The 115343-nt window shown below is 60.6% G+C and carries 101 protein-coding genes, 2 tRNA genes and 1 riboswitch (1 of these 104 running past the window's edge); of the genes, 39 read left to right on the top strand and 64 right to left on the bottom strand.

The window, feature by feature from the left end; genetic code table 11:
• Positions 1–171: 171 nt before the first annotated feature.
• The 6 genes from proC to ACED88_RS05000 form a co-directional block, all read right to left on the bottom strand.
• The gene (gene proC, locus ACED88_RS04975) at positions 172–1023 is read right to left on the bottom strand and encodes a pyrroline-5-carboxylate reductase (protein WP_449109019.1); all 852 of its coding nucleotides are present in this window, start codon (positions 1021–1023) and stop codon (positions 172–174) included.
• Positions 1017–1841 (bottom strand): sugar phosphate isomerase/epimerase family protein, encoded by an 825-nt coding sequence (locus ACED88_RS04980; protein ID WP_449108925.1) that lies wholly within the window; start codon positions 1839–1841, stop codon positions 1017–1019. Before ACED88_RS04980 ends, proC begins: the two co-directional genes overlap by 7 nt.
• A gap of 2 nt (positions 1842–1843) precedes the next feature.
• Positions 1844–2830: a Ppx/GppA phosphatase family protein gene (locus tag ACED88_RS04985; protein ID WP_237222505.1), complete on the bottom strand. Its 987-nt coding sequence runs from the start codon at positions 2828–2830 to the stop codon at positions 1844–1846.
• 74 nt (positions 2831–2904) lie between these two features.
• Entirely contained in the window at positions 2905–5730 is a 2826-nt protein-coding gene (gene topA / locus ACED88_RS04990; protein ID WP_449108926.1) for a type I DNA topoisomerase, read from the bottom strand.
• 138 nt (positions 5731–5868) lie between these two features.
• Complete coding sequence (locus tag ACED88_RS04995; RefSeq protein ID WP_237241598.1) at positions 5869–6288, bottom strand: pyridoxamine 5'-phosphate oxidase family protein; 420 nt, start codon at positions 6286–6288, stop codon at positions 5869–5871.
• 9 nt (positions 6289–6297) lie between these two features.
• Positions 6298–7938 (bottom strand): DUF7059 domain-containing protein, encoded by a 1641-nt coding sequence (locus ACED88_RS05000; protein WP_449108927.1) that lies wholly within the window; start codon positions 7936–7938, stop codon positions 6298–6300.
• A gap of 40 nt (positions 7939–7978) precedes the next feature.
• On the opposite strand from ACED88_RS05000, the gene ACED88_RS05005 reads away from it, so the two are divergent.
• Genes ACED88_RS05005 through ACED88_RS05015 form a run of 3 tightly spaced genes read left to right on the top strand, consistent with a single transcriptional unit; the run spans position 7979 to position 8920 of the window.
• The gene (locus ACED88_RS05005) at positions 7979–8296 is read left to right on the top strand and encodes a thiamine-binding protein (protein ID WP_449108928.1); all 318 of its coding nucleotides are present in this window, start codon (positions 7979–7981) and stop codon (positions 8294–8296) included.
• On the top strand, positions 8296–8757 hold the full coding sequence (locus ACED88_RS05010) for a pyrimidine dimer DNA glycosylase/endonuclease V (RefSeq protein ID WP_449108929.1): 462 nt from the start codon (positions 8296–8298) through the stop codon (positions 8755–8757). The genes ACED88_RS05005 and ACED88_RS05010 overlap by 1 nt, the downstream gene beginning before the upstream one ends.
• Before the next feature lie 22 nt (positions 8758–8779).
• Complete coding sequence (locus tag ACED88_RS05015) at positions 8780–8920, top strand: hypothetical protein (protein WP_237199616.1); 141 nt, start codon at positions 8780–8782, stop codon at positions 8918–8920.
• Positions 8921–9041: 121 nt separating this feature from the next.
• On the opposite strand, the gene ACED88_RS05020 is transcribed toward ACED88_RS05015, so the two are convergent.
• Genes ACED88_RS05020 through ACED88_RS05030 form a run of 3 tightly spaced genes read right to left on the bottom strand, consistent with a single transcriptional unit; the run spans position 9042 to position 10946 of the window.
• Complete coding sequence (locus tag ACED88_RS05020) at positions 9042–9575, bottom strand: GyrI-like domain-containing protein (protein ID WP_449108930.1); 534 nt, start codon at positions 9573–9575, stop codon at positions 9042–9044.
• The gene (gene trhO, locus ACED88_RS05025) at positions 9572–10456 is read right to left on the bottom strand and encodes an oxygen-dependent tRNA uridine(34) hydroxylase TrhO (protein WP_449108931.1); all 885 of its coding nucleotides are present in this window, start codon (positions 10454–10456) and stop codon (positions 9572–9574) included. The genes ACED88_RS05020 and trhO overlap by 4 nt, the downstream gene beginning before the upstream one ends.
• Positions 10457–10505: 49 nt before the next feature.
• Positions 10506–10946: a pyridoxamine 5'-phosphate oxidase family protein gene (locus ACED88_RS05030; RefSeq protein WP_237199618.1), complete on the bottom strand. Its 441-nt coding sequence runs from the start codon at positions 10944–10946 to the stop codon at positions 10506–10508.
• A gap of 178 nt (positions 10947–11124) precedes the next feature.
• Here ACED88_RS05030 and ACED88_RS05035 point away from each other — a divergent pair, with 178 nt between their 5' ends.
• Entirely contained in the window at positions 11125–13683 is a 2559-nt protein-coding gene (locus ACED88_RS05035) for a DEAD/DEAH box helicase (protein WP_449109020.1), read from the top strand.
• Here ACED88_RS05035 and ACED88_RS05040 read toward each other — a convergent pair.
• The 6 genes from ACED88_RS05040 to ACED88_RS05065 form a co-directional block, all read right to left on the bottom strand.
• On the bottom strand, positions 13680–14072 hold the full coding sequence (locus ACED88_RS05040; RefSeq protein ID WP_449108932.1) for an Rv3654c family TadE-like protein: 393 nt from the start codon (positions 14070–14072) through the stop codon (positions 13680–13682). The two genes, ACED88_RS05035 and ACED88_RS05040, sit on opposite strands and share 4 nt — an antisense overlap.
• Positions 14069–14449: a TadE family type IV pilus minor pilin gene (locus ACED88_RS05045; protein WP_431464131.1), complete on the bottom strand. Its 381-nt coding sequence runs from the start codon at positions 14447–14449 to the stop codon at positions 14069–14071. The genes ACED88_RS05040 and ACED88_RS05045 overlap by 4 nt, the downstream gene beginning before the upstream one ends.
• Positions 14450–14584: 135 nt before the next feature.
• Positions 14585–14884, bottom strand: coding sequence for a DUF4244 domain-containing protein (locus ACED88_RS05050; protein ID WP_431464130.1), 300 nt, complete (start codon positions 14882–14884; stop codon positions 14585–14587).
• Positions 14885–15216: 332 nt separating this feature from the next.
• Entirely contained in the window at positions 15217–15804 is a 588-nt protein-coding gene (locus ACED88_RS05055) for a type II secretion system F family protein (protein WP_449108933.1), read from the bottom strand.
• Positions 15801–16547 carry a type II secretion system F family protein gene (locus ACED88_RS05060; RefSeq protein ID WP_449108934.1) on the bottom strand — a complete coding sequence of 249 codons (747 nt, stop codon included), beginning with the start codon at positions 16545–16547 and terminating at the stop codon, positions 15801–15803. The genes ACED88_RS05055 and ACED88_RS05060 overlap by 4 nt, the downstream gene beginning before the upstream one ends.
• Complete coding sequence (locus tag ACED88_RS05065) at positions 16541–17800, bottom strand: TadA family conjugal transfer-associated ATPase (protein ID WP_449108935.1); 1260 nt, start codon at positions 17798–17800, stop codon at positions 16541–16543. Before ACED88_RS05065 ends, ACED88_RS05060 begins: the two co-directional genes overlap by 7 nt.
• A 112-nt stretch (positions 17801–17912) precedes the next feature.
• Here ACED88_RS05065 and ACED88_RS05070 point away from each other — a divergent pair, with 112 nt between their 5' ends.
• A complete protein-coding gene (locus ACED88_RS05070) occupies positions 17913–19682 on the top strand; it encodes a bifunctional 3'-5' exonuclease/DNA polymerase (protein ID WP_449108936.1) in 1770 nt (589 codons plus the stop codon).
• 1 nt (position 19683) lies between these two features.
• On the opposite strand, the gene ACED88_RS05075 is transcribed toward ACED88_RS05070, so the two are convergent.
• Both ACED88_RS05075 and nth read right to left on the bottom strand, forming a co-directional pair.
• Entirely contained in the window at positions 19684–20316 is a 633-nt protein-coding gene (locus tag ACED88_RS05075) for an NUDIX hydrolase (RefSeq protein WP_449108937.1), read from the bottom strand.
• A 118-nt stretch (positions 20317–20434) separates the two neighbouring features.
• A complete protein-coding gene (gene nth / locus ACED88_RS05080) occupies positions 20435–21337 on the bottom strand; it encodes an endonuclease III (protein WP_449108938.1) in 903 nt (300 codons plus the stop codon).
• A gap of 179 nt (positions 21338–21516) precedes the next feature.
• Between nth and acs the strand changes: the two genes are divergently transcribed.
• From acs to ACED88_RS05095, 3 genes are all read left to right on the top strand, one after another.
• On the top strand, positions 21517–23454 hold the full coding sequence (gene acs / locus ACED88_RS05085; RefSeq protein WP_449108939.1) for an acetate--CoA ligase: 1938 nt from the start codon (positions 21517–21519) through the stop codon (positions 23452–23454).
• Between the two features lie 221 nt (positions 23455–23675).
• Complete coding sequence (gene aroQ, locus ACED88_RS05090) at positions 23676–24131, top strand: type II 3-dehydroquinate dehydratase (protein WP_449108940.1); 456 nt, start codon at positions 23676–23678, stop codon at positions 24129–24131.
• Positions 24132–24140: 9 nt separating this feature from the next.
• The gene (locus ACED88_RS05095) at positions 24141–25424 is read left to right on the top strand and encodes an APC family permease (protein ID WP_449108941.1); all 1284 of its coding nucleotides are present in this window, start codon (positions 24141–24143) and stop codon (positions 25422–25424) included.
• Here the strand turns inward: ACED88_RS05095 and ACED88_RS05100 are convergent.
• The gene (locus ACED88_RS05100; RefSeq protein ID WP_449108942.1) at positions 25421–26593 is read right to left on the bottom strand and encodes a MarP family serine protease; all 1173 of its coding nucleotides are present in this window, start codon (positions 26591–26593) and stop codon (positions 25421–25423) included. The genes ACED88_RS05095 and ACED88_RS05100 overlap by 4 nt on opposite strands.
• Before the next feature lie 373 nt (positions 26594–26966).
• Here ACED88_RS05100 and ACED88_RS05105 point away from each other — a divergent pair, with 373 nt between their 5' ends.
• The gene (locus ACED88_RS05105; protein WP_449108943.1) at positions 26967–27644 is read left to right on the top strand and encodes a Crp/Fnr family transcriptional regulator; all 678 of its coding nucleotides are present in this window, start codon (positions 26967–26969) and stop codon (positions 27642–27644) included.
• A 111-nt stretch (positions 27645–27755) separates the two neighbouring features.
• On the opposite strand, the gene ACED88_RS05110 is transcribed toward ACED88_RS05105, so the two are convergent.
• The 4 genes from ACED88_RS05110 to ACED88_RS05125 all read right to left on the bottom strand — a co-directional run bounded on the left by ACED88_RS05110 (position 27756) and on the right by ACED88_RS05125 (position 30559).
• Complete coding sequence (locus ACED88_RS05110) at positions 27756–28706, bottom strand: hypothetical protein (protein ID WP_449108944.1); 951 nt, start codon at positions 28704–28706, stop codon at positions 27756–27758.
• A gap of 131 nt (positions 28707–28837) precedes the next feature.
• Positions 28838–29794, bottom strand: coding sequence for an NUDIX hydrolase (locus tag ACED88_RS05115; RefSeq protein ID WP_449108945.1), 957 nt, complete (start codon positions 29792–29794; stop codon positions 28838–28840).
• Complete coding sequence (locus ACED88_RS05120) at positions 29787–30263, bottom strand: RidA family protein (RefSeq protein ID WP_431464117.1); 477 nt, start codon at positions 30261–30263, stop codon at positions 29787–29789. Before ACED88_RS05120 ends, ACED88_RS05115 begins: the two co-directional genes overlap by 8 nt.
• Before the next feature lie 89 nt (positions 30264–30352).
• Positions 30353–30559, bottom strand: coding sequence for a DUF4177 domain-containing protein (locus ACED88_RS05125; RefSeq protein WP_185174154.1), 207 nt, complete (start codon positions 30557–30559; stop codon positions 30353–30355).
• Positions 30560–30680: 121 nt separating this feature from the next.
• Between ACED88_RS05125 and ACED88_RS05130 the strand changes: the two genes are divergently transcribed.
• The 6 genes from ACED88_RS05130 (at position 30681) to ACED88_RS05155 (ending at position 38353) form a co-directional block, all read left to right on the top strand.
• Complete coding sequence (locus ACED88_RS05130; RefSeq protein WP_449108946.1) at positions 30681–32810, top strand: transglycosylase domain-containing protein; 2130 nt, start codon at positions 30681–30683, stop codon at positions 32808–32810.
• 32 nt (positions 32811–32842) lie between these two features.
• Entirely contained in the window at positions 32843–33772 is a 930-nt protein-coding gene (locus ACED88_RS05135) for a metallophosphoesterase (protein ID WP_409348804.1), read from the top strand.
• A gap of 43 nt (positions 33773–33815) precedes the next feature.
• Positions 33816–35681 (top strand): ABC transporter ATP-binding protein, encoded by a 1866-nt coding sequence (locus ACED88_RS05140; RefSeq protein ID WP_449108947.1) that lies wholly within the window; start codon positions 33816–33818, stop codon positions 35679–35681.
• 67 nt (positions 35682–35748) lie between these two features.
• Positions 35749–37506: an ABC transporter ATP-binding protein gene (locus ACED88_RS05145; RefSeq protein ID WP_449109021.1), complete on the top strand. Its 1758-nt coding sequence runs from the start codon at positions 35749–35751 to the stop codon at positions 37504–37506.
• Between the two features lie 65 nt (positions 37507–37571).
• Positions 37572–37648: transfer RNA gene (locus tag ACED88_RS05150), tRNA-Pro, on the top strand.
• 144 nt (positions 37649–37792) lie between these two features.
• Positions 37793–38353: an NADPH-dependent FMN reductase gene (locus ACED88_RS05155; protein WP_449108948.1), complete on the top strand. Its 561-nt coding sequence runs from the start codon at positions 37793–37795 to the stop codon at positions 38351–38353.
• A gap of 88 nt (positions 38354–38441) precedes the next feature.
• Here the strand turns inward: ACED88_RS05155 and ACED88_RS05160 are convergent, their stop codons facing one another.
• Positions 38442–40595: an MMPL family transporter gene (locus ACED88_RS05160; protein ID WP_449108949.1), complete on the bottom strand. Its 2154-nt coding sequence runs from the start codon at positions 40593–40595 to the stop codon at positions 38442–38444.
• Between the two features lie 9 nt (positions 40596–40604).
• On the bottom strand, positions 40605–41618 hold the full coding sequence (locus ACED88_RS05165) for an acyltransferase family protein (RefSeq protein ID WP_449108950.1): 1014 nt from the start codon (positions 41616–41618) through the stop codon (positions 40605–40607).
• Between the two features lie 114 nt (positions 41619–41732).
• Between ACED88_RS05165 and ACED88_RS05170 the strand changes: the two genes are divergently transcribed.
• Entirely contained in the window at positions 41733–43094 is a 1362-nt protein-coding gene (locus tag ACED88_RS05170) for a cation:proton antiporter (protein WP_449108951.1), read from the top strand.
• A gap of 78 nt (positions 43095–43172) precedes the next feature.
• On the opposite strand, the gene ACED88_RS05175 is transcribed toward ACED88_RS05170, so the two are convergent.
• Genes ACED88_RS05175 through ACED88_RS05185 form a run of 3 tightly spaced genes read right to left on the bottom strand, consistent with a single transcriptional unit; the run spans position 43173 to position 46241 of the window.
• The gene (locus ACED88_RS05175; protein WP_449108952.1) at positions 43173–43814 is read right to left on the bottom strand and encodes a LutC/YkgG family protein; all 642 of its coding nucleotides are present in this window, start codon (positions 43812–43814) and stop codon (positions 43173–43175) included.
• Positions 43814–45439, bottom strand: coding sequence for a LutB/LldF family L-lactate oxidation iron-sulfur protein (locus ACED88_RS05180; protein WP_237194979.1), 1626 nt, complete (start codon positions 45437–45439; stop codon positions 43814–43816). The genes ACED88_RS05175 and ACED88_RS05180 overlap by 1 nt, the downstream gene beginning before the upstream one ends.
• 4 nt (positions 45440–45443) lie before the next feature.
• The gene (locus ACED88_RS05185) at positions 45444–46241 is read right to left on the bottom strand and encodes a (Fe-S)-binding protein (RefSeq protein ID WP_135012547.1); all 798 of its coding nucleotides are present in this window, start codon (positions 46239–46241) and stop codon (positions 45444–45446) included.
• Between the two features lie 517 nt (positions 46242–46758).
• On the opposite strand from ACED88_RS05185, the gene ACED88_RS05190 reads away from it, so the two are divergent.
• Entirely contained in the window at positions 46759–48453 is a 1695-nt protein-coding gene (locus tag ACED88_RS05190) for an L-lactate permease (RefSeq protein WP_449108953.1), read from the top strand.
• A gap of 345 nt (positions 48454–48798) precedes the next feature.
• On the top strand, positions 48799–49557 hold the full coding sequence (locus ACED88_RS05195) for a FadR/GntR family transcriptional regulator (RefSeq protein WP_449108954.1): 759 nt from the start codon (positions 48799–48801) through the stop codon (positions 49555–49557).
• Here ACED88_RS05195 and ACED88_RS05200 read toward each other — a convergent pair.
• From ACED88_RS05200 to ACED88_RS05210, 3 genes are all read right to left on the bottom strand, one after another.
• The gene (locus ACED88_RS05200; RefSeq protein ID WP_237185095.1) at positions 49554–50480 is read right to left on the bottom strand and encodes a phosphoribosylaminoimidazolesuccinocarboxamide synthase; all 927 of its coding nucleotides are present in this window, start codon (positions 50478–50480) and stop codon (positions 49554–49556) included. The genes ACED88_RS05195 and ACED88_RS05200 overlap by 4 nt on opposite strands.
• 85 nt (positions 50481–50565) lie before the next feature.
• Positions 50566–51846, bottom strand: a complete 1281-nt coding sequence (gene purD, locus ACED88_RS05205) for a phosphoribosylamine--glycine ligase (protein WP_449108955.1) — start codon at positions 51844–51846, stop codon at positions 50566–50568.
• Between the two features lie 245 nt (positions 51847–52091).
• Positions 52092–53015: a DUF559 domain-containing protein gene (locus ACED88_RS05210; protein ID WP_449108956.1), complete on the bottom strand. Its 924-nt coding sequence runs from the start codon at positions 53013–53015 to the stop codon at positions 52092–52094.
• 341 nt (positions 53016–53356) lie between these two features.
• Here ACED88_RS05210 and ACED88_RS05215 point away from each other — a divergent pair, with 341 nt between their 5' ends.
• The 8 genes from ACED88_RS05215 to purM all read left to right on the top strand — a co-directional run bounded on the left by ACED88_RS05215 (position 53357) and on the right by purM (position 63278).
• Positions 53357–54064, top strand: coding sequence for a TetR/AcrR family transcriptional regulator (locus ACED88_RS05215; RefSeq protein WP_449108957.1), 708 nt, complete (start codon positions 53357–53359; stop codon positions 54062–54064).
• Between the two features lie 37 nt (positions 54065–54101).
• Entirely contained in the window at positions 54102–57131 is a 3030-nt protein-coding gene (locus ACED88_RS05220) for an MMPL family transporter (RefSeq protein ID WP_449108958.1), read from the top strand.
• 149 nt (positions 57132–57280) lie between these two features.
• On the top strand, positions 57281–58279 hold the full coding sequence (locus ACED88_RS05225) for an asparaginase (RefSeq protein ID WP_449108959.1): 999 nt from the start codon (positions 57281–57283) through the stop codon (positions 58277–58279).
• Positions 58279–58674, top strand: a complete 396-nt coding sequence (locus tag ACED88_RS05230) for a sterol carrier family protein (protein WP_449108960.1) — start codon at positions 58279–58281, stop codon at positions 58672–58674. The genes ACED88_RS05225 and ACED88_RS05230 overlap by 1 nt, the downstream gene beginning before the upstream one ends.
• Positions 58675–58747: 73 nt before the next feature.
• A complete protein-coding gene (locus tag ACED88_RS05235) occupies positions 58748–59854 on the top strand; it encodes a hypothetical protein (RefSeq protein ID WP_449108961.1) in 1107 nt (368 codons plus the stop codon).
• A 26-nt stretch (positions 59855–59880) separates the two neighbouring features.
• Positions 59881–60252, top strand: coding sequence for a hypothetical protein (locus ACED88_RS05240; protein ID WP_449108962.1), 372 nt, complete (start codon positions 59881–59883; stop codon positions 60250–60252).
• Positions 60253–60407: 155 nt separating this feature from the next.
• Positions 60408–62135 carry an amidophosphoribosyltransferase gene (purF, locus tag ACED88_RS05245; protein ID WP_449108963.1) on the top strand — a complete coding sequence of 576 codons (1728 nt, stop codon included), beginning with the start codon at positions 60408–60410 and terminating at the stop codon, positions 62133–62135.
• Complete coding sequence (purM, locus tag ACED88_RS05250; RefSeq protein ID WP_449108964.1) at positions 62136–63278, top strand: phosphoribosylformylglycinamidine cyclo-ligase; 1143 nt, start codon at positions 62136–62138, stop codon at positions 63276–63278.
• Between the two features lie 79 nt (positions 63279–63357).
• Here the strand turns inward: purM and ACED88_RS05255 are convergent, their stop codons facing one another.
• From ACED88_RS05255 to clpB, 7 genes are all read right to left on the bottom strand, one after another.
• Positions 63358–64575, bottom strand: coding sequence for a GtrA family protein (locus tag ACED88_RS05255; RefSeq protein WP_449108965.1), 1218 nt, complete (start codon positions 64573–64575; stop codon positions 63358–63360).
• Between the two features lie 5 nt (positions 64576–64580).
• The gene (locus ACED88_RS05260; RefSeq protein ID WP_449108966.1) at positions 64581–65612 is read right to left on the bottom strand and encodes a phosphodiester glycosidase family protein; all 1032 of its coding nucleotides are present in this window, start codon (positions 65610–65612) and stop codon (positions 64581–64583) included.
• A 202-nt stretch (positions 65613–65814) separates the two neighbouring features.
• Positions 65815–66711 (bottom strand): hypothetical protein, encoded by an 897-nt coding sequence (locus ACED88_RS05265; protein ID WP_449108967.1) that lies wholly within the window; start codon positions 66709–66711, stop codon positions 65815–65817.
• A 402-nt stretch (positions 66712–67113) separates the two neighbouring features.
• Positions 67114–67320, bottom strand: a complete 207-nt coding sequence (locus ACED88_RS05270; RefSeq protein ID WP_237206020.1) for a DUF3073 domain-containing protein — start codon at positions 67318–67320, stop codon at positions 67114–67116.
• 317 nt (positions 67321–67637) lie between these two features.
• On the bottom strand, positions 67638–67961 hold the full coding sequence (locus ACED88_RS05275) for a carbohydrate-binding domain-containing protein (protein WP_449108968.1): 324 nt from the start codon (positions 67959–67961) through the stop codon (positions 67638–67640).
• 472 nt (positions 67962–68433) lie between these two features.
• Positions 68434–69366 carry a Sir2 family NAD-dependent protein deacetylase gene (locus ACED88_RS05280; protein WP_449109022.1) on the bottom strand — a complete coding sequence of 311 codons (933 nt, stop codon included), beginning with the start codon at positions 69364–69366 and terminating at the stop codon, positions 68434–68436.
• A gap of 165 nt (positions 69367–69531) precedes the next feature.
• Positions 69532–72120 (bottom strand): ATP-dependent chaperone ClpB, encoded by a 2589-nt coding sequence (gene clpB / locus ACED88_RS05285; RefSeq protein WP_449108969.1) that lies wholly within the window; start codon positions 72118–72120, stop codon positions 69532–69534.
• A 240-nt stretch (positions 72121–72360) separates the two neighbouring features.
• Between clpB and ACED88_RS05290 the strand changes: the two genes are divergently transcribed.
• Positions 72361–73077, top strand: a complete 717-nt coding sequence (locus ACED88_RS05290; RefSeq protein WP_449108970.1) for a glutamine amidotransferase — start codon at positions 72361–72363, stop codon at positions 73075–73077.
• A 23-nt stretch (positions 73078–73100) separates the two neighbouring features.
• Here ACED88_RS05290 and ACED88_RS05295 read toward each other — a convergent pair whose 3' ends face one another.
• Positions 73101–73694 (bottom strand): hypothetical protein, encoded by a 594-nt coding sequence (locus tag ACED88_RS05295; protein ID WP_449108971.1) that lies wholly within the window; start codon positions 73692–73694, stop codon positions 73101–73103.
• Between the two features lie 51 nt (positions 73695–73745).
• On the opposite strand from ACED88_RS05295, the gene ACED88_RS05300 reads away from it, so the two are divergent.
• A complete protein-coding gene (locus ACED88_RS05300; protein WP_449108972.1) occupies positions 73746–74396 on the top strand; it encodes an HAD family hydrolase in 651 nt (216 codons plus the stop codon).
• Positions 74397–74482: 86 nt separating this feature from the next.
• Here ACED88_RS05300 and ACED88_RS05305 read toward each other — a convergent pair whose 3' ends face one another.
• Both ACED88_RS05305 and ACED88_RS05310 read right to left on the bottom strand, forming a co-directional pair.
• Positions 74483–74986, bottom strand: a complete 504-nt coding sequence (locus tag ACED88_RS05305) for a Dps family protein (protein ID WP_185174115.1) — start codon at positions 74984–74986, stop codon at positions 74483–74485.
• A 314-nt stretch (positions 74987–75300) separates the two neighbouring features.
• The gene (locus ACED88_RS05310) at positions 75301–76158 is read right to left on the bottom strand and encodes a hypothetical protein (RefSeq protein WP_449108973.1); all 858 of its coding nucleotides are present in this window, start codon (positions 76156–76158) and stop codon (positions 75301–75303) included.
• A gap of 587 nt (positions 76159–76745) precedes the next feature.
• On the opposite strand from ACED88_RS05310, the gene ACED88_RS05315 reads away from it, so the two are divergent.
• A complete protein-coding gene (locus tag ACED88_RS05315) occupies positions 76746–77870 on the top strand; it encodes a VIT1/CCC1 transporter family protein (RefSeq protein ID WP_237185116.1) in 1125 nt (374 codons plus the stop codon).
• Positions 77871–79262: 1392 nt separating this feature from the next.
• Positions 79263–80054 carry a hypothetical protein gene (locus ACED88_RS05320; protein ID WP_449108974.1) on the top strand — a complete coding sequence of 264 codons (792 nt, stop codon included), beginning with the start codon at positions 79263–79265 and terminating at the stop codon, positions 80052–80054.
• Positions 80055–80243: 189 nt separating this feature from the next.
• On the opposite strand, the gene sucD is transcribed toward ACED88_RS05320, so the two are convergent.
• The 4 genes from sucD to pcrA form a co-directional block, all read right to left on the bottom strand.
• Positions 80244–81161: a succinate--CoA ligase subunit alpha gene (sucD, locus tag ACED88_RS05325; RefSeq protein ID WP_237207608.1), complete on the bottom strand. Its 918-nt coding sequence runs from the start codon at positions 81159–81161 to the stop codon at positions 80244–80246.
• Between the two features lie 33 nt (positions 81162–81194).
• On the bottom strand, positions 81195–82361 hold the full coding sequence (gene sucC, locus ACED88_RS05330; RefSeq protein ID WP_449108975.1) for an ADP-forming succinate--CoA ligase subunit beta: 1167 nt from the start codon (positions 82359–82361) through the stop codon (positions 81195–81197).
• 210 nt (positions 82362–82571) lie between these two features.
• Positions 82572–83183, bottom strand: a complete 612-nt coding sequence (locus ACED88_RS05335) for a sarcosine oxidase subunit gamma family protein (protein ID WP_449108976.1) — start codon at positions 83181–83183, stop codon at positions 82572–82574.
• Positions 83184–83251: 68 nt separating this feature from the next.
• Positions 83252–85951, bottom strand: a complete 2700-nt coding sequence (gene pcrA, locus ACED88_RS05340) for a DNA helicase PcrA (protein ID WP_449108977.1) — start codon at positions 85949–85951, stop codon at positions 83252–83254.
• A 94-nt stretch (positions 85952–86045) separates the two neighbouring features.
• On the opposite strand from pcrA, the gene ACED88_RS05345 reads away from it, so the two are divergent.
• On the top strand, positions 86046–86750 hold the full coding sequence (locus ACED88_RS05345; protein ID WP_449108978.1) for a hypothetical protein: 705 nt from the start codon (positions 86046–86048) through the stop codon (positions 86748–86750).
• A gap of 85 nt (positions 86751–86835) precedes the next feature.
• Here ACED88_RS05345 and ACED88_RS05350 read toward each other — a convergent pair whose 3' ends face one another.
• Positions 86836–87669 carry an endonuclease domain-containing protein gene (locus ACED88_RS05350; protein ID WP_449108979.1) on the bottom strand — a complete coding sequence of 278 codons (834 nt, stop codon included), beginning with the start codon at positions 87667–87669 and terminating at the stop codon, positions 86836–86838.
• A 251-nt stretch (positions 87670–87920) separates the two neighbouring features.
• Here ACED88_RS05350 and ACED88_RS05355 point away from each other — a divergent pair.
• A tRNA-Arg gene (locus ACED88_RS05355) sits at positions 87921–87993 on the top strand.
• Between the two features lie 71 nt (positions 87994–88064).
• Here the strand turns inward: ACED88_RS05355 and ACED88_RS05360 are convergent.
• The 3 genes from ACED88_RS05360 to ACED88_RS05370 form a co-directional block, all read right to left on the bottom strand.
• On the bottom strand, positions 88065–88304 hold the full coding sequence (locus ACED88_RS05360; RefSeq protein WP_449108980.1) for a hypothetical protein: 240 nt from the start codon (positions 88302–88304) through the stop codon (positions 88065–88067).
• Between the two features lie 229 nt (positions 88305–88533).
• Positions 88534–89157 (bottom strand): C40 family peptidase, encoded by a 624-nt coding sequence (locus ACED88_RS05365; RefSeq protein ID WP_449108981.1) that lies wholly within the window; start codon positions 89155–89157, stop codon positions 88534–88536.
• 4 nt (positions 89158–89161) lie between these two features.
• A riboswitch (cyclic di-AMP (ydaO/yuaA leader) is annotated at positions 89162–89306 on the bottom strand.
• Between the two features lie 486 nt (positions 89307–89792).
• Positions 89793–90485, bottom strand: a complete 693-nt coding sequence (locus tag ACED88_RS05370) for a metal-dependent transcriptional regulator (protein ID WP_237207603.1) — start codon at positions 90483–90485, stop codon at positions 89793–89795.
• Between the two features lie 392 nt (positions 90486–90877).
• On the opposite strand from ACED88_RS05370, the gene serC reads away from it, so the two are divergent.
• A complete protein-coding gene (gene serC / locus ACED88_RS05375; protein WP_449109023.1) occupies positions 90878–91972 on the top strand; it encodes a phosphoserine transaminase in 1095 nt (364 codons plus the stop codon).
• Between the two features lie 90 nt (positions 91973–92062).
• Here the strand turns inward: serC and ACED88_RS05380 are convergent, their stop codons facing one another.
• Both ACED88_RS05380 and ACED88_RS05385 read right to left on the bottom strand, forming a co-directional pair.
• On the bottom strand, positions 92063–93433 hold the full coding sequence (locus ACED88_RS05380) for an MFS transporter (protein ID WP_449108982.1): 1371 nt from the start codon (positions 93431–93433) through the stop codon (positions 92063–92065).
• Complete coding sequence (locus ACED88_RS05385; protein ID WP_449108983.1) at positions 93430–93990, bottom strand: DUF3027 domain-containing protein; 561 nt, start codon at positions 93988–93990, stop codon at positions 93430–93432. Before ACED88_RS05385 ends, ACED88_RS05380 begins: the two co-directional genes overlap by 4 nt.
• 106 nt (positions 93991–94096) lie before the next feature.
• Between ACED88_RS05385 and ACED88_RS05390 the strand changes: the two genes are divergently transcribed.
• From ACED88_RS05390 to ACED88_RS05405, 4 genes are all read left to right on the top strand, one after another.
• Complete coding sequence (locus tag ACED88_RS05390; protein WP_449108984.1) at positions 94097–94342, top strand: hypothetical protein; 246 nt, start codon at positions 94097–94099, stop codon at positions 94340–94342.
• Between the two features lie 126 nt (positions 94343–94468).
• Entirely contained in the window at positions 94469–95179 is a 711-nt protein-coding gene (locus ACED88_RS05395) for a response regulator transcription factor (protein WP_185174100.1), read from the top strand.
• Positions 95180–95263: 84 nt separating this feature from the next.
• The gene (locus tag ACED88_RS05400) at positions 95264–96679 is read left to right on the top strand and encodes an ATP-binding protein (RefSeq protein WP_449109024.1); all 1416 of its coding nucleotides are present in this window, start codon (positions 95264–95266) and stop codon (positions 96677–96679) included.
• A gap of 313 nt (positions 96680–96992) precedes the next feature.
• A complete protein-coding gene (locus ACED88_RS05405) occupies positions 96993–97283 on the top strand; it encodes a WXG100 family type VII secretion target (protein WP_237195082.1) in 291 nt (96 codons plus the stop codon).
• Here the strand turns inward: ACED88_RS05405 and ACED88_RS05410 are convergent.
• Positions 97280–98188 (bottom strand): RNase H family protein, encoded by a 909-nt coding sequence (locus ACED88_RS05410; protein ID WP_449108985.1) that lies wholly within the window; start codon positions 98186–98188, stop codon positions 97280–97282. The two genes, ACED88_RS05405 and ACED88_RS05410, sit on opposite strands and share 4 nt — an antisense overlap.
• 80 nt (positions 98189–98268) lie before the next feature.
• Between ACED88_RS05410 and ACED88_RS05415 the strand changes: the two genes are divergently transcribed.
• Positions 98269–99078, top strand: coding sequence for a 4'-phosphopantetheinyl transferase family protein (locus ACED88_RS05415; protein WP_449108986.1), 810 nt, complete (start codon positions 98269–98271; stop codon positions 99076–99078).
• Here ACED88_RS05415 and ACED88_RS05420 read toward each other — a convergent pair.
• From ACED88_RS05420 to ACED88_RS05445, 6 genes are all read right to left on the bottom strand, one after another.
• Complete coding sequence (locus tag ACED88_RS05420; protein WP_449108987.1) at positions 99075–100169, bottom strand: isochorismate synthase; 1095 nt, start codon at positions 100167–100169, stop codon at positions 99075–99077. The genes ACED88_RS05415 and ACED88_RS05420 overlap by 4 nt on opposite strands.
• 91 nt (positions 100170–100260) lie before the next feature.
• Entirely contained in the window at positions 100261–101397 is a 1137-nt protein-coding gene (gene rlmC / locus ACED88_RS05425; protein ID WP_449108988.1) for a 23S rRNA (uracil(747)-C(5))-methyltransferase RlmC, read from the bottom strand.
• 118 nt (positions 101398–101515) lie between these two features.
• Positions 101516–101668, bottom strand: coding sequence for a hypothetical protein (locus ACED88_RS05430; RefSeq protein ID WP_237205995.1), 153 nt, complete (start codon positions 101666–101668; stop codon positions 101516–101518).
• A 239-nt stretch (positions 101669–101907) separates the two neighbouring features.
• Positions 101908–103533, bottom strand: coding sequence for a chaperonin GroEL (groL, locus tag ACED88_RS05435; RefSeq protein ID WP_449108989.1), 1626 nt, complete (start codon positions 103531–103533; stop codon positions 101908–101910).
• 327 nt (positions 103534–103860) lie between these two features.
• Positions 103861–104607 carry a LytR C-terminal domain-containing protein gene (locus ACED88_RS05440; protein ID WP_431464066.1) on the bottom strand — a complete coding sequence of 249 codons (747 nt, stop codon included), beginning with the start codon at positions 104605–104607 and terminating at the stop codon, positions 103861–103863.
• 99 nt (positions 104608–104706) lie between these two features.
• Complete coding sequence (locus tag ACED88_RS05445; protein ID WP_449108990.1) at positions 104707–104949, bottom strand: DUF3263 domain-containing protein; 243 nt, start codon at positions 104947–104949, stop codon at positions 104707–104709.
• A 62-nt stretch (positions 104950–105011) separates the two neighbouring features.
• Between ACED88_RS05445 and ACED88_RS05450 the strand changes: the two genes are divergently transcribed.
• Entirely contained in the window at positions 105012–105692 is a 681-nt protein-coding gene (locus ACED88_RS05450) for a uracil-DNA glycosylase (protein ID WP_449108991.1), read from the top strand.
• Positions 105693–105752: 60 nt separating this feature from the next.
• On the opposite strand, the gene ACED88_RS05455 is transcribed toward ACED88_RS05450, so the two are convergent.
• The 7 genes from ACED88_RS05455 to ACED88_RS05485 all read right to left on the bottom strand — a co-directional run.
• Positions 105753–107372, bottom strand: coding sequence for a threonine/serine ThrE exporter family protein (locus tag ACED88_RS05455; RefSeq protein WP_449108992.1), 1620 nt, complete (start codon positions 107370–107372; stop codon positions 105753–105755).
• Positions 107362–109485 (bottom strand): threonine/serine exporter family protein, encoded by a 2124-nt coding sequence (locus ACED88_RS05460; protein ID WP_449108993.1) that lies wholly within the window; start codon positions 109483–109485, stop codon positions 107362–107364. The genes ACED88_RS05455 and ACED88_RS05460 overlap by 11 nt, the downstream gene beginning before the upstream one ends.
• A gap of 80 nt (positions 109486–109565) precedes the next feature.
• Positions 109566–110666, bottom strand: a complete 1101-nt coding sequence (locus ACED88_RS05465; protein ID WP_449108994.1) for a lipid II:glycine glycyltransferase FemX — start codon at positions 110664–110666, stop codon at positions 109566–109568.
• A gap of 208 nt (positions 110667–110874) precedes the next feature.
• Positions 110875–111153 carry an HPr family phosphocarrier protein gene (locus ACED88_RS05470; RefSeq protein WP_135013272.1) on the bottom strand — a complete coding sequence of 93 codons (279 nt, stop codon included), beginning with the start codon at positions 111151–111153 and terminating at the stop codon, positions 110875–110877.
• Between the two features lie 124 nt (positions 111154–111277).
• Positions 111278–112975 carry a phosphoenolpyruvate--protein phosphotransferase gene (ptsP, locus tag ACED88_RS05475; protein WP_449108995.1) on the bottom strand — a complete coding sequence of 566 codons (1698 nt, stop codon included), beginning with the start codon at positions 112973–112975 and terminating at the stop codon, positions 111278–111280.
• A gap of 30 nt (positions 112976–113005) precedes the next feature.
• Positions 113006–115003 carry a PTS fructose transporter subunit IIABC gene (locus ACED88_RS05480; protein ID WP_449108996.1) on the bottom strand — a complete coding sequence of 666 codons (1998 nt, stop codon included), beginning with the start codon at positions 115001–115003 and terminating at the stop codon, positions 113006–113008.
• 54 nt (positions 115004–115057) lie between these two features.
• Positions 115058–115343 carry the end of a 1-phosphofructokinase family hexose kinase gene (locus tag ACED88_RS05485; protein WP_283490284.1) on the bottom strand. 677 nt of this gene lie beyond the right edge of the window, so 286 of the gene's 963 nt are visible here — the last part of the coding sequence; its start codon lies off the right edge, out of view; it ends in the stop codon at positions 115058–115060.

The raw sequence follows: 115343 nt of genomic DNA on the forward strand, positions 1-115343 counted from the left end.
GCTAGCTTGTGGGGTTGGTTGCCTTGTGTTGATTGGGTTGTGGGGGTGTTGGGGACACACTTTTCTGCCTATAAACCGACAAAAGACAGCAGGCTGCCCTACCCCACTCCACAAGGAGTTTTGGTAGCACAGCCTGCTGTCATAGGGCCTTTTGCTTAGGCTATCTCTGTACTATTTTTCAGAGCTGAACTCCTCGGTCATCTCGTCATTCCGAGCGACACAGGCCCGCATAGCGGTCTCGGTCAGCTCGAAAAGACCACCATCAATGTAAGCGGTAATCGCCTTATCTGTGGTTCCCTTGGGGCTGGTAACCGCCTTACGGAGATCCTGGGGGTTGGGGTCAGCATCCAGCAGATAGCCCGCGCCCGCCACCGTAGCGGCTGCTAGCTCGGTAGCAGTTTTTTCGTCCAGGCCCAGCTTAACTCCAGCATCGGCCATGGTTTCTGCGAGTAAGAAGGCGTAGGCAGGGCCCGAACCAGATACGGCGGTCACCGCCCCCATCTGCTCTTCCTCAACCTCAATCACCCGGCCTGCTGCCCCCAGAACCGAAGCAGCAGCGTCCTTCAGCTCCTCGGTCACGGTCTGCCCCACCGAGATAGCAAGCACGCCCTTGCCCACCCGCGAAGGAGTATTGGGCATGCAGCGGATTGCGGGCTGCCCCTCGGGCAGGGCCCGCTGTAAGGCTTCCAGGGTGATACCGGCAGCAACCGACACCACTACAGTATTCTCACCCAGAGCCGGTGAAATTTCGCGGGCAAGATCAAGGATCGCGTAGGGCTTGACACCCAGCAGTACCACGTCGGCCCCTTCAGCGGCTTTGAGGTTAGCCTGCGCATCGTCCTCACCGGCAAGGATGGTTACGCCCTGAGCCCCCTCCCCCAGCTTTTCACGCAGGGTAGAGATGCTGGCGTGAGAGCCAACGGTCGCGCGCACAGAGGTAGGGTCGGTACCCGCAGCAAGCAGGCCCGAGGCAATCGCTCCGTTCATGGAGCCGGTTCCGATAAAAGCAACGGTAGTCATGATGTTCTCCTAGCTAGGTGGGTGCGAGCGAACTGCAGGGTCTCGTAGAGCATGTCGTCGCGGGCCCCTGCTCCCTTGGCCTTGCGGGTTGATACTTCAGCGCAGACAACGCCGTCGAAATCGCTGGCTGCGATGTACTGTAGGGTTTCGGCGACGGGCTGGGTGCCGTGGCCGGGTACCAGGTGTTCGTCCATGACCTTATCACCGGATCCGTCGGTCAGATGCACGTGCCCCAGACGGGAGCCGATGCGTTTGACGGCTTCGAGGGAGTCGTCCCCGGCTGCGGCTGCGTGGGAGAAGTCCCAGGTCATCCAGTCGTAGTCGAAGCGGGAGGGGTCCCAGTGGGGGGCGTACATCTCTACCGCGTGGCCTTTGATGGACCAGGGGTACATGTTTTCCACGGCAATTTTAACGTTTTCGAGCTCTGATATTTCGCGTACGCCCGCAACGAAGTTCTTGGCGTAGAGCTTCTGCCAGCGGAAGGGCGGGTGGGCGACAATGACGTCCGCCCCTACCGCCTTGGTCATTTTGGCAGCCATCTGCATTTTGTTCCATGCCCGGCCCCAGACCTGCTGGGTTAGGAGCAGGGTGGGGGCGTGAATGGCGGAGATGGGGATCTGGTATTTCTGGATTAGGTCGAGCAGGTCGTGGGGCTCTTGGGAGAGGGCCGAGTGGGTGATCATGACTTCCACGCTGTCGTAGCCCAGGTCTACGGCGGTTGAGAAGGTTTCGGGTACGCCGAGCGGGAAGAGGCAGGAGGTAGAAAGTGCCACCGGCACGGGTTTACGGGCGGACGGGTTCTTGGGTGCGTCGGTGCTCATGGCTAGTCCTGCACGAATTCAGCGAGGGAGCGGGGGTCGATCATGGCTTCGGGCCCCTGCTGGGAGAGGTAGTTCATACGTCGTAGTACCAGGCCCTCGCGCAGGGCCCAGGGGGAAACGCGCATGCGGTCTACACCAAAGACGGCCATGGCGGTTTCTGCCGCGATAGCCCCGGCTAGCATCTGTTCAGCGCGGACGTCTGAGACTCCGGGCAGGCCGGCGCGTTCTTCGGGAGGCATAGCTTCCAGGCGGCGGGTCCAGAGTTTGAGGTCTTCGAGTGACATTTCGCGCTTGACGAAGGGGCCTGCCGAGTAGGGGGCTGCCCCGCAGATACGGGCGAGGGAGCGGAAGGTTTTGGAGGTGCCCACGACCATGTGGGGCTGCCCGTAGGCCAGCAGGGTCTCGGCAACGGGTTCTAGGGTTTCGCGCACGTACTTGCGGAGTTTTTTGATTTCCTTGGGGGACGGCACGGGGGCGCTGAACCAGTCGCCGGTTAGGCGGGTGGCACCCAGCGGCACGGAGATTGCGTCGTCGGGGTAGGCGTCCATGCCGGTGGAGAACTCGAAGGAGCCGCCGCCGATGTCGAAGTTGAGAATGCGTCCGGCGCCCCAGCCCTGCCAGTGGCGCACGGCGTGGTAGGTGATAGCGGCTTCCTGGTCGCCGGTGATTTCGGTGAGGTTGACGCCGGTCTGGTTCTGCACGTGTTGCAGGACTTCGGGGCCGTTTTTGGATTCTCGAATGGCACTGGTAGCAAAGGCCAGCAGGTCTTCTGCCCCGTGCTCAATCGCGTAAAGCACCGCAGACTTCACAAAGGCGGTGAGGCGGTCGCGGCCCTCGTCGGTGATATTGCCGTCCGCGTCAATATAGCGCACCAGCTGCAGGGGTTCCTTGTGGGCTGCGGTGTAGGCTTCGGGGCGGGAGCCTAGCTGCCCCTCAATCAGAAGCAGGTGGCCGGTATTTGAGCCAATATCGAGCACGCCTAGACGCATGGGTCCCCCTTGAGTGGTGACAAAAAGTTTTCCTGCCTACCAGTGTACAAGGATGGGACCCACGCGATAACCGACTACTCGCCCGCTTTCTGAGCAGTGCTCTTCTTGGTCGCAGTCTTCTTGGCTGTGGTTTTTTTAGCCGTGGTTTTCTTGGCCGCCGGCTTCTTGGCGGCGGTCTTGCGCTTAACCGGGCCCTTAGCTCGTTTCTCAGCGAGCAGCTCAACCGCGCGGGTGTGGGTGAGGGACTCGATGGTTTCGCTACGGGGCACCGTAATGTTGGTGACGCCGTCGGTGATGTAGGGGCCGAAGCGGCCGTCCTTCACCACGATTTTCTTTTCAGAGACCGGGTCTACACCGAGCTCAGCCAGCGGGGGCTTGGCCGCGCCGCGTCCGCGTTGCTTGGGCTGGGAGTAAATCTCCAGGGCCTGCTCCAGGGTGATAGAGAAAATCTGATCCTCGGTCTCCAGAGAGCGGGAGTCGGTGCCCTTCTTCAGGTAGGGGCCGAAACGGCCGTTCTGGGCGGTAATTTCGGTGCCTTCGGCATCGGTACCGACCACTCGGGGCAGGGCCATAATCTTGAGGGCGTCATCCAGGGTGACGGTTGCCAGATCCATGGACTTGAAGAGGGAGCCGGTGCGGGGCTTTTCAGCCTTGGGCTTCTTCTTGGGCTTGGGCTTGCCGTTCTTGTAGTACTCGGTGGGCTGGGCGTCCATCCAGGCGGCAATTTCTTCCTCGGTCATCTCGGGGATAACCTCGGTGACGTAGGGGCCAAAACGGCCGTCACGGGCCACGATGGTGCGGCCGGTGGCCGGGTCAACGCCGAGTTCACGGCCGTCGTTCTTACCGGCTTCCAGCAGTTCAGCGACCTTTTCTTCGGTCAGCTCATCGGGTGCCAGATCAGCCGGTACGTTGGCGCGGATGGGGTCCTTGATTTCGCCGGTTTCGGTGTCAATCTCGCCGCCAGTCTCAAGGTAGGGGCCGAACTTGCCTACGCGCAGGTTGACCCCGGGGGCGACCTCTACAGAGTTGATTGCGCGGGCGTCGATGTCACCCAGGTTGTCAACGATGGGCTTGAGACCGCGCTTGTCTCCCCCACCGAAGTAGAAGTGAGACAGCCACTCGGGGCGGGCCTCTTCACCGCGGGCAATGCGGTCAAGATCTTCTTCCATTTCGGCGGTGAACTCGTAGTCCACGTACTTGGCGAAGTGCTCTTCGAGCAGACGGACGACCGAGAAAGCAGTCCAGGAGGGCACCAGGGAGCCGGAGCGGTTATTGACGTAGCCGCGGTCCATGATGGTGGAGATGACGGCTGCATAGGTTGAGGGACGGCCAATGCCGAGCTCGTCCATAGCCTTGACCAGGGATGCCTCGGTGTAGCGGGGCGGGGGTGAGGTTTCGTGGCGGGCAGCTTCGATATCGCTACCGCGCAGGGAGTCGCCTTCTGCCAGGTTGGGTAGGCGCTTGTCGTCCTTACCGTCCTTGGTCTCGCCCTTACCTTCTTCTCCGCGCTTGACGTCCTGACCCTCCTCGTAGGCAGCCAGGAAGCCGCGGAAGGTGATGACGGTACCGGAGGCTGCGAATTCAGCCTCACGGCCGTCGGCGGCGGTAGCGCCTAAGCGGACGGAGGCGGTGGAGCCCTTGGCATCTGCCATCTGGGAGGCGACGGTGCGCTTCCAAATCAGCTCGTAGAGGCGGAACTCGTCAATGCTCAGGGCACTCTTGACCTCGGCGGGGGTACGGAAGGAATCCCCTGCGGGGCGGATTGCCTCGTGGGCCTCCTGGGCGTTCTTTGACTTGGAGGTATAGACACGCGGGGAGGCCGGCACATAGTCAGCACCGTAGAGCTCAGATGCCTGCTTGCGGGCTGCCTGAGTTGCCTGATCAGACAGGGCAACCGAGTCGGTTCGCATGTAGGTGATGTAGCCGTTCTCGTAGAGGCGCTGGGCTACCTGCATGGTGGAGCGGGATGAGAAGCGGAGCTTGCGGGCGGCCTCCTGCTGCAGGGTTGAGGTGGTGAAGGGGGCGGCAGGACGGCGGGTGTAGGGCTTGGTGTCGACCGAGCGGACGGCGAAAGCGGCGGACGCCAGCGCGGTAGCCAGGGAACTGGCGGCAGCTTCATCCAGGTGGGCAACCTTACCGGCCGAGGCAGGCTTGAGGGTGCCGTTATCGGCAAAATCCTTGCCGGTGGCGACGCGGGCACCGTCAACGGCTGATAGCTTGGCGGTGAAAGACTCGGCGGTCTCGGTGGTGAAGGTGCCGGTCAGATCCCAGTAGGTGGCTGAGCGGAAGGCCATGCGTTCGCGCTCGCGTTCAACAACTAGGCGGGTGGCAACGGACTGGACGCGGCCAGCTGACAGGCCGCGGGAGACCTTGCGCCAGAGCACCGGTGAGAGCTCGTAGCCGTAGATGCGGTCGAGCACACGGCGGGTTTCCTGGGCATCAACCAGGTTGTTGTCGATCTCGCGCAGTTCCTTAAAGCCGCGCTGGATAGCTTCTTTGGTGATTTCGGGGAAGGTCAGGCGGTAGACGGGTACCTTGGGCTTGAGGACCTGTAGCAGGTGCCAGGCAATAGCTTCGCCTTCGCGGTCACCATCGGTTGCCAGGTAAAGGGCATCGGACTCTTTGAGCAGGCGCTTGAGCTCGGTGACCTTCTTCTTTTTATCGGGGTTGACCACGTAGTAGGGTTCAAAGCCCTCGTCAACGTTGACAGCGAACTTGCCGACGGGGCTCTTTTTGAGCTCATCGGGCAGCTCTGAAGGCTGGGGAAGGTCGCGGATATGCCCCATGGAGGATTCAACGATGAAGGCATCGCCCAGGTACCCGCTGATGGTTTTTACCTTCGAGGGGGATTCCACGATCAGCAGTGACTTGCCGTGCTCGGTGGTTGCCTGAGTGGGCACAGAGGGCTCCTTGGGGTTGGTTTTACGCGTGTATGCACAACAATAGCCGACTTACCGCGCTTCGTGTCTACTTAGACCGGTGTGACCTTTGAGAGCTGAGAGCGGGGCGGGCGTCAAAGACCCGCCCCGCCGCGAGGTTTAGAGCTCGTCGGTGGGCTCTGCCCCGATTTCGAACTCGCGGCCGCTGATGCTTACCGGCTGCACCTCGACCCAGTTGGTCTTATAGGTGGGGGAATAGGTGCGCAAGCCTAGGGCTTCAACTGCATCGAGGTCGGCTTCGCTGGTCAGCCAGTGGGCATTGCCGTGAACAACGACGGAGCGGGCGACGCCGTCCTTCACCTCATCAATTTCGAAGGCAGCCTTGCGGCTAATCACAACTTCTGAGAGCTTCTGGCCAGCGGCGGTACGGAAGTAGATTTTCTTCTCGTGCACCACAAAGTTAACGGGGTAGATATCTACCTCCCCGCCTACAGCCAGGGCCAGGCGTCCAAACTCGTGGGCGGCAAGCAGCTCCCAGCAGCGATCTTCGGTCAGGGTTTTAATAGGGTTCTCTACCATGGCCTCAGTTTAGTCGCCCGAATCAAGGCGCAAGAAACCCTTTTCAAGAAGTTCGCGCATGTTACTGATTAATACTTGTCTGGGTTCTTCGGTCTCCCAGTCCAGCAGGGCAGCTAGGGCACCGACGATTTGTCCGGCGGTCAGTTCCCCGTCGCAGGCCGAGACAAAGCCGGAAGTCTCAGTGGTTTCTAGGATGGTGCGGCGCAGGCCTGCCCCCGCCCGCAGCAGAATAACCGAGGGATGCTCGGAGCCGGGGGTGGAGTGGCGTTCTTCGGTGACGTCGCCCGCTACCACCAGGTGCTGCTCAAGCAACTGTTCATCGCTCAGAGCTGTGACCTGATCAAAGTGCTCCACCGCCTCGGTGATGAATGGGGCGATGGGCTGCTGGATGGGGTAGGTGATTTCTTCGAAGCGGTGTAGGCGTTCCCCTGCGGACGCCGGGTTCGGCTTACGCAGCCAAATCATGCCAAACCCGATGGAGCCAACGCCGCGGGAGGCGAAGTCGCGCAGGTAGGCGGTGTAGGCGGCTTCAAAGTGGGCGGGATCGCGGTTTTCGCTGGCGTCGCGCAGCCAGGTTTCGGCGTACTGTTCTGGTTCAAGTACCTCGCGCTGGATGAACCAGGCTTCGGTCTCATCCCCCACCCAGGTGCGGGGGCGGTCTGCCCAGTCGACGGGGCCGTCCTGCCCGTCAACGGGGATTTCCCAGTTACCCAGCATCTGGGCGCGCCCACCGGGGGCGAGCACGGTGGGTAGTTGCTGCACCAGGGTTGAGACGATACCGTCCCCTGCCATGCCGCCGTCGCGGTAGGTGAATTGGTCTTCGGGGCTCTCGTGGTCGCTGCGCGGGGTGATAACAAAGGGCGGGTTAGAGACCACCAGGTCGAAGGTTTCACCGGCGACAGGTTCGAGCAGGGAACCTAAGCGCAGGCTCACGCGCTCTTCGAGGTTGGTCGCGTCAAGGTTCAGGGCGGACGCGTTGAGCAGCAGGTTGAAGCGGGTAAAGGCCAGGGCGCGCTCAGAAATATCGGTAGCGGTCACGTGACGGGTGTGGGCCAGCAGGTGGAAGACCTGGATGCCGCAGCCGGTGCCCAGATCGAGGGCCCGGTCTACGGGGGTTCGCTCGGTGAGCTGGGCCAGGGTAAGGGAGGCATGGCCGATACCCAGCACGTGGTCCTTCCGCAGGACGCCGGGGCGCTGGTGGGCACCCAAATCGCTGGCTACAAAGAGTTCGGTTCCATCGTCGGCGGCGTGCGGCCGCAGGTCTACAGCGGCCTGCACCAGGCCGTCCTCGGTGGGCTCCGCCAGCCCCAGGTCCAGCAGCAGGTCCAGACTACCTGCCCCCAGGGCGTCCTCAAGGTCCCCACCGGGCAGGGCGGTGCCAAAGAGGAAGAAGCGCACCAGCTGGGCCAGGTTCCGCTGGGCGGTGGTAAAGGTTTCTGATGTGGCCTCCTGCCCCAGAATCTGGCTCACCCGGTAAAGGCCGGGCACCACCTGGTCGCGGGTCATGGCCTCAAAAGCGCGGGCCCCCAGCAGCTCCTCGATACCGTCGTAGGTGTAGTTGAGCTCGGTCAGGGCAGCGTGCAGGCGGGTGAGGGCGGCAGTATCGGCGCTGACGGGGGCACCGGGAACACGGGAAAAATCAGAAGTCATCACGCTCTCTATTTAACCGTATGAGCGGTACGGTAGAGACATGTTATTTGCTTTCTCAGTAGCTCCCACCGGCGGTGGCGACCCCTCCGGGTCCGTCCACGAGGCCGTTGCAGAAGCCGTCCAGATTGTCCGCGACTCAGGTCTCCCCCACCGCACCGACGCCATGTTCACCACCATCGAAGGTGACTGGGACGAGTGCATGGCCGTCATCAAAGCCGCCACCGAAGCTGTTGGCAAGTACGGCAACCGGGTCTCCCTGGTACTCAAGGCCGATATTCGCCCAGGTCACGATTCGGGCGAACTCACCGGCAAACTCGACCGCCTCGAAGAAGCCATCACCCGCAGAGCTGAAGGCTAATGCGTATCTGGTCTGTGCACCCCTCCCTGCTCGATGCCAAGGGGCTAGTGGACTGCTGGCGTGAGACCCTGCTTGCCCAGAAAGTGCTCCAGGGGCTCACCCAGGGCTACACCAACCACCCCCAGCTGAACCGTTTCAAAGCCTCTAGTGACCCCCTGGCCTACATCTGCACCTACCTGCACGGGCTGGCTGATGAGGCTGATAGACGGGGCTATAACTTCAACCGCAGTTTGCTGGTGTTCCCTGCTCAACCTGAGTTGTCACCGCTACCGGTTACCGACGGCCAGCTAGACTACGAAATCTCATTTTTGGCAGAAAAAGTAAAAGCCCGTTCCCCACAGTGGTATGACCAGCGTTTTTCCACGTCACCCACTAAAGTCACCCACCCGCTCTTCACCGTCGTACCCGGCCCCATCGAAAACTGGGAAAGGTTAAATAGTAATCAAGGTGATTTTTTCTAGAGGTCTGGGTTATATTTACCTTATGGCAAATGCAGAAAAAATTGCCGAACTGGAAAAGTCCATCGCTGACTGGAAGGAAAAGGCCGCTAACGGTGGCCCCGACTTCATCGCAGAGATTATCGAGAAGCTTGAGGCCGAACTGGCCGTAGAGCAGAACTCCTAAAGATTTTTCCCTTCGGTATTACCACACCAGTTCAACCGTTATCCAGGGGCGCGCAAGCGCACATACTTTAGAGAGAAATACCTCCCGCATATCGCACTGCGGGAGGTATTTTATTGTTTCTTTAAGCGGCCTGCGGGCTCGTTACAGCCTGCCAGAGATACATACGGTAGTTCTCGTCGGTGATTTCACCGGGCCCGTACACCTCTAGGCAGACGCCGGTAGGCTCCAGCCCCTTCGAGGGGATAAAGGTGCTGGCCAGGTGGTTGAAGCCCGCCTTGATATGGGCAGGGGGGATGCCCGGGGTAATGGCCCCCTGCACCAAGACGGTAGCGTACATAGCGGCCGGTACCATCACGCCGGTCAGCCCCAGGGCTGCAACGTCCTTAATGCCGCCGGGCACAATGAAACCCGCCGTGTAGGTAAAACCGGTATCGTTGGCGTCCGGCATGACGACGCCCACCTTCTGCAGCTTTTCTACCGCAGCCAGACGCTGGGCAGCCAGGGCGCCCCCTCCCGATTCAAGCGTGCTGTAGAGGCGCTCCCACCAGGAACCGAAGTCGCTCTCTTCGGTCGCGGGGTCGGTGACGCCGGCGACCATGAAGGTACCGTACTCAATCAGAGCTGTTTCGTAGACCGGGGTTTTCTGCTCACTCATGCTGACGCTGCCGCAGCCTCGCGCTCGGCCTCTGCTTTGGCCTGGCAGTCGGGGCACAGGAGCACCAGGTCACGCACCCCGTCCACATCGAGGTTGACGAAGGTATTTGCCTTAGCGCCGCAGTGTTCGCACTCGCCGATTGTGACGGTGTCGGGTGAGAAGTCCATGTGCTGGCGCTTGTCGAAGATATAGAGTGAGCCCTCCCAGAGGCCGGAGTCGCCGTACTTTTCGCCGTAGCGCACGATGCCACCGTCAATCTGGTAAATCTCTTTGAAGCCGCGGTTCTTCATCAGGGCCGAAAGAATTTCGCAGCGGATACCGCCGGTGCAGTAGGTGATAACGGGCTTGTCTTTAAGGTCATCGTACTTGCCCGATTCGATCTCTTGAATGAAATCGTGGGTGGTGCGCACATCGGGCACAATAGCGTTCTTGAACTTACCGATTTTTGCTTCGAAGGCATTGCGGCCGTCGAAGAAGACGACCTCATCGCCGCGTTCTTCAACCAGCTTGTTCACTTCTTCGGGCTTCAGGTGCACGCCGCCGCCCACCACACCGTTTTCATCGACGATGAGTTCATCGGGGGTACCGAAGGCGACAATCTCGTCGCGGGCCTTTACCGAGAGGCGGGGGAAGTCGCTAGCGCTACCGTCGGACCACTTGAGTTCGAGCTTTTCGAAGCCCGGGTACTGGCGGGTAGTCTTACCGTACTGTTTCAGGGCGTTGATGTCACCGCCCAGGGTACCGTTGATGCCGTGCTTAGAGATCAGGATGCGGCCGGTCAGGCCCAGCTTCTCACAGAGGGCACGCTGCCACAGCATCACGGCCTTGGGGTCGGTGACAGGGGCAAAGCAGTAGTAGAGGATAATTTTTTCTTGAGACACACCCCTATTTTAGACCTTATGCCCCTCGGTGGGGCGGCGACTGGCGCTTCTAGCCCAGGCGGAAGCGGCGCCCGGTCATTTTCTGCGGGGTCAGCTCCACAAACTCCAGCTTCTCGGTATCGAGCCAGGGCTCAAGGTTGAGCTTGCCAACGTAGTCAATGTCGCGGGTCTCTGTCAGCAGGCGGGCTGTGGCAAAGACATTGACCGAGTAGGCGTGGTTACCCTCGGCCCGGTCAAACTGCACGGTTACTTTCTCGTTGAGCAAAAGCTGGGTGAGCTTGCTACCGGAGGCGGTGCGGAAGAAGATACGAACCCCGTCGGTCACAATGTTGAGCGGGGTGATGTGCACGTAGCCGTCCTCGCCTACCGTACCCAGACGGGCAAACCGCGTGCCCTCAATCAGCTCCCAAATCTGCTCTTCGGTGAGGACTGTGACCACAGGCTCCTGCTCGGTGGCCTTCTTACCCTGAATGTTCATTGGAATACTCATACAGCCCATTATCCCACCCCTTATAGTGCAGGTCACAGATAACGAGGGCAGAAAGAGCAAATATTTACGCGCGCTCTCGCGGTGCCATAATAGACGGGTGCCTACCGATGCCCTTCCCTCGCGCTCACACCCAGCCGGAGCCCCGTCCACTCGCGCTCCCCAGCCCGATGAGCTGGCCGTGGTGCTCGACCAGCTGGGGCTGGCGTCCTTACCTGAGCAGGTCACCCATGTGCGCACCCTACCTGCCCGGCGCGCAGAAACTGCCCCCTGGCCGTCCTGGGCGCACCCGCGGGTGGTTGAGGCCTACCAGAACCTAGGGGTCGCCGAGCCCTATCTACACCAGGTGCAGGCGGCAACGGCCGCGCACGACTCCCCCGGCAACCGGCACGTCATTCTGGCAACGGGAACCGCCTCGGGAAAGTCCCTGGCCTACCAGCTACCCGCCCTTGACGCTATCTACCGGGGCGAATTCGAGACCCAGGCTAGCGGCTTTGATTCAGGCCGGGCAACGGCCCTCTACCTCTCCCCCACCAAGGCCCTGGCGGCAGACCAGCTAGCCTCCCTACGCAACTTAGGACTTCCCGGGCTCGTGGCTGAGAGCTACGACGGCGATACCCCGCAGGCCGACCGCCGCTTTATTCGCGAGCGCGCCAACTTCATTCTGGCTAACCCGGATATGCTGCACCACGCTATCTTGCCCAACCATACCCGGTGGGCTGGTTTTTTGCGCAAGCTCAAGTATGTGATTGTGGATGAGGCCCACGGCTACCGGGGCGTCTTTGGGGCCCATGTTTCTCTGCTGATGAGGCGCTTGCGACGGGTATGCCGCTACTACGGTGCTACCCCGGTGTTTATTGGGGCATCTGCTACTAGCGCTGAGCCTGCTGAGTCTTTTGCCCGGCTGATTGGGTCGCGGCCCACCGCGGTTACTGCGGTAACTGAGAGTACCGCTCCGCGCGGTGCTACCCACGTGCTCTTGTGGGAGCCGGAGTTTACCGATGCGGTTGCGGTCAATGACAAGCTTTCTGCCCACGCCAATGGGGTGAGCGTTCGGCCCGGTGCCCAGGGCAGTGGTGCGGGTGAGAACGGGGCGCCGGTGCGTAAGTCGGTCATTACCCAGAGCGCTGAGATGCTCACCGACCTGGTGGTGAACCGTACCCGCACGATTTCCTTTATCAAGTCCCGTCGCGGGGCTGAGGCTATCGCGCAGACCGCTGGCCGCTATCTCGATGAGGTTGAACCCGGCCTTTCTGCCCGTATCGCAGCCTATCGGGCGGGCTACCTGCCCGAGGAGCGGCGGGCCCTTGAGGCCAGCCTGCGCCGGGGTGAGATTCTGGGTGTAGCCTCGACCAACGCCCTGGAGCTGGGTATTGATATTGCGGGGCTGGATGCCGTGTTGGTGGGCGGCTGGCCGGGGACGCGGGCGTCCTTTTACCAGCAGATAGGGCGAGCGGGCAGGGCTGGGCAGGACGCTTTTGCGGTGCTGATTGCCAGCGAGGATCCCCTCGATACCTATCTAGTACATCACCCCGAAGATATCTTTGACCGGCCGGTAGAAAAAACCGTCTTCGACCCTGAAAACCCCTATGTGCTCAGCCCGCACCTGTGTGCTGCGGCGGCTGAGATTCCCCTGCGCCGGGAGGAGCTCATGGTTTTTGGGCGGTCCACTGAGGCACTCCTGGGGCGTCTGGTGGAGCAGGGTTACTTGCGGCAACGTGCCACCGGCTGGTTTTGGACGCACCCGGAATCTGCCAGTGATTTTGTGAACCTGCGAGGAGGCGGCTCTCCCCTACAGATCATTGATATTGAGACCGGTAGCGTGATCGGCAGTATGGATGATGGTCATGCTCATTCTCAGGGGCACCCGGGTGCTATCTACACCCATCAGGGTAAGACTTTCGTGGTGGAAGATCTTGATGAGGACAACAAGGTTATTGCGGTCTCGGCAGTGAGCCCCGATTATTACACCCAGTCCCGTGATATCACCGAAGTGACCGTACTGGGTGCTGAAGAATCGCAGCAGCAGGGGCAGGTGTCGTTGAACTACGGCAGGGTGCGGGTTCGTTCCCAGGTGGTGGGCTACCAGCGGAAGTCCCTGGTGGGCCAGCAGGTTCTGGGTGATGAGCCACTTGACCTTGCCCCGCAGGAGTTGCAGACCAGGGCTATCTGGTGGGCTATGCCCGCTACCCTGTTGCACGCTGCGGGTATTCATGAGAGGGATATCCCCGGTGCCCTGCATGCCGCTGAGCACGCCGCTATCGGTCTGCTCCCCCTGGTAGCTACCTGCGACCGGTGGGATATCGGTGGTTTATCGACCGCCTTTCATATCGATACCGAACAGCCCACGATTTTCGTCTACGACGGCCACCCCGGCGGGGCTGGCTTTGCCGAGCGGGGCTTTGAGCAGGTGGGGCACTGGTTGCGGGCCACTCTCGATACGATTTTGGCCTGCGAGTGCGATCTGGGCTGCCCTTCGTGTGTGCAGTCCCCCAAGTGCGGTAACCGGAACGAGCCCCTGCATAAGGCCGGCGCTGCCCGCCTCTTAGCGGCCCTCTTGGTGGAGGCCGGTGAGCTTACCGATGAGGAACGAAGAAAACTGCTCGAGCCCCTGGGGCAGGTGGCTGATAGCCCGGCAGGCGAGTTTTCACCAGCTGGAGTGCAAGCAGGTAGGGAGCCCAAACCAGTGAGCGCAACGGAATCCTTGACCGGCGTCGCTTCTGTTGAAGATCCCTTCTAGCCTTCTTCCCCTGCTCCGGAAGAGGTCGGCGGCCCTGCCCGGGAGAGACCCTGGGCAGGCCCTAAGAAGGCAAAGGGACCGGGTATATCGACAAAGGTGCGCACGTCCACCGTCCCACCCAGCCCGGCTGGCTGACCGCAACCACCCAGGTGGGCCCCGTTAGCGAGGGCAACACGTTCGGCTACTGCGCAGGGCTCTCCCGGAGTAAGACCTCGTGCGGCGTCTGCTGCGGCAAGGGCTGCCATATCGGCTGCGGCGGCTGCCCGGTGTTGAGCGGTGATAACCCCAATGAGCCCGGCACAGGTAGCCCCGAGAACAAGAAGAGCGCAGACTAGGCCCACCGTGGCAACGGTGCTACTTCCTCGTTCCCCATCGAATCTACGATTCACGGGTCTGCCCTCCCGGTAGTTGTGCTGTGTTCGGTGAGGGCTTGGGCATCTGCTGTCAAGGTCCAGCCGCTGAGCTGGCCTACCAGCCCGGGTGCGGCTCTGCTCACGCTGACCACCGTCATGTCATCTACCTGGGCCAGGCTCACAGCAGCCTCGGGGTCAATCTCTTGCACAATACGGGTGACAGTTTCGGCAGTCTCACCGCGCGCGGCAGCTCTGGCTCCCAGGCGAGCGCCCTCTTCGAGCTTGAGCTGTACGATACCCGTTGCCGCAGCTCCCAGTACCAGGGCCAGAATGAACACGATACCGGGCAGAACCACCGCAAATTCTGCGGTACTGGAGCCCCGTTCTCGCTCTTGAGTCGCTTTTCTTTGCATACTGTCACCACCGTGGAATATTCGCTGACGGCCACTCACAATGCATGTGTGGTTTCTTGGGGTAGGGCAGTGCCCCTGCCTGTAACCGTCTGCTTGCAAGTTTTGGAAGAGCTACGGCTACAGGCAGGGTAGCCCTTAAGCGCCGGTTGAGAGCGCGGTCTGCACGATACCTAACAGCATCTGGCGTACTTCCTCAGATTTGAGAATAACTACCAGCAGACCGGCAAAGCCCACAGCTGCCAGCATGACGATGCCGTATTCAGCGGTGGTTGCGCCCGCCTCACTATCGTCAAGACCGGCCCGAACAAGCTGCCCTTCCACCACATCTGACTCGCTCTTAGCCCGATGCTGTAGTCGTTGATCGACAGCAGCTAAATGCTCCTTACGACTGGTTCGCTCGCTACCGATTAGGGGTAATAAGGGGTGTTTCAACACGGTATCCTCCTTGATGTAGAGCCGCCCAGCTACGGTGCTGGGCTGCTTTGGTTGTTGTGGTGCTCTCGGGTGAAGGTGGGGTAAGGGGCGGGTAAAGGTGGTGGAGAAAGACGCCGGGGCCTTCACCCGAGATACCTGTAGCCTGTCAGAGTCCCGACTGAGCTGTACAGGGTGGCACCCCCTGTGGATAAATCGTCCTCTGCTACTGCCCCGTGCTTATGGGACGTGCGGGCACTGCTTGCTCTGAATTTGGTGAAGCTATGACGCAACTGTGACGCTTTAGAAGGTTATTTTTCTTGCCTGTGAACAAGGGCCGGGGAGCCCCGAGTTCCTTAGAAAAGTGACGGCAGGAGAGCGATAAGCACCGGTACCACTCCTAGACAGATAAAGGACGGCAGCGAGCATGCTCCCAGGGGCACCACCAGTTTGACCCCTAGACGGGCTGCTGCCTTTTCGTAGGCTCGCTGCCGGTGGCGCCGCTGCCGCTGAGCCAGAACCCGCACCAGCTGGGCGCCCGGGGCACCCGTGCTCAGCGTCAACCCAAGGGCTTCGCGAATACCCTCTAGCTCTTTGGCAACCGGCGGAGCCCAGGCGTCCGCCCAGCTCTTTCCCCGGTAGAGGCCTTCCACCACCGCGGCTAGCTCCGCCCGGTGTCTTCCATTTTCAAGCTGACCAAGCTGCTGCAACACCGCCGGGACCGAGAGCCCGGCAGCAAGCATAGTAGCTGCCATATCCAGGTAGAGGGCACCGTCCAAGGCGGGAGCGGACGACGGGAGAGGCTGTTCTTCACCCTGTTGCTTTTCTGAGGCTGCCTGCCCCCGCCCTGCCCCAGCAGAAACTGCGCTCCGGCGTCTTAGCACCAAAAGTAGAGCTGCTCCCATCAGGCAGGCGCAGCTAACGCACAGTACCAGGAAGATCATTGCCCCTCCTCAGCCCTACGAATCAGGTGGGCAGTCCAGCGGTTCCCGCACCAGGCCAACACCAGACCAATAAGCCCGATGAGGGCGCCCGGGACCGACCCCAGGAGAACCCCCAGCGGGTCAGTTCCCATCACAATTCCCAGCCCTAGCCCGATAAAGGGCAGCCAGGAAAGAATCCGCCCCGTAGCCCGCGGACCGCTCAGGGCAGTTTCCCGCTGCTGCCGCAGGTCAATCTCCGTCTCAAGGTAACGAGCAAGGTGCTCGAAGACCTGCGCTAAAGACGCCCCGGTGCGCTCGCCCACCTGCCAGCAGGCAGCCACTGCAGCGGCTCCCTGCCGCACGCTATCTCGCACTTCGCTCTGCACCGCTGCCTGCTGGTAGACAGGAGCCAGCGGACGCCCCTGGCTAGCTGCCGTGCTAGCAGCCTCAAACAGTTGGGCTATCTGAGCCCGGGCGTCTTCCAAGACCTGCTGCTGACGGGAAGCAGGGCTAAGAAACCTCAGGAGCCTCACCCGGCTGGTCGCACTGTGACGCGCGGGGGCTACATCGGGTTTTCCTACGGCCAAGCCCGCCAGGTAAACAGCTACCTGAGTGCAGGCCGCCGCCGGAGTACACCCGGCCTTGAGCAGAGCGGCAAGGCGCCAGATGGCGTCCGGCCACAGTTCCAGCTCTTCGATACTGGCAGGGGCAGCCCGTCGCGCTAGCCCCTTCTTACTGATCTTCCGGGAGCTCAGCCCTAACACGCTACACCCGCCTCGGCACCCTCCCACAGTCCTGCTGCTCGGCAGAGCTCTTCGCTCCCGGGGTGCCAGCGCAAGTAGGTACCCCGCCGGCGAGGTTCCACGGTGCAGACCGGCTCAACGGCAAGCTCAGGGGCACCGGTGAGCCGGTAGACCCCGCGAACAAGCCGCTGCCCTTTCTCCCGCTCAAGGTGCACAATGTAGTCCAGAGCGGTCGCAGCTTGAAGAGCTACCGCCTGGCTACTCACCCCGGCCAGAGCCCCCATGGCATAGAGCCGAGCCGGCACAGCCTGGGCTGAGTTGGCGTGCACGGTAGTGCCGCTACCGGCGTGACCGGTATTCATGGCAGTGAGCATATCCATGACTTCAGCACCGCGGCATTCGCCCACCACCAGCCGGTTGGGCCTCATGCGAAGGGCCTGGCGAATCAACTCGGCCAGCCCCACCTCCCCCTGCCCCTCAGCGTTAGCTGCCCGGGCTTGCAGGCTCACAGCGTGCGGGTGATCCAGATGTAGCTCAGAGGTGTCCTCCACAAGTAGCAGGCGCTCACCGGCGTCCGCCTCCTGCAGCAGGGCACCTAACAGGGTTGTTTTTCCGGTGCCGGTTCCGCCGCTGACCAGCAGGTTAGCCCGCGAACGCACCAGGTACCGCAGCACCAGTTCCAGGCCTCGCCCCAGCATTCCCCGCTCCTGGAGCTGGCGCAAGGACGGGCGCTGGGCCGGTTGCAGGCGCAGGGAGAGCAGGGTTCCGGAGCGGCTCAGGGGCGGCAGCAGGGCGTGGATGCGGATGCCCTGGGCTGTCTGGACGTCAGCGGCAGGGTAGGCGTCGTCCAGGCGGCCACCGGCCGAAAGAATGAGTCGGGTGGCCAGGGCTCTGACGGCCTCGTCGTTAGGGAAAGTGATGGCAGCCCGGCGCAGGCTACCGGCAGCCTCGTACCACACATCTCGGGGGCCGTTGACGAAGATATCGGTGAGATCTGGCTGAGTCAGCAGAGGTGTGAGAGGGCCCAGGTCGGTTTCGGCTGGCTCTATAGCCAGCAGGGGTAGCTCCTGGGGCAGGGCGGTGGGCTCGGCAGCCGATCCCGGTGTGGAAGGCACCTGCGCTCTAGGCTCGGCCTCGGCCTGTTCATTGGAAGCGGGCTCTCTTGCTACAGGCTCGCTGGCCAGGAACTCGCTGATCTGGGACTCGTTAACTGGGAGCTGGGGCTCAAAGAAGCGGCGCCGCGACCGGCGCACACGCAGATTAGTATCGGGCATGGCTACCTTTCGGGTAGACCCAGTACCCGGCGTCTTTCTCCTGTTCCCCTTTATGCCACAGAAGAAGTGCCGTGTCTAGCCCTGTGAACAGCGCAAACGGCATAATAGAAAGATGTACATCGTGCTTGGCCCAGCGACCTCCCCCGGCGATACGCCCCTGTGGGAGGCCATTACGCTGAACGACACCGGCTCAGGCACCCACCGCATTTTCCCTTTCGCTAAGCTCCCCGACTTTGTGCGCGCGGTAGAAGCCCAAAACCCGCACCGGGTGATTCGCTGGGCCTGGGCGGACGCCCGCGAGCTCATGCCCGCCCTGCTGGCAGCTGGCGTCTCACCGGCGTCCTGCCACGACCTGCGCCTAGCCCAGCGAATCCTGCTCACCGCCGCCACCCGCGCCCAAAACCGGCTGCCCTACACCCCCACCATCGACCTCACCCCCGAACCCGCGCCTCCGGCAGGAGTGTTACCCGCCAGACGACAAATCGAGGGGCAAACCTCCCTCTTTGATGACCTGGGCTCAGCCTCCCCCGAACAGCACGAGGCAGCCGGGCCAACCGCGTCCGCCCTGCTCGCCGAACTCCGCGCCCAGCTAGAGGCCGTCGCCGCCTGCCCCGCCCCCGCCCGGCTCTCCCTCCTACTCGCCGCAGAATCCCAGGGCGCCCTCATCGCAGCCGAAATGAAGCACTACGGCATGCCCTGGAACCGCACCATCCACGAAAAAATCCTCGAACACGCCCTCGGTCCCCGCCCCGCAGGCTACGACCGCCCCTACAAGATGGAGCGCCTCGCCGCCCGCATCCGCGAAGAGCTCGGCGCCCCCAACCTCAACCCCGACTCACCCCAAGAAGTCCTCAAAGCCCTCCAGGCAGCCGGCCATTCGGTCACCTCCACCCGCAAGTGGGAACTCACCGAATGGGCCAACGCCGTCCCCCACCTTCGCGAAGAACGCTGGCAACTCGTCCGCCCCCTGCTCGACTACAAACGCCTCGCCCGCCTCTACACCGCCAACGGCTGGAACTGGCTCGACACCTGGGTAACCAACAACCGCTTCCACCCCACCTACGAAGTCGGCTCCGCCGCCACCGGCCGCTGGGGCGGGCACGGCGGCGGCGCCATGCAAATACCCAAGGACGTCCGCCCCGCCATCCGCGCCGAAGAGGGCATGATGCTCACCGTCGCAGATGCCGCCCAAATCGAACCCCGCGTCCTCGCCGTCATGAGCGGCGACCGCGCCCTCGCCGTCGCCGGACGCGGCACCGACCTCTACCTCGGCATCGCCCACATCGGCGAACGCACCGGCAGCGTGCTCAACGACCGCTCTCACGCCAAAATCGCCCTGCTGGCCGCCATGTACGGGGCCACCACCGGCGAAGGCGGGCAGCTCATGCCCCACCTCAAAAAAATGTTCCCAGCCGCCATCGTCCTCACCGAACGTGCCGCCGACGTAGGCCTCCGTGGCGGGCAGGTCACCACCTACCTAGGGCGCACCTCCCCAGCACCCTCCCACGCCTGGTTCCAAGCCCAACGCAACCAGGTCACCGCAGCCGACGAACGCGCCGCCCGCTCAGCCGCCCGCGCCCACAGCCGCTTCACCCGCAACTTCGTCATCCAGGGAACAGCCGCCGAATGGGCCATCATCTGGATGGCCCAAATCCGCAAACGCCTCCGCACCGAACGCCGCTTCGGCAAGCGCATGCAAACCCGCCTGGTCTACTTCCTCCACGACGAAATCATGCTCTACGGGCCAGTCGGCGAATCAGCCCGCGCCGCCGAAATCGTGCGCGAATCGGCACAAGCTGCCGCCGAACTCATCTTCGGCCCCACCGACGTCGAATTCCCCGTCACCGTGGTCACCACCGACGACTACTCGCAGGCTAAATAGGCTAACTCCCAGCTTCCCGGGTGCGCTTCTTATCCCAGGGCTCTTCCCAGCCCAGCTCTTCAAAGACGCGGGAGAGCAGGTTGCCGGTAAAACCCCAGATGGTAAAGGGGGCGAAGTCGCCAGTTACCTCAAAAGCTGGGGACTTATGCCGGGCTCTTCCCCGGGTCACCGTCATGGTTAGCCGATTATCCGGGTTGAGCAAATCTGCCACCGGCACACGAACCACCAGGGTTGACTCGTTCCGGTCTACTGCCTCCACCGGGGTCGGCAGATCCCACCAGCCCAGCACGGGAGTCACCCGGTAGTTACTGACCGGTAAGTCAACGGCCGGGAGTTGCCCCAGCAGGCGCACGCCGTCTGCATCCAGACCGGTTTCTTCTACAGCCTCCCGCAGGGCAGCTACCTGCTGAGCGGTTCGGCCGGTGCGGGCCGCCTCATCATAGTCCTCAGGGTCAATCCGCCCACCGGGCAGGGCAGGCTGGCCAGCGTGGTGGCGCAAGGCATCCGACCGTACCAGAACCAGCAAATCAATATCTGAAGCTACCGTGCCGCACCCGGTATTCTGCGCCGGAGCATCATCGAGCACCCCCATCAGCACCAAGACAGCAGCATGCTTGACGCTACCCGGCTCCATCTGCCCTATCGGCCACGAGTCCTCCGGGCGTACGATGCTCGGGGCCCGCTCCGCCAAATCCTGGAGAGCCACCAAGGCGGGGTGCTGCCCTGCGACCTCTTCCCCTAACGTCTCTTTCCTAAGCACTGAGCGTCCACCCCTCTGCCCGCACCTGGCGACGAGTTGCCCCCTGCACAAAGCGCAGGTGCAGGCGCTCGCGCCCCGGAGCCATCTCGTATTTGAGCAGTTTCTCTGCCGCTACCGGGTCGGTTTCCCCGCTGCCGTAGGCCGGGCAGAGGTCAGCAACGGGGCAGGCCCCGCAGGCCGGTTTTTGGGCATGGCAGATTCGGCGACCGTGGTAGACCAGGCGGTGGGAAAGCTGGGTCCAGTCCTTGGGTTCAAAGAGTTCGGCGACATCGCGCTCGACCTTAACGGGGTCTTCTTCGGTGGTGAAGCCAAAGCGGCGGGCTAGGCGGCCGAAGTGGGTATCAACGGTAATTCCCGGCTTGCCAAAGGCGTTACCCAGCACGACGAAAGCGGTCTTCCGCCCCACACCGGGGAGTTTGACGAGGTCCTCCAGGGTAGCTGGTACCTGCCCGCGGTGGTCTGCCACCAGCTGGGCAGCCAGATTCACGATTGCCTTGGCCTTAGAGCGGTAGAAGCCCAGGGGCCGCACAATGTCTTCTACGTCTTCGATTCGGGCGGACGCCAGCGCCGCCGCATCGGGGTAGCGGGCAAAAAGTTCGGGGGTGGTGGCGTTCACGCGCACGTCGGTGGTTTGGGCTGAGAGCACGGTAGCCACCAGAAGCTCAAAGGGGTTATCAAAGTCGAGTTCGGCAACCGCATAGGGGTAGGTCTCCCCCAAAATACGGTTGATTTTGCGGGCGCGACGAGTGAGGGCTAGGAGGCTTTCGGTCTCACCGCCAGCTGCCGCGCGGGCGTGCTTTCGGGCGGACGCGCGCGCCTTAGGCTCGGGTACAGAGCGGGTTTCAAGCTGGGCGACCTCGTCAGGGCTAAGAGGTACATCGGCATGTAGAGGCATATACCCAAGCCTACCGCCGCCCGTCCTTGCGGTACCCGGGTTAGCTGCCACCGGCGTCCTGATTTCGCGTAACACGAACGCACAAATTTGTGACTAGCGCTACATGGTGCGCTAAGGTGAGAAAAAGTCCGTTTGTGGCGCACATCAATGACGCGCCCCACAGAACAGGAAGGCACACCATGACCGACACCCAGGACGTCTTCGCCCCCAGCGCCGAGTTCTCAGCCCAGGCCAACGCTCAGCCCGGCATCTACGAAGAAGCCAAAGAAAAAGGCACCGAATTTTGGGCAGAACAGGCCCGCAACCTGCTCACCTGGTACAAGCCCTTCACCGAAACCCTCGACTGGTCCAACCCGCCCTTCGCCAAGTGGTTTGCCGACGGCGAGCTCAACGCCTGCTACAACGCTGTAGACCGCCACGTCGAAGCTGGCAAGGGCGATCGCACCGCGATCCTCTTTGAGGGCGAGCCCGGCGATACCAAGTCCTACACCTACGCAGATCTCAAGGACGAGGTCTCCCGCGTCGCCAACGGTCTCGAGTCCCTGGGCGTCACCAAGGGCGACCGCGTCGCCATCTACCTGCCCATGATTGCCGAAGCCGTGATTGCCATGCTGGCTTGCGCCCGCATCGGCGCTGTGCACTCTGTCGTCTTCGGCGGCTTCTCAGCCGATGCCCTGCTCTCCCGCATCGAGGACGGCGAAGCCAAGCTGGTTATCACCGCCGATGGCTCCTTCCGCCGTGGCAAGCCCTCCATGCTCAAGCCCGCCGTCGACACCGCCCTGGCCAAGGGTGGCTCTTCGGTCGAAAAGGTTCTGGTCGTCAAGCGCAACGGCGAAGATATCAACTGGGTTGAGGGCCGCGACGTCTGGTGGCACGAGCTGGTTGCCGAGCAGTCCACCGAGCACGAGCCCTCCCGCCAGAACGCCGAAGACCCCCTCTTCATCCTCTACACCTCCGGCACCACCGGTAAGCCCAAGGGTATTCTGCACACCACCGGCGGCTACCTCACCCAGGGCGCTTTCACCCACAAGAACATCTTCGACCTCAAGCCCGAGACCGACATCTACTGGTGCACCGCAGACGTCGGCTGGGTCACCGGCCACTCCTACGTCGCCTACGGCCCCCTGGTCAACGGCTCCACCCAGGTCATCTACGAAGGCACCCCCGATGCCCCGCACCGCGGCCGCTTCTGGGAAATCGTGCAGAAGTACGGGGTGACCATCATGTACACCTCCCCCACCGCTATCCGCACCATGATGAAGTGGGGCGAGGACATCCCCGCCCAGTACGACCTGTCCACCCTGCGTGTGCTCGGCACCGTGGGCGAAGCCATCAACCCCGAAGCCTGGCGCTGGTTCCACCGCGTCATCGGCGGCGGCAAGTGCCCCATCGTCGATACCTGGTGGCAGACCGAGACCGGCGCGATCATGGTCTCCCAGCTGCCCGGCATCACCGCAGCCAAGCCCGGCAGCGCCCAGCAGCCCATCCCCGGCATCACCATCGACGTGGTGGACGACCTGGGCGAGTCCCTGCCCAACGGGCAGTCCGGCTTCCTGACCATCCGCGAGCCCTGGCCCTCCATGCTCCGCACTATCTGGGGCGACGACGACCGCTTCGTCGACACTTACTGGTCCCGCTTCGAGAAGATGTACTTCGCCGGTGACGGCGCCAAGCGCGACACAGACGGCGACCTCTGGGTTCTGGGCCGCGTGGACGACGTCATGAACGTCTCCGGCCACCGCCTCTCCACCCCCGAGATTGAATCAGCTCTGGTCTCCCACCCCGCCGTCGCCGAAGCAGCAGTTGTTGGTGCAGCCGACGAGACCACCGGCCAGGCCGTCATGGCCTTCGTCATCCTCAACGACGAGGCCAAGGCAGCAGGTCAGGACGAGACCGAGCTGGCCGAGCAGATTCGCGCTCACGTGGGCGTCGAAATTTCCCCGATTGCCAAGCCCAAGCGTGTGCTCATTGTTGATGATCTACCCAAGACCCGCTCCGGTAAGATCATGCGCCGTCTGCTCAAGGATGTGGCCGAAGACCGCCCGGTCGGTGACACCACAACCCTGGCAGACCCCACCGTCATGGAAGCTATCGAGGCTAACTTCAAGAAGGGTTAGCAGCGCGATATAACAGGATGTGGGGCATGCGTACCCGCCGACTAACCTTCTTGCTGGCTCGCAAGCTCGCAAGCAATTCATGCCAGCCCCAGCCAGTCGGCTTTGGCACGCATGCCCCACATCCATCGAAGTTAGTGTTCTTGACTAAATGCCCGCCCCAGTGTGCTCCATCTATGGCAGCAAGCTGGAGGCGGGCGTTTTCGTGTGAAAAACTAGAAGCTATGGCAACACCACAGACTGCACCACGACATATCTCCGTGATCAACGGCCCCAACCTCAACCTGCTCGGCGTGCGCAAACCCGAGATTTACGGGCGTACCACCCTGACCGACATCGAAGCCACCCTCCGCGCCCAGGCCGCCGAGCTGGGCTATGAGATTACCTTCATGCAGTCCAACCACGAGGGCGATCTGATTGACGCCATCCAGGCCGCCCGCACCGCGTCCGCCGGTATCATCATCAACCCGGCCGCCTACACCCACACCTCCGTGGCCCTGCACGATGCCCTTGAAGCGGCCGAGTTGCCGGTCGTTGAAGTGCATCTCTCCAACGTTCACCAGCGGGAGCCCTTCCGCCACCACTCCTATGTTTCTCCCCAGGCGACCGCCGTCATCGCCGGTGCCGGGGCCCAGGGCTACGAGCTGGCGCTCTCCTTCCTAGCCCACCATCTGGGCTAGTTCGGCACGATGGCTACCCAACCTCGGGCGCAGCTGACCCTCACCGACGCCGTCTACATCGGTGCCGGGTCCATGATTGGGGCTGGCCTCTTTGCCGCCTTCGCGCCGGCAGCGGCAGCAGCTGGGAACTGGCTGTTGCTCTCCCTAGCCCTAGCTGCCTTTCTCGCCTTCGCTAATGCCACCTCTTCGGCCCAGCTGGCTGCCCAGCACCCCGAATCAGGCGGCACCTACATCTACGGCAGCCGTCAGCTCGGCCATATCTGGGGCTTTGCAGCGGGGTGGTGCTTCGTCATCGGTAAAACAGCCAGCTGCGCCGCTATGGCTATGACCTTTGCCGCTTATCTGGCACCGGGCTATGAAAAGCTCCTGGCTATCGCCGCAGTTGCCGCCCTCACCGCCGTCAACTACAGGGGCATCACCCGTACCGCAGCCCTCACTAAAATCCTGGTCACTCTGGTGCTCCTAGCCCTGGCCGTCTTTTTCGGTGCGGTTCTCCTCGGGGTAGCTCCGGACCCCGCAGCGATTACTGCCAGCGCAGGGAGCGGGGCGGGAGCGTCCGCCGCACCCACTAGCCCGGCGGCAACTATCTACGGGGTCATGCAGGGCGCTGGCCTGCTCTTCTTTGCCTTCGCCGGCTACGCCCGTATTGCCACCATGGGGTCAGAGGTCAAAGACCCCGCCCGCATCATTCCGCGGGCTATCATCATTACCCTGACGCTGGTGGGCACCCTGTACCTGCTAGTTGCCCTCGCGCTCATCCACCAGCTGGGTTATGCGGGCTTGGCAGGAACGTCCGCCCCGCTGGCTGCGGCGGTAGGGTCGTCCGCACCCCTGAGCGCCCTCATGGGTATCGCGGCTTCCATCGGTGCACTCGGGACATTACTGGCCCTCATCACCGGCATCGGCCGCACAGGTCACGCCATGGCTACCCACCGCGACCTGCCCGCCTACTTTGCGCACCTGCACCCGGTCTACGGGGTACCCTACCGGCTAGAAATCACCGTAGCGGTGGCCGTGACCGCCCTGATTCTGTTCTTTGATGTGCGCAGCGCTATCGGCTTTTCGTCCTTCGGCGTGCTGCTCTACTACTGCGTGGCGAACCTGGCAGCCTTCACGCAAACCGTCCCCTACCGCCGCTACCCGCGCACCCTGCAGGTTGCCGGGGCAGCGGGCTGTTGCTTGGTGGTGGGGACGTTGCCGCCCGCCTCTATCGCAGGCGGGCTACTTCTGCTGGGGGTGGGGCTAGCGGTTTATCTTCTCTATGCCCGCCCCACCCAGATCGCCCAGCCTTAGCTGGGCACGCACTGGCCGGTAGCAACCTCGGGTGAGGCTGCGCTGACCTGAGCCAGGGCCTCAAGAATATGCGCCGCCGGGACGGCATAGCCGGTCTGGCTCTGGGTTGACTTGGCAAAGACCATAGCCATAACCTGCCCGTCCTCGGTGAGCACAGGTCCGCCCGAGTTACCCTGCTGCACCTGGGCAGCAAGCTGATAGACCAGACGAGAGGGGTTAGTTTCACCTGTTTGCGAATTGATGGTTTGGGTGTAACCCAACCCCTGAACTATTGCAGCCCGGCTCGTGAAGGGGCCGCCACCGGGGTAGCCCATGAAGGCAACTTCGGTTCCCGAAGCGACCTCGGCCTGGTTGACGGATAGGGGGGTGAGGTCAAGATCGGGGGCGCTGATAATCGCGATATCGCGTTCAGTATCGTAGTAGACCACATCGCCCGTTGCAGCCTGACCGTCGCGGCTCAGCAGGGTAGGGGTGCTCACGCCCGCAACCACGTGCGCGTTGGTCACCACGAGACCACCGTCCACCACGAAACCCGAACCCTCAGATGTGTAATTACAAGCCTGGGCTGCACCCACAACCTGCACCACCGACCAGCCAGCTTCTTCCAGCGCAGCTGTTTCAAGGGTGCCGAGCGGGGCGGACTGCTCGGGGTAAAGCAGCTGGGAGATTTCAGGAAGGCCAGTGGCCTGCACGATTTGGCCGCGGATCTCGGCGACCTTCTCTTGGGCGGAGGCCGGGGTCATCTGCATCATCCAGCTAATGACCTTAGAGTCTGCGGTCAAAGCGGTAAGAGAGGGAATACCCAGGGGCCGGACGACCAGCACCACCGTGACAATCACGAGCGAGGCCAGCACCATGTTGACTAATCCACCGGCAAGCCGCTCCAGACCTCGCAGGGGCGTGCGGTCGCTTGCCCTGCGGATAGCACTGCCCAGGGTCATACCCAGAGTCTGCCCCAAAACCAGGCAGGCAAGTACCGTGCCCAGCCCGGCCAGCAGGTACCACCGTGCATCAACCTGGTCAATGACCCAGGGGGTGGCGTAAATGGCTGCAACCGCACCCAGTACAAACCCAACAAAGGTACCCAGGGTGACAAAGAGCCCCTGCCGTACACCGGCTAAGAAGTAGAGGGCAATAATAGCAATAATGACCCAGTCAAGAACGGTCATGATTCTCCATTCAACGGGGAAGGCTAAATGGGCTAGGCTCCACCCTATGCCGCCTCAGCAAAAATAGACCGAGCGGACGCGGGGAGCTCTGCCGGGACTCAGCTCTCACAGGAATACCACAGCCTACACTCCCAACCTGAAAAAATAGGCGGAAACTCAGGAAAAATTCTCGGTGAAGGAACTAAGCTCTAGGCGCTTTGGGTATCGAAAGCATCAAATATCCTGTAGGCTCTTATTAGTTGAATATGTCACAGATAAAAGTGCTGTGTGATGGACTAGGCAAAGACTATGCTTAGAAGTCTGCCCGCCCTGTGTGTACAGGGCACTGCACTCGAATCGCCCTTTAGATCCACATCAGGAGTAAAAGAGAACCATGGATATTGAAGTACTACGCCGTGCTCCGCTGTTCGCTTCACTCGACGACGAAGCCTTTGCAGCACTGACCGAAGACATCACCGAAGTTGACCTTTCACGCGGTGCTACCCTCTTCTACGAAGGCGACCAGGGCGATCAGCTCTACTTTGTTATCTCAGGCAAGATGAAGCTGGGCCGCACCGCTTCCGACGGCCGTGAGAACCTGGTAGCTATCATGGGCCCCGGCGAAATCTTCGGCGAGATGGCCCTGTTTGACCCCTCACCCCGTTCAACCAGCGCAACCGCTGTTTCTGAGACCCGCCTGGCAGGCGTGAAGCACGACTCCCTGCGCAAGGCTATGGAGAAGTCCCCCAATATCTCCGCTCAGGTTCTGCAGGCTCTGGCCCGCCGTCTGCGCCGCACCAACGAGAACCTAGCCGACCTGGTCTTCTCAGACGTACCCGGTCGCGTTGCCAAGGCTCTGCTTGACCTGGCTGACCGCTTCGGCCGTCCTGCTACCGACGGTGTGCTGGTTGCCCACGAACTGACCCAGGAAGAGCTGGCCCAGCTGGTCGGCGCTTCCCGTGAGACCGTCAACAAGGCTCTGGCCGAGTTCGTTTCCCGCGGCTGGATCCGTCTGGAAGCTCGCGCTGTGGTCATCCTCGACCTGCAGCGTCTGCGCCAGCGCTCCCGCTAAGGTGGGGCGGGCGTCCTGCCTGCTCTCAATACTCTAAAACCGGGTGGTCAGCTTGAGCTGACCACCCGGTTTTTTGCACCTGCCGAAGAGGCAGGGGGCGGACGCCGGTGGTTAGCGGGTCTGCCAGGTGAGGCCGTCGAGTGAGGTGATGAGGGTGGTGCTGCTTGAGGGAACCCAGGCCGGGTAGCCAACTTCAAGGGTGTAGGTTCCGTTGGTGTAGTGGGCCTCTAGCAGGTAGGAAGCTGCCGGGTCTAGATCGTGGGTAGTCCAGGTGAGCCCGTTATTTGCGCTGGTCAGCAGTGTGGCTCCTTCGGCACGGGCTTGGCAGTAGACCAGAACTGTCTCACTGAGGCGCTGGTGGCCGCAGAGCTCTAGGGATTTGGCTCCGACCGTAGAGATTTTTCCGCCCATAAGCCAGTGGCCCCGGTCGGGGCTATAGGTTGCGGCGTAGATGTCGTTGCTGTTGGCCAGAACCAGGCCGAAAGTTCCGCTCTCGTCGATGTCGGTGACGTTTTCAGCCTCAACAGGGGTAAGCGGGGCAGGAGAGTAGGGGTGGCCGGTGGGCTCGGGGGCGGGCATTGATGGTGCGGACGGAGTTGAGGCCTCTGGTACCCGAATCTCATCCAGGCTGCTCGGCGGTGTGGGGGTAGCCCTGCCGTCGTAGTTGTTGTACCAGCAGACATAGCTATCGCCAAGGTCACGGGCAAATATCAGGTAGGCCTGCTCTAGCTGCCTGCAGGAGTCACCCCCAAATGGGGTTCTGACCTGGTAGTAGGTTTTCCCCTCAATCTCATAACGCGTCCAGTCATTGCCCAGCACCAACAAGAAGATAAAGAAAAGAGTCATCAATAGGGCAAGAGCACTTGCCAGCAAGAACAGAAGTCCTTGGGCGAACCAGGTGGTTAGCAAGACCAGGGTGCTGCTTCTAGCTCCATCTGGCTGGGGGATTTTTCCCAGGCTCTTGAGGATATAGGCGGTGCCACACACCAGTAATGTAAGGGCCGCCAGGTAAAAAAGCCCCAGGCAGAAAAGACCAACCTCGGGGATGAGCAAGAAACCCAACGCGTCCACCCCATACCGGCCACCGGCAATCACCACCAAAAGAAAGCAGGCCCCCAGGGTCGCCCATCTGGTAAGTCTCTGTGTGAACGAGATGGGTACTGGGCTGGGGGCCTGATGCTTGAGGGGCACGACTAGACCTTTTTCTCCTGCACCGCCAGGTAGCAGGTGCCGGCGGCGTCCTGCTTAACCTCGGGCAGATAGAGGGAAACCTGGCGTCGCTTGGCCAGGAAGGCAACCGCCCCGGAGGCAGAAGCGAGCTGTTCCAGCAGGTACATGACGCCGGGGGTCACCAGCTCCTGGAAGGGAACCCCGACGGTGTCCTCCTGCCCAATTTCGTTACCGAGTTCCACGCTCATGGGGTGGGCAATCAGCTCACGCACGCTGACCCAGCGACCCCATATTCCCTTCCCGGCGAGCAGGGAGGGGTTCTGCCCCACCGGCACCGCGCAGGTGAAATAGTGAATGTCGTAGCGCTTGTGGAAGAAGCCCGGTGACTGCCAGCGGGCTAGGGGCTTGAGCAGGTCGGCACGGATTTTAAGACCGCGGCGTTCCAGGTAGTCAGCAAAGGTTTTATCCTGCTGAGCTACAGCAAGACGTGAGGCCATACACTCGTGCCCGCTAGTGAGCTCAATAGTTGAGAGCTCACCGCTGCCAGCTAAGAGCACGCCGGTCTCTTCAAAGAGCTCACGCACCGCGGTAACTACGGCAGCGTTAGCTGCCCCCAGGTCGTCCTCGCTGAAGGCCTTGGCCCAGTATTCACCGCTGGGGCCCACCCAGCCGATGGGGGTGGCGTCCTCGGGCACACCCAGGCCGCCGGGGAAGGCAACCCGACCCATAGGAGATTTAACCCGGTAGGTCATAAAGGTTTCAGGCCCAGAAGCACCATCACGCACAAAAACGACCGCGGCGGCAGGCTTAGCCGCGCGCGGTGTACAGTCCCCCTCATTGAGCCAGGTACGGGCGGATTCCTGCTGGCTTGACGGGATGGGGTGGGTTTTGGGGGCCGGAGCCGCCGCCGAGACGTAGGGGGCGGACGCCGGCGGCGGCACCCGCTTGAGGGCGCCGGTATACATGGGTTGGCTAGGCATATTCCACGATGATGTCAACTTCTACCGGGGAGTCCAGCGGTAGTACCGGCACGCCAACGGCTGAGCGGGCGTGCACGCCTGCCTCGCCAAAGACCTCTCCCAGAAGCAGGGAGGCCCCGTTGATGACGGCGGGCTGGCCGGTGAAGGAGGGGTCTGATGAGACGAAGCCGACCACCTTGACCACGCGGGTGACGCGGTCAAGATCGCCGATGACGGACTTGACGGCAGCCAGGGCGTTCAGGGCTGAGAGGCTAGCCAGTTTCTGCGCGGTTTCGGGGTCTACAAAGCCTTCGGCGCCGGAATCTGAGACCTTGCCGGTGGCGGGCAGCTCGCCCTTAACGAAAGGCAGCTGGCCCGAGGTGTAGACGTAGTTACCGCTGGTGACGGCAGGAACGTAGGCAGCTACCGGGGCTGCCAGCTCGGGCAGGTCATAGCCAAGTTCTTTGAGGCGGTCTTCAATCTTTGACACGGTATACCTTCTTGAAAAGCAATATTTCTAGGGGCCAAAAACCGGGCTCGTGGCTATGGTCAGCCTGAACCCGGTTCTGGTGTGAGTATTTAGTTACTAGCCTTCTTGCGCTTGAAGTAGGCGATCGGATTGCCCTGAGTGGGAGCAACCATGTTTCCGGCGGGGGTGGCGCCGCTGGGGGCGGGGGCACCGGGGAGCACGGTAACGAGCTCCCAGCCGTCTTCACCCCAGTTGTCGAGGATCTGCTTGGTTGCGTGAATCATCAGGGGCACTGTTGCGTATTCCCATTTTTCCATAGCACCAAGCCTAGACTACCGGGGCTAAAAAGACGACTCTTACACCTCTCACAGGTTTTTCTTGGGTGGCTGTGACATGCGCGCCGGTGCGTTTTTCGCCCTGAGCCGATAAACTGATGCAATGGCTTCTTCAAAGAATGTGCGAAAGAGGCGCCGTAGCTCCGGCGACCTTGTTCAGTTTATTGCGCTGAGCATCATTGCCGGTTTTATTGCGGCGCTGATTATGGTGCCCCCTACAACGGCACTGAGTGCATCTATTAATGCATCGATGAACTGGTTTAAGAGTCTGCCCGCGACCCTCAGCGACGGCCCACGTTCGCAGCCGTCTGTTATCTACGCGAATGACGGTAAAACCGAGCTTGCCTCCTACTACGCTCAGAACCGCACCGATGTGGCGCTGGATGACATCTCCCAGCACATGAAAGACGCAATTCTTTCGTCCGAAGACCGCAACTTCTACGACCACGGCGCGGTTTCCCCCATGGGTATCGCCCGTGCTCTGGTCAATAACATCATCAACCCGAACGCCCGCCAGGGCGCCTCAACCCTAACCCAGCAGTACGTCAACAACCTGCTCATTGACGCTGCTGAGCAGTCGGGCGAAGAGGCCTCCACTTTGGGGGCCAACAAGGACTACCTTGACAAGGTCAAGGAAATCAAGCTGGCCATTTCGATGGAACAGAACCTCTCTAAAGACGAGATTCTCGAGGGTTACCTCAACATCATTAACATGGGCGGCTCCAACTACGGCGTAGAGGCAGCAGCCTACTACTACTGGGGTATCTCAGCTTCAGAGCTCAGCATCTCCCAGTCGGCCATTTTGGCGGGCATGGTGGTGTCTCCCAACATTTACCGCCCCGATGTAAATCCTGAGCTATCCAAAGAGCGCCGTGACGTGGTGCTCGGTACCATGTTCCGCGACGGTAAGATTACCGAAGATGAATACTCTGATGCTCTAAATGAGGAAATTACTCTCGATATTCACACCACCCCCATGGGTTGCTCTACCGCCGGTGACTTTGCACATTTCTGCTACTACGCTGTTACGGACTTCCTGAACGACGAAACCTACGGCGCAACCGAGGACGATCGCACCAACGCCCTCTACCGCGGCGGCTACAAGATCATTACCACCATTGACCCTGACGCCCAGAAGGACGCCAAGACCCAGGTTGAAGCCACTCAGCCTTCCACCAACAACCCCGACCGTGTCAGTGCCTCTCTCGTTTCAGTTGCTCCCGGCACCGGCAAGATTATTGCCATGGCCCAGAACTCCGGCTACGGCCCCTCTGATACAAGCGACTTTGCGGATAACTACTTCAACTTCAACGTGAGTGTCTCCCACGGTGGTACAGCAGGCTTCCAGCCCGGTTCAACCTTCAAGGCCGTGATTCTGGCCCAGTGGATTAAGGACGGCAAGGGCGTCAACGCCACCATTGATGGCACTTCCCTCAGCTACCCCAAGAGCTTCCAGTGGCCTGCTAAATGCGAGGAGGGCGGCTTCGTTACCTCCGAAGACGCTGATGGCTACGTCTTCACCAACTCTGAAGGCGGCAACCAGAGCTGGGGTACCGTGGCCTACGGCCTGAAGAACTCCATTAACTCCTACTCCATTAAGATGGCGTCGGTGACCGATGCCTGTGCCCTCAACGACCTACGGGCCAAGCTCCGCATCACCGACGGTAACGGGGCAGACCCCTATTCCATCACCCGCCCCGCCTACCTGCTGGGTGGTTGGCCCCAGGGTACCACCCCGCTGATTATGGCTTCGGCCTACGCCACTTTTGCCAGCGGCGGCACCTACTGCGAGCCTGTTTCGCTGGAGAAGGTCAGCAAGGGCGATACCGAGGTCAAGACCTATGAGTCCACCTGTGAGCGCGTACTTGAAGAGGACGTTGCCAACGGCGTGAACTACGTACTCAAGCAGGTTCTGGTGGACGGCTCGGGTTACCAGCGCGGTATTGGCCTGACCGATGCGTCCGCCGCTAAAACCGGTACCACCGATAACTCTGCCCAGACCTGGACCGTAGGGTACACGCGCGGCCTTTCCACCGCATCATGGGTGGGCAGCATGGAAAACGCCTCTCGCCCTCTCAACGGCCTTTCCATCAACGGTAGAGTTCTGGACTACGTGGACGGTGCCACCTACGCAGCTGCCCAGTGGCAGAAGTTCATGCAGGCCCAGGCTAAGAACTACAACACCGATAAGTTCGATACCCCCTCGAACACGGTTCTTGGTACTAACCAGTAAGGACTCCCTTGAATTCTCAGAATTCTCGTGGCGTGGCGGCTTCAGCTGGCACCCTGGCTCAGACCCTTTCAGGGGTTCTGGCAGCGGGTGCCGTAGCTGGGGCCGCCACGGCCGCTTATGCCCACTTTATTGAGCTCAATAACTTCCAGGTGCGCCGGGAAACCCTGCCGATTCTGCCGGCAGGTAGCCCCGATTTTAAGATTCTGCATATCTCGGATATGCATATGATTCCGGGGCAGGCCCAGAAAACCGCCTTTATGCATTCTCTAGCCGAGCTAGAGCCTGACCTGGTCATCAATACCGGCGATAACCTCTCCCATCTCGATGGCCTTCCCGCCCTACTAGAGGCCCTGGACCCCCTGCTGGATTTCCCGGGTGTCTATGTGCCCGGCTCTAACTGCTACTTTGCCCCGGTGCCCAAAAACCCGGCCCGCTACCTCTGGAAGAAGAACACCGGGGACGAGGCCAACGACCAAACCCGCGCGGTACTCCCCACCCAGGTAATGCACGATGCCTTCGATGCCCGCGGCTGGGTAGGGCTGATTAACCGCTATGAGACGCTCACCCTCGGAGGGCTGCGCCTAGAATTCTCCGGGGTGGACGACCCCCACCTGGAGTACGACCGCCACCCCGGTTTCTCCCCCACAGCTTTCAGCGCGGAGCCGGGCCCGAGCGTCCGCCTGGGTGTCTGCCACGCCCCCTACCTGCGCACCCTGGACCGGTTTGCGGACGACGGCGCCCAGGCTATCTTCGCGGGCCACACCCACGGTGGGCAGGTGTGCCTCCCGGGTGGGCGGGCCCTAGTGTCCAACTGTGACCTACCCCCGGCCCGGGCTAAGGGCCTCTCCTACCAGGGGGACGTACCTGTGCAGGTAACGGCTGGCCTGGGCACCTCACGCTATGCCCAGGTGCGACTCTTCTGCCCACCCGAGGCTGTACTGGTGACGCTGACGGCCCGGTAACCTATCTGGTTTTTGCAGGAATGCAAATGTAAGATAGATTACTATGGCTTCTCGACTACTGCGCGTCTCCCCCATACCCACGCCTCCCCCTGTGCCCTACGGTGCCCGCACAGAGCAGGACATCACCCTCTGGCAGTACTCCCGTCCTATTCGCGCGCGCTGGGTCTGCGGGCTTTTCGTAGCACTCACCGCAGCCATTATCGCTATCTCCATCCCCCAGGTGCTGGGCTGGATTGTCGATGCCATGCTGACCGACCAGCCCACCGTGGGAGCGGTCTGGGCAGGCGGCGCCCTGGTCTTTGCGCTGGGTCTAGCCCAATCTGCCCTTTTCTTCCTGCGTAGGCAGCTGGTTATTGAACCCGCCAGCACGGTAGAAAACACCATGCGCATCGACCTCTTCGACCGTCTACTGCGCTCCCCCGTGGCCTTCCACGACCGCTGGCCCTCGGGCCAACTCCTGACCCGTGCCATGAGTGATTTGGGCACTATCCGCCGCTGGACCGCCTTCGGCCTGATCCAAATCATTACCGTAGCCGTCCAGGTAACCGTCGGTAGTTTCTACATGTTTACCGGCTCCTGGCAGCTGGGGCTGGTCTTCCTGGCCAGCATGCCGCTGACCCTCTTCTGCGTCTGGCGGTTTGTACTGACCTTCCGCACCCTGACCCGCAAGGCCCAAGAACGTACCGGTGACCTGGCAACAACCGTCGAAGAATCGGTGCAGGGCTTACGCGTGCTCAAGGCGCTAGGGCGAGGCCCGCATGCCCTGGCCGGGTTCCGCCAAGAAGCCCAAGAACTACTAGACCTTGAAGTTGCGCGAGGCCGGGCCATGGGGCGGGTCCGTATGCAGACCACCCTCATTAGCGGAGCCTCCCTCTGCCTGGCTCTCCTCTGGGGCCTGCACCTGGTCAGTACGGACGTCATGACCGTCGGTGCCCTCACCAGCTATTTCGCAACCGCCACCATCCTGTTTACCCAGGTGGAGCGCTCGGGCATGCTGATTTCCATGTATCTGGCATCGAGTGTTTCGATGGACCGCCACCGCCAGGTCATGGTGGGCGAGGCCGGTGAAGATATCGACATTCTGCCTGCCCACCGCGAGCGCCCCGAAGCGGCAGCTGCCCGCCTCGATTTTAAGGACGTCACCTTCAGCTACGGGGAGCAGGAGCAGCAGGTGCTCACCGGCTTTACTCTGCAGGTGCGCCCGGGAGAGATTATTGCCCTGGTCGGTTCGACCGGGTCGGGTAAATCTACCGTCCTTCAGCTGGTACAGAGGCTCTATGAGCCGACTGCGGGCAGCATCAGCCTGAACGGTCGCGATATCGCCTCCCTTCCCCTACCTGATCTCCGTTCCCAGGTGGCAATTGCCTTTGAAGACCCCCTGCTGTTTTCGGCGAGCGTGCGCGATAACGTCCTGCTGGGTCTAGACCGCAGCGAACTTACCCCTGCTGAGGAAGAGGCCATTCTGACCCGTGCCCTGACCGTGGCTGCCGCTGACTATGTGTACCAGCTCCCTGAGGGAATCGATACCGTCATCGGTGAAGAAGGTATGAGCCTATCTGGTGGCCAGCGCCAGCGTCTCTCGCTAGCGCGCGCTATCGCCGCGAGCCCGGCCGTCCTCCTGCTCGATGATCCGCTCTCTGCCCTCGATGTGACGACCGAAGAAAAGGTGGTGGGCCTACTCAAACAGGAGCTGACCGAAACCACCACCCTGCTCACCGCCCACCGGCCCTCCACAGTGGCCCTGGCCGACAGGGTTGTGCTCTTGCAGCAGGGGCAGGTGGCAGCGGTGGGCACCCATACAGAGCTTCTGGACAACCCTGTCTACCGCGACCTCATGAGCACTGACACCACTCTGCCTACCGCAGGGCAGGACGCCGGGGCTCCGGCCCACGAGAGCGAGGAGGGCTAGCACCGTGGCAGCACACAAGATTTCCGATGCCGAAGACAGGATCACCCTCAGCCGCGAAGAGGCCAAGATGGTACGGCAGCGCTCGGTTGCCCTTCTGCTTGATGTCCTACGGCCGGTGCGGGGTCATTTACTCTTCACTCTCTTCCTGGTCATTCTGGCAACCGCCCTGACCACCGCCATGCCCTGGCTGATTTCCACGGCCATTAACGATGCCCTGGAGCCTCTTCTCACCGGGGACAGCAGCTACGCCATCACCCTAGCTGCCCTCTACGTAGCGGCTGCTTTGATCGCGGGCTTAGCCACCTACACCAACATTCTGCTCACCTATAAGATTTCCCAGAAAGTGCTTTTCGACCTGCGCCAGCGCATGTTTGAGCACGCCCAGAAACTGTCTGTGGGCTTTCATGACACCTACACCTCAGGTCGGGTCATTTCCCGCCTGACCAGCGACCTCGATACGATTCGCCAGTTCCTTGACTCCGGTCTCTCCGAGCTAGCAGCCATGCTGCTCTCTATCTCTTTTACCGTGGTTGCTCTTTGCCTGATGGACTGGCGGGCAGGCCTGGCCTTGCTGGTCATGATGCTGCCCGTCGCCTGGCTGACCGCCTGGTTCCGCCGCGAATCTGAACTGGCCTACCGGGCCCAGCGGGTGGCGTCCGCCCGCATCATCTCCCGCTTTGCCGAAACCTTCACCGGCCTGGCCGCCGTCAAGGCCTTCCGCGCCGAGGCAAGCTCCCGTGCAGCCTACGCGGACGCCGCCGAGGACTACCGAGTGCGCGTCATGCAGTCCATCAAGGTGCATGGCACCTACATGCCAGCCCTACAGGCCCTGGGTAACACCTTCGTGGCCATTGTGCTAGTCATTGGCGGTTACTCCATTCTGGGCGGCTCCATGCAGGCTGGCACACTGCTGGCCCTGGTCATCTACGCCAACCGGGTCTTTGAACCCATCTTCATGCTCTCGGACTACTACAACATGTTCCAGTCAGCGGTCTCTGCCCTCGAAAAAGTCTCAGGCTTTCTCGCTGAAGAGCCTGAGGTTGCCGAGCCCGAGCGTCCGGCCCAGCGCGAGACCCCAGCAACGGGGCACCTGGTCTTTGATGAGGTTGAGTTCGAGTACGTCAGTGGCCGCCCTGCTCTGCATCGCCTGAACCTTGATATTCCTGCGGGTCAGCGCCTAGCCCTGGTGGGTGAAACAGGTGCTGGTAAGTCAACCATCGCCAAGCTTATCGCCCGCTTCTACGACGTCACCCACGGTCAGCTGACCCTGGACGGGGTAGACCTGCGGGACCTCTCCGATGAGCAACTGCGCCGGGAGGTTGTCATGGTCACCCAGGAGGCCTATCTCTTCAAGGGCACCGTGGCTGACAACATCCGCCTGGGCAACCCCGCCGCCAGCGACGAAGAGGTCTTTGAGGCAGCCCGAAAGGTCGGGGCTTGCGACTTCATCATGAGCCTGCCCCAGGGCTTTGACACCAACCTGTCAAAGCGCGGCGGGCGGGTTTCTGCCGGGCAGCGTCAGCTCATCTCTTTTGCCCGCGCTTTCCTGGCCGACCCGGCCGTCCTGATTCTCGATGAAGCCACCGCCTCCCTCGATATTCCGACCGAAAAGCTGGTGCAGCAGGGGCTTGAGTCCCTGCTGGCGGGGCGCACCTCTGTGGTGATTGCGCACCGCCTCTCCACGGTCCTTACCGCCGACCGGGTGCTGGTGGTGTCGGACGGGCGCGTGGTTGAGGACGGCTCCCCCGCGGCCCTGGTGGAGGCCGGCGGACGCTTTGCCGCCATGGCCCGGGCCTGGGAAGAGAACAACAGTACCGAGGGCTAAATCGGGGTGATTTGGCAGGCTTAAGACCGCCGCGCTATACTTGAGAGGTTGTTATACGCAACAATCGGGATGTGGCGCAGCTTGGTAGCGCGCGTCGTTCGGGACGACGAGGCCGCAGGTTCAAATCCTGTCATCCCGACCAAGCACAACCGCCCCTGGATCTAGCCGGGGGCGGTTTTTTGTTGCCCGCTTTGCCCTCGTAGGGTCACACAGCGTCATAAATACTTGCATTGTAAAGTTTATAGGGTGTGGTCTAAAGAAAAATGCAAATGTGAAAGGAAAACCAGTGTCACAGAAAATTCTCGTTATCTCAGGCTCTGACCGCGACGGCTCCTTCAACACCCAGCTAGCAGAGCAGCTCGTTGAAGCCCTTGAAAACGAAGGGCAGAGCGCCGAGGTCTACGACTTCTCAGCCGTCCCCCTGCTCAGCCAGAACTCCGAGTTCCCCGCCCCCGCTTCCGTCGAGAAGCTGCGCGCCGACATCGCTAACGCGGCCGGTCTGATTCTGGTCTCCCCCGAGTACAACGGCTCCTACCCCGCCCGTCTCAAGAACCTGATTGACTGGGCCTCACGCGCCGTCATCGCGGGTGACAACACCACTCCCACCGTTCTTAACGGCAAGAAGGTCGGCGTTGCCTCGGTCGCCAACTCAACCTACGGTAAGTTCGTGCGCGAGCACCTGCGTAGCCTGGTCCCCTATGTTCGAGCCGACCTGATGGAGGGCGAGGGCCTGGGCGTCCGCATCCCCGGTGAGGCCTGGGGCACCGGCAAGCTAGAACTGGACGAAGAGCAGCAGAAGAACGTTGATCAGTTCGTTGCTGACTACCTGAAGTTCCTGGCCGACTAATCACCTGAACTCAAAAAATTGGGGCCTCCCTGGCACACAGGGAGGCCCTTTTGCATGGGTTTCAGCAGTTCGGCTCAGCGAGCTAGATTCAGCGGGAGAGCTTCGAGGGCCACCAGATTTTCTTGCCGATATCTTCCACGAGGGCGGGTATCAGCAGGGCTCGCACTACGGTGGCGTCGAGCAGCACGCCGAAGGCCACAATGAAGGCAAGCTGGGCCAGGAAAATCAGCGGGATGACGCCCAGGGCGGCGAAGGTTGCCGCAAGCACGATACCGGCTGAGGTAATCACGCCACCCGTTGCAATCAGTGCCGTTCGTAGGCCCTGTTCGGTCCCCTGATGCAGGGCTTCTTCTCGTACACGGGTCATCAAGAAGATGGTGTAGTCAATACCCAGAGCGACCAGGAAGACGAACCCGTAGAGGGGCACGGTGGGGTCAGCACCGGGGAAATTGAAAACGTGGTTGAAGACCAGGGCTGAGACGCCGAGGGCGGTGAGGTAAGAGAGCACGGTGGCAGCCACCAGCATCAGCGGTGCCAGAATTGAGCGCAGCAGAACCATCAGAATCAGGGTGATAACGACCAGCACTACCGGGATAATCAGGGCCCGGTCGCGCTGGGCGCTGTCGATGGTATCGAGGTCAGACGCGGTGGTTCCACCCACCAGGGAGCCGGGAGCTGCGTTGGCCAGGCTCTCACGCATCTGGCGCACGGTTTCTTCTGCTTCCGGTGAGTCAGCGGGGTCAGCCAGGGTTACCTGGAGCATGACGCGCCCCTCAACCTCGGTGGGGCTGATACCGGCAAAAACGGGCGGGGCGGACTCAGCGGACGCCCCCACCGGCACGGTACCGGCAGGTGAGTCTTGGGCGACAGCAGCAATGGAGCTTACCCCGTCTAGGGTATCGAGGGCTGCCACGGCATCGTCCTGCTCGCTTGCGGGAATAATGACGTTAGCCGGGGAACCGGAACCGCCGGGGAAGTGTTCCGCGAGCACGTTCTGGCCGTCTCTAGCCTGGGACTCCCCTAGCACCAGATCGGACTGGCGCACACCGTTAGCCTGGAAGGTAGCCGAGAAGCCCGCAAAGATAGCCAGCACCAGGGCGGTGACCAACCAGACCTTGCGAGGCCTAGACGAGACGAAAGCTGCAATTTTAGCCCAGAAGCCGGCGGAGGCGTCCTTGACCTCAGATGAGTAGCGGGGGCGGGCGGGCCAGAAGGCGACCCTGCCCAGCAGGGCCAGGACGGCGGGCAGGAAGGTGAGCGAGGCCAGCATCGACAGCACAATACCGGTAGCAGCCACGGGCCCCAGAGCCTTATTAGACGACAGCTCAGAGAGCAGCAGGCAGAGCAGACCGGCAATCACGGTGCCACCGGAGGCCAGAATCGGCTCGAGGGAGCCGCGCCAGGCAGCGCGGGTTGCCTCCCAGCGGGAGGTGTACTGGGTCAGCGCCTCACGGTAACGGGCTACATAGAGCAGGGAGTAGTCGGTGGCAGCGCCCACCACCAGAATCAGCAGAATACCCTGCACCTGGCCGTTGATCATGACCCAGCCTGCATTGGCCATGTGCCAGATAACGAAGATAGCGCCAGAGAGAGCAACCATGGAGCTCAACAGCACGATGATGGGCAGCAGGGGTGAGCGGTAGACCACCAGCAGAATCACAAAGACCACAATGAGGGCCACCGCTAGCAGGATGCCATCGATGCCACCAAAGGCTTCGACCAGGTCAGCAGAGAAACCAGCCGGACCGGTCACGTAGCCGGTCAGACCGTCGGGGGCCTGGGTTATCTCTGCCCGGATACCGTCAACGACCTCCCGGGTCTCTTGGTCGGTGGAGATAGGGAGAATGAGCTCTGCCGCCTGGCCGTCCTCTGAGTAAATCACGGGTGAGCTTTCACCGGTGAAAGTTCCGGACGCCGCCAGCTGGTCGGTCAGGCCCTCCAGGTAGGTCTGGTGGGAGTCAGTGAGGGAGCCGTCGGCTTCAAAGACGAGAATAGCGGGCACCGCGTCGGTACCCAGGAAATCGCCCTGTTGCTCTACCACCTGGGTAGATTCGGCAGAGGCGGGCAAAAAGTCAGTCTGGGAATTGGTCGAGACCTCGGAGATTTTGCCGAAGTAGGGACCGCCGATACCTGCCACGGCGAGCCAGGCCAGGGTCAGCAGGGCAGCCAGAACTACCCGAACCCAGGTGCGGGAAGAGGAGCCGGCCCTGGTGGAGCCGGCTTCCGAAGAAAAAGTATGCATGCTGAGAGTCTAGCCTCTTCCGGAGACCCAGGCTAACGGAGTTTCCAGCGGGCCACGCCGCAGGAAGGTCTGGCCCAGCAGGCGCTGCCAGACCCAGGCAAAAAGCAGAGCCCCCAGAATCAGCCCGAACATCATAGCCCAGGAGTTATCCGAGGCAGGCAGGCCATAGGCCGGAGCATAGGTGGAATAGAGAGCCAGCACAGCTATCTGAAGCACGTAGAGGGAGAGGGTCATGCGCCCAGCCGCTACCGGCACCCCGGCCAGGTGCTCGCGTCCTGCCACTGCCCGCGCCAGCAGGCAGCACCAGCCAACGGTAGCCAGACAGGCTGCCAGGCTAAAAGCAATTTCTAGGCGGCTTGAGGTGTAGGGAACGAACTCAGCCACAGCAAAGCGGGAGTACCAGAAGAGGGCACCGGTTGCCAGGCTTCCCAGTAGGGCCAGAGCTACATCGCCCCACACGCCCCAGCGCTCAATCAGGGAAGCAATCACAGCCCCCACGCAGGCATAGGTGAGCAGGGTGAAGACCTGATAGTTATGGCCGGTGAACATCCACTCGTAGAGGTAGGCAGCATAGCTACCGTCCAAAGACGCCTGGATAGCCTGGGCTTGAAAGTAGGTCCGGGCGGACGCCGCAAACCACCAGGTGCCCACGGCCAGGGCCGCTAGAGCCCAGGAGGGCAGGAAGACCAGGGGAGCCATGAGCAAACTCAAAAGACCTAGATATTCCAAGACAATATCGACCTGGGCACCCCAGGTACCGATGTAGAGCCCCACAGCAACCAGGGCGATAGCTCGCACCACCGAGGAGGCGAAGAGGGCGGGGAAGCTCATACGCTGAGACGAAAAGAGGGCACCTGCCCCCAAGAGGAAGGCAAAGAGCGGGGCGGTCAGAAACTCACTCAGGTTCAGCACCCCACCGGGCCCGCCGCCGGGGGCTCCATGGGCGATAAACATGCTGATCAGGGCAGCACAGCGAGCCAGGTCAATACCGATAACACGGCCTGCGGTCTTTAGGTCGGTCACGCAATACTCCTCAATAAATACCTGCTTTAGCCTAACACTGCCCCGCCACCATGCACGGGCAGGGGAACCCATGGCACACTGGTTAGGTTGCCCCTCACCTCTTTGAAAGTCACTATGAGCACCCACTCCACCGACGTCGTCCTTCTGGCCGCCGGTTCTTCGGCGACCAGCGAGTATGTTTCTATCTTCTGGATAGCTGCCGCTGCCCTACTGGCGCCCCTGGCGTCCGCCCTGGTGAAGAAGAAAATCCCTGATGTTGTCTTCCTGATTATCTTCGGCGTACTCATTGGCCCGCAGGTGCTAGGGTTTGCCAGCACCGACGGTGGGGTGGCCCTGGTCAAAGACCTGGGTCTGGGGTTGCTCTTTTTGCTGGCTGGTTACGAAATTAACGCCGGAGCTCTGCGCGGACGCCAGGGGGCTTTCGCCGTGGGCTCCTGGCTGGTGAGCTTCACCCTCGGCCTGGTTCTGGCCATGAGCCTCTCCCAGTTTTCGGGTACTTTCTCTACCTACGCGGTCATCGGTATTGCCCTGAGCTCAACCGCCCTGGGCACCCTGCTGCCCCTACTCAAAAGCCACGGTAAGGCGGGCACGAAAGTCGGCGACGGGGTGATGGTGCACGGGGCTATCGGCGAGGTGCTCCCTATCTTTGCGATGTCCCTGCTGCTCTCGTCGCACGCCCCCTGGGTTGCGGTGCTGATTCTGCTGGCCTTTATGGTCATTGCGGTTATTTCAGCGGTTGTGCCCCACCGCCTCTTCGAGCATATTCCTGGCCTGCGCCGCACCATGGCAGCTGAGGCTAACACCACCAGCCAGACCATGCTCCGCCTGGCCATGTTCCTTCTGGCTACCCTCATGATGGTCGCCGCGGTCTTTGAGCTCGATGTGGTGCTCGGCGCTTTTGCCGCCGGCATCATCCTGCGCTCCCTTACCCCCGATGGTGCCTTTGAGCCCTTCTCCAAGCGTCTTGAGGCCCTCGGCTTTTCCTTCCTCATTCCCCTCTTCTTCGTGAGCTCAGGTATGGGCATTAAGGTGTCGGTCATTTGGGAGCAGCCGCTGCTTCTTGCCGGTATTGTGCTCGGTATTCTGGTGGTGCGAGGCCTGCCTGTCTTTGCCGCTGAAAAGTTCTTCGACACCGGTTCGGGGCTCACCGCCGTGCAGGAAAAGCTCCAGCTGGGGCTCTACTCTGCTGCGGGCCTGCCCATCATTGTTGCTGTCACCGAGGTGGCGCTGGCCAACGACCTGCTTAGCGAACAGAACGCTTCCCTGCTGGTGGCAGGTGGGGCGCTGACCGTCCTTCTCTTCCCCCTGTGGGCCTCGGCCATCGGGGCTATGGGGCGTAAGGACGCCGATTCCCACCCGGGTGCCTCTGGCCGCTCAAGCTCACGGCAGCGCCGTAGCGCTAAGAAACTAGAGCGGGCCGCCGCGGTGCGGGCGGCAACGGGCGCTCTTCCCGTCATCAAGCGTCCGAATTCCTAGCTCCCCCTTGGAGTACCCAGCAAAAGGGCCCCCTTGCCTGAGCAAGGGGGCCCTTTCTATCACAGAGCGGGTATCAGCCTACTTGAGGATGATGACGTCCAGGGTACGGGGGCCGTGCACGCCTTCAACGCGGATTAGCTCGATGTCTGAGGTCGCTGAGGGGCCTGAGATCCAGGTGATGGGCTTGTCGAAGTTCAGACGGGCCACGGTCTCGGGGATCAGCTCAACGATGGTATCGACGGGAACCACGCAGATGTGGTGGTCGGGTACCAGGGTAATGGCGCGGCGGCCTTCGGTCTCGGTGCTGTTCAGGGCGATGGTGCCGGTCTCAGCGCAGGAGACGGTTGAAGAGGTGACAACCGCGTCGATGGCGTCAAGTTCGCGCACGGAGAGGGCTCCGGGCTTGTTGGCGTTGCCGGAGTCAACCACGCGGGAGCGGGCTGCGGTGTCTTCGGGCAGCCACTCGGTCTTGAGACCGGTGGGCACCACGTAGCGGGAGGACTTGCCGAGCAGCTCGCCCACGCGGGCGGCGATGGTCTCTTCGGTCTCGTGGTAGACGTTAGCCTTGTAGTCGATCAGGCGGTCGACCAGCATCTCGATGATTTCCTCGGCGCCCTTGTCGCTTTCGCGGCGGTAGGAGCGGACGGGCTCAGCCGGCTGGGGGTTGTCCCAGAGGGAGGCGCGGATGCGGCCCAGGATTTCTGCTTTTGCATCAGACATTAGTTGGCCTCCTTGGGGGCGATGGGGTTAGCGGTCTCAGCGTTGGCGTGGGCCTCGGCAATCTTGGCCTGGTTAGCGGCAATGATGGCCTGCAGGTCAACGCGTTCGCCGCCTACACGCTTGGGGGCAGAGCCGCGCTCCTTCTTCCACTCGTTGCGGAAGGAGGTCTTGGGGGGTGCCGGGATATCGCGGTATTCGGTCCAGCCGCCGACGATACCGGGCAGCTTGGTAATCTTGCCCTTCTTGCCGGTAATCAGCTTGGAGGCGGGCAGACCCTTGGTGGCCAGGGCCATGAGGGCACCTGAGCTGAAGAGCTTCTTGGCGCCGAACATCATGGCGTCCATCTGCACGTGGCGTTCCTTCTTGCCACCTTCGAACTCGCCCTGGGCCTTTTCGTGATCAACGGCCTTGCCGCGCAGGTGAACCAGCACATCGGGGATATTGATCTTGACGGGGCAGGCCTCGTAGCAGGCGCCGCAGAGGGAGGATGCGTAGGGCAGGGTGGAGTTGTACTGGTTCTCGATACCGCCCAGCTGGGGGGAGAGAATTGCGCCGATGGGGCCGGGGTAGGTGGAGCCGTAGGCGTGGCCACCTGCGCGTTCGTAGACGGGGCAGACGTTCATGCAGGCTGAACAGCGGATGCAGTGCAGGGCCTGGCGTCCGACCTGGTCGGCCAGGGCTGCGGTGCGGCCGTTATCCATCAGGATGACGTGCAGGTTCTGGGGGCCGTCGCCGGGGGTCACACCGGTCCACATGGAGGTGTAGGGGTTCATGCGCTCACCGGTGGACGAGCGGGGCAGCAGCTGGGTGAAGACCTCGAGGTCCTGCAGGGTCGGCAGCAGCTTTTCGATGCCCATGAAGGTAATCAGGGTATCGGGCAGGGTCAGGCACATACGGCCGTTACCCTCAGATTCAACGATGGTCATGGTGCCGGTTTCGGCGATGCCGAAGTTGACGCCTGAGATGGCGACCTTGTTGGTCAGGAACTTCTCACGCAGGCGGAAGCGGGAGGCTTCTGCCAGCTCTGCCGGGTCGTTGGTGAGGTTGGGGTTGACGCCCTCAATCTTCTTAAGGAAGATGTCGCGGATCTCGGTACGGTTGCGGTGAATTGCGGGCACCAGGATGTGGGAGGGGCGGTCGTTGTCGCCCAGCTGGACGATTTCTTCTGCCAGGTCGGTTTCAATAGCGTAGATACCGTGCTCTTCAAGGAACTCGTTGAGGCCGGTTTCGGCGGTGGCCATTGACTTAATCTTGTTGACCTCGGTGACGCCTTCAGCCTGAATCAGCTTGAGGGCGATTTCGTTGGCCTCGTGGGCGTCGCGGGCCCAGTGTACGTGGCCGCCGCGGGCGGTGAAGTTCTTTTCGAACTCTTCGAGGTAGGTGTCAAGGTTGGCCATGACCTTCTGCTTGATCATGGAACCTGCGGTGCGCAGATCCTGCCAGTCGGGCAGTTCTGAGATAACGGCGGCGCGCTTGTTACGAATCTTGTGGGTAGCAAAGCCCAGGTTGGCGCGCAACTGCTCGTTCTGGAGTTCCTTCTCTGCGTATTCGGGGAAGGGCTCGAATTCGAAGATATTGCCGACGCCGTGGCGGACCTTGGGCATGCCGAGTGCGGTGGTTGACATGGCTTTACTTACCTCCTGCGGTAACGGCTACGGGGCCGGTGACCTTGAGCGGGTTTTCCTTGGTGGATGCAAGAATCTCGGCGAAATGTACGGTCTGTACGGGTGAGTTCTTGCGGGAGAGAGCGCCGCCGATGTTCATCAGGCAGGATGAGTCGCCGCCGGTGCAGACCGATGCACCGGTTGCTTCAATGTTCTCTACCTTGTCGGCAACCATGGCGCCGGAGGTGTCTGCGTTCTTGAAGGAGAAGGTTCCGCCGAAGCCGCAGCACTGGTCAAGGCCGTCAATCTGGGTGTATTCCAGGCCCTCGACGGTGCGGATCAGGTCTTCCTGGCGGGTGCCCAGACCCAGCAGGCGCATACCGTGGCAGGATGAGTGGTAGGTGACCTTCTCGGGGAAGTAGGAGCCCAGCTGTTCTGCTGCGTTGGTGATGCCGCAGACGTCGATGAGGAACTGGGAGAGCTCGAAGGAGCGGGCAGCCAGTGAGGCGGCTGCGCGGGCGGTGGCGTCGTCGCCTGCTCGCTCTGCAATCATGGGCTGCTGGTGCCCCAGGGAGGCGACGCAGGAGCCTGAGGGCGCAACGATTGCGTCGAAGTCCCATTCTTCAAAGGCCTGTACGTGGGTTTTGACGATGGGGTAGGCGTCGTCGAAGTAGCCCGAGTTGACGTGCATCTGGGAGCAGCAGGTCTGGCCCTGCGGGAAGACGACCTCGTGGCCGAGACGCTCCAGGATGTCAACGGTAGCCTTAGCTACCTTGGGGTACATTGCGTCGACGATGCACGTTGAAAACAGTGCGACACGCATGTTGGTTCTCTCTTCTTCTGTGCGGCATGGGTAGCCCGCGTTTTCCTCACCGGTTCAGGGGCGCGGACGCCGGTGGCCGGGTGGGAGAGGAAGGGCGGGCGGGGTGCCTGTTAGATTCTTTTCCTACTCCCTCATTTAACACGATGGGGTCGGTGTTTCGATACTTTAAATAGGGCATATTTTCTTATGCAAATAATCTAACGGTCTGACCGCACAAAGAAAGCTGAAAGAACCCCGCTCCTCCACCGCGGGCGTCCGCGCACCCCAAGAACCACACAAGCAGGTACATGCCAACACAAGAGCGCACCCAAAAACCCCGAAAAACCCACAAAACCACAGGGGCGAAAAAAATACCGCAAATAGATGCGGCCACAGCTTGGCGAAAGTGAACTACCTCATGTAACGTAGACCTCGAAAAGCAATGGTCTGACCACAGGAGGTTAGGCCTCATATTTTTTGGCTCAGCACCCCACAGATGTGACGCCCAGCCATACCACACATCACTAAGGAGAATACGGTGGAAAATACCTATACCGCTGTAACCGACGCCGTAGGAGGAAGCCTCGCGCTCAGCGCCCTGGTCTCCACCCTGCCGCTGTTGGCATTCTTTATCATGCTGCTCGGCTTCAAAGCCCGCGCACACGTCGCCGGTCTCGTATCGCTGATCGTTGCAATCCTCGTCGCCATCTTCGGCTTCGGCATGCCCTGGGACCTCGCCGGCATGTCAGCCTTCCGCGGCGGCATCTACGGCCTCTTCCCCATCGTCTGGGTCATCCTCATGGCCATCTGGTTCTACGAAGTCACCGTCCTCTCAGGCCGCTTCGAAGACCTGCGCCGCACCTTCGACCTCATCGGCGGCGGTGACCTGCGCATCCAGGCCATCCTCATCGCCTTCTGCTTCGGCGGCCTCCTTGAAGCCCTCGCTGGCTTCGGCGCCCCCGTTGCTATTACCGCAACCATGATCCTGGCCCTCGGCGTCAAGCCCCTCAAGGCTGCCACCACCGTCCTCATCGCCAACACCGCACCCGTTGCCTTCGGCGCTGTCGCTATCCCCATCACCACCGCCGGTGAAGTGGGCGGCAAGGACGCCACCGTCATCGCAGCTCTCGTCGGCCACCAGGCCCCCTTCATCGCCTTCTTCGTCCCCTTCATCCTCCTCTGGATCCTCGACGGCGTAAAGGGCCTCAAGGACGCCTGGCTGCACGCAGCCGTCATCGGCGGCTCCTTCGCCATCGCACAGTGGTGGGCATCAGCTCACTTTGTCTACCAGCTCACCGACGTCGTCGCATGTATCGTATCCATCGCAGCAGCCGTCGTCTTCATGCGCTTTGTCAAGCCCCGCGGCGTTGAAGGCATCCGCGAACGCTACGGCATCACCGCACCCCTCGAAATCGAGCACCTGCCCGGCCGCCGCATCTGGATGGCTCTGATGCCCTACCTCGTCGTCATCATCATCTTCGGCCTGGCTAACCTCTACACCCCGCTCGTCGACTGGCTCAAGACCACCGCCATCAAGTTCGAGATGCCCCTGCTCAAGGACCGTCTGCTCACCGCTTCAGGCGACCCGGTCAACTCCGTCTACTCCTGGGCATGGCTCGGCAACCCCGGCACCTACCTGCTGATCTCAGGTCTACTCGTTGCCATCCTGTACTCCATCTTCAACGAAAACGGCAAGTACAAGATCTCTATCGCTGACGCCGTCAAGGAAATCGGTACCGTCGCCTACAAGATGCGCTGGACCGCCGTTACCATCGCCCTCGTTCTGGCCCTGGCCTTCGTCATGAACTACTCCGGCCAGACCGTTGCCATCGGCGAATACGTCGCCTCCCTCGGCGTCGCCTACGCCTTCCTGGCACCCGTCCTCGGCTGGGTCGGCACCGCCGTCACCGGCTCCGACACCTCAGCCAACGCCCTCTTCTCCAAGCTCCAGGTGACCGCCGCTGAGCACCTGCAAGAAGGCGGCATGACCGGCGCCCACCCCGAACTCATGCTGGCTGCTAACACCACCGGTGGTGTGGTCGGCAAGATGATTTCACCCCAGTCCCTCGCCATCGCGGCCACCTCGGTCAACATGGAAGGCAAGGAGTCCGAAATCTTCAAGGCAGTTCTCGGCTGGTCCTTCATCCTGCTGCTGGCCGTCTGTGCCCTGGTCTTCCTCCAGGCAACCGTTCTCTCCGGTCTTCTGGTTGAGCCCTACCTCACCGGCCACTAATCACCAGCCTCGCCCTATGAGTTAGGCAGACAAGGGCGGTGCAGTCCCACGTAACACACGTTGGAACTGCACCGCCCTTACCTATACCTTGTCTATGAGGTTTGTTCAGAAGGTATGCCAGGCTCACGCTGGATGAAGCCCGGCAGATTCCGAGCGCGCGAGGAAACAAATCTGCGGGCGGAATAGGCGCAAGCCTGACCCTCACGCCCCGCCTAACGGCGGATTCCGTTCGCTCTTGTGTGCTCGCGCGCTCGCACTCGCTCACTTCATCGGAGCCAGCAGCTTCGCCGCGAGCCTGCCTAACCTTTCCCTAATCTAGTTATCTCTCAATCTGAAAGACAGCGCGTGAAAGAAAAAGAGCCCACCTATACCGCCCTGCTCGAGTCCATCGAACACCGGTTGCGCCACGGCCAGCTGCGTATCGGCGACCGCCTGCCCGGTGAGCGCTCCCTGGCAGAGGAATACAGTATCTCACGGGCCTCGGTGCGCGAAGCCCTGCGCATTCTCTCCGCGGTGGGCCTCATTCGGTCGGGGGTGGGCTCAGGTCCCAAGGCCGGTGCTGTCGTGGTCTCAGAGCCCTCGGACGCCCTCGGCTGGGCCCTGCGCATGCACATCGCCACCCGTACCCTGCCGGTAGCAGACATCGTGAGCACCCGCGTCCTGCTCGAAGGCGAAGCCGCCGCCCGCGCAGCCGACGTAGCCCACCAGCCCGAACACGCCGCGTCCCTCGCCACCGCCCGCCGCTACCTCGAAGAAATGGACCACGCAGATATTAGCGACGACCGCTTCCACTTCTGCGACACCCGCTTCCACTACGAAATATCGTCCCTCGGTGGGAACATCGTGATGGACACCGTCATCGACTCCCTGCACCTAGCAACCGTAGGCTACGTACAGGAAGCCGTGCCCTACCTCGACAACTGGGAAGCAACCAAACGGGAACTCCAGGACCAGCACCGGGCCATCTACGCGGCGGTTATTGCCGGAGATGCAGAACGTGCCCAGCGAACAGTCGCTGAGCACATTCGTTGGTTCTACGCCCTCTCAGAAATCGGGGCCGCCCACTACGAGTACCACCAGAAGGTACGCGATACGCAGGTCTAAGCCTCGAACTTCTGCCCGGTCAAACGCTCGTAGGCCTCAACGTAGCGGGCACGGGTCTTCTCCACAACCTCGGCGGGAAGCTCGGGCACGGGGCCGGTGCCGTCCCAGCCCGACTCCTCGCTCTTGAGCCAGTCGCGCACATACTGCTTATCGAAGGACGCCTGGGCACGGCCGGGCTCGTAGTCATCGGCATCCCAGAAACGAGATGAATCGGGGGTCAGCACCTCATCGCCCAGGGTGATTTCACCGCGGTAGGAGTCGGTACCGAACTCAATCTTGGTGTCGGCCAGAATGATGCCGCGCTCACGCGCAATCTTCTCGGCGGTCTCGTAGACATAGAGAGTCAGTTCCTGCAGGCGGTCGGCGATAGCCTCCCCCACCTCAGCGTCGAGCTCTTCACGGGTGATGGGCTCGTCGTGCTCCCCCACCTCTGCCTTGCCGGTGGGTGTGAAGAGGGCAGGCTCCAGGCGGGAGCCATCTACCAGACCGGCGGGCAGCTCAAACTCGTTGACCTTACCGGTCTTGCGGTAAGAAGCCAAACCGGAGCCGGTCAGGTAACCTCGCACAATGCACTCAACCGGGAACATGTTCAGAGACTTACAGATCATGGCACGGCCAGCTACCACCTCGGGCACGTCGGTAGACAGCACATGGTTAGGCACACCCTTGAGCTGCTCAAACCACCAGAGGGACATCTGAGTCAGAATCTTGCCCTTATCGGGAATCTCGGTGGGAAGCACCTGGTCGAAGGCGCTGATACGGTCGGTGGCAACCACCATCACGGAGCCGGCACGCAGTTCGGCATCGTCCTTCACGTTCAGGCCGGTGACGTCCTGGGTATCCTCGTCGGGAATGTAGAGGTCACGGACCTTGCCGGAATACACGTGCTTCCAGCCGGGAATGTCTACGGGGGTATGGCTCATGATTTTCTCCTGGGGGTGTGCAGGTGGGCTGTGAGGTGATAGAAAAGTGACTGCCCACGCGGGTGCGGTGGGCAGTCACAGGAGGTTAGTTCTGGGTGGGAATCTGAATGCGATTCTCAGCGGCAGCGAGCGCAATGTCTGAACGGTACTGGGCACCCTTCCAGGCAATGTCGCGCACGCCGGCGTAGGCAGCCTCGCGGGCTTCGGTGAGGTTCTCGCCCAGGGCGACAACAGCCAGCACACGGCCGCCGGTGGTGACGATCTCTTCACCGTCGAGGGCGGTTCCTGCGTGGTCAACATGAACGCTCTCGCGCTGGTTAGCGGCGTCCAGGCCGGTGATGGCATCGCCCTTGCGGGGAGTATCGGGGTAGTTCTCTGCAGCCATAACCACGTCGACGGCGGTGCGGGGGTCCCAGTCAAGAGCAAGGTCGGCGGGCAGTTCGCCCTTGGCCGCTGCCAGAAGGACGCCGCCGAGCGGGGTGCGCAGGCGGGCCAGCACAGCCTGGGTTTCGGGGTCGCCAAAGCGGGCGTTGAATTCGATCACGCGAATGCCGCGGGAGGTAGCTGCCAGGCCACAGTAGAGCACGCCCACAAAGGGGGTACCACGGCGGGCCATTTCGTCAACGGTGGGCTGGGCTACGCGCTCAATAACCTCTTCGACGAAACCTTCGGGCAGCCAGGGCAGGGGGGTGTAGGCACCCATGCCACCGGTGTTGGGGCCCTCGTCGTTGTCGAAAATACGCTTGAAGTCCTGGGCAGGTGAGAGGGGCAGGCAGGTGCTACCGTCGGAGATCACGAAGAGGGAGACTTCAGGGCCGTCCAGGTACTCTTCGATGACGACGCTACCGCCAGCTGCAAAGCAGGATTCAGCGTGGGCTAGGGCTGCATCGAAATCTTCGGTGACAACGACGCCCTTACCCGCAGCCAGGCCGTCATCTTTAACAACGTAGGGGGCGCCGAAAGTAGCGAGAGCGGTTTCTGCTTCTTCGCGGTTGGTAGCGACCTTAGCCATAGCGGTGGGCACATTGGCGCTGGCCATGACTTCCTTAGCAAAGGCCTTGGATCCTTCGAGCAGGGCAGCGGGCTTGGACGGGCCGAAAACGGCAAAACCGGCATCGCGCAGGGTGTCTGAGACGCCTGCGACCAGGGGGGCTTCGGGGCCAATAACGACCAGGTCAGCGGCCAGTTCGGTGGCTAGTGCAAGGGCTGCCTCGGGGTTATTTGCATCGATAGCGTGCACGGGGACGTCCTGGGCGATACCCGCATTACCGGGGGCTGAGTGCACCTCGGTAACGGCTGAATCTTTCAGGAGTGCTCGGATTATTGCGTGTTCACGACCGCCGGGGCCCAGTACCAAAACCTTCATTCTTTTAGGCTACCGGCAAGGTCACGATTTGATGAAGTTTTTACCGCAGTTTGAGCGGTTTTTGCCGATTGATTTTTGCGGACGCCCGCCCCGGCACGCCCGCTCGGGGCTGGTAGGCGCGTATCGGCGTCCGCACCGCGATGCCCCCACTCAACTCACGTCATCCATCGCCTTTCCGCATTTATTCTGATTTACCCGCAACTAGTTGCGGTGTTTTCAGAATAAATGCGGAGAGGTCTCGATAATCACTGTTCCAACTTCCTCACTCCACCATGCATGAGGCGCTGAATCACGACCTGCGGCCTGTTCATAAGGTCGTCCCAGGTGGCTCGAACGACCGTCCAGCCCATAAGTTCAAGCGAACGTTGGCGCAGGGCATCCCTGCGTAGCTGCTCCTCTGTCGGGCGGTAGGCACCGTAGTACTTATGCAGGCCGTCGACCTCTAACAGAAGTTTCAGCGCTTCCCAGGCGAAATCTGAACGGTGCACCCTGCCATCGTGCGCTCTTATTTCCAGCTGCTGACGAGGACGTTCGAGGTTAGACTGCACGATTCTGAGCATTGCCAGCGATTCAAGAGGGGACTCGGTCAAAGCGCTCATCGACTCAGCAATCAGGGAAAAGCTGCTCGTCCCGTAACCGCTAGCGCCCATGAGCTGGGTATGGACATCGCGATAATCTACATGGGCGCGGTGCAGAAAATAGTCTGTAACTGCCAGGGCCTGAACTACAGGTAAGGTTCGAGCACAGTCGAGAATCGTGGTCAGTGGGTCCGTGACCGGAAAACCAGCTACCATCTGGGCCGCCTCACATATTTCTGACCGGGCGCTATGGTACCTGACCTGGCTATGGTGCCGATGGTTAGAACGGGGAAGAGACAGCTCAACCTTTGCGGGCAATCCAAAGAGCGGAGCGCCCCATATCAACGCAGCAGAAGTATGACTGAGCACCGCCTGCCGGTGAGACATCGCGAGCGCTATCGTCACAGCGATACACCGCTCTTCGGGAGTAAACTGCCGACCTTCTGCCGCTGAGATATAGACACCTCGCGTCAGCCGAATCAGCTCACCCCGCCGGTGCATAGCGCCGATGAGGTTTTTACTCACTCCTTCCAGATTGAGCTGTTGAGATGTTTTCACTTTGGCCGCAATGCGTTCAATCCTGTCATGCATGGGACTACTGTCGCAGAGTGGCTGCGAGCACTCAAGCACTATTTTCAAACCTGTGGATAACTTCAGTTCTCCCTTGTCAAGGTGCACATCAGACCTGTGGAAAAAATTGCAACAGAAGGTCACAGTCGAAACCGCTTAACTCGTGCGGCCCACCATCCCCCCGCACTTATTCTGATTTGCCCGCAACTAGTTGCGGGGTTTTCAGAATAAATGCGGAGAGTTTGCCCGGCCGCACCTAACTCTCCACCCGTACTACCCCCCAGCCCGCACTCATCCGCCCGTGCCTAACCCCACACCCCAACTATTTGCAGTTCCTGCAATATTGCAGTTACTGTAAATACATGCTGAAACACACCCCTCCCCTCGACCGGCGCAGGGCCCGCTCGACGGCGTCCAAGCAAAAAATCGCCGCGGCCGCTGAACACCTTGTGCTCACCGGCGGGCGAACAGGCCTAACAGCCTCGGCCCTTGCAGAGCAGGCAGGGGTCTCAGAACGCACCGTCTTCAACCACTTCAAAAAACTCGAAGACGCCCTAACCTACCAGCTCTCATCCCACCTCGAATCCTGCATCGACGAGCCCCCCTTCCCCCGGGGAGTCGCTATTGAAGACCTCCCGCAGGCCCTGGTGCAGCACTTCCACGAGGCGGTAGAAACCGAACGGGTGCAGCAGGATCTCGTCCGCTTTGTCACCCTGGGCGCAGCACTGGTTGAGGAAGAGTTTGACCTGGTAGCCCGCGAAGTCACCCTCACCCTGGGCGATATCTGCAACGCCCTCTGTAGCGAGTTTGATCAGCTCTACCCCGATCTATCACTCGACCAGTCACTAGCCCTTGGTCTCTTCGCCTACAACCTGCTGATGGGTTACGTTTTCGCCTTTGTGCGGTTCGCTCAAGAACTTGAAGAGAACATTTTTGAAGAGCCCACCAAGCAGCTGGTTATCGAGCCCCAGATGTTCGTGCCCCATATCCACGCTTATATCAACCAGGTAGCAGCCGGAACCCCGGTATTTGCCGCTGACGGCAGCGTTACCTCCCACCAGACCGTTTAGAGAAAACACAACCACACGAAAGGGAAACCGGCAGGCCATGTCTGAGTTCCTCTATAAAGTCGGTAGCTTTGCAGCTCGCCGCGCCTGGACCGTTATCGGCATCTGGGCGCTGGTGATTGCTCTAGCTGGCGGCGCCTACGCCTCTTTTAAGGGCGATTTGACCGATTCCATCACTATTCCTGGCACCGAGGCGCAGCTGGTTCAGGAAGAGCTGAGCGACACCTTCAACCTGAATCTCAATGCCGGTACCGGTTCTGCCATTGTGCAGACCGAGGACGGCTCAGCCTTCACCGATGCGCAGAAGGCTGCTGTGGCGAGCGCCGTTGCTGAGACCGAGACCGTTGAGGGCGTTGATAGCGTCACCGATCCCTTTGCTGTAGCTCAGCAGCTTGCAGACGGCCAGGTGCAGCTTGAGGCGGGTCAGGCTGAGGTGAGCGGGGGCGAGCAGCAGCTTGCGGACGGCCAGGCGCAGCTTGATGGCGCTAAGAACCAGTTGGATTCGGGGCAGGCTGAGCTTGATTCCCGCAAGGGTGAGCTTGAGTCTGGTCAGCAGCAGCTCGATGAGGGCTATGCCCAGCTTGAGGACGCCCAGAATCAGCTGAACGAGGCCCGTAGCCGTCTTGAGGGTGAGGGTGCTCCGCCGGAAGCTTTTGGTGAGCTCAACGGCCAGCAGGCCCAGCTGGATGCCCAGAGGGCTCAGCTGGACGCCACTGCCGAACAGCTCAATCAGGGCCGCACCCAGCTGGAAGAGGTCCAGGCCCAGCTCGATCAGGGTCGCGCCGACTATGAAGCCGGTCTTGCCCAGCTTGAAGATTCCCGTTCTCAGTTAGAGAGCGGTAAGGGCACTATCGAGCAGAACGCTGCTCTGCTGCAGATGTCTGAGAGCGGTGTTGCGATTTCTGAGGATAACTCCACCGCCATTATCTCTGTTACTTTCGATGCTGAGACCGGTTCTATCCCTGTAGAAACTCTCGAAGAAACCCAGCAGAAGCTCAACGTGCTGTCCGATAACGGCCTGACCGTCACCTACGACCAGTACATGCAGGGTATCGAAACAGAGATGAACGCGACCGCTGAGGCTATCGGCATCGGCATTGCCTTTATCGTCCTCTTCCTGATGCTGGGCACCCTGGTCGCTGCCGGGCTGCCGATTATCATGGCGATTATTGGCGTGGGCACCTCGGCCCTGGCCGTCCTATCGCTCTCGAGCGTCATCGAGATGACCTCCACTACTCCCACCCTGGGCACCATGCTAGGCCTGGCTGTGGGTATCGACTACACCCTCTTCATTCTGAACCGCCACCGCACCAACCTGGCTAAGGGGATGAACGTGAAGGAGTCCATCGCCCTGGCCACCGGCACCTCCGGCGGCGCGGTCTTCTTCGCCGGCGCTACCGTTATCATCGCCCTGCTGGGTCTGAACGTCGTGGGCATCCCCTTCCTGGGCGTAATGGGTAACGCCGGTGCCTTTGCGGTTGCTGTTGCCGTGGCGGTAGCCACCACTCTCTCCCCCGCCGTAATGTCTCTGCTGGGTGAGCGCATCCTGAGTAAAAAGCAGCGGGCGAAAATTGCGGCTGGCGCTCAGGCTGCCAGCGAGGACGACGCCCAGGCAGCTTCCATTCGGGCAGAAGCTAAGCAGGCGGCGGCTGCCCATGAGGAGGCCCACCGCGGCTGGATCGGCCTGATCTTGAAGAAGCCGATTGCCACCGTTGCCGCTGCGGTTCTGGCGCTGGGTGCTGTCGCCCTGCCGGTGACCGATATGCGGTTGGGTCTGCCGACCGGTGCCTCCCAAACCACGGATTCAGTTGCCTACATCTCGTACACCACGATTGCCGACAAGTTTGGTGAGGGTCAGAACGGCCCCATCGTGGTAGCAGCCCGCCTGCCCGAGGGCACCACCGAGGAACAGGCCAAGGCTCTGCAGGTTGAGGTGGGTCAGAACCTTCTGGAGCAGAGCGATGTCTCAGCCGTCATTCCCGCCATGATTTCTGACGACAACTCCGCCCTGCTCTACCAGGTGATTCCCGACGAGGGCCCCAACGCCCAGTCGACCACCGACCTGGTGCACACCCTGCGTGATATGACCGTCTCAACCGATAACGGTGAGGTGACCTTCGGCGTCACCGGTCAGACCGCAATGGCCGTTGATATTGCCCAGAACCTGGCTGAGGTTCTGCCGGTGTACGTTGCGCTGGTCATGGGCCTGTCGTTGCTGGTTCTGATTCTGGTTTTCCGTTCCATTCTGGTGCCGGTCACCGCGACCCTGGGCTTCCTCTTCTCCCTGCTGGCAGCGCTCGGTGCGACCACGGCTGTTTTCCAGTGGGGCTGGGTTGCTGAGCTCTTCAACGTTTCGACCCCCGGCCCGCTGCTTGCCTTCCTGCCGATTCTGGCTGTGGGTATTCTCTTCGGCCTGGCTATGGACTACCAGCTCTTCCTGGTCTCGGGCATGCGAGAGGCCTACTCGCACGGTCGTGGAGCCAAGACCTCGGTTGTCGTGGGCTATCATCACGGCGCCCGCGTGGTCACCGCTGCTGCGCTGATTATGGCCGGTGTCTTTATCGGCTTCGTCTTCTCCGGTGACCCCATGATCGCCTCCATCGGCTTCGTGCTGGCGGTCGGTGTACTGTTGGACGCCTTCGTCGTGCGCATGACCCTGATTCCGGCGCTCATGTACCTGCTGGGTGAAAAGGTATGGTGGCTCCCCGCCTGGCTCGACCGCCTGCTCCCCGACCTGGACGTTGAGGGCACCAAGCTCGAAGCTCGGGCCCAGGAGGAAGAGGCGGCCCCCGCACCTACTGAAGCGCGGACGTCCGCCCCGGTGGAAGACGCTCGGCACGAAGTGGTGACCCCGGCGCCCACTCAGCAACTGGCGTCCGCGCCGGAGCGTCCGGTCAGTCCCACCCAGGTTGTGGCGGTTGAGTCCACGCGTGCTCTGGCCCAGGCCGCTGTGGTTGCTGCCGACCAGGCTCTAGCTGCGGCAGACGAGGCCCAGGCTGAGGCGCAGCGAGCTGCCCGCGCGGCCCGCGAGGCGCTCAAGGCTCTTTCTGAGCAGCAGAAAGAGCAGTAGCGAGGACGCCGCACCCGGCTCATCTCGCACGACCAGTCGGTAGATGCCCGCATTTATTCTGAAAAACCCGCAACTAGTTGCGGATGAATCAGAATAAGTGCGGGCATCGCTCGTTTCAGCGGCCAGGGCTACCCAGTAGACTGGTGGGCATGCAGACTTTTACCGCGCAGCAGGCAGCAGAGCTGGCAGTCGTCACCCGTGGTGACTTTATCGAGTCCCGCCATGTGGGGTCGCTGGTCGTACTGGCGCCCGACGGTTCTACCGCCTTGAGCCTGGGAACCCCCGAGGCTCTAGTCTATGCCCGTTCGGCGCTCAAACCCTTGCAGGCTATTGCATCGATGAACGCGGGGGCTGAGTTACAGGGGGCCCAGATTGCGCTGGCTGCCGGTTCCCATACCGGTTCTTTTGAGCATATGAAGGTTGCCCAGTCGGTGCTGGCTGAGGCCGGGCTAACCGCCGATGCCCTGCTCTGCCCACCGGCCTGGCCTGCTGATGAGCCCAGTTACCACGCCCTGGTAAGGGCCGGCCACGACAAGCAGCGTCTGGCTTTTAACTGTTCCGGTAAGCACGCGGCCTTTCTCTGGGGCTGTGTGAAGTCGGGGTGGTCGACAGATAACTACACCGACCCGCGCCACCCCCTGCAGGAGCTGGTACTTCAGACTATTGAGGAATTCACGGGTGAAACTCCCCAGTATGTGACCGTGGACGGGTGCGGTGCCCCTGTTGCTGCTACCTCGCTGGTGGGCCTTGCCCGAGCCTATTCCACTCTGGGCTCGGCGGTTGAGAACATCACAGCTGATGCCCGCGCAGCCACCGTCGCTACGGCTATGGTGGACTATCCCGAGTACGTCCATGGCCCCGGCGGCTCCGATACGGTTCTGGCTGAAACTCTTGATGCCGTGGTCAAGCGCGGTGCCGAAGGTGTGCTGGCCATCGGGCTGCGCTCTGGCGCATCGGTGGCGCTGAAGATGCTTGATGGTTCTAACCGTGCTGCTTCTCTGGTCGCTGTGCGTGCGCTCCAGGCGGCAGGTTATGTAGAGGCTGAGGTGGCTGACCGGGCGGTTGCTGGAACCACCCTACCCATCACCGGCGGCGGGCAGCCCGTTGGTTCTCTTAAGCCTGGCGCTGCATTTGAGGGGCTCCTCTAATGGCGATTCGCCGCAAGATTTCCGAGGCGGACGGCCTCGCTGCCGTTACTCAGGTACGGCAGGTTTTTGAGGGGGCAGAGAATGAGGACGCCCGCGCGGCGGCTTTTGCTGCCCTGCCGCGCGAGGTGCGGGCGGCGTCCGTCCGTTTTCTGCTCGAAGAGCTGGCTACCCTTGCCCCCGGCAATTCGGTGGAGGTGCGGGTGCCGCCTTTTGGGGTGACCCAGTGTATTGCCGGGCCGCGGCATACCCGCGGCACCCCGCCCAACGTTGTTGAAACCGACCCGATGACCTGGTGCGCTATCGCGCTGGGTTATGACAGCTGGCAGAGTGCTGCCCCCGCGATTTCGGCGTCCGGGCTAAGGGCAGATCTCAGCGACTATCTGCCACTTCTTTAAAAATAAAAGCCCCGGGAGCTTACTCAAGGCAGAGGCCGCACCGGGGCGTTCATACTCATGGTAGCATGACCACATGCCTAACAAAAATGAGATGGACATTACAAAAATATTGGAACTCCTTTCTGAGCCCCGTCTCTCACCTTACAGGGCACAAACAGCTTCAGCTCCAGAAGCGCTGGAACTTTACACCTGGATACATCGCATGGCGAGTACCTGCTTTGAGCTGATTGCTTACCTTGAAGTAGGGGTGCGTAATTCCATAGATAAGGCCCTCAGGGAATACCACGAACAGAGCCCCTCGAGCGTCCCGTGGATTTTTTCACAGCCACTCATCAATCATCACATTGCTGAAATGATAGCAACAGGGCGGAACCGGCTCCCTGAAGTACATCAAAATAACCGGGATCAGATTTCAGCATCTCTTTCTTTTGGCTTCTGGTCCGGGCTACTGGGAAGCAAATACGATGAGTTATGGAAAAAGTGCCTGCATAAAGCATTTCCGTATGCGTACCAGGGGAAGCGCAAGTCCGTCGCTGTCGAGTTGGAAGCTGTAAGGAAATTTAGAAATAGGATTGCCCACCACGATTCTCTGCTTAATACGGACATTCTCTTTGAAGTTACAAGAATCTTTAAGTTGGCTGGGTACATTGACCCACAGTTCGAGAACTGGATGCGATCTGTATCGAGAGTGCATGCTATCTACGCAGAAAAGCCCGTAAGCTCAGAAGACACCGTTGTAGTAGCGGGGAAAGATGCCTTGCCTCTTTACTGCGACCACCATATTTACGTGTGTCAGGCAGGAAGATCCTTCAAAGACGTCAACTATATGGCCTTTTACTCTGAAAAAGAGATTAAGCCTGAAATAGCCCGGATTAAATTTAAACGTGATGATGTGCTGTGGACCGAAGAACACGCGGAGGAGCTCATGGCAAGCAACAACCGAAATGAACGCAAACTTGGCAACGCTATCATGGCTGCTCGAGCTGCTGGCTGGGATGGTGGCCGTTATCAGGTATTTATCCTTTCATCGCCCAACGAAAAACCTCCCCATGGTGAGCACCGAACCCTTAGCCATCCCATCAAACACGAGCGTCACGGTCGAGGAAGCGCCTATACACAAAGTCAAAGGTATACGTCTCTCCATGCTTTAGAGTTAGCACAGACCACAGACGATTTATAAACCTAGCCTTGGTAAGGTTAGTAGTTATGAGCATCCTGTCGAGATTCCGTCGCCCCACCGAACCTGCTGCTCCTCTCACCGAGGCTGAGAAGCAGGCAGCCCCCGGCAAGCATTTTGCGCCGGCGTCCGCGCCTGAGCGCGCCAACCTGACGGTGCGCCGCGCCCCCTCCCTACCGGCCTTTGCTATCACCGGCCTGCTCATCGGCCTCATTGTCGCTTTCGTTGTGACTGCCCTCGGCCCGGAAAACCCCAACTATACTTTCGGCGCGATCTACGGCGTGATGGCCGTTATCTTCGGGGCCCTCTGCACCGCCGCCGCCATCGTAGTAGCCCTGCTCATCGATAGGCGCTCAGCCAAGCGCACCACCACCTACCGAGCTGTCAGCCAGCAAGACTAAGCCAAGCCCACCCGTGAGCAGAAACGTTCACACGGTGGGCTTTACTTATCAGTAGCGTATCGGGCAGGTACACTTGATATGTTCGCTCGCTCACGTGCGCTACCCCACGCTACACGGCGAGATAACCACCCCACAACAAGAGACGGAAAACCACCTTGGCTCGTCCTGACGGAAAACTATCCTTCGACCTTGGCCCCGTTGACCACGGCCCTAAAGACGAATGCGGCGTCTTCGGTGTATGGGCCCCCGGCGAAGATATCGCTAAGCTCACCTACTATGGCCTCTACGCTCTACAGCACCGTGGCCAGGAGTCAGCCGGTATCGCCACCAGCGACGGCAAACACCTGAACGTCTACAAAGATATTGGCCTGGTATCCCAGGTGTTTGACGAGGCCACCCTCAACTCAATGACCGGCCATATGGCGGTGGGTCACTGCCGCTACTCCACCACCGGTGGCAACATTTGGCAGAACGCGCAGCCGACCCTGGGCGACACCCCCCACGGCACGCTAGCTCTGGCCCACAACGGCAACCTGGTTAACTCGGCTGACCTTTACGACCGTCTGCTGGCTAAGAACGGCGGTAAGCGCCCCGAACGCGGTGAGCTCGCCCAGGGCAACACCACCGACACCGCCCTGGTCACTGCCCTGCTCAAGGACCACGACTTTGACAGCCTCGAAGAGGCCGCCCTCGACCTACTCCCCACTCTCTCAGGTGCTTTCTGCCTGGTCTTCATGGACGAGCACACCCTCTACGCTGCGCGCGACCCCCAGGGCGTGCGTCCGCTGGTCTTGGGCCGTCTTGACCGCGGCTGGGTTATTGCCTCAGAAACCGCTGCCCTCGACATCGTCGGTGCCTCCTTCGTGCGCGAGGTAGAGCCCGGTGAGTTCATTACTATCGACGAGGACGGCCTACGCTCCCAGCGCTTCGCCGAAGCCAAACCCGCCGGTTGCGTCTTTGAGTACGTGTACCTGGCTCGCCCCGATACCACGATTTCGGGCCGCAGTGTCTACGAGTCCCGTGTTGAGATGGGTCGTCAGCTGGCCCGTGAGCACCAGGTAGAAGCTGACCTGGTTATGCCCACCCCCGAGTCCGGCACCCCGGCGGCAATTGGTTACGCCGAGGAGTCGGGTATTCCTTTCGGCAACGGCCTGGTGAAGAACGCCTATGTGGGCCGCACCTTCATTCAGCCTTCACAGACCATCCGCCAGCTGGGTATTAGGCTCAAGCTCAACCCCCTGCGCTCCGTGGTCGAGGGTAAGCGTCTGGTCGTGATTGATGATTCTATCGTTCGCGGCAACACCCAGCGCGCCCTGGTGCGCATGCTGCGAGAGGCCGGCGCAAAAGAGGTCCATGTGCGGATTTCGTCCCCGCCGGTCAAGTGGCCCTGCTTCTACGGTATCGACTTTGCCTCGCGCTCCGAGCTGATTGCTAACGGCCTGACCATTGAAGAGATTGGTAAGTCGCTGGGCGCAGATTCCCTGGGCTTCATCTCAGAAGAGGGCATGATTGCCGCTACCGAGCAGCCCCGCGAGCGCCTGTGCACCGCCTGCTTTACCGGTAAGTACCCCATCGAGCTGCCCAGCGAAGACCGCCGTGGCAAGTCCATCTTTGATGATTCCAAGGGAGGCCCGCTGGCCGGTACCGCGGCTGAGGTGACGGTGGAGCGTCCTGTTGCCCATAAGCCTTCTAAGGCCAAGGCGGTGTCTATCGAAACCCGCCCCGGCACCGAGGCGCTGGAGCACAAGTTTGATGGTGCCCCGGCGGCGTCATCGGGCACTGGCTCTTGTGAGCCTGGCCCCGATTCAGACCTTGAAGATTTAGTCCTTCCCCAAGATACGATTCCTGCCGATTCTACCGGCACTGACCGAGAGGCCCGCTAAATGAGCGAGAACCAGAACGCAGTTACCTACGCTTCGGCTGGTGTAGATGTTGAAGCGGGCGACCGCGCTGTTGAGCTGATGAAGGACGCCGTCAAGGCAACTCACGGGGCCGGTGTGGTTGGCGGCGTGGGTGGCTTTGCTGGCCTCTTTGACCTGTCTGTGCTCAAGGATTACCGTAAGCCCTACCTGGCGACTTCCACCGATGGTGTGGGCACCAAGGTGGCAGTTGCCCAGAAGCTCGATATCCACCACACCATTGGCCATGACCTGGTGGGTATGGTCGTTGATGACATCGTGGTAACCGGTGCCCGCCCCCTCTTTATGACCGACTACATTGCCACCGGCAAGGTGGTGCCCGAACGCATTGCCGATATTGTGCGCGGTGTGGCTGAGGGCTGCTCCCTGGCTGGTACCGCCCTGGTGGGCGGCGAAACCGCTGAGCACCCCGGTCTGCTGGCTGAGGACGAGTACGACGTGGCAGGTGCCGCTACCGGCATCGTCGAGGCCGACGAGCTGCTGGGGCCCGACCGCGTGCGCGAGGGTGACGTGCTGATTGCTATGGCCTCCAGCGGTATTCACTCCAACGGCTATTCCCTGGTGCGTAAGGTGCTTTCGGTTGCTGGCTGGGAGTACGAGCGTGAGGTGGCTGAGCTGGGCCGCACCCTGGGCGAGGAGTTGCTGGAGCCCACCCGCATTTACACTGCTGACTGCCTGGATTTGATTGAGGCTTTCCCTGTCAACGGTGAGGACGGGCAGACCGGTTCGGGTGTGCGCGGCTTCTCGCATGTGACCGGTGGCGGTCTGGCCGCTAACCTGGCCCGTGTGCTGCCGGTAGGTACCGTGGGCGTGGTGGAGCGTTCGACCTGGGAGATTCCGGCGATTTTCAAGCTGATTGGTGAGCTGGGTTCTGTGCCCCAGGCTGACCTGGAACGCACCCTCAACCTGGGTGTGGGCATGATTGCTGTGGTTGACCCGTCGGTTGCTGATGCGGCCGTTGAGCGTCTGAATAAGCGCGGTCTGCCTTCCTGGGTACTGGGTACCGTGCAGAAGGACACCGGCGAGCACAAGGCCAACCCCGATTATGTGCAGGGCGCTAAGGGCGTGGACGGCGGCGCTGCGGTGCTGCTGGGGACCTACAAGTAGGCCCTACAGGAACATATACAAGGGTGGTGGGCCCGGTCTTTTGACCGGGCCCACCACCGTTTTCCGCAACTCTTAGGGGTTAGGCAACCTTGAGCAGGGCTTGCTGCTCACGTGCCTGCTCGCCCGGCGCAGGCGCGGGGAGGGCGGCGTCCGCGCTCTTTGTCGGTGTGCCCTGCCCCTGATCGGCAAATACCCAGCGGCGCTGCGCTGCGAAACTGACCGGTATGAGTACCAGCTCGACCAGCACCTTAGCGGCCAGCAGCGGCAGCCCTACCCAGGTGAGGGCCTCCAGCAGAGCGGTGTTAGTCACCAGAATCGCCACAGCCAGTACTGCATACCGCCCCAGAGAATGGTGGGTCTGCGGGCGGGGCCCGCCATCGTGCATGACGATACGGTTTAGGGCGAAGTTGCACAGGGCCGAGGTCACGCGGGCTCCCACAACCGCCAGGAGCAGAGGCGCACCCAGGGCAACCAGCACCATCAGGGCCACCGTGTCAATGATGAAGCCCGAGAAGCTTGCCGCCAGGAAGGCCAGCAGCGGCGCGTAGATCCGCAGGGAGTCCCGGACCGGGTTGAAGTGGCTGGTAGGGTTACCCGGCTCGTAAACCTTAGTAATCGGCACCTGGGCCAGCTGAACCCCAAAGCGCGAGGCCCGCAGCAGCATATTGAACTCGTACTCGTAGCGGTCACCGGGCAGGTCGAGTGCCCAGGGCAGAATCTGCGGGGTAAGCCCGCGCAGGCCGGTCTGGGTATCAGCCAGTTTCTGCCCGGTCGACAGGCCAAACAGGGCAGCGGTCAGTGCGTTGCCCACCCGGGAGCGCAGCGGCACCCGGGTCTCGGGAGCGGTGGGGTCGGCAATGGTTCGCACGCCCATCACCAGGGTTTTTTGCCCGGCGGACGCCTGCGCCGCCGCTTCCCTACCCACGGCCAGGATATCGGCGGGCAGGTGCTGGCCGTCAGCGTCCGCGGTCACGATAACCTCACCGGGTGCCTCAGCCTGAGCCCAGGTGATTCCCGCCCGCAGCGCTGCACCCTTACCGCCGTTAGCGGACAGGTGCAGCACAGTCACCGATACCAGCCCAGACCGGGCAAAACGACGCTCGACCGAGGGGGCGGGGGCTAGCCGGGCACCCAGCTGTTCGACCTGCTCAAAGATAGGAGCGAAGTCGGGGCCGGAGCCGTCGTTGACCACCAGCACGCGGGCAGTGGTGCCCTCGGCGTTGGCGCGGGCGTCTATGTCTTCAATCAGACGCACCAGGGAGGTATCGGGCTTGTAGGCGGGAATCAGAATCAGCATGGCGTTTAGGCTCCTGCGATGTAGAGAATGTCGCTGGTTTCGCGTTCTTCGCCCTTACCGAGCGGGTTGTTGACCAGTGAGTCGTTGAAAATCATGACCGATGAGCCGCCACCGTCGATGTTGTAGGCGGTGGTGCAGCCGGCGTCAATCATCATCTGGGCCAGTTCGGTCATGGTGGCGCCGCGAGAGTAGCCCTCTGAGCGGCCGTCGACCACCATGAAAAGCAGGTGGTTGGTGCCAATGACGCCCACCGCGGTGCGGGGCTGCTCGCCCTGGATGGAGTGGTTACCGAAGTTGGTGTCGACTTCGACGTCCTCGATGCCGTCGAGGATCGCGCCGTTCTCCACCAGTGCCGGGCCGAAGGAGAGGGTGTTGAGCACGCCCTCATCAACGAGTGCCTGGGCGGTGGTGGCGGTTTCGTCGTAGATTTTGACGCTGCCATCGGCGTAGAAGGCTAGGCCGGTGCGGGCAGGAGAGTCGCGGTAGACCACGCCGTTACGAACCACAATGCCGGTTTCGCGGAAGCCGTAGTAGTCGCCATTGATAGCCCAGATAGCGTTGTGAGCCGCTGCCATTTCGCTGGGGTTCTGCACGATGTTCAGGCCGAACTGGTTGTTAGCGAAGGCCGAGCGCAGGATGCTCGCTGACCCCAGCTTGACCTCCGCGGTGTAGGCGGTGATCTGGTCGCTGGTGCCCTCGTTGAGCACGATGGTATTCAGGGCGATAGAGCCGTTATCTGCGGTGACGCCGGTGTCGGTCACCTGCATGTTGGTTAATTCGGTGTCGGACGCCGCGGCGCTCGTGGTGCTGTTAGAAGCAGCCTGAGCCTCGTAGGCGGCTACGTCTGCGATTTCGGTGTGGTCACGCAGGTAGCGGTTGTAGGCCCAGCCTGTGCCAAGACCTGCGGTGCCCAAGAGGCCCAGGCCGCCAATCAGGGCGGTACGTCGAGTGGTTTTGGATTTGACCCAGCTGGTCTTCTGCTCTGCCTGGGTCTGCTGGGTGTTCTGGTTGGTGTTCTGGTCTGCGCTGTTGTTCATACCTTCAACTATGGGCAGCTAACCCATGACGAAGGCTTGTCTAACCTATGCCCCAGCTGTGACTGCAACCGAGCGTACCTAGCCGAGCACGGACGTCCGCGCCTACACCGCTAACCCTTCTCTAACTGTGGCACTGACCGCCAAATGTGGCAACGCCACCGCCACATTTGGCGGTAGCCACAACATGTTGCGCCCCCGCCCATCAGCGGACGCCCTTATCCACCAGATTCTTTCGCACAAGCTCAGGGTTATTCATCAAGTCGCTCCACCTAACACGCACAAAACGATAGCCTCGCAGCTCAAGGTCACGCTGACGAATAACCTCCTTCTGAAGCACATGATCCGGCTGCCCATAAGCTCCCGAGTACTTCACGTCTCCATCGACCTCCAGGATGACTTTGGCATCCTCCCACAAAAAATCAGGACGATAGTACCGCTGCCCCACCCAAATAACTTTCTGTTCCTCAGGCCGAGACAGACCCCACGACATCACCAGATACCGTGCAACCGTCTCTGCAGGCGACTCAGATTTTTCGCTCATATACTCAGCTATCTTTTGACGCTGTTTCGAATACCTACCGCTGCTTTTGAGCACGGCACTCCGCAGCTCGGCAGCTGGCACCAAACGGTGGTGCAGAAAATAATCCGCAACGCACAAAGCGCTCAAAAAAGGAAGACTCTGGCAGCAGTCAAGTATCGTCTGAAGAGGCGTAGTCACAGCTAGCCCCTGATTCAGTACTGCCTGGTCACAGATTTCTTTGCGCGATCTACTCACATGTACACCCGGTTTTGACCGCACAGCAGAAGAAGCGCTGCTCACCCATATCTTTGCGGGTGCTTCTAATAAAGGCGCTCCCCACCAAAGAGCTGCAGATGAATGACTCAGCACATACTGAGGGTGCGTCTTCATAAACGCCACATGCTGGGCCATAAACCGGTGACGGCCGTCCCAACTTTGCCATGTCTGCACCGGCGTGTAGGCATTGGTTGCGATCTTATACAGTAGACCCCGTCGACACCGCCGAGAAATTTCGGACGAGCTGATACCTTCGTCTTTCAGCTCCGATGAGGTTTTGATCTGATCGTATATCCTGCTCATACCCACTACCTTGACCACCAGACCTCGCGTTTTCTAGAGGGGGCGGTAAATCTGTGGATAACTTCAGCTATTTTTTGCTCTTATCAGCCTGTATGTCGTAGCGGCCTCACTATGTGTTAAGAATCCTCCACAGGGCTTGACAGCTTTGCAAGTATCGGCGCTGCTCCAGGAGCCGCGAAGACGGACGACTCTGCGCGACGCGCCTAGCCGAGCACGGACGTCCGCGCCTACACCGCTAACCCTTCTCTAACTGTGGCACTGACCGCCAAATGCGGCGATGCCACTGCCACATTTGGCGGTAGCCACAACATGTTGCGCCCGCGCCCATACAAAAGCCCGCCACCGGCGGGCGGTGGCGGGCTAGAAAAAGAGACGGGAAGAACCCGCGTGGTGCTACGCGGGTTACTTCTCCTGATAATCGTCGGCGTACTTATCTGCGTATTCTGCGTAGTCGTCCTCGTCATCGTACTGATAACCAGACGTCTTAGGCTGAGAGCTGGTGCTCTTGCTCAGTTCGCGTTCGAGTGCAGTGTAGTCGGTGTCGGGGCTGAAGTACTTCATCTCCCGAGCCTGCCGAGTTGCTTTAGCCTTCTGACGGCCGCGCCCCATGGCGAGACCCCCTCTTTATCGCTCGTATCTGGCCACCCGCGTGCGCGCAGGGGCGTGCCAGAAAAACTTTCAGTCTTTTCTGTATCTAAGGGTACATGTTTTTGCGCGTCTTTGCTTGCCTGTTCGCCACATGAGATGTAAGAAACTGCTAAAAACCACAAAAATATAGAGAACGGTCGTTTTATTTCACATAGAGCCTCTCCCGGCAAAGAGAAGCTCCGCATCACCAGACCAGAAAGAGGTGACGCGGAGCGGTAAGGCAGCCGGCGAAGGTCTAGGCTGCGAGTGTCGTTATCGCCGGCTGAGTTTATGGGGCTTTAGGGGCGGCCACCGGGTGCCATACCACCCATGCCACCTGCGGCAGCACCGGAGGTTGCTGTAGCGGTATCGGCCTCTGAGCCGTTGACACTGATGGTGAGGCCGTCGCCGCTGGCGATGCCGTCGCCGTAGTTACCGGTGACATACAGGGTACCTTCACCGGCCAGGGTTAGGTCGGTGCGGGCGTAGAGGCCGTCGACGATGCACTTGCGGTCAACGCGGGTCTGCATGGCTGCTTTGGCGTTCAGCTCGTCCAGGCTGATGCCGGGCCAGTGGGCCGGGGCCAGGGTGGCGGTGTTCTGGGTGAAGGCTGTAGCAGTCATGGCGGTCTTTCTGTCGTGCTCTGTTCGGGCTGTTGTTAACAGTCTGGTGGGCGAAGCTATGTTTAAGCTGTGGTGAACTTAGCTTGAACTTATGCATGCCAAACTTTTTCATTTCCCCTTGTCAAAAGGTAAAAATAAGGACGCCCACCCCGGCTTCCTTGCCTCTGGCAAGTAAAGCGGGTGCGGGCGTCCTGCTCGCTCACTGACCCCTAGCGCACGCTGGTAAGGGAGCCGGTGGCGAGTGACGTACATGCCGCACAGAACCAGGATGGCGACGAGGTCGAGGGCAGCTGCTGTGATGATGGTGTTCACGGGGTTCTCCGAGGGGTGTATCTGGTCTTGTTTTGCTTGATAACCAGTGTTCTCTCAAAGTCTGTGTTTAGCCTGTGTTGTACTTAGCCTTCACTTATGAGCACCTACAGACATCCCCTTTAGTGCCTTTGACCTGGTGAAACTCACAGAAGAAAAAGTTTTAGATGCCTTCGTGCGGGACTGTAACGGCGTAGAGGGCGTCGGTGACGTCAGCGCGCCAGAGGTAGGTGGCACGAGCGTCCGCCCGGCCCGGGCCCTGGTTGATGACGGCGATAGGCTTGCCCGCGCGAGCGAAGTCGAGGGCAATTTTGTAGGAGCTCATCACGGCCAGAGATGAGCCGAGCACCAGCAGGGAGCGCGCCCGCTCCCCCAGTTCTTTCACGGCCTGCTTGCGGGCCGACGGCACGGGTTCGCCGAAGTAGACCACTGCGGGTTTGAGCTTGGTTGAGCCGCAGGCCAGGCAGCCGACCATCTGAAAATCTTGAATGAAGCGGGCATCGATGTCGGCGTCCCCATCGGGGTTGACCTGCAGGGTGGTGCTGGCGAGCCGTTCGAGGTAGCCGGGGTTGGCGGCCTCAATGCGGGAGTCAAGAGAGGTGCGCCCCTCGTCCGCCCCGCAGTCTAGGCACTCGATGCAGGAAAGATCCCCGTGCAGGGTAACGACTGTACGGGAGCCGGCTGCGGTGTGCAGGCCGTCCACGTTTTGGGTAATCAGCCCGGCAAGGCACCCCTGGGCTTCGAGGTCTGCGAGCAGGTAGTGAGCGGTGTTGGGGCGGGCCCGGTTCATCTGCCGCCAGCCCACGAAGGAGCGGGCCCAGTAGCGCTGCCGCGCCACCTCGTCGAAACGGAATTCCTGGTAGGTCATGGGCCGGTGGTTGCGCAGGGACCCGGCGGGGCCGCGGTAGTCAGGGATCCCTGAGCCTGTGGAAATTCCTGCCCCGGTGAGCACCAGAACCTGCCCGTCACGCAGGAGTTGCCGGATGCCGTCCGCCGCTACCTGCGGGTCGGTGGGCTGGGCCGTTTCGGCCACCACCCGGTCGATGGAGCGCAGGGCCGCAGCGTGGGTGGCGGCGATATCGGCGTGCGCGGTGATGGACGCGGACGCCCCGGCAAAGCGGGTATCGAGCGTGTTGGGCGCGGGCTGGGGCTGGGTCTGGTTCACTCTTCCAGTTTAAAAGACAAAGACCCTATTGCTTCTCTCTTGACCCCGAGATAATCCGCAGGGTCAAGAGAGAAACAATAGGGTCATTCCCGGCTTTTACTCAGCAGTAACGACCAGTCCGTCCACGGCGACGTCGGGGTTGACGTCCACGCGCACGGTGTCGCCGTCCTTGATGGCACCGGCCAGGATTCCCTTGGCCAGGCGGTCGCCGATTTCGCGCTGCACGAGGCGGCGGAGCGGACGGGCCCCGTAGGCCGGGTCGTAGCCGGCAAGTCCCAGCCACTCGGTGGCGGCGTCGGTGACGTCCAGGGTCAGGCGGCGGTCTTCCAGTCGGCGGGCCATGGATGCGATTTGCAGACCCACGATGGAGGCCAGGTCATCGGCTGAGAGGGGCTCGAACATGATGACCTCGTCCAGGCGGTTGAGGAACTCCGGCTTGAAGCTGGCGTTCACGGTGTTCATGACCGCACTCTTACGGGCTTCATCATCGAGATTCTGGTCAATCAAGAACTGGGAGCCCAGGTTGGAGGTCAGGATCAGGATGACGTTGCGAAAGTCCACGGTGCGCCCCTGGCCGTCGGTCAGGCGGCCGTCGTCGAGTACCTGGAGCAGGATGTCGAAGACCTCGGGGTGGGCCTTTTCAACCTCGTCGAGGAGCACGACCGAGTAGGGGCGGCGGCGCACAGCTTCGGTGAGCTGACCACCCTCTTCGTAGCCGACGTAGCCGGGAGGGGCACCGACCAGGCGGGCAACGGCGTGCTTTTCGGCGTATTCGCTCATGTCGATACGCACCAGGGCACGTTCGTCGTCGAACTGGAACTCAGCCAGGGCCTTGGCAAGCTCGGTTTTACCGACGCCGGTGGGACCCAGGAAGAGGAAGGAGCCGATAGGACGGTCGGGGTCGGCGATGCCTGCACGGGAGCGGCGGACGGCGTCGGCAACGGCGGTGACTGCCTGGCGCTGGCCGATGAGGCGCTTACCCAGTTCGTCTTCCATGTGCAGGAGCTTCTCAGACTCGCCCTGGAGCATGCGCCCGGCGGGAATGCCGGTCCAGGAGGAGATTACCTCAGCGATATCGTCGGCGGTCACTTCTTCAGAGACCATGGACTCTTCGGACGCGGTGTTCTCGGCCTGCTGGGCTGCGGCAAGTTCGGCTTCGAGGGCGGGGATTTCACCGTAGAGCACGCGGGAGGCTTCAGCTAGGTTGCCTTCGCGCTGGGCGACTTCTGCCTTGGAACGCAGCTCGTCGATCTGGGTTTTGAGGTCACCGACGCGGTTGAGACCGGCCTTTTCAGCTTCCCAACGGGCGTTGAGGGCGTCCAGCTCTTCCTTCTTGTCGGCCATATCTGCCCGCAGGGCTTCAAGGCGCTCGACGGAGGCGGGGTCGGTCTCGTCGGCCAGGGCCAGTTCTTCCATGGTCAGGCGGTCAACGGCGCGACGCAGGGCGTCAATCTCTTCGGGGGCCGAGTCGATCTCCATGCGCAGGCGGGAGGCGGCCTCATCGATCAGGTCAATGGCCTTGTCGGGCAGCTGACGCGAGGGGATGTAGCGGTTCGACAGGTTGGCGGCAGCCACCAGGGCGGAGTCAGCGATGGCGACCTTGTGGTGGGCCTCGTAGCGTTCTTTCAGACCGCGCAGAATACCGATGGTGTCATCGACGCTGGGCTCACCCACATAAACCTGCTGGAAGCGGCGCTCCAAGGCGGCATCCTTTTCGATGTTTTCGCGGTATTCATCGAGGGTGGTTGCACCAATCAGGCGCAGCTCGCCGCGCGCCAGCATGGGCTTGAGCATGTTGCCGGCGTCCATGGAGCCCTCGGAGGCACCTGCCCCAACGACGGTGTGGATCTCATCGATGAAGGTGACGATTTGCCCCTCGGACTTCTTGATGTCTTCCAGCACGGCCTTGAGGCGCTCTTCGAACTCACCGCGGTACTTGGCGCCGGCGACCATTGCACCCAGGTCGAGGGAAATCAGGGTCTTGCCGCGCAGGGATTCGGGCACGTCACCCGAGACCATGCGCTGGGCCAGGCCCTCAACGACGGCGGTTTTACCGACGCCGGGTTCGCCGATGAGCACGGGGTTGTTCTTGGTGCGGCGGGAGAGCACCTGGATCACGCGGCGAATTTCGCTGTCGCGCCCAATAACGGGGTCAAGCTTGCCTTCGCGGGCAACGGCGGTCAGGTCGGTGCCGTACTGTTCTAGGGCGCCGAAGGTGCCTTCGGGGTCGGGGGTTGTCACGGTGCGGTCTCCTCTCACGGTTGGGATGGTGTCTTCAATGGTCTTTTCGGTGGCCCCGGCCTGCTGTAGGGCGCGGGCGGTGGCGTCGTTCCCCGCTGCGAGCGCCAGCAGCAGGATTTCGGTGGAGATGTAGGTATCCCCGAACTGGGATGCCTTGGCTTGGGCAGTTTGGATGGCGGTCAGGACGGCGCGGCTCGGCTGGGCCTGGGCGGCTGAGGCGCCCTGCACCTTAGGGAGTTTAGAAATCTCGGTGGAGGCTGCCAGGGATATGGCGTCAACGTCGAGCCCTGCGGTTTTAAGGACGGCTACTGCAACTCCCTCGCGCTGATCCATGAGGGCCTTGAGCAGGTGGGAGGTGTCAAGGGTGGGGTTGCCCGCGGTTTGGGCGTTCATATTGGCTGCCGAGAGCGCTTCTTGGCTCTTGGTCGTAAATTGTGCGTTCATTGTTCTCCTTTACCTTTTGCGTAGGTAGTTCGTTCATACTTGAGTGTACTCCACTCAGCTTTAACTTGAGTCTACTACACTCAACTATCTTGCGCTAGGTACCCGAGAAAATATTTTTTCAGCCCCAAAACCGCACCCACGCCAGAGAGCGTCTCGTACGGCGGGCACAGACGTCCGCCTTCTTTCTCAACCCGCCGCCCGGCCCTTACACTGGTAGCAGTCACTCACCCAAGGAGAACCATGCCCCGCACCGCCTACGCCGTCCGCCACGTTGCCTTTGAAGATCTGGGTATTTTTGAAGATTTATTGACCGAACGCGGTTTTACCGTCAAATACCGTGACGCAGGCATTGACGCCCTCAACACCCCCGAGGTGCGCGAGGCGGATTTGCTGGTTATTCTGGGCGCTCCCATCAGCGTGAATGACACCCAGGACTACCCCTTCCTCTTTGAAGAAGTAGAACTCATCAAGGCGCGCATCGCCGCGCAGAAACCCGTCCTGGGCATCTGTCTGGGAGCCCAGCAGATTGCTCTAGCCGCAGGAGCTCAGGTCAACCCCACCGGCGCCATTGAGTTGGGCTACTCCCCGGTAGAACTTACCGAAGCCGGGAAAGAATCAGTACTTGCACCGCTCGGCAACACCCCCGTCCTCCACTGGCACGGCGACGCTTTCACCCTGCCCGAAGGCTCCCTCAGCCTAGCCCGCACCCAGATGTGCGAAAACCAGGCATTTACCCTAGAGGACGCCGCAGGTCGTCCCTACGCGCTAGCCCTCCAGTTCCATCTTGAGGTGAACCCCCGCCATATTGAGCAGTGGCTCATCGCCTACGCCGACTACATTAGGGCCTCAGAACAGGACGTCGCGGTAATCCGCCGCGAAGCCTCTCTCTACGCTGAAAAACTGACTACGGCTGCCACCGAGGTACTCACCGGCTGGCTCACTAGAGTAGAACTGTAAACCACCACTGCACGGTTACAGGACTAGTCGAGAAAGTCGTACATGGACTCTTCTCGCTCGAGTCGCTCGCGGGTAGCCTCATCTAGTCCGCGGGTGAGAGCTCGCGCCCGCCGGTAGTCGCTGATGGCCAGCAACAGGGTGGCAATAGCGAATGAGAAGGTTAGAATTCCGCTGGTATTACCAAAGGCAGCAGAAAGACCGATAACATCGGGGCCCAGCAGGGCTGCCGCTGCCGAAATATTCTGCCCCTCTAGCCGGTCGGGAGCAACCATGCCGAAGAACCCGGCTAATACCCATGTGGAAGCGGCAACAAGGGCGGTGACAGGCGGTAACCCCGCCCGCACCCCTGCAGCCTGTAACACCATTTCTTTAAAGGAAAACAGGGCAGCCACCAGCAAAATAATCAGCAGGGCAGGCCCAAACGATATCGCGTAGATAGGCACAAGCTCTCCCCCAGCGCCGAAGAGGGCGCGCCCGGCGGTAATCCAGGCAGCCGACGCACAAGCCATGGGTACCAGCAGATAGGCCAGCACCTGACGCACAGGGCCCGGCTGTCGTTGCAGGCGGGGGTGAGTGGGCAGCTGACTCTGGGTAAGATGGGGGCTCTCTTGGTTCACCCACCTATCCTAACCGGGAAGAGCCCCCTGCGGACGGGTAGGGTGGTGTATATGAGCAGACTTGAAGCTATTTTCTTTGACCACGACGGAACCCTCGTAGACACCGAGCCCCTCTGGGCAGAGGCCAAAACCGCACTGACCGCCGAGTTCGGAGCTACCTGGACCGAACAAGATACCCTTATGGCTCTGGGTAAACCTGCCGCAGTCACCTTTGCCCGCATGCAGGAGCTGGGTGCAGATGCATCTGCTGACGAGCTGTACGACCGGCTTAAGGCTAAGATGTCAGTGCTCTTGAAGGACGCCCGCGTGGAGCTCTTGCCCGGCGTTGAGGCGCTCCTGGAGCAGGTGGCTGAGGCGGGCGTCCCCGCAGGAATTGTCACCAACGCAACCACCGAGGTTGCCGCCAACACCGCCAAGCTGGCACCTGAAGGGCTTTTCAAAACCCTGGTCACCGATGAGCAGGTCACTCACGCCAAGCCCGACCCCGAGCCCTACCTGCTCGCGGCTCAGAATCTAGGGGTAGACCCTGCCAACTGTGTTGCCGTAGAGGACTCTGCTTCTGGCACCCAGAGCGCCATGGCTGCAGGCATGAAGGTCGTGGTGGTTCCCGGCATGACCGAGGTGCCCGAGCACCTGGGCCACGCCCGCTACGCCCACACAGAACTCACCCTCGATAAGATTCGGGCACTAATCGAGGGCTAAGAGCTACATTGCCACACAGAAAAGGCGGGTCTATCGCGTGATAGACCCGCCTTTAGTGCGTGGTTCGAGTTTTGAAGCTCTGAAGCTTACTTGAGGTTACCCTGACCGTCTTCGAGGTGGCCGCGCAGGAACCACTGGAAGAGCTCCAGTTCAGCGGTCTGGCCAATCAGCAGATCCTCGGTGATGGGGTCGATGTCGCCCACCTTTGCAATAGCTGCACGGTGGTCTTCAACTACAACGTTGTAGACCTCGTTCAGGGCACGGATGTGAGTCAGAGCGTCTGCACGGTCAACATCGTATTCAGCCCAGGTGCGCTTTTCAACCAGGTCACCGGAGAGGCCGTTGGGGGCTACGCCCATGGTGGCCATGCGCTCTGCAATGGCATCAACGAAGCCACGTACCAGGTCGACCTGGGGGTCGAGCATTTCGTGAACAGCGATGAAGTTGGGGCCAACGACATTCCAGTGGGCGTGCTTAAGCACCAGGTGCAGGTCGTTCAGGGCGTGCAGGCGAAGCTGCAGAACGTCGGCTACGTGGTGACCTGACTCTTCGGTGAGGCCAGGAACGGTAAATGATGCGTACTTGCTCATGAGTGAGACTTCCTTTCGAAAGTGATGACCGGTATTTTTCAAAGCTCCGGCTGGCTTGCTGTACTTCTAGCCTACGCACTCTCAACAGCGTTTTCAAGCATTATTATGATTAATTCATAATAAGCAAAACCTTGTTTGACCTGCTGGAACACCTTATTTCTGTCTTAGTTAAGCCTTACCTGACCACACTCTGGCTAGATATTTCAGGCAGTCAAACCACATAAACCCATTTAACATAAAGGTTCACGCGCCACAGATGGTGGAGCGTGAACCTTGATGCAATCAATGAGACTGGTTATGCAACCCGCTGATGACTAGATTTTTTCAGCAGAGCGGCCAGTGCGGGCACCAAGCAGACCACCCAGGGCGGTGATGATCATAGCCAAAATGAGACCACAGAAAGTGTACAGGGAGTACTTAGCGGTGTTGTTCATAGCATCGTTTGCTACAACAACAGCCTGATCAAAGGTTTCTTGAGCATTGTTTGCCAGGTTATTCAGGGTTTCCTCAGCCTTCTGTACGCCCTCTTCATATGAGGTCACGATATTGTTAGCAGCCGATCGCGATTGAGTTGCGGTGAGGTTAGTGTTAGCTTCAATTTCACGAGCCAGAGCATCCTCGTCGATCTGCTCAGTGATTGATGCAATACGATCTTCAATGTTTGCACGAACATCCTCTGCAACAGCAGAAGAATCTTCACCGTCTACAATGATTCGCTGAGCAGCTACCTGCAGGTCAGCAACGGTTTCATCAACTTGGGCCTGGAGATAGTCGGGGTGCAGCTGCTCAATGGAGCTATTAGCAAGCGCCTGACGCACATCAGCAGAGACACCCTCGGCATCAACATCAATTCGGTCGGTATTGATATTCGAAACAGCCTGAGCCGCCGCCGATGACGCACTTGAAACAGCACCGCCAGCCGCACCAAGCATGTTACCCAGCGCCCCAAATGCAGAAGATACTGCGCTCACAGCTAGAACCACAATGGCAATAACACCCAGTGCCCACGTAAGGAACCCGTGAATCAAGCCCGCCTTGTTAGCGGTCAAACCAGCAATAAAGCCCGCCACACCAAGAGAAACAGCCAAAGAAAAAATAGTCCAGATTATCAGACCAGTTCCGACACCTTCCGTTGGGTTTTCAGCAGTCAGGTCGGTACCTCCAAGCCCCACCGCAGTTCCCACAAGAGAGAAGAGTGCAGAGAGAGCGATGAAGGTAACTAGACCAGCAAAGATGCTTCGCCATGAGATGTTACTACCTGCCTCAAGACGGGCATCTTGGGCAATAATCTGGCGGAGAGAGCCGCGTGCGATACCCCGAGGCGCGTTAGCACCTGACTCAACAACCCCTACATTTTCGGTCAGAATTTTTCCTTTAGATACATGATCAACTAATCAAGAATTTTAGGTATGAGACACAATATCACTCTAGAAGATAGTGATCACTCTAGAAGATAGTGCATACCCTCTATTTATAGCACGTACACTTTCATTCATGAGCTACCGACAACCCCAATAATCAAGGTTTAGGTGACGCAGCATCACTACCGCCATGCTCAAAATCGCGAAAATTTTTACTAGTCAAGTAGCGATTTCAACAGCATACCGATAAGTAAACTTTGCGTCACCACCATGAAAACTGGGATTCATTTCATAAGTAGGCTTGACTGCTAGGAGATATCTCTGAGGCACGAACAGTCAGAACCAGAATGCTAAAATATAGGGTTAGACCCGCATCGACCAAGCGAAACTCTTTCACCATGCCTACGACCAGTTCTCAACCTTCACCTTCACGCACCTTCCCCAGTTGCGCCCAGATTCGCCGCTGGCGCCGCTACCTGGCTGAAGAAATCTCAGAAGCTCGCATCTATGCCGCCCTGGCAGAGCGTGCCGAAGGAAAGGAAGCAGAGATTCTCCGGGAGGTTGCTCAGGCTGAGGAGCGCCACCAAAATCACTGGCGGGAACTGTTAGGCGAGCACGCTTACCCCGAACCCAAGCCGTCTATCTCCGCCAGATTCCTGCAACTTCTTGCTAAGAACTTTGGGTCAGTTTTTGTGCTCGCCCTAGCCCAGCGTGCCGAGGGCCGCTCACCTTACGCGGAGGACCCCGACGCCACTGAAGCCATGGCCGCCGATGAAGCAATTCACGAAGAGATCATTCGAGCACTGTCTACCTCTGGCCGTGAAAAACTCTCGGGCAACTTCCGCGCCGCCGTCTTTGGCGCAAATGATGGTCTAGTATCGAATGCTGCTCTCATCATGGGCGTGGGGGCTTCTGGCGTCAGCAGCTCTATGGTGCTTCTTTCAGGCGTCGCAGGCCTACTGGCTGGCGCCCTCTCCATGGCCGCCGGCGAGTTCGTTTCTGTGCGCTCCCAGCGTGAACTCCTGGACGCTTCTCGCCCAACCCAGGTCACCCTCAACGTTGCCCACCAGCTCGATATTAACCAGAATGAACTAGAACTGATTTACAAGGCTCGAGGCATGAGCGAGGAAGCTGCCCGCCACCGTGCCATGGAGCGCTTCGGCTATTTCACCTGCGACTGCGATCCCTCACTCTCCTTCCGCAATGATATTGAGGGCGAAGAGGTTGAGGACGCCCACGGCGCACTCGGCAGCGATGTGGGGGCTGCGGCCTCCAGTTTCTGCTTCTTTGCATCCGGCGCATTGATCCCGATTCTTCCCTATATTTTTGGCATGTCGGGCGGTGCAGCCATGCTGGTTGCCATGCTGCTAGTGGGCTTTGCGCTGATGGTCACCGGTGGTGTGGTGGGTCTTCTTTCGGGAGCCTCCCCCTTCAAACGCGGCCTGCGCCAGCTAGCGATCGGTTACGGGGCGGCCCTAGCTACTTATCTACTAGGGTTGGCATTCAATACAGTGGTTCTCTAGATAGACACACAACCATCTGCCCAGAAACACCTGTCAGGACATGGCAAGTTATTAAACCCTGCATGTCAGAAATACCTAGACTTGCAGGGTTTTACCGCGCATATTTCACAGAAGGTTTACCATGTCACATCATCAAAAAGTTCTCTAACCCAACCGCAGAACCTTGGTGAAGGGGGCAGCCTGGGCAGCGCCTGCCGTTATCTCCAGCGCCACTATCCCCGCTTATACGGCCTCACACGGTGCATTACAACTACCCGATTTAGCGGTGGGGCCGAATATACGACTGGGGGTACGCGGCAAGAAGGTGTCACAAGCACAACCCAGACCTTGACTCTGGGTGGCCAATTCTTCATCACGGATTTACCAGCCAATATCACCGTCACCAGTATTAAATACGAGGTCTGGACCTCTAACTGCATAGACCAGAAATCTTCTGGACCCGGTATTTTCTGGATTGGTAACACCTCCGCCCAGTACTCTTCTTGCGCAGTTAGAAACACATCAACGAGCCAAATCCCCTGGACCACCGACGTCACGAAAACCCATTTGGTACCTAGGACTAAACGAATGACCGTTGATGCCACCCCAGGGTTACCAACCCTTACGCACCCTTTGTACTTATAGTGCAAAGCACTCAAAACTTGGTGAACCATACTTACCCTTCGGGCGCAACTGAACAATCTTGGAACCTCATTATGACCTGGGACCCCAGCACGGGCGCTAATACTGATGGTCACTATTCAACTTCTTCTACATCCTCTGATTGCCGCAATTTCACCACAGGACCATCAGGGCGCTTCCCCATTGTGTACAGCGGTGTAGTTCCCCCAGCCAGCTCCAATAACGTGAATAGCACTTACAAAGGTGAAACCCTGATTACGATTACCCTCTCAAACGGCCAGACACTCACCCACCGTTCTATATCGGGATCATAGGCCTACCTTGAACCCATATACAAAGGGCGCCCACCGCTATTTGGTGGGGCGCCCTTATTACACAGAGTCCAGCGATAACCTCTAGACGCCCCCCCACACACAAGAGGGGACGAAGGCGTTGTAATAAGCACTTACTGATATCCGGCACCCCAACACATGCTCCAGAGATGGTCACCCCCGCACACAGCCACACCCCAAAAAAGCATTTTCTAGCACCTGACGCCTTAATTACATGGATTCCCCCAGTTAAACTGTCTCGGGAATCAGCACATTTCTGCTAATATGTTTTCAACCTAGATTTTTGGGATATTTTATTTTAGTAGCCTTAGTGAACTCTTTGGCTTTTCCATATCTTCAAACCCTCTAACGGCTTTGTCTCCCAGTGTGCATGCTGGAGTCACTCGCCAAAATGGTCTCGCATTGATCACTTAACCTAGCCCTTTAGCAAAGGAAAACAATGAACAACGTTTCACGTCGCAACCTAGCCAAGGGTGCTGCCTGGGCAGCTCCCGTCGTCATCTCCACCGCAGCAGTCCCAGCCTACGCAGCAAGCTTGTCAGTTTGCTCCAGCACTTCACCCACCACCGGTATTACCTGGGCAAATTTCGTTCGAGACACCTCCGTCTCAGCACAGGGCAGCACCAGGCACTCAGGTTCAGTTCCTACTAACGACGGCAACGCGGTCCTCACCATTACCCATGTCTCATCGACTGGCCCGTCCCTTTCAAACTCTCAGAACCTCATCACCAAGAAAAACACAGCAGGCACCGTTACTTGGTCTAGCTATTCAGGCTTGTCAGATTATCTTTACTTCCAGAGCCTCCAGAGTCGCACCAATGGGTACACTGGCGGTAACCAGCGCTCCACTATCACCATGAGTTTCTCAGCTCCCGTGAAAGGTTTCTCTTTCACCATTGGAGACGTGGATCAGGCCACCAGCGGGTCCGGTGGCCCCTGGCAAGATGTCTTTACTGTAAGTTCTTCTCTTAATGGTGTCGCGACCTCTGCTCCTATCGCCTCAGGCGGAGCCACCATCTCAGCTAACGCCACCACCACAACTTTCACAGCTAATCGAAACTCACTGAATCCCACATCATCTGCTGGCAACGTGACTCTGAGCTTCCCCGAGCCCGTCGATACCATTACCCTTACCTGGGCTAACGGCAGCAATCGTACCGGCGCTCAGAACTTCGTTATCGGTGGCCCTACCACGCTGAACGTCTGCTCAACCGGCACTTCATCTAACTAGTCTGTCTGCCCGGCAGAATAGGGGCCCTGACCAGCAAGCTGGTCAGGGCCCCTTCCTGCATATCTCTTGGCCGGTTCACCATCAGAAATACGAAGTCCGGGTGTGTGGCATTACCTCGCAGATAAACAAGGACGCCGGTGGTCACGCACCTGCGTGACCACCGGCGTCCTACCGGCTAGGGGAACTAGCTTACTTGTTAGCGAAAATCTCGCGCATCAGCTGGGCAGCCTCTGACGGAGTCTTACCAACCTTGACGCCAGCGGCTTCCAGGGCTTCCTTCTTGGCCTGGGCAGTGCCAGATGAACCGGATACAATCGCACCGGCATGGCCCATGGTCTTACCCTCGGGGGCGGTAAAGCCGGCAACGTAGCCAACAACGGGCTTGGTGACGTTAGCCTTGATAAACTCAGCAGCGCGCTCTTCAGCGTCACCACCAATCTCACCAATCATCACGATAGCCTCGGTCTCGGGATCAGCCTCGAAAGCTTCGAGAGCATCAATATGGGTGGTGCCGATGATGGGGTCACCGCCGATACCGATAGCGGTGGTGAAACCGATGTCGCGCAACTCGAACATCATCTGGTAGGTCAGGGTACCCGACTTAGAGACCAGACCGATCTTGCCCTTACCGGTGATATTGGCAGGGGTAATACCGACCAGGGACTCACCAGGAGTGATGATGCCGGGGCAGTTGGGGCCGATGATGCGGGTAATCTGCTTGCCATCAGCATCAACCTTGCTCTTGGCGTAGGCCCAGAACTCAGCGGTATCGCCTACGGGCACGCCCTCGGTAATGACAACAACCAGGGGAACCTCAGCATCGATAGCCTCGATGACGGCGTCCTTGGTGAAGGCCGGGGGAACGAAGACGATAGAGACGTCTGCACCGGTCTCCTTGACGGCTTCAGCAACGGAGCCGTAGACGTTCAGCTCGACATCGTTGCCGGCTGCGTCCTTGTGGGAAACGGTGGTGCCAGCCTTGCGGGCGTTAACGCCGCCCACAATCTGGGTGCCTGCGGCGAGCATGCGGGCGGTGTGCTTGGTACCTTCACCGCCGGTGATGCCCTGAACGATGACCTTGGAGTCCTTGTTCAAAAAGATAGACATTGTAAAAACCTTCTAGTAATAATCAGCGGTGATTTATGCGGTGTGGGCCAGCTCGGCTGCCTTGTCTGCGCCGGAGTCCATAGTCTCTGCCTGGTGAACCAGCGGGTGGTTAGCCTCAGAGAGAATGCGGCGTCCCTCATCAAGGTTGTTACCATCCAGGCGAACGACCAGGGGCTTGGTCGCCTTATCACCCAGGATTTCCAGGGCCTTGACGATGCCGTTAGCCACAGCGTCGCAGGAGGTGATACCACCGAAGACGTTAACGAAAACAGACTTGACCTGCTCGTCGTTGAGGATGATATCCAGGCCAGCTGCCATCACCTCGGCAGAAGCACCGCCACCGATGTCGAGGAAGTTAGCGGGCTTGACATTGCCGTGGTTTTCACCGGCGTAGGCAACGACGTCCAGGGTAGACATGACCAGACCCGCGCCGTTACCGATGATGCCAACCTCACCGTCCAGCTTGACGTAGTTGAGGTCGTTTTCCTTAGCCTTAGCTTCGAGGGGGTTCTCGGCTGACTTATCAACCAGAGCCTCGTGCTCGGGCTGACGGAACTCAGCGTTATCGTCCAGGGAGACCTTGCCGTCCAGGGCCAGGATCTTACCGTCGCCGGTCTTGACCAGCGGGTTGACCTCAACCAGGGTGGCGTCTTCCTTCTTGTAGACCTCGCCCAGCTTGACCAGCACGGCAGCAACGTCCTCGCGCACGTCCTCAGCGAAGCCAGCGGCCTCAACAATTTCGGTAGCCTTCTCGGCGGTGATACCGTCCAAGGGGTTGACCTCAACCTTGGCCAGGGCCTCGGGGCGCTCGGCAGCCAGGGTCTCGATGTCCATCCCACCCTCAACGGAGCACATGGCCAGGTAGGAGCGGTTAGCGCGGTCAAGCAGCATGGAGAAGTAGTATTCTTCAGCGATGTCTGCGCCCTGGGCAATCATCACACGGTGAACGGTGTGGCCCTTGATGTCCATACCCAGAATCTGCTGGGCGTACTCGTAAGCCTCATCAGCGGTCTTAGCGACCTTCACGCCGCCAGCCTTACCGCGTCCGCCCACCTTAACCTGGGCCTTAACAACGGTGACGCCACCGATCTTCTCAGCTGCTGCCTTTGCTTCTTCAGGGGTGGTAGCTACGATGCCCTGGAGCACGGGAACGCCGTGCTTCTCAAAGAGATCGCGTGCCTGGTATTCAAACAGGTCCACAGGTGTGTCCTTCTTCGTCGAAGTCATGCCAGAAAGCGGTGCTCCCGGCGTTTACATGTACGAAGTTCGGTGCCCGCCCCATTGCGAGAGCTGGAGCACACAAAGCTTCTCCACAAAGAAACTTTAGCGCACTTGCCTACAGGGGTGCGAACTTATTTCCCTCTGAATGAAACAAACCTGTCAGTTACCGCCGACGCTCCCCCACCGAGCCTATTTGACCTTCTCGCAGGCGTCCAGAATATTGACCAGGAAGGGAGCGGTATCGGAGGCGCGGGGCACCATCAGGTACTCCAGCTCATCGATACGCCAGAGCATAATACGGGCCTCAGCCACGGTGCAGGACAGGGCCTTGCCCGGGTCGAAGAAGTCCGGCGGGAAGTCGAAGTGCACGACCTCGTCGATGACGTCCGCCGCGGCAACCCCGCTCAGGTTCAGCACGGTGCGATTGACCGATACATCGAGCACCAGCCCCTCATCGCGCCCCAGGGCCGCGGTGAGCGCGCGCCCCAGTTTCACGGCGTCCACCCTGGTCACCACCAGGTACACGCCCTCTTCAACATACAGGCAGGCCACGACCTGGCGGGTGCCGTACAGCAGATGCAGGGCGGTCGCATCGCCCGTCACCTGCCCGCGGGTGGTCGGCAGAGCTGCGCCCAGCACCTTTTCGATGCGGCGGGCAGCGGGAGTTGTGGGGTCAATTTCAATGCGAAAGAGAAAGAGGTCAGAAATCTCCTGAAGCTGCACGCGGGTATCGGTCACCTCATCCATTGCCTCCACAAATTCTTCGGCGATAGAGGGAAGGTTAGAGTTGTGATGATCCATGGTCGTCCTTGAGTGAATCGGGCAGAAAGTAGCCCGGCACCGCGGGGCGGTGCCGGGCTACTTTTATTTTAGTCGGTCTTCTTTGTGAGCGGGGCGTAGCGCAGCAGAAGCCGTTTCTCTTCTTTGGCAAAGCGCACCTTGGCTACGGTTTTATCACCGCTACCCTCAACTGCTGTCACGCGGCCCTCACCAAAGCTGGTGTGCTCAACACGGTCGCCGACCGCGAGCGCCGGAATTTCCTTGTTCTGCTGCACGCGGGAGACCTGCCGGGCTGCTGCCTTGAGTCCGTAGGTGGAAGACCCGTTGACTTCGCTGGTGGACGGTTCGGCAGGACGCCGCCGCTCGGCCGGTTCGTCAAAGCGGCTGGAGTAGGTGGAGGACCCGTACGAAGAACCGTACCCGCTCACAGAGCTGCCGCCGCGGTTGCCTGCCCAGCCACCGCGTCCGCCCGCGTAAGCGCCCCCGTAGCCGCTACCGGAGTAGCCGCCAAAGGATGAGCCGGTGCGTTTCCAGTCAATGAGTTCTTCGGGGATCTCTTCGAGGAAGGGTGACGGCGGGTTGAACTGGCTCTGGCCCCACATGGAGCGGTTCTCAGCGCGGGTGAGGTAGAGGCGTTCCATGGCGCGGGTCAGGCCCACGTAGGCCAGGCGGCGCTCTTCGCTCATCTCAGAGTCGTCGGTGAGGGCCCGCTGGTGGGGGAAGAGGCCGTGCTCCATACCGGTCAAGAAGACCACGGGGAATTCTAGGCCCTTAGCGGTGTGCAGGGTCATGAGGGTAATGACGCCCTGGGATCGGGCTTCTGCCACCTCAGCGGCAATCTGGGCGGCGGACGGCCCGCCCTCCTGCTCGGCCTTGGGCTTGTTGGGGATCTGGTCGGCGTCAGCGACCAGGGCGACGTGTTCGAGGAAGTCCTCCAGGGTGGCGCCTGCGTTGTCGATTTCGAACTCGCGCACGGCGTCCACCAGCTCGGAGAGGTTCTCGACGCGGGATTCGTCCTGAATATCCTTGGATTCGCGCAGGGCTGCCAAGTAGCCGGTCTGCTCCAGCACGGCTTCGAGGCAGGTGGCTGCTGACTCGGTGGCAGCGAGCTGGGCTAGGTCGTCAATCATCTGAGCAAAAGCAGCCATTTTCTTCACGGCAGCTGCGCCCAGACCGGGCACCTCGCTGCCCTGGCGCAGAGCAGCCATGAAGGAGATACCGGTAGCGCGGGCGTGGTCGGCCACCACGCTCTCGGACTTAGCTCCGATACCCCGCTTAGGCTCGTTAAGCACGCGGCGCACGTTGATGTCGTCATCGGGGTTCACCAGCACGCGCAGGTAGGCCAGGGCGTCCTTGATTTCCTTGCGCTCGTAGAAGCGGGTACCGCCGACCACGCGGTAGGGCAGACCCACGCGCATGAGCATTTCTTCGAGTGTGCGGGACTGGGCGTTGGTGCGGTAGAAAATCGCCACGTCGCCGGGGGCGGTGCCGTGCTCGTCGCGCAGGCGGTCAATTTCCTGGGCGATGTAGCGGGCTTCAGCGTGCTCGGACTCTGCCACGTAGCCGGTGATTTTGGCACCGTCGCCGCTGGCCGTCCAGAGCTTCTTGGGCCTGCGGCCCTTGTTGCGCTCAATCACGGCGTTCGCCGCCGAGAGGATGTTCTGGGTGGAACGGTAGTTCTGCTCCAGCAAGATGGTGCGGGCCGCCGGGTAGTCCTGCTCAAAGTCGGTGATATTGCGAATATCAGCCCCGCGGAAGGCATAGATAGACTGGTCGGAGTCACCCACCACCGTCAGCTCAGCGGGCGGGTAGGCATCGGGGTAGGGGCCGTTATCGGCAGGCCCGGTCTCAGGGCGCAAGGACGCCGCACCCCCCACCAGCTGCCGCACCAGCTGGTACTGGGCGTGGTTGGTGTCCTGGTATTCGTCAACCAGGATATGGCGGAAGCGGCGGCGGTAGTATTCGGCTACCTGCGGGTGGTTCTTCAGAAGGTTGACGGTCTCGAAGATAAGGTCGTCGAAGTCGAGGGAGTTCGCTGCCCGCAGGCGCTCGGTGTAGGCCGTGTAGACCTTCGAAATTACGCCTTCCCAGGGGTCAGTGGGGCTAGTTTCGGCTGCGAACTGTTTGGCGCTGACCAGCTCATTCTTGAGGTTAGAGATACGGTTGCCCACCACCTTGGCGGTGAACTTCTTGGTATCAAGGTTCATCTGCTTGATGATAAGCGTCAGCAGGCGCTGGGAATCAGCCGAGTCGTAGATGGAGAAGGTCGATTTGAGCCCCAGAGCTTTAGCCTCGCGCCGCAGCACTCGCACGCAGAAAGAGTGGAATGTCGAAATCCACATGCTCTGAGCCCGCGGCCCCACCAGGGCTGTAATGCGCTCCCGCATCTCAGCTGCTGCCTTGTTCGTGAAGGTAATCGCCAGAATCTGCCCCTGGTGAGCACGGCCCGTCGCCAGCAGATAGGCAATGCGGTGGGTCAGCACACGGGTCTTGCCCGACCCGGCACCCGCCACAATCAGCAGCGGGCTACCCGCGTGCTTCACCGCTTCAGCCTGATGCTCATTCAGCCCCGCCACCAGCGTCTCGGGGTTGACGCTGGGAGCGGGGCGGGCATCCTCAAAATCAGGCATAAACCCGCCCACCTGGTAGGCAGGGGGCACAAAGTCATCGGCCGGAGGGGCCGCATCGTAGAAGGGGTCGAAAGGAGGCTCGTCAAAGAAGGGATCGCCCTCAGGTTCTGCTGACCGTTTAGGGGCAGGGGCGGGCATAAAATCGTCGTCATCAAACATAAGAGAACCTTCCAGAAATCAACCGTCAACTCCCCATTTTAGGCGAGCGGGCACCTGCCTACACCCGATTGAGCTGACAGATAAGATAGACAGCATGGGTCTTTCAAAAGGTCAGAAGAAACGCCTCTACGGCGAGAACACGCAAGCGCAATCCCCCGCACCCTCAGCAACCAAGGCGGGGCGGACGTCCGCGCCCCCTCACGGGCAGGGGGCAGGGCCCCGCGTCGTCACTGACTACAGCCGGGCAGAGCTTGCCGCAGAGCCGGAAAAGGGCGGGGGTTCCTATATTTTCTTAGGCGTTGCCTTTGTCGTGACGGTGCTGTTTTTGCTCTACTACTACCTCATGCTGCTGCCGGGGGTATCTGCAGCTGCCGGTGCTACCGCCCCGGAACTCATGCTGCGTTTTGACGCCCAACACCTACAGACTGTAGCGGCGGGCCTGGGTGTAGAGGGCTTGCAGGCCTATCAGGTGCTCCACCGTTCCACGGGGCTCATTCTGCCCCTGATTTTTGCTTTCACCTGGTGGAATATGGTGCGAGCCTCCAAGTTTGAGCTACTGGTGGGCCGGCTGATGCTGACCCTGCCGGTGGCCTACGCTTTTGTTTTTATTGCCGGTGGTTTTGCCGTTGATTCAGCCCTAGCCGACCCGCTGGGCGGCGCTACCGGGCTTGCTTCTCTTCTCATGACGGCCCGCTGGGCCCTGTTCGTGCTCTGCCTAGTGCAGCTGGGTTACCTGGCGCTGCGACTGGTCAGAAGCAAGATGGACGCCTTCGCCCGCGGCGAGCTGCCCGGGCAGTGATGTTAGGCTAGCGTCCCGCCCGCCCGCGTCCGCCCCCCCCTAAAAGTGCAAGTGCCTGTGCAAAAGTGACAGGCACTTGCACTTTTTAAACGGCAGCTAGTCGCCGCACCCCGTGCCGTAGCAACAGACCCACCACGTGCTGCGGGCGGTAGGAGAGGTCTTCATAGGTGATTCGCAAGACCTTCCAGCCCTCGTTCTCTAACTCGCGCTGCCGGAAGAGATCTTGTTGCCGCTGTTCGTCAAAAGACCGATAAGCCCCGGTGTACTTGATACGGCCATCGGCCTCGAGAATAAGCCTGAGGCGCCGCCACATAAAATCAGGACGATAGCGGCGGCCACTGCTCGTAACCACCCACCGCTGCAAGGCGGGCAGCTCAAGATTTTCAAGCACCATCAGAAAATACGCCTGAGATTCTAGCGGTGATTCGAGCTCGGTCGTCAGGCTCCGTGCCAGAGTACGAGCTTGCTTCGCGCCGCGGTCTGAGACGGCCAGTAGCGCATCGTGCAGCAGGTACTGGTTGCACAGGTTCTGGTGGAGAAAATAATGCGCAACCGTCACCGTGGTGAGCGCCCGCTGGTAACCGATACAGCTCAGGACGGTGTCTATAGGTGAGAGAACCGTAAGGCCCTGGTACTCCTGCGCCCTATTTATTGCTTCAGCAGGAGTGACACAGCGGCGAATGCCCTGCTGTTTGCCGCGATCGCGCCAGGAACTCGCGAGGTAGATATGAGAGGGGAGTTCAAGGAGGGGTGCTCCCCATGCGAGAGCAGCGGACGTGCGTGTAAGGACGGCGTGTGAGCGGGTTTTGCTCACCGCTATGTGGTGTATCAGGGCACGCTCGGTAGGGGTTGCCTCGGCGAGAGTCTGGGTTTTGATGTAGGCTCCCTGTCTGAGACGGACGAGCTCTTTGGACCGCACTGCGTCACTAATTTTGCGACTGGTTAGTCCCTGTAGTCGTAGGTCACCGGTAAGAAGTACTGAGTTATATAGGTGCTGGCTCATGGTGTATAGGGTGACTGAATCAGGGGTGTTGACGCTAGCCCTGTGGACGCAGGGGCCGGTTAGCGCGTCTTAGTGCCGCAGGAAAAGTGCATATGCCGTCGACTTATCCACAGGTACTTGCACTTTTCGGGTGGCGTACAGGTTTTCGTGTAAACTGGTGGAGTTGCGCCCTCGTAGCTCAGGGGATAGAGCACCGCTCTCCTAAAGCGGGTGTCGGACGTTCGAATCGTCTCGGGGGCACAAAAAGAGAGGGTATGCCATACTGCGCGAAGCGCTGGCATACCCTCTCTTTTTGTGCCCGCCTGGGGGCGTTAGTTGCGGGTTTTCTTTTTTCGGTAGGCTACTCGGGAGGCAATGAGGCCGAGGACGATGCCGATGCCGCCGGTGATGGAGACCCACATGGCTGCGTGCCCGACGAAGATGGCGATGATGAGGCCGAGGACGATGCCGGGTACGGCGCCGGCTACCATTCCGATGGCCATGTAGGTGAATTCTTGGTCGGATGAACCGGCTGGGCTTTCGAATTGGGGGCTGTTTAACTTCTGCGACATAGTTCCAATCCTAGCTGTGCCTTCTGCCGGAGTCGAAAAGTGGGTATAAAAAATGCGCCCCAGCTGGTCGTCTGGTGCGCATGCGCAAACGTAGTGTTTGCGGGGGATCCTTACCGTGTGATGTGTGGTAGGAATTCTTATTTTCGTTCTTCAGCAGGAAGTTGACCAGCTACTGAATGAACGTCACCGGCTGGGGCAGTTTTGGCTGCCCCGTACCGTGTGAGAAGTCTTAGATGCCAGCGGTGTAGTAACCGTCAACGGGCATGAAGCCGCCGCCGTCAACTGCGGTCAGCTGGGTGCCCTGTGAGGGGTTGAGAGCTGAGATCATCTGGCCGTTACCAACGTAGATGCCGACGTGTGCGTAGCCGTTGGTGAAGACGATGTCACCGGGCTGGGGGTTTGAGGTGGGGGTCAGCTCGGTTGCCATGGTGTAGGTGTAGGCGGTCAGGTTGATGCCGGCCTGTGCGTAAACGTAGGAGACGAAGCCTGAGCAGTCCCAAGCCTTGTAGGACTTGCCGCCCCAAACGTAGGAGCCGCCGATGCCGTCGTAGGCAGCTGCCAGGACGGTCTCACGAGCGGTTGACAGGTCAACGTTGCTTGACACCTCGGTGGTGGTGGTTGCCTGGGTGGTGACGGTTGAGGTGGTCTCAACTGCGCTGTTTTCAACTACGGGAGCAGTTTCGTAGCCCCAGGTGTTGTAGTTGTAAGAGTGTGAAGCCAGAGCAGGTGCTGAGTGGGCGGGTGCTGATACTTCAGCTACTGCGAATGCGTTTGCGGGTGCAACGGTTGCGGCGAGCATGGCGCCTGATGCTGCAACGATACCTGCGGTGCGTACGATGGTTGACTTAGCCATTTTGTTTTCCTCCATTGCCGAACGAGGTGAGCTGTCGGGTTCGAGCATGAAGTTCGCTCGGCCGCAGAATCTGCGACTTAACCCCTAGGGTTCTCGGTGGAGAGCCCGAAAGGTGGGTCCCCCGCTTCTGCCGTGATGTTATTTTGTTTGTTTTCCTGTGAACAGTGGCAGAACTAGGCGGTGCTGTTCGTAGGGTGCTGATCCGACCAGTGATGAGCACGAAATAGAACATTACACAGCCTGGGCTGGTTTGTCACGCTTTGGTCACGATTTTGTTGCAAGACCCCCGGAATGCAAAGCAGGGTGATTGTTTTTTTGGCCTTCAGGACGCGTCCAGCTGGGACTTATGGGGCACATAGAGTTAGTTTTGACAAGGGGAAATAAAAGACTTTTAAGGCAGCCCCACAACACCCTCCCGCCGGCCTCCTATCAGGGTTTTGCCAGTCTTAATTTAACTGAGAAGCCGACCACTTAAGGCCCCGCACCCTCTCTACAGCCCTCCGCAGCCTCTCACCCAGTCCCCCATCAGCACCTTACACAACACTAAAAACAGCTTATCACCCTCAGAACATCACAATTTGATAACAAAAAAGGTGCCCACCAGCCGGGTGGGCACCTTTTTCGTTATCAAACTGTTATCTTTTGACGATAATCGCTTCTGCTACTTCAGCGCTGAGCGTCAGCGCTTCGTCCTCACCGTCCGCGTGAACCAGCACGGAGCCGTCCTTATTACCCAGAATCGACACCGTTGCACCGTAGACGATGCCCGCATCGCCCAGGCGCTTCAGCAGCTGCACGTCGGTCTGAATAAACTCGGGTAGGCGAGACACGGTAAAGCGGTCATCTTCAGATGAGTCGCGGCCCGCAATCGACATGGTGACGGTGCGTCCGTCGTTCTCCTCGCTCTCGGCACCCAGCTCTTCTAGACCGGGAATCGCGTTGCCATAGGGGGAGAACTTAGGCTCGTTGAGCAGCTCTAGAAGGCGGCGCTCCACGCGTTCACTCATGACGTGTTCCCACCGGCAGGCCTCTTCGTGTATATATTCCAGGTCAAGACCAATGACGTCGGCGAGCAGGCGCTCAGCCAGGCGATGCTTGCGCATGACCTCCACTGCCTTCTGGCGCCCCTCTTCGGTGAGCTGAAGGGAGCGGTCGCTGGCAACGGTGAGCAGACCGTGGCGCTCCATGCGAGCGACGGTCTGAGAAACGGTGGGGCCGGAGTGCTCAAGGCGCTCTGCAATACGGGCGCGCATGGGGGTGATGCCCTCTTCCTCAAGCTCCAGCACGGTGCGCAGATACATTTCAGTGGTATCAATGAGGTCAGTCATGCCTTCTCGGATCTCCTTGGGCCAGCCCGCACGGTGCGCGGGTTGTTAGGTGCAGTGGTTTTGCCCTTAATTGTATGCGCTACCAGGTCGAGTAGGCGTTTACTCTCTTCAAGAGCTGAAATTATTGCGCCCGTACCGCGCGCCTTCGGTTTGCGTCGCCGTCCGCCCCCAAGCCCTACACCGAGGCCATCTCACTATATAAATTTATTCCCCACATTTTGGGCCGGTACGGGGTACTTGAGGGCCGCGGGGCTCACGCAGGTTGCACAATAGAAACAGCAGGACGCCGGCGGCACCCCCCTCCCTCACATCAACGCATAGCCGCCCCGGCACATGTGCTGCTCATGTCTAGGAGATATTCAGTGACCACTTTTCCCGTGATTCCCACCGAGATGCTACCTGCCGACGGACGTTTCGGCGCTGGTCCCTCTAAGGTACGCCCCGAGCAGGTTGCCGCCGTATCAGCTGCCGCCACTACCCTGCTAGGTACCTCCCACCGCCAGGCGCCGGTCAAGAACCTGGTCGGTGAGATTCGCGAGGGCCTGCGCGCTTTCTATTCTGCACCCGATGGCTACGAGGTGATCCTGGGCAACGGTGGCGCCACCGCGTTCTGGGATGCCGCGACCTTCGGCCTGGTTGAGAACAAGGCTCAGCACCTGACCTTCGGTGAGTTTGGCTCTAAGTTTGCTTCAGCAACCAAGGCGGCTCCTTTCCTGGCTGATTCCACCGTTATTTCTTCTGAAGCCGGCACCCGCCCCGAGGCCCGTGCTGAAGAGGGCGTAGACGTTTACGCCTGGCCCCACAACGAAACCTCAACCGGTGTTTTTGCCCCGGTGGCCCGCCCTGCCGGTATCGCCGATGATGCCCTGGTGCTGATTGACGCTACCAGTGCCGCTGGCGGCCTGGATGTTAACGTGGCCGAGTCCGACGTCTACTACTTCTCACCCCAGAAGAACTTTGCCTCCGACGGCGGCCTCTGGCTGGGTCTCTGGTCACCGGCAGCGATTGAGCGCGCTGAGCGTATCGCCGCTTCTGACCGCTGGATTCCGGATTCCTTGAACCTGGCGACCGCCATCAGCAACTCCCGTCTCAACCAGACCTATAACACCCCGGCTCTGGCCACCATGATTATGCTCAATGAGCAGATTAAGTGGATGAACGAGCAGGGCGGCCTGGCTTTTGCAGCAGCCCGTACCGCTGATTCTGCGGGTCGTGTCTATGCCTGGGCTGAGGCTAGCGAGTATGCCACCCCCTTTGTGGCTAACCCTGCTGAGCGCTCCAACGTCATCGCTACCGTTGATTTCGATGAGAGCATCGATGCAGCTGCTATTGCCAAAGCCCTGCGTGCTAACGGCATCGTCGATACCGAGCCCTACCGCAAGCTGGGCCGCAACCAGCTGCGTATTGCCACCTTCACCGCTATTGACCCCGAGGATGTCTCGGCTCTGCTTGCCTGCATCGACTACGTGGTTGAAAAGCTCAAGTAGTCGTAGCTGCGCAAAGATAAGGACGCCGCTCCCCCGCTCACCTGCCACCGGGCAGGAAGGCGGGGAGGGGCGTCCTTCTTTTCTTAAACTTTAGCGGGGTTCTTGCAGGTCGATTGCTGCTGTGACCGGGGGCGGCTCCCGGTCAGGGCTCTCAGCGGTTTCAGGGCGCGGACGCAGCACCAGGCGGGTACGGGCCTGCCTGTCGTAGTGCAGGTGCAGGTGCTTATATTTCATAATCCAGATCAGCCCGATTAGGGCCGCCAGAAAGCCGGAGGCAGAGGCAACGCCCAGGCCCCAGCGAGCGCCGAAGACGTCGTTGACCAGCCCGACCAGGGGCGAGCCGATAGGGGTTCCACCGATGAATACAGCCATGTACACGCTCATAACCCGTCCCCGCATAGCAGGCTCGGTTGTCACCTGCACGTAGGCGTTTGCTGAGGTGATGATGGTCAGCGCCATGAGCCCGAGCGGAATCAGGGCCAGGGCAAACAGCCAGAGGGTGGGGGCGAGCGCCGCCAGTAGGGTTGCCACGCCGAACCCTAGGCAGGAGGTAAACATGAACCGCATGCGTGGGGTATCCCGCCGAGCAGCTAGCAGGGTGCCTGTCACCGAGCCGATGGCAACAACGGAGTTCAGCAGCCCGAATTCACCCGCGCCCTGCCCGAATTCGGTGGTGGCCATAGCAGCAATATTGAGGGCTGTATTTAGGCCGAAAGTACCGATTAGGAAGGCTGCCACCATCACCACGATGATGTCGGGGCGATGTTTGAGGTAGGTAAGGCCGTCGCGCACCCGGTTGTGAGCGGCGGACGACCGTGGCAACTGCCGTAATTCATTCTCACGGATAGCGATGATTGCCAGGATCATGGCGATGAAGGTCAGGGTGTTCAGCAGGAAGACCGGCCCGGTTCCCACCGCAACAACCAGCAGGCCGGCAACCGCCGGCCCGATCATGCGGGCGACGTTGAAGGACATGGAGTTGAGCGCTACGGCATTAGGGAGGTCTGCGTCTGAGACGAGTTCTGAGACGAAGGTTGACCGCACCGGGGAGTCCAGGGCTGAGACGATGCCCAGGGCTAGCGCGAAGAGGTAGACATGCCAGATAGCAACATGGCCCGATAGCACCAGGAGCCCCAGCCCGAGGGCCAGCAGACTCATGATGCTCTGGGTCCATAGGAGAATTTTTCGCCGATCGCCCCTATCGGCAAGCGCCCCGGCATAGGGGGCTAAGAAGAGGGGCGGGGCGAACTGCAGAGCGATGACGATACCCATCTGGGTAGAGTCGTGACTTGAGAGGTCGTTGAAGACCAGCCAGTCCTGGGCGGTGCGCTGCATCCAGGTACCAATGTTAGAGACAAGGGCACCAATGAACCAGAGACGGTAGTTAAAAATCCATAGGGAGCGGAAGGTTTTATTCCGCTTAGTTACTGGTTGGGGTTCTGGTCTCTGGGCAGCTGTCATTTAGCGCTGGCACCTACCTGAGCTTCTTCGGTGAAGTCGGTATCGTCCTCGCTCTCTGAGGCGCTGTCACCGTAGTCCGCATCGTCATGGTCGTACTCTTCTTCCTCCCGGTCTTCGGGCAGGAGACGGTCAGCCCAGGGTACCCAGGCTGGGGCAAGTAGGGCGTCATCGCCGGGGAGCAGGCCAACTTCACAGACGGTTGCTACCTTTGAGCGAGGGGCACGCGAGAGGGTGGCGAACCAGAACCAGCCGCGGTAGCCCGGTAGGGTGCACTCAAAGAGGTGGGTGGTCAGGCGCTCTTCTTCACCGCGCAGGTGGTGGACGGGGCCGATAGCGTTTTCCGGGGCGATATCGGCTAGGCCTGCGAGGGCTACATCTTTAGCCGCGGCAAGGACGGCGTCGACCTTGCTGGTACGGCGACGGCGGGTGGGTTCACCCAGGGTTGGTTCAGGGGCGGACGCCGGTGCCTGCTCAGCGGCTTCGGGGCCGGGCTGCTCATAGCTTTCTGCGCTCGAAGCGCCGGGGGCTGTTAGCTCGTCTTTTACCTCTTCAGTCATACTCCTATTAAAGCAGGCCGGTGGGAGGTGTGGTCACCGCTCTTCCTCGCGGCGTAATACCGCTGCTTCTTTAGGTAGGTATAGCTGGCCTTGATAGCGTAGAGGTATGTCTTCTGAACAAACCGAAATTCCAGAGCTGCCCTACGGCGGAACTATCCGGGCGCTGGGGCTTACCGCCGGCGTCCTCATGCTGGTGGGAACCGTCTGCGGCGTCACCATGCTCCTGCTCAAGTGGGCTACCGGGCAGGCACCCAATTTTTTGAGCCTAGCTCCCCTACTCACCCTACCCCTGGCTTTTCTAGCCCTCTTAGGTGCCCTGTTTCTCACTCTGCTTCGCCGCCGAGCTAGCTAGAGACTGGGCTCTGCCCTTTTGCTCACGGCGTACTTACCGCATTTTCCCAGCAGGGCTAAGGCAAACTCAGCAGAACATACAGCTGCACACAGCTAGTGCACAGGTAGTAAGCGCACAATTAAAAGCGTGAATACCAAAGAACCTGAAGCAAAACTGCTGGTCGTCGACGACGAACCCAACATTCTAGAGCTCCTCGCAACCTCCCTGCGTTTTGCGGGCTTTGAGGTTGTCACCGCAGCCAACGGCCGTGAAGCCCTCGAGAAGGCTGAAACTGAGTCACCCGACCTGGCTGTACTCGATGTCATGCTGCCCGATATGGACGGCTTCACCGTAACCCGCAAGCTGCGTAGCTCCGGCCGCCTCTTCCCCGTCCTCTTCCTCACCGCTAAGGACGACACCGAAGACAAGGTCACCGGCCTGACCGTCGGCGGCGATGACTACGTCACCAAGCCCTTCAGCCTCGATGAAGTTGTGGCCCGCATCCGCGCCGTCCTGCGCCGTACCCAGCCCCACATCGAAGAAGATTCCCGCCTACGCGTAGATGACCTGGTGCTGGACGACGACGCCCACGAGGTCTTCCGCGGCGACCGCGAAATCGACCTCTCCCCCACCGAGTTCAAGCTCCTGCGCTACCTGATGCTCAACCCCAACCGTGTGCTGTCTAAAGCCCAGATTCTGGACCATGTGTGGGAATACGACTTCAATGGCGACGCCTCTATCGTGGAGTCCTACATCTCCTACCTACGTCGCAAGATCGATAACGACCAGAACCTGCCCCCGCTGATTCACACCAAGCGCGGCGTCGGCTACCTGCTTCGTACCGCCAACAAAAACTAAGGGGTTACGAGTTTGCGCTCTCGTCTCTCTGTGCACCGGCTGGGTTCGCTCTCCTTGCGAACCCAGCTCGTGCTTTTAACATCTATGCTGCTGGCCCTGGCTATCTCTGTGATGTCTCTGGTCGCGATTTCAGCGATTCGAGCCAAGATGATGGACCAACTCGATGACGAGATTACTGCCAGCTACAGCTACCTGGTGACCGCGGTCTATGCTGACCAGCAACTGTCACAGACCCAGGGGACTTTCATTCCCTATGAAGCATATTTGCTAGATAGCGACGGAAATATCGTGAGACCGGTGGCAACGCTGGCCGACGAGTCGTCCTCCCCCGTCATCTCTGGCCTGACCGCTGATAACGTCAAGCGCTACAACAAGGCTGCGCTGACGGTGCATTCAGCGAGCGGCCACACCGAATGGCGACTGATCGCTTTCCCGGTTGAAGACACCAACCAGACCCTGGTCATCGCTGCCCCCCTGACCCAGATTAACCAGACGGTAGCTATCGTGGGAGGCCTCACCATGCTCTTTGGTGTAGCTACCCTTCTTGCCTCTATCGCGCTGACCTGGGTAATTGTCACCAGAGCCTTTGAGCCCCTCGCCCGAGTGGAACAGACCGCAGCCCAGATTGCCGCAGGCGACCTCTCCCAGCGTATTGAGAACTACAGCCCCTACAACGAGATTGGCCACCTCACCACCTCTTTGAACACCATGCTCTCGCACATTGAAGAGGCCTTTGACGCCCAAAAGCGGTCAGAGGTGAAGATGAGGCGTTTCGTGGGCGATGCTTCGCACGAGCTTCGCACCCCGCTGGTGTCGATTCGGGGTTATTCTGAGCTCTACCGTATGGGCGGCCTGCCCAACGATGAGGCCGTGGCAATGGCTATGGACCGCATTGAGTCAGAGTCGAAGCGCATGGGCCAGCTGGTAGAAGACCTCTTGACCCTGGCTCGTCTCGACGAGCGCCGGGTTGCCGAGAACGCCCGGGTAGACCTGCTGAAGCTGGCTACGGACGCCGCTAACGACGCCTTCGCTTCGGCCCCCGACCGCACCATCGAGGTGGTGGGGCTAGAGGGTGCAGAAGCTCTTACCTCCCTGGTCTGGGGCGATGAGCAAAGACTGCGCCAGGTCATCGCCAACCTGATGACCAATGCCCTGCGATACACCCCGGCGGGCTCCCCGATTGAAATTGCGGTCGGGTCGGTACCGGGCGTTGATGGCACGTGGACGTCCGTGCTCCAGGTCCGTGACCATGGCCCGGGTATTCACGGGGAGGACGCCGAGCGCGTCTTTGAGCGCTTCTACCGGGCTGATACTTCACGCACCCGTGAGACGGGTGGAACCGGCCTGGGGCTAGCAATCGTCGCTGCGATTGTAGGCCAGCATGACGGAACGGTGCGGGTTGAAGAGACAGAAGGCGGCGGAGCTACCTTCACTATTCGCATTCCCCAGTACAGTGACCACACCGGCCCTATTCCGCTTGCAGCGGGTGAGCAGGCCTAGACCAGGCCTTATTCTGACGCTCTAGAAGTTTGGTCGGGGCTTTCTTGTCCTCGGCAGCTTGCTGCGCCCCTGGTGCAGAGCCGCTGTGGATAGCCGCTAGAAGCCGTCATAGAGACGTCATCACTGCACCATATTTTTCTTCTAGAGGTGTGCAAAACCCCGCCCTGGCAGCTCGACTGACGGGGCGGGGTTTTCCACAGGTGCTCTTTTTCTTCCGGCCAGAGCTAGCTCCCCCGTAGGCTCAAAGGCATCAGGTAGCTCACCCTATCGGCACCTGGTACCCCTCATATCCCCCTGTTCAAAGGAGAGCCCCATGGCCCAGTTCAATGTCGATGCAGACCTCATTGCCAGCAAATCAGCCCAGGCCCGCGCCCAGGTAGAGACCATCGTTTCAGAGGTCAATGCCCTCACAGCCTCGCTCCAGGACCTTCAGGGGTCGTGGACGGGCTCGGCGTCCGCTAATTTCCAGGGCGTGCTCGCCCACTGGCGGGCTACCCAGCACCAGGTGGAAGAGTCGATTGCCCAGATTAACGAAGCGCTCTCACGAGCAGGCGTGAACTATTCAGAAACCGAAATGGCGAACGCTGCCATGTTTGTGGGCTAGTCTCTCGTCGCGGTGTCCTGGCGGTAGCGGAGCTTCCAGCTGCCGCCGGCGAGCACCCAGGTGCTTGAGCGGAGCAGGGTTCCTCGTGCCGTAGGTACCTTCGATACCAGCAGGGCAGCGCGCTGCCCCAGGGCAACCGAGGAAAGAATCTCAGGTGTTCCCGTTGCCGCGCAGGCCCGCTCCCGGTAGGCCAGGACAGTTGCCCGATCTGTTACCTGGCCGGTCGGGACGACCCAGGTAAGCTCAGGGTGCATCAGACCCCCCACAAGCTTTTCTGACCCGTAGATAGAGGGCTTAAGCATCTGCTCTTCGTGAGCCAGGGCCTCGGCTACGGGGTCTAGAGCACTCTCGGAAACCTGCGGTGCCAGGCTTTGTTCTACACTCGTACCGTTCTGCTCAAGGCTTGCACTGTTCACGGAGCTAAGACCACGCTTAGATCCCAAGCCTGGCCCGGTCTCTACCGGAGTGCCGTCGCGGTAGGCTTGGGCTGCCCGGTTGGCCCGTTCATCAGCGGCCTCGTTCAGAGGGTGGCCGGTATGCCCTTTCACCCACTCAAAGGAATAGCTCCGCCCCTGAATAGCCCGGTCGAGGGCCTGCATCAAATCGACGTTGAGCACAGGCTTACCGTCGCTTTTCTTCCAGCCCTTTTTCTTCCACCCGGGCATCCATTTGGTGATGGAGTTGATGGTGTACTGACTATCGCAGATAACGTGCAGGTGCTCATCTGCCCGGTCTGCGGTTGATTCAAAGAGGTCAAGCACCGCTTTGAGCTCACCCATATTATTAGTACCGTGCTCCCAGCCACCGGCAGCCCAGTTGTCCCTATCGATATACCAGGCCCAGCCAGCGGGCCCGGGATTACCCAGGGCAGAGCCATCGGCGGCAGCGATGATTTTTTCGGTCATAGTCCTCGAACTTTCAGGTTGCAGGCGCCTTTTATTCTACGCGCCGCCTCACCTGGGGCGTCACCGCTAGAATGGTCATCATGGTTCACCCTTCAGCTTCCGCCGGGTCAGCGAGCGCCCAGATCACCCTTTTTAGCATGCCCGCAGAGACCCTCCGCACGGGCCACGGGGTGAGTTGGCTGGCTTATGTCGGTATTGAGGAGCAGGTAAGAGCCGCTGAATTCAAGAACCCGGACGAAGCGCTTGCTTTTGCTGCCCAGCACACCCTCATGCGGTGTATGGCGGCAACCCTGCTCGGGGTTAAGGCGACGGCGGCCGCAGAGATAGCGGTAGACCGCACCTGCCTTTTATGCGGAAGCGGGCAGCCACACGGCAAGCCACGTATTGAGGGGGTCAACCTGAGCATGGCAAGGGCCCTAGGACTGGCGGCCGGAGTAACCGGCCCGGCAGGGCTCAGTATAGGGCTCGATCTCATTACTGTGCGCGGCAGCTATTATGATAGCTTCGACCGCATCGCCCTCGCCGACTACGAAAAGCGGGTGGTGGCGTCCTTACCTGCGGTGGAGGCAGCCCTGGCAAGGCACCTACTCTGGGGCGCCAAAGAAGCGGTACTCAAGGCTACCGGCTACGGCCTGGCATTAGCGCCCAGCACCGTTATGCTGGCTCTGCCGCCCCTGCCCGCCGCTCTGGAAGATGCCCACGGGCTTACGGCTAGGGCCTCGGTACAGCTACCCGGTGAGGCGCAGCCCCGCACCTACTGGGTGACCTGGCAGGTCCACGAGGGCACCTACCTACTAGCTGTTGCCAGCGACCAGCCCCATGCCCTCACAAGCCACAGGGTTACGACGCCGCTCATGGTGCGCCGGGCGCTAGAGCAAGAAATGCACTAGAGCTCTGGGGAGCTCAGATTAAGCCCCAACGCCCGGGCGAAGGTCCCCAGCTTGGTTGCGGTCTCAGAGTGCTCACCGGCCGGGGTTGAATCCTTCACAATACCGGCGCCAGCAAAAAGGGTAGCCTGTAGCGGAGCAACCTCGGCACAGCGCAAAACCAGGTACCAGCTCCCCTGCCCGTGGGCGTCCATATAACCCACCAGGCCGCCGAAGAAGCCCCGGTCGAAAGGCTCTAGCTCTTCAATCAGCCCCCGGGCCACCTCTGTAGGTGTGCCGCAAATAGCCGGGGTGGGGTGAATAGCACGGGCAGCCTGCAGCGACGAGACACCGGGCAGCAGTTGGCCTGTGACCGGCGTACTGAGGTGCCAGAGCTGGGGTGTAGAAATAAGTGAAGGTACGGCGGGCACATCCATCTGCACGGTAAGGGCCTCTAGCCGCTGGCGGATGTCATTGACCACCGTTGCGTGTTCGGCTCTGTCCTTAGCGGACCGCATGAGAGCCTCACCGATTTGGGCGTCGTCGGTGCTCCCCGGGGTGGCAGTTCGGGCAGCGGAGCCAGCCAGGGGGACAGTTCGAAACGTGCTCCCCTCCGTCTGAAACACCAGCTCGGGAGAAGCACCCATAAGGTAGTTTCCATTGGGCAGCTGAGCACTAAACACGGTAGCCCGCTGCTGCTGAGCACGCAGGGTATCAAAGAGATGGGGCAGGTTCAGTTCTTGCTCGTACTGCACCCGTAGCAGGCGGGCCAGGACGACTTTATCGAGCTGGCCCCGGTTCATCAGCTCAACGGCATGGGCAACGGCTGCCCGGTACACGTCGCTGTCGATTCCCTCAACCAGGGTAGGAGCCGGCTGGTCCACCGTATCGGCAGTGGGTAGGGGGATATTTTCTCGCACCCAGCGGTCAGGGACGGCAAGCTGGGCCGGAGCGTCCGGGTCAAAAGGTATCAGTCCCACCACCGCCGAGCCCCGGCGCTGGGCCAGGCTCAGAGCGTCTGCCTCGCTCACCGGAGTCAGGGCACCTTCAGCCCGCACTACGGTAGTACCTTCAGCCAGCATAAAAGGCGAAGGCAGGGCAGGGAGCTGAGGCATTTTACTTTCTTTCACACTTATTCGGGGAGCGGAGTTGGGCTTCTTTCACCCTAGTACACAGGCCTGATGAGAACCTAAAAATGGTGGCGCGCTAGCGGCTACGCTGGAGTAGCATAATCGTCTCGTAGTGGTTGCTGTGCGGGAACATATCCATTACCTGCCCCTGCACGGGCTCCATCGACGGCATGCTTTTGAGATCTTTGACGAGAGAGCGCAGGTTGCAGCTCGAATAGATCACCTGGTCGATACCGCTGCCCTCGATCCAGTGAGAAAGCTGCGGCCCCAGCCCCCGGCGGGGCGGGTTCACAATCAGCATATCGGGTACCTGGCCGCTACTGGTGGCGTAGTCGGGCGCATCCTGGGCAATGAAGTGTAAACCCGCAAATCCGCGTTCAGCGACGGTGCGCTGGGCAGAGGCAATAGCTTCGCTACTAATTTCAATACCGGTTACGGTAGCCCCCGTTGGCATGACCGCTGCAGCGTGCAGGGCGAAGCCCCCTACCCCGCAGTAGAGGTCCCAGAGGCTGGCCGGTGCAGCTTCGCTAACCCAGGCCTGGGCCTGACGGTACAGGGAAGCTGCGATAGGGGTGTTGGTCTGGAAGAAGCTCTGGGGGCGCAGATGCAGGGTCATATCGTTAACCTGCATGGGCAGGGTGGTGCGCTCGGTCAGAATAATTTCTTTGCTCCCCTCGACCAGGGCAACGTGTTCGCGCAGCAGGTTGACGCTCACTACCGCAAGCCGAGGTAGCTGTTCGTGAAGCCGGGGCAGTTCTCGTTTGAGCGCTACGATGAGTTTTTTGGAACGCAGAACGAAGCGGACCATCAGTTCGCCGCTATCGGAAGCGGTCACCAGAATGTTTTTGAGTTCCCCTTTGCGCTTCTGAACGCTGTAGGGGGTAAGGTCAGCCCGCTGGATCAGGTCAGCAAGGACGGGTATGGCCCGGCTAATTGCGGGCAGATAAAGCTGGCAGTCGGTGAGGTCAATGCCCTGCCCCTGCCTGTCGAGAATACCGAGGGTGGGCTGCTGGGAGGTTCCTCCTACAACCAGCTTGGCCTTGTTGCGGAAGGCTTGGTCTGCGCTTGCTACAGGTGGGAGCCAGCTGAGGCTCGCCCAGGGTTCGAGCAGGGTCTGGGCGTCATGCTGTTTACCCGCTAACTGATTGGTGTAGGGGGTTTCAAGTAGAGAGCATGAGCGGCAGAGGCCGGCATCGAAGTAGTGGCAACGCATAACTTCACTATTTTACAGCTCCCTGCCACCGGTCGTATAGGCGGAGCTTTGGGCATGGAGAAACCGGCGCCTCGTTGCCGAGACGCCGGTTCCAGGAAAACACAATCACTATTAACTCTTAGCCACCTGCACCAAATGCAAGATCGCGATGGAGAGCCTCAGCGCTCTTCTTCTCGAGCTTGGTCCAGCCGTCGGATGCGTAGGCAACAAGCAACATTGCCAAGAGCCCCACGATGATTGCGTAGAGAACAAGATCGACAATGGTAACCATATGCCTCACACCTTTCAGTTTCGCCTTTGATACTGATGAATAAAAGTAAGAGAAGACCTCTTTAGTGATTTAAAGCATACCCACAGACTGGTGTGAAGTGCAATACTATTATCTAAAATTTTTAGTCATATTTTCAGAAGGGTGTAAAAACTCCGCCACTCCTTACCAGGGGCAAGAAGTGGCGGAGCTTACAGCACGTGAGGAACCGGAAATGAACCGGTTTTCTCAGGCGGACGTAATTACATCATGCCGCCCATGCCACCCATGTCGGGGGCGGGAGCTGCTGCTGCAGGTTCGGGCTTGTCGGCAACGACGGCCTCGGTGGTCAGGAAGAGACCGGCGATGGAGGCAGCGTTCTGCAGGGCAGAGCGGGTAACCTTCACGGGGTCGTTGATACCTGCTGCCATGAGGTCTTCGTATTCGCCGGTTGCAGCGTTCAGGCCGGTACCTGCGGGCAGGTTGCGGACCTTGTCGACAACAACGCCGGGCTCCAGGCCTGCGTTGAAGGCGATCTGCTTAAGGGGGGCATCGATAGCGACGCGGACGATGTTGGCACCGGTTGCTTCGTCGCCGGAAAGTTCCAGCTTCTCGAAGGCCTTAACGCCGGCCTGAATCAGGGCTACGCCGCCGCCGGGGACGATGCCCTCTTCAACGGCTGCCTTAGCGTTGCGGACGGCGTCCTCGATGCGGTGCTTGCGTTCCTTGAGTTCAACCTCGGTAGCGGCACCTGCCTTGAGAACTGCAACGCCGCCAGCCAGCTTGGCCAGGCGCTCCTGCAGCTTCTCGCGGTCGTAGTCGGAATCAGAGTTAGCGATTTCACCGCGGATCTGGGCTACGCGACCCTCGATAGCGTCGGCATCGCCGGCGCCCTCGATGATGGTGGTCTCGTCCTTGGTGACAACAACCTTGCGGGCCTGGCCGAGCAGGTCAATGGTTGCGGTGTCGAGAGAGAGGCCGACCTCTTCGGTGATGACCTGGCCGCCGGTGAGAATAGCGATGTCGGCCAGCTGGGCCTTACGGCGGTCGCCGAAGCCGGGAGCCTTAACAGCTACAGACTTGATGGAACCGCGCATCTTGTTGAGTACCAGCAGGGCAAGAGCTTCACCCTCGACGTCCTCAGCGACGATCAGCAGGGGCTTGCCGGACTGCATGACCTTTTCGAGGACGGGGACGAGGTCCTTGACGTTAGAAATCTTGGAGCTAACGATCAGGATGCAGGGGTCTTCAAGAACAGCTTCCTGGCGGTCTGCGTCGGTGACGAAGTAGCCGGAGAGGAAGCCCTTGTCGAAGCGCATACCCTCGGTCAGTTCCAGGGTCAGGCCGAAGGTGTTGGACTCTTCGACGGTGATGACGCCTTCCTTGCCGACCTTTTCCATGGCCTGGGCAATCAGCTTACCAATTTCGGGGTCGCCGGCTGAGATAGATGCGGTTGCAGCGATCTCTTCTTCGGTTTCTACTTCCTTAGCTGACTCCAGCAGTTCGGCGGTGACGGCTTCTACTGCCTTTTCGATGCCGCGCTTGAGGGAGAGGGGGTCGGCGCCAGCGGCGACGTTGCGCAGGCCTTCGCGGACGAGGGCCTGAGCCAGGACGGTTGCGGTGGTGGTACCGTCACCGGCGATGTCGTCGGTCTTCTTGGCGACTTCCTTGACCAGCTCTGCGCCGATCTTTTCGTAGGGGTCTTCGAGTTCGATTTCCTTGGCGATGGAAACACCGTCGTTGGTGATGGTGGGTGCGCCCCAGGCCTTCTCCAGTACAACGTTGCGACCGCGGGGGCCGAGGGTTACCTTCACTGCGTCTGCTAGGGTGTTCAGACCCTTTTCAAGACCGCGGCGTGCCTCTTCATCAAAAGCAATCAGCTTTGCCATATGGCTTTCGCTCCTTCTGGAACATTCGGGGTGAGCGCGATTCTTCGGTGCCCGCGACGGACGGCGCAGCCCATCTCTCGCCGTCGGGGCGGGTAGGGTGCGCCTCACCAGAGCATCGCTTCAGGTGTTTTACTCAAGAGCGGTTCGGCGGCTAAACCTAGCACATGATTTAGCAGTCGAAGCCTCTGAGTGCTAATACCAATCTTGGCACTTGAGCTCTAGGGGCGCAAACCTATTGCTCCCCCAGCTGAGCCTTAATCGCCCACAGCGCACAAGAGGTGCCGGGCAGGTGGTAGGCGGACGTCCGCTGGCCGCGAGTAAGCGTCCCTAGCCTAGCTGGTAGGTGCCGGTTGCTGAGTCGTAGATGTAGTTACCGGTGGGGTCTAGGTAGAAGGTAGCGGTGGCCGGGTCATAGCTATAGCGATCAACGGAGGTGGGTATACCGGGGTTAGGCCCTATCTCTGCCGCTCCGGTGCCGCTATCGGCAGTTTCTTGGGCAGTAGCTGAAGGTGAGGACGGCGCCCCAGGCAGGCTGGTGGGGTCAAAGTCGGCTCCGAGCACCACGTAGACGAGACCGGTCTCAGCCTGGTAGTCCTGGGCGATGGTGGGCAGGCCCAGGGTGTCGGCTATTTCGTTAGCTTCTGAGGAGGCCCCGGTGGCGAAGTACACCAAAGACTCCGCTGTGTAGGCTCCTGCCCAGTTAGCGGTAGAGGTAACGGTGTAGCCGGCCTCTTCGAGGGCTGCGGTAGCCTGGGCAGCAGCGCCAGCAGGTGCACTGGAGTTATACACCTCAACGGTCACGCTAGAAGGGTTAGTGGTGGGAGTGGCTTCAGCGCTCGGGCTTGCCGATGCGGTAGCGGTGGCACTGGTTGAGCCGGACGCCTCGGGGGCGGCGGTGCGCGGAGAGATCACGTACATGGTGCCACCCACGATGAGGGCCAGCACGCCGCTCACAATGATAGCGAGCAGACCAGCGCGGGACGTCGCAGTATCGTTAACAGCACCGCGATAGGCGCCGCGGCGGGCGTTGTTCTCATCGATGTCGTCAAACTCATCGCGGGGGTAGCTGTTCACGGGCGTCCTCATGATTGTGCGCGGTGGCGGGCTTTTAGTTACTAGGGTACACGCTAGGTGCCGGTGAAGCGGGCTCACGCTCCCTACCGGCCAAGAGGCTTAGGTTAGGGTATCGCGCTTGAGCCGTAGGCGGCGGGTGAGCGCGGGTTCGGCGGCAACTGCCTTGGGGTTGTCGATCAGAGCGTTGAGCTGCTGATAGTAGGCAACCGGGGTAAGCCCCAGAGTACGGGTAATAGCCTGTTCTTTGCTGCCCTGGTATTTGAAGCGTTTTTTCTCGAGATTGAGAATAGCTACCTCAAGCTCGCTCAAGCCCTCTGCGGGTTCGGTGGTCTCGCTGCTCATCTCTTAACTTTCAGTGGTCTAGTCTTAGTAGGGAGAATACCGCATCCCTTTCAAGGAGTACTGTGCCTGCTCGTCCCCTGCATGAGATTATGTCCCCTGACTGGGCTCAAGCCCTCGCCCCGGTGGAGCCTCAGATTCGAGCTATGGGGAACTTCCTGCGCGCAGAGCACGAGGCTGGACGCGCTACCCTTCCCCCTGGAGCCGATATTTTTCGGGCCTTTACCTACCCCATGAACGAGGTGAAGGTGCTGGTGATTGGGCAGGACCCCTACCCTACCCCCGGTCACGCGATGGGTCTGAGCTTTTCGGTGCGTCCCGAGGTGCGCCCGATTCCCCGGTCGCTACAGAATATTTATAAGGAGCTCCAGGCCGACACCGGGCTGGTGCCTCCGGCTCACGGGGATCTTACGGCGTGGAGCGCCCAGGGGGTTATGCTCATGAACCGGGTGCTTTCGGTGGGGGCAGGTCAGGCGGGGTCGCACCGCAATCTGGGCTGGGAGCAGGTCACAACCGCTGCCATCGAGGCGCTGGCGCAACGGGGCATGCCCCTGGTGGGGTTGCTCTGGGGTGCGGACGCCCGCAAATGCAGGCCCCTGCTCGGCGGCTACCCCTGTGTGGAGTCCCCGCACCCGTCCCCGCTCTCGGCCTCGCGGGGTTTCTTCGGTTCCCGTCCTTTTAGCCGGGTCAACGAACTTCTGGTTCAGCAGGGGGCAGAGCCCGTTAACTGGCAGCTCCCCCAATAGCCACAAACGCAGTATCCGCTTGTCAGAAGCCTATCAGTTCATAGCTATGAAGGCATATACCTAATTTTTTGCCAAGGTGCGCAGCCGCTCTGTCAGAGCGTCCCATAGATAGGTGCCACACACAATACCTGTTGCCATCAGCAAAACAGTCACACCAGCAAGAGTGAGCCCCTGCAACCCCATCAGCGTATCCTGCCCGTTCAAGATGAGGTAGGAAGAGCGGAAGATAGTGAGACCGGGCAGCATAAACATCATGCCCGGAACATAATAAATCGACGCTGGGCTATGGAGAAGATACCCGAGGAATCCAGCACTCAGCCCTACGGCTGTTGCCCCTGCCAGCACCTGCAGACGGGCACCGTCCTCACCGGCAACCGCCCCTACCCCGTAGTAGGCTAGCTGCCCCACCAAAGACACCAGCCCAGACAGCACAATAGTGCGCGCTGACCCCTGCCAGGCAGCTGCAGACATAGCACTACCGATGACCATACCGGCAATAGAAACCCACAGGGGCGGGGGGCTAAAGACCGACTGCTGCACGTCAAGACTGGTGGCATCAAAGTAGTTCATGAGGGTTACCGCTACCGAGATCCCGGCAATCAAACCGGTAAAGTTTGCTCCCGTCACCACGAATTTACCGGCGGCGGTCAGCGGGAAGCCGTGAAGGGCGTCCTGCACCGCTGAAACCAGGCGGAAGGTGGGAAGGAACATCATCAGCCCGGCTGCCACGATGTGCGGGGCAGAAACGTAAAACCCTCTACTGTACAGCCACCCTAAGGGATCTGATACGAGTAGGGCCAGCACCGTAATCGTTGCAGCGCCCAGGGCCATCATGAAGTAGCTGGGCAGGCGCAAACGCCCCGCCCACACCAGTACGAAGTTCACCACGGTAAACACCACAAGAGAAGTAACCGCAGCCCGCCAAGACCCTCCCACCCCCAGGGTAAATGCCCCCGCGATCAGCAGGTTCCACGCCAATAAAACGGCCGGTGAATAGGGTTTCTTTTGAGCGTTGACCCGAGCTAGGTGGCGTTCGGCCCGGGCCCGGCTCACGGTCCCCTGAGCGATATCGTGCACCAGTCGGTAGAGCTGGTGCAGAGCCCAGTAGTTCTCGGAGGTAGAGCGAACGACCCGCACCAGGGTCAAGCCCAGTTTTTCGTTCTCCAACCCTCCGGCTTCGGGCAGCTGCCCGCGGCTAGCCGCTTCGTCGAACTCAGAGACGTAGTTAATCACGATGGACTGATAGGTGATATCAACTTCTACATCGTGAATACCGTACATAGCGCATACGGTCACTACCGCAGCATCTACATCTGCCGCGTCGGCACCATAGTGGAAGAGGGTCTCGGCCAAGCGCAGGGCGAAAGCCAGGATTTCGCGGGTTTCTTCCTTCTGTCTGACCCGCTGGCGGTAACGGGCTAAGGCAACCTGCGCAACCTGACGCTGGGCAACGCGGGCGATCCCGCGGATAGGTACGGTTAGAGCCTGCTGAGGCTGGGCAAAAGAGCGCAGGCTCGCAGCTGCCCGACGGCGCGAAGAAACCGGAGGCGCGGGGGCGGTGGCCGGGTAGGACGCCTGCGGCAGCTCCACCTGTGCAGGCGGCTGATTGGCTAAGGGCTGGGCGGCAACGGGCTTTTCAGAAAAGCCGTGCGTATCACGGGAGCCGCCGCTAGCGGTCACGTTTTTCTTTCTGTTCGCTACCTTCAACCAAGGGGCTCAGATAGCGCTGAATGATGTACTGCATGAGGTAGCTCCCCAGAACTACGCCAGATGCCATAGAAAGAATAATGGCGATAGCCGCTACCATACCGGGCACACCGGCATCGGAGTTAGCTTCGACCGTAAAAAGGTAGAGGCCGCGGAAGACCGAGAGACCGGGAAGTAGGAAGGTCAGGGCAGGAACGTAGAAGATGGAGGCAGGGGCATGCAGGCGATAGGCCAGGAAGGTACTCATCAGGCCAATCACGAGAGCGGCAAAAGCCGTGTTGGCTCGCCCTGCCCCGGGGCCAAACATGAGCGTATAGCCCTGGTAGACCCAGAAGCCGCAGGTAGCGATCAGCAGTATCCACAGAAGGGTTCGCCAGCGGGCGTGAGTGGTCACCGCAAAGGCAAGAGAGGCCAGCATGAAGAAGGTGTAGCTGACCGCCAGACCCGCACCCACAAATCGGGTTTCGGTGATATCGAGCTCGCTCACCCCCAGTACCGACAGCACCGCTACCGCCGAGGCCAGCCCCACCACGATACCGAGGAAGGACATACCGGTTGACACGAACTTACCCGCCGCTGTAAGCGGGAAGCCGTTGAGGGCGTCCTGCACCGTTGAAACCAACCGGGCGGTGGGCAGGAGCATAATGAGCCCCGCCGCCACGATGTGGGGAGCCGAGACGTGAAAGCCCACCTGGGAGAAGATAGATGCCTCATCCGATATATAAATAGCGGCGAAGGTAACCACACCGGCGCCCGCAGCCATGTTGAAGAATCCGGGCATCTTGAGCTTAGAGATCAGGCTGTTGACGAAGTGAATCGCCAGGAAAACGATACCGCCCACAGCCCCCGCTGCGAGGGACCCGCCCAGGGCCAGAACCAGGGAGAAGGCCGCCACTATGTTAGCCAGCATGATAATCATGGGCGAGTAGGGCTTTTTAGCGGTGTTGATCTTGTGCAGGCGACGCTCGGCCCGGTGGCGGGGCAACCCGCCCGCGGTGATGTCGTTGATGAGCTTGTAGATGTCGTCCAGGGCAGCGTAGTTCTCTGACCAGGAGCGCACCACGCGCATAACCGTGTGGCTAAACCGTTCTTTACCGGGTGCGGAGTCTTCGGGCTCGCTCAGGTTAATAGCCCGCGTACGATCATCGACCTCGTCGATATCAGAGACGTAGTTAATGATCACCGACTGGTTGGTGATATCGATTTCTACATCGTCCAGACCGTAGGCTGCACACACGGCCACAATCGCCGAGTCCACATCGACGGTATCTGCCCCGTAGTGGAACATAGTCTCGGCTAGACGCAGGGAGAAGTTGAGGACCTCGCGGGCCTCTTCTTTCTCACGCACGTACTCAGCCCGGTGGGCTGCAGCGATATTGAAAGGACGCTGGGCTAGGCGGGCAATGCCGCGCATGGGTTTGGTGAGCGACTGGTCGGTGCTCACAAAAGACTTGAGGGATGAGCGCACCCTCGAGGGGCGCTTGACGGACGGGCGGGGAGTCGTTGGCAGGGCAACGGTGTGGGGCCCAGCAGCCGAGGGGTAGGAGGCCTGTTGCAGACCGGTTGCCTCGTTAACAGTGGGGGTTCCCGCAGTTACCGGGCCAGGGTCGCTGTCGCTATCGGCTCTCCCCAGACTCAGGTCGGTAGCCGGGCCAAAAGCTGAGGGCACCTGATAGGTGGCGGGGGTTGCCAGATCAAAAGCGGACGCCGGCGGTTCAGCTACCCCGGTAGCTGTAGAGTCTACGGTTTCAGCAGGAGTATCAAAGGCGCTCTCGCCCTGCCCCAGGTGGGCCAGGCGGTTGCGCAGCTGCGGGTCCCGCACCTCATCAAGCGACACGACCGGCAGGGGCCCCCAAGCCTGAGAGGACGAGGGGGCGGGGGCGTCCTGCCCACTGGCGTCCGAACCCTGTGCAGTTTGCCCGGCACTCCCCTGCCCAGTCGCGGGGCTTTCGCCCGATGCCATGCGCGGCAGCAGGGCCGTCTGTCCAAAAGCCCCGGCCCCGGTGCCCTCATCAGAGGGAGCCATATCAAAAGCAGAGGCAGAAGGGTAAGCCTTTTGCTGCAAGGGAGTCTTGCTGGGGGTCAAAGGGATTACTCCTTCCGCCTCTTACGGTGAAAGTTGTTCAGGCACAGCGTCCGCTGTACCCAAGTTGAACCGGGGTCGGTTTAGTAGAAAGGCTGGCCGGTCTTACGGACCCAGAGCTGGCGCATAACCTTCTCAACAGCCTGGTTCCAGGCCTTGTACTTGACAGGTGAGAGCACCTGGTCCCAGACGCCAACGTAGTCGATGACGTCCTTGGTGAAGGAGGTCTTGAAGAGACCCAGGCCGTAGTGGTGGTGGTCCTTGTTCTTGAGCTCGCTCTTGGGCGGGGTGCCGCAGAAGTCGTAGCTCTTGATGTCGAATTCCTTCATCAGGTCGGTCAGGGCAGTCCACTGCACCTGGTGGGAGTCGCCGTACTGCTTGCGGCGGGGCTTGGAGCCGCCGTCCTTGTAGGTGCCCTTCTCGCCGTAGCGAATCACGTAGGCACCTACGGAAGGCTCGCCATCCTCGTAGGTGAAGTAGAGACGGCCCTGGCCAGCCTGCTCAAAGGTGGTCCAGAAGTCGCGGTAGTAGTCGTAGGAGCGCAGGTGCACCTTGGCGTTGCCCTGCCCCACGGTATCCATGAGGGCGTACATCTTCTTCATGTTCTCTTCGGTCAGCGGCACGCGCTCAACTTCGCAGCCCTCGCGCAGGGAGCGGCGCACGGCGTTGCGTCCGCGGGATGAGAGAGACTTGAGGACGTCCTCTTCGCTCTTGTCGGTATCAAGAATTGCGGTGGAGTCGTTGGGCTGTATGTTCCAGCTCTTGACCAGGCCGGTCTTGGCCATAAAAGCATTGATGGAGTCGTCGGCGATAATATCGGGCTCAATCTTGACCGCGAAGACACCCAGCTTCTCGCGCTTGATCAAGTCCTTGTTGGCATCGAGAATCGCGGGGATCTCTTCAACAGAGTTCACACCGGGGCCCTTGATCATGTACCAGATTTTGCCCAGGGCAGGTACGGACTTTTCGAGTACTAGGTTGTAGCTGGCAAAAGGGGCTTCTGCGCCGTCGAGGACGGTGGTGCCTTCGTAGACCAGGTAGAGGGGCTTCCAGCCGTGCTTGGCTTTGACGGAGGCGAAGGACGCTGACTGCAGCAGGTTGCCGCCACCGGGGCTGGCGATGACGTGGTCATCCCAGGAGGCGATTTCGGCGTCGGTAGCGAAGCGGGCTGTGAACTGTCGCAAGGTCCCTCTTTTTCTTTTCGTGCGCGCATGGGCGCGGGAAAGGTTTCAGCTTCCCAGTCTATCGAGAGTGGGCGGGCTATGCACCCTGTGGGGGCCGTGAGTTTCGTCTGGTGCAGCTGGGTATCGGCTCTGTCGCCCCTTACCCGGGCACAGTGAAGCCCCCGCTTGCAGTAAGCAGGGGCTTCACGTTCAAACCGTTAGGCTGAAATTACTCGGCGTCGTGGTCGGTCTCGAGGATCTTGACCAGGGTGTCGAGTGCTTCTTCAGCGCCTTCGCCCTCTGCGCGCAGAACGACCTTGTCGCCGTGCTTAGCGCCGAGTGACATCAGGGACAGGATGGATGCTGCGTCCATTGCCTCGTCTGCAGGCTCGCCTTCAGCTGCGATGGTGACTTCAACGGGGAGGTCGCCTGCTGCTTCAGCGAAGATCGCTGCGGGGCGGGCGTGCAGGCCAACACGGCTTGCGATGGTGGCAATACGTTCTGCCATGGTGTTCTCCTTATAAAGGGGGTGCGGATTTGTTGTCCACTACTGAGTCTAAATCAGGTGCGTATGTTTCGCGCGTGTTAACCGCTTATTTTGGTGTGATTTATTCAGTAGTGGACGGTGGAGGTTAGAGGCCGAGCTCGTCCAGGATCGGCAGGTGCTTGCGCGCTGCTTCCTTAGCTTCTGCTGAGGAGATCTGGTCGAGGGCGTCGTTGGCGATCTGCTGTGCCTTTTCGGGGGTGACCGACTTGAGCACGGCGGAGACAGCTGCCATGGCGCCAGCGTTCATGGAGAGGGTGTCGACGCCCAGGCCAACGAGGACGACGGCCAGGGCGGGGTCGGCTGCTGCTTCACCACAGACGGAGACGTACTTCTTGACGCCGGCCTTGGCGGATGCTCGCTTGGCGCCTTCGACGGTCAGCTTGATCATCTTGAGGACGGCGGGCTGCCAGGGATTGTTGAGGTGGGCCAGGTCGCCGAGCAGGCGGTCTGCTGCCATGGTGTACTGGGTGAGGTCGTTGGTGCCGATGGAGACGAAGTCGACTTCACCGAGGATCGCTTCAGCGTTGACGGCTGCTGCGGGGGTTTCGACCATAACGCCACGGGTTGCCAGGCCTACTTCATCAACCATTTCCTTGAAGCGGCGGGCTTCACTGGTGGTTGAGATCATGGGGGCCATGACCCAGATGTCGGCGTCAGAGCCGTCGGCTGCTGCCTTGATGGCTTCAAGCTGGCGTTCGAGGACGCCGGGTACGGTCCAGTCGGTGCGGTAGCCGCGGACGCCGAGGGCGGGGTTCTCTTCTTCCTTGACGTTGAGGAAGGGCAGGGGCTTGTCGGCGCCTGCGTCGAGGGTGCGGACAACGATGTGCTGGCCGGGGAAGGCGTCGAAGACGGCCTTGTAGCTGGCGGTCTGGGTTTCTACTGAGGGTTCAGCGTCGTGACCCAGGAAGCCGAATTCGGTGCGGAGCAGGCCCACGCCTTCGGCCTTGAGGCCGGCTGCCTTTTCGGCGCTCTTGCCGTCGCCGACGTTAGCGTAGAGGGGTACGAGGGTGCCATCTGCCATGGCGCCGGTGCCGTCGAAGTCGGGCAGTTCCTTGCGGTTGGCGTACTTTTCGGCCAGGTCGCGGTGCTCGTCGGTGACCTCGGTGTTGACGGTGCCTTCGTTGGAGTCAATGTAGACTTCGGTGCCGTTTTCGATGTCGGTGACGCCCTTGGCTGCAACGATAGCGGGCAGGCCGAGGCCGCGAGCAAGAATCGCGGTGTGGGCCTGGGGGCCGCCGTCTGAGGTGATGAGGGCGATGACCTGCTTGGGGTCGAGGGTGGCGGTGTCTGCCGGTGCCAGGTCGATAGCTGCCAGGATGAAGGGGTCAGCTGAGACGGGGATGCCGGGGGCCTGCTGGCCGGTCAGCTCGGCAACGATGCGGGCGCGGACGTCGTGGATGTCGGTGACGCGCTCGGCCATGTAGCCGCCGAGGGCTGCCATCTGGTCGGCGAAGGCTGATGCGGCTTCCCAGACTGCCAGTTCGGGGGCCTTGCCCTGCTTTTCAACGATCTTGATGGCGCTCTTGAGCAGGGCGCGGTCGGTTGCCATCTGGGAGGTGGACTTGAGCACGGCCTTGCCATCGCGGCTAGCGTGCTCGGCGCGCTCCAGCAGACCGTTCTTGACGGTTTCGGCTGCGGCCTTGATACGCTCGGCGGCCTGCTCGGGGGTTTCGTCGGCTGAGAGCTTCAGGGATGATGAGGGAGCCTTGATGGGCTCGGGCATCTGAAGGACTTTGCCGATAACGCGGCCGGCGTAGACGCCGACACCCTTGTAGATAGTCATAGTGTTTTCCTTCTAAGAGGTTGAAGTGATTTAGGCGGTTGCCTCGGCCTTACGGCCTGCAAGTGACTTGAGAACAATATACATGAGAGCGCCCACTACGGTACCTGCGATGGCGGCCACAAGGAACATGAGGGGGTTCTCAACCAGGGCGATGATCCAGACACCGCCGTGGGGAGCGGGTGAGGCTACGCCTGCGCCCATGGAGATAGCACCGGCAACGGCTGCGCCGACAACGGATGAGGGGATAACGCGCAGGGGGTCGGCGGTGGCGAAGGGGATGGCACCTTCGGAGATGAAGGAGGCACCCAGCAGCCAGGCTGCCTTGCCGTTTTCGCGTTCGGGAGCGCTAAAGAGCTTGGGGCGGACGGCGGTGGCCAGGGCCATAGCCAGCGGGGGAACCATACCTGAGATGATGACGGCTGCCATGACCTGCTGGGAGGCCAGGGTACCGGCGGAGAGGCCTGCGGTGGCAAAAAGGTAGGCTGCCTTGTTGACGGGGCCGCCGAGGTCGAAGCCCATCATGGCGCCCAGGATGATACCCAGCAGAATGGCTGAGGCACCGGTCATGGAGTTGAGCCAGTTCTCAAGAGAGGTGGTAACCCAGGCGAGGGGGCCACCGAGCAGGAAGAACATGAGGCCGCCTGCGAAGAGGGTGGCTACGAGCGGGGTGATGACCACGGGCATCATGGATGCAAGCCAGCGGGGCAGCTTGAGCAGGGAGAGCCAGTAGGCACACAGACCTGCGAGCAGACCGGCGACGATACCGCCGAGGAAGCCACCACCCACCATAACGGCGACAGAACCGGCGATGAAGCCGGGGGCGATGCCGGGGCGCTGGGCCAGGCCGTAGGCGATGTAGGCTGCCAGAATCGGGACCATAGCTCCCAGGCCAAAGGCGCCGATGGTGTGCAGGGCAGCGCCCAGGTAGAGGGAGAGCGGGGTGTCGCCCAGGTTGGTGAGGGAGGCACCGGAGAGGATAGCTTCGGTGTCTACGTCACCCAGGTTGGGCATGGTGATCGCTTCGAGCATGAAGCCGATAGCCAGGATGATGCCGCCTGCTGCCACGAAGGGAATCATGTAGGAGACGCCGGTCATCAGGGCCTTGTAGATGCGGGTGCCCCAGGAGCCGCCTTCTTCAGCGGTTTCTGAGGAGTCAGCTGCACCTGCGGCGACGCGCTTGCCGTTGGGCTTCTCAGCTTCGGCAAGGGCTTCTTCGATCATGGCCTTGGGCTCGTCGATGCCGCGCTTGACGGGGGCTTCGACGTAGGGCTTACCGGCGAAGCGTTCGCGGCCGCGGACGGGCAGGGCAACGGCAAAGACGACGGCATCGGCTTCGTCGATTTCGGCCTGGGTGAGCTTGTCACCACCGGATGAGCCCTGGGGCTCAACCTTGAAGTCGTAGCCCAGCTCTTCGGCGGCGTACTTGAGGCCATCGGCTGCCATGTAGGTGTGGGCGATGCCGGTGGGGCAGTTGGTCACAGCCACGATCTTCTTACGGCGGGCGGGGGCTTCTGCCTCGGCAGCGGCTACGGAGCCGGACGCGGCAGCGGCAGCGGGTGCCTCAGCTGCCTTTTCGCGCAGACCCAGGGCCTCTTCAACGAGGACGACGACCTCGTCAGCGGTCTTGGCTTCGCGCAGGGCAGCGGTGAAGGACTTCTTCATGAGGGAGCGAGCCATCTGAGAAAGAATCTTCAGGTGGGCTTCGTCGCCGTCTGCGGGAGCTGCGATGAAGAAGATGAGGTCGGCGGGGCCGTCCTTAGCGCCGAAGTCAACGGCGGGGTTGGGGCGGGCCATAGCCAGGGTGGGCTCGGTGACTGCTTCACTGCGGCAGTGGGGAATAGCGATACCACCGGGAATGCCGGTGTCGGTCTTTTCCTCGCGGGCACGCGCAGCAGCGTAGAGGGTCTCAAAGTCGGTGGCGCGGCCAGCACCTACGACGGCACCAGCTAGATGCTCGATGACATCGAAGCGGGTCTCGCCGAGGTTCTCATCGAGGCTGATGAGATCCGCAGTGATGAGAGCAGACATGTGCTCCTCCTCGGATTGTGTTTTAGGGGTTTGAGAATGTGGTTCGGTTGGGGTTTAGAGGGCCAGCTCGCGCAGGGTGACTGCTTCGGGCGTGGTTGATTCTAGGGTGGGCACCTGGGTGCCGGGGAGGGAGGCTGCGGCTGAGCCGTGGGCTACCGCCTGCACCAGGCATTCGGGCAGGGTTTTGCCCTGCTCGTGGGCAATCAGGAAGCCGGCCAGAGAGCAGTCGCCTGCGCCCACGGTGGAGCGCACCTTGATGGGGGCGTGGACGGCGTGCCAGGCACCTTCTGCGGTGACCAGCACGGCTCCTCCCCCACCCAGGGTGGCAAGAACCATTTCG

Source organism: Rothia sp. 11273D007AR, assembly GCF_053547255.1.

What these genes read in the sequence shown, in the direction of transcription:
- ACED88_RS05385 (WP_449108983.1), bottom strand. Translation starts at nt 93,990, where the DNA reads ATGACTGAAGAGGTAAAAGACGAGCTAACAGCCCCCGGCGCTTCGAGC.
- ACED88_RS05105 (WP_449108943.1), top strand. Translation starts at nt 26,967, where the DNA reads ATGGATATTGAAGTACTACGCCGTGCTCCGCTGTTCGCTTCACTCGAC.
- ACED88_RS05400 (WP_449109024.1), top strand. Translation starts at nt 95,264, where the DNA reads ATGCTGCTGGCCCTGGCTATCTCTGTGATGTCTCTGGTCGCGATTTCA.
- ACED88_RS05390 (WP_449108984.1), top strand. Translation starts at nt 94,097, where the DNA reads ATGTCTTCTGAACAAACCGAAATTCCAGAGCTGCCCTACGGCGGAACT.
- ACED88_RS05225 (WP_449108959.1), top strand. Translation starts at nt 57,281, where the DNA reads ATGCAGACTTTTACCGCGCAGCAGGCAGCAGAGCTGGCAGTCGTCACC.
- aroQ (WP_449108940.1), top strand. Translation starts at nt 23,676, where the DNA reads ATGGCAACACCACAGACTGCACCACGACATATCTCCGTGATCAACGGC.
- ACED88_RS05180 (WP_237194979.1), bottom strand. Translation starts at nt 45,439, where the DNA reads ATGTCAACCACCGCACTCGGCATGCCCAAGGTCCGCCACGGCGTCGGC.
- ACED88_RS05415 (WP_449108986.1), top strand. Translation starts at nt 98,269, where the DNA reads ATGGTTCACCCTTCAGCTTCCGCCGGGTCAGCGAGCGCCCAGATCACC.
- serC (WP_449109023.1), top strand. Translation starts at nt 90,878, where the DNA reads ATGCTACCTGCCGACGGACGTTTCGGCGCTGGTCCCTCTAAGGTACGC.
- acs (WP_449108939.1), top strand. Translation starts at nt 21,517, where the DNA reads ATGACCGACACCCAGGACGTCTTCGCCCCCAGCGCCGAGTTCTCAGCC.
- ACED88_RS05275 (WP_449108968.1), bottom strand. Translation starts at nt 67,961, where the DNA reads ATGACTGCTACAGCCTTCACCCAGAACACCGCCACCCTGGCCCCGGCC.
- ACED88_RS05380 (WP_449108982.1), bottom strand. Translation starts at nt 93,433, where the DNA reads ATGACAGCTGCCCAGAGACCAGAACCCCAACCAGTAACTAAGCGGAAT.
- ACED88_RS05170 (WP_449108951.1), top strand. Translation starts at nt 41,733, where the DNA reads ATGAGCACCCACTCCACCGACGTCGTCCTTCTGGCCGCCGGTTCTTCG.
- groL (WP_449108989.1), bottom strand. Translation starts at nt 103,533, where the DNA reads ATGGCAAAGCTGATTGCTTTTGATGAAGAGGCACGCCGCGGTCTTGAA.
- ACED88_RS04980 (WP_449108925.1), bottom strand. Translation starts at nt 1,841, where the DNA reads ATGAGCACCGACGCACCCAAGAACCCGTCCGCCCGTAAACCCGTGCCG.
- ptsP (WP_449108995.1), bottom strand. Translation starts at nt 112,975, where the DNA reads ATGACTATCTACAAGGGTGTCGGCGTCTACGCCGGCCGCGTTATCGGC.
- ACED88_RS05100 (WP_449108942.1), bottom strand. Translation starts at nt 26,593, where the DNA reads ATGACCGTTCTTGACTGGGTCATTATTGCTATTATTGCCCTCTACTTC.
- ACED88_RS05115 (WP_449108945.1), bottom strand. Translation starts at nt 29,794, where the DNA reads ATGCCTAGCCAACCCATGTATACCGGCGCCCTCAAGCGGGTGCCGCCG.
- ACED88_RS05255 (WP_449108965.1), bottom strand. Translation starts at nt 64,575, where the DNA reads ATGCTGATTCTGATTCCCGCCTACAAGCCCGATACCTCCCTGGTGCGT.
- ACED88_RS05480 (WP_449108996.1), bottom strand. Translation starts at nt 115,003, where the DNA reads ATGTCTGCTCTCATCACTGCGGATCTCATCAGCCTCGATGAGAACCTC.
- ACED88_RS05405 (WP_237195082.1), top strand. Translation starts at nt 96,993, where the DNA reads ATGGCCCAGTTCAATGTCGATGCAGACCTCATTGCCAGCAAATCAGCC.
- sucD (WP_237207608.1), bottom strand. Translation starts at nt 81,161, where the DNA reads ATGTCTATCTTTTTGAACAAGGACTCCAAGGTCATCGTTCAGGGCATC.
- ACED88_RS05335 (WP_449108976.1), bottom strand. Translation starts at nt 83,183, where the DNA reads ATGGATCATCACAACTCTAACCTTCCCTCTATCGCCGAAGAATTTGTG.
- nth (WP_449108938.1), bottom strand. Translation starts at nt 21,337, where the DNA reads ATGCCTCTACATGCCGATGTACCTCTTAGCCCTGACGAGGTCGCCCAG.
- purM (WP_449108964.1), top strand. Translation starts at nt 62,136, where the DNA reads ATGAGCGAGAACCAGAACGCAGTTACCTACGCTTCGGCTGGTGTAGAT.
- ACED88_RS05065 (WP_449108935.1), bottom strand. Translation starts at nt 17,800, where the DNA reads ATGCCCGATACTAATCTGCGTGTGCGCCGGTCGCGGCGCCGCTTCTTT.
- ACED88_RS05030 (WP_237199618.1), bottom strand. Translation starts at nt 10,946, where the DNA reads ATGAGTATTCCAATGAACATTCAGGGTAAGAAGGCCACCGAGCAGGAG.
- ACED88_RS05365 (WP_449108981.1), bottom strand. Translation starts at nt 89,157, where the DNA reads ATGGCTAAGTCAACCATCGTACGCACCGCAGGTATCGTTGCAGCATCA.
- rlmC (WP_449108988.1), bottom strand. Translation starts at nt 101,397, where the DNA reads ATGCGTTGCCACTACTTCGATGCCGGCCTCTGCCGCTCATGCTCTCTA.
- ACED88_RS05015 (WP_237199616.1), top strand. Translation starts at nt 8,780, where the DNA reads ATGGCAAATGCAGAAAAAATTGCCGAACTGGAAAAGTCCATCGCTGAC.
- ACED88_RS05320 (WP_449108974.1), top strand. Translation starts at nt 79,263, where the DNA reads ATGAACAACGTTTCACGTCGCAACCTAGCCAAGGGTGCTGCCTGGGCA.
- ACED88_RS05470 (WP_135013272.1), bottom strand. Translation starts at nt 111,153, where the DNA reads ATGGCAGAACGTATTGCCACCATCGCAAGCCGTGTTGGCCTGCACGCC.
- ACED88_RS05130 (WP_449108946.1), top strand. Translation starts at nt 30,681, where the DNA reads ATGGCTTCTTCAAAGAATGTGCGAAAGAGGCGCCGTAGCTCCGGCGAC.
- ACED88_RS05215 (WP_449108957.1), top strand. Translation starts at nt 53,357, where the DNA reads ATGCTGAAACACACCCCTCCCCTCGACCGGCGCAGGGCCCGCTCGACG.
- ACED88_RS05410 (WP_449108985.1), bottom strand. Translation starts at nt 98,188, where the DNA reads ATGACCGAAAAAATCATCGCTGCCGCCGATGGCTCTGCCCTGGGTAAT.
- ACED88_RS05045 (WP_431464131.1), bottom strand. Translation starts at nt 14,449, where the DNA reads ATGCAAAGAAAAGCGACTCAAGAGCGAGAACGGGGCTCCAGTACCGCA.
- ACED88_RS05160 (WP_449108949.1), bottom strand. Translation starts at nt 40,595, where the DNA reads ATGCATACTTTTTCTTCGGAAGCCGGCTCCACCAGGGCCGGCTCCTCT.
- ACED88_RS05070 (WP_449108936.1), top strand. Translation starts at nt 17,913, where the DNA reads ATGTACATCGTGCTTGGCCCAGCGACCTCCCCCGGCGATACGCCCCTG.
- ACED88_RS05445 (WP_449108990.1), bottom strand. Translation starts at nt 104,949, where the DNA reads ATGAGCAGCGAGACCACCGAACCCGCAGAGGGCTTGAGCGAGCTTGAG.
- ACED88_RS05270 (WP_237206020.1), bottom strand. Translation starts at nt 67,320, where the DNA reads ATGGGGCGCGGCCGTCAGAAGGCTAAAGCAACTCGGCAGGCTCGGGAG.
- ACED88_RS05360 (WP_449108980.1), bottom strand. Translation starts at nt 88,304, where the DNA reads ATGTCGCAGAAGTTAAACAGCCCCCAATTCGAAAGCCCAGCCGGTTCA.
- ACED88_RS05300 (WP_449108972.1), top strand. Translation starts at nt 73,746, where the DNA reads ATGAGCAGACTTGAAGCTATTTTCTTTGACCACGACGGAACCCTCGTA.
- ACED88_RS05315 (WP_237185116.1), top strand. Translation starts at nt 76,746, where the DNA reads ATGCCTACGACCAGTTCTCAACCTTCACCTTCACGCACCTTCCCCAGT.
- ACED88_RS05230 (WP_449108960.1), top strand. Translation starts at nt 58,279, where the DNA reads ATGGCGATTCGCCGCAAGATTTCCGAGGCGGACGGCCTCGCTGCCGTT.
- ACED88_RS05420 (WP_449108987.1), bottom strand. Translation starts at nt 100,169, where the DNA reads ATGCCTCAGCTCCCTGCCCTGCCTTCGCCTTTTATGCTGGCTGAAGGT.
- ACED88_RS05000 (WP_449108927.1), bottom strand. Translation starts at nt 7,938, where the DNA reads ATGACTTCTGATTTTTCCCGTGTTCCCGGTGCCCCCGTCAGCGCCGAT.
- ACED88_RS05305 (WP_185174115.1), bottom strand. Translation starts at nt 74,986, where the DNA reads ATGAGCAAGTACGCATCATTTACCGTTCCTGGCCTCACCGAAGAGTCA.
- pcrA (WP_449108977.1), bottom strand. Translation starts at nt 85,951, where the DNA reads ATGTTTGATGACGACGATTTTATGCCCGCCCCTGCCCCTAAACGGTCA.
- ACED88_RS05290 (WP_449108970.1), top strand. Translation starts at nt 72,361, where the DNA reads ATGCCCCGCACCGCCTACGCCGTCCGCCACGTTGCCTTTGAAGATCTG.
- ACED88_RS05055 (WP_449108933.1), bottom strand. Translation starts at nt 15,804, where the DNA reads ATGATCTTCCTGGTACTGTGCGTTAGCTGCGCCTGCCTGATGGGAGCA.
- ACED88_RS05020 (WP_449108930.1), bottom strand. Translation starts at nt 9,575, where the DNA reads ATGAGTGAGCAGAAAACCCCGGTCTACGAAACAGCTCTGATTGAGTAC.
- ACED88_RS04985 (WP_237222505.1), bottom strand. Translation starts at nt 2,830, where the DNA reads ATGCGTCTAGGCGTGCTCGATATTGGCTCAAATACCGGCCACCTGCTT.
- ACED88_RS05095 (WP_449108941.1), top strand. Translation starts at nt 24,141, where the DNA reads ATGGCTACCCAACCTCGGGCGCAGCTGACCCTCACCGACGCCGTCTAC.
- ACED88_RS05010 (WP_449108929.1), top strand. Translation starts at nt 8,296, where the DNA reads ATGCGTATCTGGTCTGTGCACCCCTCCCTGCTCGATGCCAAGGGGCTA.
- ACED88_RS05345 (WP_449108978.1), top strand. Translation starts at nt 86,046, where the DNA reads ATGGGTCTTTCAAAAGGTCAGAAGAAACGCCTCTACGGCGAGAACACG.
- ACED88_RS05220 (WP_449108958.1), top strand. Translation starts at nt 54,102, where the DNA reads ATGTCTGAGTTCCTCTATAAAGTCGGTAGCTTTGCAGCTCGCCGCGCC.
- purD (WP_449108955.1), bottom strand. Translation starts at nt 51,846, where the DNA reads ATGAAGGTTTTGGTACTGGGCCCCGGCGGTCGTGAACACGCAATAATC.
- ACED88_RS05185 (WP_135012547.1), bottom strand. Translation starts at nt 46,241, where the DNA reads ATGCGTGTCGCACTGTTTTCAACGTGCATCGTCGACGCAATGTACCCC.
- clpB (WP_449108969.1), bottom strand. Translation starts at nt 72,120, where the DNA reads ATGAACGCACAATTTACGACCAAGAGCCAAGAAGCGCTCTCGGCAGCC.
- ACED88_RS05240 (WP_449108962.1), top strand. Translation starts at nt 59,881, where the DNA reads ATGAGCATCCTGTCGAGATTCCGTCGCCCCACCGAACCTGCTGCTCCT.
- ACED88_RS05005 (WP_449108928.1), top strand. Translation starts at nt 7,979, where the DNA reads ATGTTATTTGCTTTCTCAGTAGCTCCCACCGGCGGTGGCGACCCCTCC.
- ACED88_RS05125 (WP_185174154.1), bottom strand. Translation starts at nt 30,559, where the DNA reads ATGGAAAAATGGGAATACGCAACAGTGCCCCTGATGATTCACGCAACC.
- ACED88_RS05175 (WP_449108952.1), bottom strand. Translation starts at nt 43,814, where the DNA reads ATGTCTGATGCAAAAGCAGAAATCCTGGGCCGCATCCGCGCCTCCCTC.
- ACED88_RS05235 (WP_449108961.1), top strand. Translation starts at nt 58,748, where the DNA reads ATGCCTAACAAAAATGAGATGGACATTACAAAAATATTGGAACTCCTT.
- ACED88_RS05265 (WP_449108967.1), bottom strand. Translation starts at nt 66,711, where the DNA reads ATGAGCAGGATATACGATCAGATCAAAACCTCATCGGAGCTGAAAGAC.
- ACED88_RS05430 (WP_237205995.1), bottom strand. Translation starts at nt 101,668, where the DNA reads ATGGTTACCATTGTCGATCTTGTTCTCTACGCAATCATCGTGGGGCTC.
- ACED88_RS05210 (WP_449108956.1), bottom strand. Translation starts at nt 53,015, where the DNA reads ATGCATGACAGGATTGAACGCATTGCGGCCAAAGTGAAAACATCTCAA.
- ACED88_RS05260 (WP_449108966.1), bottom strand. Translation starts at nt 65,612, where the DNA reads ATGAACAACAGCGCAGACCAGAACACCAACCAGAACACCCAGCAGACC.
- ACED88_RS05140 (WP_449108947.1), top strand. Translation starts at nt 33,816, where the DNA reads ATGGCTTCTCGACTACTGCGCGTCTCCCCCATACCCACGCCTCCCCCT.
- ACED88_RS05075 (WP_449108937.1), bottom strand. Translation starts at nt 20,316, where the DNA reads ATGGAGCCGGGTAGCGTCAAGCATGCTGCTGTCTTGGTGCTGATGGGG.
- ACED88_RS04995 (WP_237241598.1), bottom strand. Translation starts at nt 6,288, where the DNA reads ATGGTAGAGAACCCTATTAAAACCCTGACCGAAGATCGCTGCTGGGAG.
- ACED88_RS05370 (WP_237207603.1), bottom strand. Translation starts at nt 90,485, where the DNA reads ATGACTGACCTCATTGATACCACTGAAATGTATCTGCGCACCGTGCTG.
- ACED88_RS05145 (WP_449109021.1), top strand. Translation starts at nt 35,749, where the DNA reads ATGGTACGGCAGCGCTCGGTTGCCCTTCTGCTTGATGTCCTACGGCCG.
- ACED88_RS05200 (WP_237185095.1), bottom strand. Translation starts at nt 50,480, where the DNA reads ATGAGCCATACCCCCGTAGACATTCCCGGCTGGAAGCACGTGTATTCC.